This is a genomic window from Clostridium pabulibutyricum, assembly GCF_058242705.1.
The window spans coordinates 1-108,942 of the sequence record NZ_JBZAYZ010000010.1 but is presented as its reverse complement, the minus strand read 5'-3'; the positions used below and the strand labels follow the sequence as shown (position 1 = coordinate 108,942).

The window sequence follows — 108,942 nt, the reverse complement described above, 5'->3', positions numbered from 1 at the left end:
CTTGCAAAGACTTCAAAAGTTCCAAAGAAACACTACATACCACCGATGAGTCATCCATGGAAAGGCTTCATTTGAACGTTACTGTAATAAGCAAGTTCATAGACAAAAAGAAAAAATAGCATAAAAAACTTACGAAATTATTTTTTAAAAATTAATTGTTTCTAAGGTTTGTTTGCCATACCTTAAATTAATAGCATCAAAACAATAAAGCACCAGCAAAAAACTGGTGCTAATAATTAAAACTTTTTGGGACATTTTCAAAAATGCTTGACATAGCATTTCCCATGTATATACGGTTTTTATGATTTAAATACATTGATAATTACGTAGAAAATGGATGCAGCTACACATACTACATCCATTCATAGATTTACTAATATTTAATCCTACTGTAATTTATCTCAATACTATTCTATCTCCAATTTTCAGACGGGGCATTTCATCTCCACTTAGCTCAATTTCCCCTGGAAGCTTAACAATATCTTGTCCGGAAAATTTAAAGGTACAATGCCCTAACTCCTTCAAAGTGTGAAATGCCTCCTCTCCTATTGCGGTAATCGTATACATAAAATCTCCCAGTTCTAATACATCGCCCACTTCTATTTGCGATTTAAATTGTGAGATAGTATGTAGAAATGAAATTTCAGCCAACTCCTCGGGTGCATTTTCATTGAATATTATAAGGCTGCCATTTTCATTTAATAACTCTGAAGCCATATCTCCTATACCTGTGATTTTCGATTCATATTTCATAATAAAAGAACCTCTTTTCTATTATTTTTTAATCTAATATAAACCAGCTCCCATAAAATAGGCTATAACTACCGCCAGTGGTCCTGTAATCAGTCTTGAAAACAACATTGCCGGAACTCCTATCTCTACTGTTTCAGGTTTTGCCTCTGCCAAGCTCAATCCTACAGGTATAAAATCGCAGCCAACTTGTGGATTAATGGCAAACAGTGCAGGCAAGGCAAATCGTGGAGGTATCGTACCTTTTCCTATCTCAACTCCTATAAGGACACCAACCACCTGAGCTATAACTGCACCAGGTCCAAGCAGTGGCGAAAGTATAGGCACAGCACATATTACAGAAAGTATCAATAATCCAGGCAGCGAACCTACATAAGGTGAAATAGTCTTGGCTACAAAATCTCCAATACCAGACTTTAGTATTATACCAACCAGCATACTTACAAAAGCCATAAACGGAAGTACATTCTTGATAACTGTTTCAATCGTATCTCTGCCAGCTTGATAAAACTTTCCAACAACTACCCCTACTCCTTTTCCCAACCTAACAAAAAAATTCTCTTTCTGGTATTTTTCATTTGCTTTATTTTTCACCTCTTGATAATACTTGTCCTTATTTTCTTTCGCATTAAGCGTGTTTATTTTGCTTGATTTACCTTGATCTATTTTTTCACCTGACTCTTCATCAATTACTTCAATACAACTTTCCTTTACATCCGAAACATAGATATTTTCTTTCATATATTTTGCCAATGGACCCGATTGACCAACCGGCATTACATTAATAGTAGCTATCTCCTTTTTAGGATATACTCCGCATCTGGCCGTTCCACCACAATCAACAACTACAGCCGCTATTTCATCATCACTAACACCTGTTGTGAATCCGTTTACCACTTCGGCATTCGTAAGCTCGGCTATCTTATTGGCAATAGGATGAATGTTCTGTCCCGTTACACTCACAATTTTATTTTTCTTTTCCGTGGGTTTTATAATTAATGGTCCTCCCCATCCACTTGATCCTTTTTTTATTCTTACTGATTTATACATAAAATTTACCTCCTATAATTTTCTAAGCAACTTGTGATGACTTATTATTATCTTTATTCATAATATAGCCGGTAATTTTTTCAGTTAAAATTCCTCTAATAAATATAATTATTATACCTACGAGGAAATATCTTAAAGCAAATTCGCCAAGCGGAAGCTTCAATTTGCTTATACCTTGTGCTATTCCAGTATAAACAAATAATTCCGCTGCATTTGCATGTGGAAACAATCCCGTAATCGGATGGACAAAAGAAACTGTTGCATCATAATACGCCGGTTTATATTTTTCCTCCACAAATCTCCCAAATGTATAACACATTGGATTTGTCAAAAAAAATATAGCAAGAATAGGAAGAATCGTATACCTTGTAATTACATTTTTTGTACAAAGCCTGGCCGCCCTATTAACTCTTTCCTCACCAATCAAACTGATAATCGCATTTACAGCTGTCATAAGTACAATTAATGTTGGAAGAACCCCTGTAACGGTACTTACAAAGCTCTCTCCACCTTTATTAAATAGTCCTATAAACCCCTGTGCCAAGTTGGCTAATACATTCATAAATTTACCTCCTCAGTTTTTAATATTTTGTTAATTCTGTAAAGTATATTTTTAAACCTTTACACCTCCTTGATATTGAAATATATTATGCAAGTTAAAAAAGATATTTTAGTATTATGTTTACATATGTTCAGAGTATTATTCTTTGTTCAATAAAAATTATATTGCCTTTTTATTCATAAGTCAATAATTTTCAAAAAAAAATCAAATTTTTAGAAATACATAGAATAAATTGAAATAAAAAACACTATACCGCTTACACAAACGGTATAGTGTATAAAATTTGAAATAATTTTCTATTTAATCAGTTTGTTTCAAACTTTTCGAACCTGAATACCATAAAGGAACACAGGATCATTATAAATGACAACACAAAAAGCAAATAGAATGCATTTTGACTTCCAATTATAGTAGATGTACGCAAACTATATTCTCCTGTATTTTGCACTGATGATACAATTGTAGTTATCACAGATGTACCAATTGCACCCGCCAGTTGCTGAAGTGTATTGATAACTGCATTTCCGTCTGAATTCAATTTTTTTGGTAAATATCTAAGCCCATTTGTCATTGTGTTTCCCATAGCACTTCCCTGTCCAAATGCAAAGAATATATAAAACACTATAAAAAGTGTTAAAGTTAAGTTTTTAGCAAAAATACTATAGCATATTGTAGAAACTAAAATAGAAATATTTCCTAATATAATCGGCTTTTTAGCTCCAAATTTATCAAGTACTTTTCCACTTATAGGTGACAACATGGCGCCCAATATACATCCTGGAAGTAAAAGACATCCCGCAACAAGTGGATTTTCTCCAGACACTATCTGAGAATAATTAGGAATTAAAAATCCCAATGCCAAACATATAAACTGAATAAGTATAACTGATAACACACTAAACGAAAATGATGGAGTATAAAATATTTTAATATTAATAATAGGCTGCTTAACCTTTAAAGAATGTCTGCAAAAAATCACTAATGAAATTATGCTTATTATAAACAATAAAATCACCTGGATACTCATCCATCCCTTTGTACCTGCAAAACTAGTTGCCAAAATAAAACTTGTAAAACATATTGCTAAAAATATATATCCTTTCCAATCAAACTTAACTTTTTCAGTATTTGAGGAGCGAATTGAGAAAATCCCAATAAAAAAAGCAAGTATTAAAACTGGTAATAAAAAAACAAATATCATTCTCCATCCAAATGAATTTACTATCATTCCACCAAGTGAAGGTCCCACCGCTGGCGCTACAGCAGTTATAAGCGAAGCAACACCAATCATAAATCCCATTTTGTTAAGCGGTACTTGTTCCAAAACTATATTGAACATAAGTGGAAGTGCTATGCCTGTCCCTATCCCTTGGATTATACGTCCAAGCAATAAAAAGTTAAAAAATGGGGTTACTGCATCCATTACAGTTCCTGAAATAAAAAGCAAAATAGCTGCTAGAAATAATTTTTTTGTTGTAAATTGTTTCTTTAAAAATGAAGATGTTGGAATCACCATTGATAAAATTAGTAAATATCCGGTAGTTATCCACTGCACAGTAGATGTACCAACATTAAATTCTTTCATCAATGTTGGAAAAGTAACATTCATAGAAGTTTCAATTACAACTCCGGTAAAAGACATAATGCCAGTTGCTATAATTGATAAGACAAGTTTTAAGTCTATCTTTCTCTCATATAAGTTTTCCATTATATACCCTTCCTGTCCATTCTAATCTTTTATATTATTTGACTTCATAATTTCATAACATTTTTCGACAGTATTACCTGTAATTGCAATATCTTTCTCGTTAATATCGACAAATAATTCCGATAACCATTTTTGATACCTGTATACGTAGATATCATAATATTTTTTCCCAAGTGCTGTAAGTTCGAGCGTAATTATTCTTTTATCACTGCAGCTCGATCTTTTAACCAATACCTTATTAGCTTCAAGTTCACTTATAAGTTTAGTTACACTTGGTTTTGTAACTTTAAGTTCTCTGCTAACATCAGTTACCTTTACATATTCCTTATACGTACTGAGTCTGGAAATTACATCAATTACATGAATATGTCTAGGTTTTATACCTATAGGCAGTTCAGGCATTAGTTCAGTTATCTTTTTGGCCTGATGACATGCATCTAAAAATTTTTTAATTAATTCTATATTCATAAATATCTCCTTATAGTTACTATTAGTTATTACTATAAGTAACTATATATTTAAACTAAACTTTTGTCAACATATAAATACTACAATTTTTATTTTATTTATTATTTTATTAATTTAAATATTGACTTTAACATTATGGTAAAGTTTAAAATATATTTATACTTCGAAGGAAATAATTATCAGGAGGTAAGTATGTATACTATAGGACAATTTTCGAAAATTGGAAAAGTCTCAACTAAGATGTTACGGCATTACGACAAAATCGGATTAATAAAACCAAGCTTCATAAATCCGGAAAATCTGTACAGGTATTATGAAAAATCGCAAATACAAGATATCCTAAAAATAAACAAACTAAAAAGATATACTTTTTCACTTGATGAAATCAAACAAATTATTGAAGATAACACTAATACTACATTAATCAAACTTATGTCTAAACAAATAAGTTTATTGAAAAATCAACTTGATGAAACACATATTATTTTAAATGATCTGGAAAATTCACTTGAACAAAGAATGAAAGGATATGATATTATGAACTTTAAACAAGATTTTAAAATATCAACCGACATAACGGAAGATTTAACTATCCTAAGTGTACGAAAAAGGATTTCAATGGACAATATAGGAAATTTAATTGGCAATGTTTTTGAAAATATATATAAAAATAATCTATCACCCTGTGGCAATATAAGAACAATTTATCATGACCAAAATTTTGACCAAAATTCACAAACTGATTTCGATGAAAACAATGCTGATGTAGAAGTCTGCATACCAGTTAATAAAAAGTTAAAAACCACTTCTATATCAACCAGCACTTTAAAAGGAGGATTATATGCCCATACAACCTTCACAGGATTATACAGTGAAATCGGTGAAGCTTACGCTGAACTCCTAGATTGGATAAATAAAAATTCCTACAAAATAACAGGACCTCCATATGATGAGTATATTAAAGGCCCTGATAGCAAATTCAGCCCCAATGAATTTATAACGGAAGTATATTTTCCTGTAATCAAAATTTGATATTTGTATGAATCTATTGATAAAAGACTAACTTATACTTAAGCTGAATTGTCAACAGTCACTCCTTTTGTTTTTAGAAGTGACTGTTTTACTGATTTTGTAGCTGTTAATATCTCATAATGCCAGATTCGGTTTATATCCCAATAAACAAATCATTTAGAGAATCTAAGATGATTTTCTGCAAAGATATTGTTGGAAACTTCAAATAATAAAGAATTGTTTTGCGAGGTTAAGAACTTAATGGGCAGAGCCCAAACCCAGAATTAAGGTGTACATCATATGTTGAGGTTCAACGTTTGTGTCTTTCTCCCACTTGCTTTTTGTATTCTTATTTAAATACATCATATGTTGAGGTTCAACGAAATCCGTTACCCGTAACAAACGGATATGACATATTTAAATACATCATATGTTGAGGTTCAACATTAGAAAAAATGCTCCCAGCGTTGACATAAAGGAATTTAAATACATCATATGTTGAGGTTCAACTTTTGCAATATTGGTATCATTTTCTTTGCATTTTAACATTTAAATACATCATATGTTGAGGTTCAACCAGTTAAAACAGATTTGGCGGCTATAGGACTAGAATTTAAATACATCATATGTTGAGGTTCAACCCTTGTGTGTAATCACCTTGCTTGCCTAAGAATGTAATTTAAATACATCATATGTTGAGGTTCAACCTGTTTGAGTTATGAACTTGCTATCATTACTCAATTGATTTAAATACATCATATGTTGAGGTTCAACTTGCGGATGCACAAAAAAAGAGTTTTGCTCTTATGGGATTTAAATACATCATATGTTGAGGTTCAACTAAAATAGTTCCTTATGACAATAGAGATACAGCACAATTTAAATACATCATATGTTGAGGTTCAACGTGAAATAAGTGAAGGGCAATATAGGGCTTTCCAAATTTAAATACATCATATGTTGAGGTTCAACTGTCATGGAAACGCTCATATCCTTAAGTCTCCCAGTATATTTAAATACATCATATGTTGAGGTTCAACTTCAAGGGAATTTCTTACACTTAATTTTGATAATGAATTTAAATACATCATATGTTGAGGTTCAACACCTTTCACTGTTTTATCAGTTGTAGACAATGTTGCATTTAAATACATCATATGTTGAGGTTCAACGGTTTAAGTGTGGGAAACTATCCAAAAATATATATTTAAATACATCATATGTTGAGGTTCAACCTGTGTAAAATAGCCATTCCTTATTTTCATTATATACTCTAAAGTCACATAAATAAAGGATTTCGCTGAAATTTTTCCAACCGTTTTTCATTTTGTAGAAAACAGCATAAAATTTCAGTCTAAACCATTGAAATAGATGGCCTTATAGCAACTTTAATTTTTATGGAGGTTGGAAAAATTCTATAAGTCAGAGACTTTATAAAACTAAAACTGCTCTGAAACACCATAAATAGCTTTTTCAAAAATTTTTAAGGCAATTTCGTTTTCATTGGCAATATAGGGAATTACTATAAAACATTGAAATTAGAACATTCATGACGATTTTATATAAAGATATGGTTGGAAACTTAAAAATGCACCCCTCGACTAAGTGCATTTTTAAACAACCAAAAATATTAAATTAACCAAAAAACCGTAACAGCTTCTTATAAATATAAGAATACACATATAAAAACTTTATACTTATAAAATAATTTAAGGCAAAACTTTCTCAATAAAAAACATATTGTCGAGTACTTGCCAGTTTTGAGGAAAACTTTTTCCAAGAGACCAGTAACTTACCCCTCTAAGACCAAATTCACTGGCCATTTTATATTTGGCATACACACTTCTCGCATCCTCAAACCACACCACATGTTGTCTACCCTGCCCATCAAAATAATTATAATATGGAGACTGTGCCTCCTCATCATATTTTATTTGAGCCCCAAATTCTCTTGCTCGATCTATTGCTTCCTGATTTCCTATACTTTCTGCAAATTCTCCACCAGGTATATACGGAAGTGTCCAATCATATCCATAAAGAGGCATTCCCATAAATATTTTATTTGCAGGGATCTCACTCACTGCATAGCTTATTACCTTTCTCACTTCATTTATCGGTGCAACAGGCATTGGTGGTCCTCCTGACCACCCCCACTCGTAAGTCATGATTATAACAAAATCTACTATCTCACCATGAGCTCTATAATCATGTGCACCATGCCAAGCACCTTCTGTAATATCATAGGTTTTTGGAGCAACTGCAGTTCCAACAATATATCCCATAGGATGAAGCTTAGCTACAAGTTTTCTTAAAAATTCATTATATCTATTTCTGTTTTCAGGTGATATTCTTTCAAAATCTATTACAACTCCATAGTATCCTTTTTTCTGCATTTCCTGTGCTATATTATCTATAAGTTTCTCCTGAACATCGTCGTTGTTCAATATACCATCTATTAACTCAGTATCAAAATTACTACCAGATATATTTGTAACAGACAAAAGAGGTGCTGTCTTAAATTCTCTTGCTGTTTCTATAATTATCGAATCATCAAGCGTTGAAATTTCTCCTGATTGATTTACATGATGGCTAAATGGTGTTATATAAGTAAGATACTTTCCTGTTTCTCTTACAAGTCTTGGTGCTAGTATAAAAATGTAGACACGAAAATTCGAACGATATAAAATAAAAGAAAAGGAGTGTCTGCACAGTGTCAAATAGATCTAAGAGATATACAGAAGATTTCAAAAATACAATAGTTGAGCTTTATAATTCAGGTAAAACCTGAGTGAATTAAACAGCGAATATGGCGCATCTAAATCAACAATAAAATTATGGATTAAAAAGGCAGCACCAATACAGATAGATAAAAATAAAACTATTACAACTGCTGAGTATCAAACCTTAATCAAGAAAATGGCGAAGTTGGAAGAGGAGAATGAAATATTAAAAAAAGCTATGGCCATATTTGCAAAGAAAAATTAGATACAGTATATAATTTTATTAAAGACAATAAAGATAACTATAGTATTAAATTAATGTGTAATATTTTCAATATTCCAAGAAGTTCCTTCTATAAAAGTTTAACAAGGAAACAGAGTATGCGAAGCATTGAGAATAAACGAATTCAAGCTCGTATTATGAAGATTTATAATGATAGTAAAAAACGCTATGGAGCAATAAAAATAAACTATAAGCTAAGACAGATTAATATAAATATAAGTCTTAAAAGAACACAAAGACTTATGAAAAAATTGAGTATAAAGTCCATTGTTTGTAAAAAATTCAGACCTTTTCCTTCAAAATCTAAGGTTGAAGAAAAGGAAAATATCCTTAAAAGAGATTTTAATACTAGTACAATAAATCAGAAATGGTGTACCGATATAACATATATACACACTATAAAAGACGGCTGGTGTTATCTTGCATCCGTCATGGATCTCTACAGCAGAAAAATAATTGGTTATAGTTTCTCAAAATCTATAGATTCTAAACTTGCTGTAAATGCAGTTGACAATGCTCTTAATCTCCAGAAACCAGTTAAACCATTGGTTCTCCACAGTGATCTTGGTGTTCAATATACAAGTTGTGAATTTGAAAATTATCTTCTGGGTACTCATTTGCTAACGCATTCTTTCAGTGCCAAGGGCTGTCCTTATGATAATGCCTGCATTGAGTCATTCCATGCTTCATTAAAGAAAGAAGAGGTAAATCTTGTTAAATACTATGATTATAATTCTGCAAAATTGGCTGTATTCCAATATATAGAATCATGGTATAACAGGATTAGAATCCATGGTTCTATAGGATATATTACCCCTCAACAATGTGAGGATAATTGCAAAAAATCTGCTTAAATATTCGATATTTTGTGTCTACTTTATTGACTTAGATCCATCTCTGATTTCTCTCAGGTGTAGACGGCTGTATAAAAGCATTTGTTTCAATGAATCCATATTCTTTGGCCATGGAAGGTATTGAAATTGTCATTCCCGGATAAATACTATTTGGACTCGATATATTATTCTCAAAAATTATACTTTGCATCGATACTCCAAATTTATTTGCTATAGACCATATTGAATCCCCCTGTTTAACTACATATTCTTGAGATCTTCCTGGAATAACAAGAGTTTGACCTATAACCAAACTTTCTGAAGGATTCAATCCATTGGCAGATATTATACTTTCCATATCAACTCCATATTTTTGCGCTATAGACCATATTGAATCTCCCGATTTTACAACATATATATCCAAATGGCAGCTCCTTTTTTATTGTTTATCACTAATTAATATATTCCTTTCTTTGAAATTACGTTAAGCTTAATTCTAAGATATTATCTTTTCTTATTATTTTAAATTTTTCACCTATATATTGTTGATAATTGACTTAAGCTCATATTAATGCTAGCATAAAGGCACATAATTATAATATACTATGGAGGTACTTATGAAAAGATTTTAAAACCGCAATACTCAAGCAACTTCAGGCAAAGACTCTATGCCATCATTGGTAGAAAATACGACCGTGTCACAAATGGAAAAAGCTTGGAGAAGCGGCCTTTTAGGCACATTTTTCTTTATTAAAGAATGTATTCCTTATATGGAAAAACAAAAATACGGACGGATATATAGAACGGTGGCTCAACAATGATTTCTTAAACTTATTTGATAAAATTTTCTCAATTTAAAGTAATTATTACACTCCTATGAAAATCTATTCTAAAATATTCCATAATGAAAGTTCCGTTTCAATGTATTATAATATAATTATATGTTTTAGAAAAAGCCAAGGAAGCAAATAATCAATATATTGCGTCTAATATATGGAAAGGAGAGTAAGTTGGACAAAGAATTAGAAAGATTGATGAACTCTTATGGAAATGACGTACTCAGAACAGCTTTCATATATCTAAAAGATAGACATTTGGCTGAAGATGTATTCCAGGAAGTATTTATAAAGGTATATAAAAACTTTCATAAATTCAATGGAAAAAGTAGCGAAAAAACATGGATACTTGCAATTACCATAAACACATGCCGTGATGTGCTTAGGAGCTCCTGGATTAAAAAGGTACTCAGATTTCAAGATCCTGAATATGGAATGTTCAGTACTAAAGAAAGTTCAATTAACATAGATGATAAAGTAATCAAAAACATAGAACATGAAGACCTGATTAAAAAAGTAATGGATTTACCCAAGAAATATAAAGAAGTCATACTTTTGTATTATTATCAGGAACTATCTACCCGGGAAATAAGTCATGCACTAAAAGTACCAGAGGGTACAGTAAGAAGCCGGCTTTACAGGGCAAGAGATTTATTAAAATATAGCATAGGTGGTACTATTGAATATGAAGGATGATGTTAAATTTTTTAAACAAATTACAGACTCAGCATTGAAAGATCTTCATATAACGGAAGATCTAAAGAAAAAAACATTAAATAAATGCAAAAGTAGATCAAGTCATAATTTTAAACCTGCTTTTGCCGCAGGTATATGTGCTGCGTTATTTGTATTTACCACAACCAGTTATAATCTGTTTTTGCCCGATAGCATAAGCAAAAAATATAGTCTAGGTATATCAACTACTGAGAGTAAATTAAAAAATATAGGCAATATAATAAAAAATTCAATTATTAATCCAAATGTTGCTGAAAGCATACCCAAAAATACTTCCAAAAAAGATAGCAAATATGCTTATAAATCACAAGCAGAAACTGACAGCACGAAAAATAAAACTACCAACACTGCAAATAAAAACAGCTCAGATAATACAAAAGTTTCACAGCTTGCCAATGATAATGTTTCAAAGAACAATACACCATCTTCTGAAATTTCTGAAGAAAACAATACTACAACTGAGAAACATAAAATATCAAATGTTTCCCAATATCGCGAGAATACTTCTGCTATTGAAGAAACCAAAGCTCAAGGTTCAAATAAATCAGATAAAAATACTACTGTAATAACCATAGATTCTGCTGAAAAAAACTTTGGACAAAAAGTTACTACTCCGTCGTATCTTCCTGATAAATTTGCCCTTAAAGATATAGCTCTTCCCAAAGACGACAAAAAAAAATTTATAGTTATGAGTTATTCCTCACCTGATGGCAGCTTTACAATAAAGCAAGACAAAAATGTAAATTTTGGAAACAATACCGGTGAAAAAATGTATATTGGCAGTGTAAGAGCATATTTTTCTCAGACCAAAGGCTCCGATGAGTCAAAGCTGTCCTGGATTAAAAACAATATACAATATACCATTCAAGGTAATATCTCCAAGGATACTTCAATTCAAATATTAAATTCCATGAATTAGAATTAGGCAGCATATCAACTTTTCATTAATATGCTGCCATCTATCATAATAACTTCTGTGTTTTGGATACTTCTTTCTCTATTTCAAATATTCTCTTTTTCAGTATAGGATGCACTACATATGGTGCTATATCACATAGCGGCTTTAATACAAAAAGCCTCTCATGCATTCTAGGATGTGGTATTATTATACTTTCATCACTTGAAATAATATCATCATACAACAATACATCCAAATCTATGGTCCTCGGTCCCCATTTTACTTTTCTTTCCCTTTTCAAGTCTTTCTCAACCTTCATTAAAAATTTGACAAGTTCTAATGGTGAAAGCATAGTTTTGATTTTAGCAGCACAATTTAGAAAATTATCTTGTTCTGCATATCCAACAGGTTTAGTTTCATATGTATCTGAAACCTTAATTACCCTGCAATATTTAGATGAATTTATAATTTCAATGGATCTTTTAATATTTCCTGACTTATCTCCAATGTTAGAACCTATACCAATAAATACATCATGCCAACTTCTTCTTATCTTTATTGCAGCATAAGAAAGTGAACTTCCAATTGGAGCCCATGGTTTTTTTACCGTAACTTCGATTTCATTTGCAAAATTGTATTTCGTGAGAATAAATTCTGCTAATTTTCCCCCTGCCGTTTCAATCAGGTTATATTTATTCCGCTTAAATTCAGCTTCAACCTCAGAACATAATTGTGCATAGTTTATAGTTTTTAAAATATCATCCTTTGCTGCAGCCTCCTTTAAATCAGCGGATATATTCAGCGTCAAAATGAATTTCTGTCCAAGCTGCTTTTCTTCCTCATTCACTCCATGAAATGCATAAACTTCAAGATCCTTTATTATTATATAATCGCCATTTTTCATGTATTATCTTCCCCTTAAAATAGTGTCTGTCATGATACACGCTCTTTTGTTTTGAAGTACATCATGAACCCTCACAAAATCAAACCCTTTCATTATTCCTATAACTGTAGTAGCACAGGTACCTTCGACCCTCTCTCCTACAGGAAGATCGAGTGCATTCCCAATCATCGATTTTCTGGAAGTTCCAAGTAAAAGTGGATACCCAAACTCCTTGAATTTTTCAAGTTGATTCATAATTTCAAGATTTTGCTCATAGTTTTTTGCAAATCCTATACCAGGGTCCAAAATTATGTTTTCTTTTCTTATTCCTGCCTCTAGTGCAATATTTATGGACTCTTCAAGGTCTTTAAGTATATCAACTATAATATTATCATAATTTGAATTTTTCCTATTATGCATGATGCAGCATGGCACGTCCAGTTTCGCTGCTGTCCTTGCCATATCTCTGTCATATTTAAGTCCCCATATATCATTTATCATCGATGCTCCGGAAAGTACAGCAGCCTTTGCAGTACCCGACTTATAAGTATCAATCGAGATAGGTACATCAATTTCTTTTGTAAGCGCCTCTATTACAGGAACTATTCTTTCAATCTCCATTTTTTCGTCTAGAAACGTATGCCCTGGACGTGTAGATTCCCCTCCTACATCTATTATATCAGCACCCTGCGCTATCATATCCCTTGCATGAGAAACCGCTTTATCTATATTGTTAAATTTACCACCATCTGAAAATGAATCAGGTGTAACATTTAAAATTCCCATTACATAAGTTCTTTTTCCAATTTCAAAAACTCTATCTCCTATAACCATTTTTTTCAAGACAAAACCTCCAATAGCTTTTAATATTTAATAGTATAATTTTTTCTGCTGTCAGGCCAGTTACATTTTTCTCTCGACTCGCAGCAAAAACACTTTCTAGAAAGTTTATCTCCTTTGTATATTATTTGTGACAGAATGTCACTCCCTGAATTGCTGTTTCTATGGGCAGCTATAGCTGAAATTATCATTGAAATTTCGCTTTTTTCAAAATTACACTGTCCAAGAATATTTTCAGCAATTTCTGCACTGGCAACTTCATGAGGCACATTGTCTCTATACTGTTTCCATCTGCCAATATCATGAAGGAGTGCCGCTGCATAAACAATATCTTTTTCAATTCCATAATTGTTTTCAATATTTATTATATATGAAATTCTCGCCGTATCAAGAATATGTACTATATTATGATTGCAAAATTTTCTTTTTTTCTCAAATTTATAATTATTATTTAAACATTCTACAAAGTTCTTATTGTAAAGTATTAAATTTATTCTATCCATTTAAATCAATTCACTCACCAATCATTAAATATACTTCCTTTTTCAAATGGGGATTTTCTTTAAACTCTCCAAGTACAACAGACGTTACTGTTTTACTTCCCGGCTTTTTTATTCCACGCATGGTCATGCACATATGTTCAGCCTCAATAACAACCATTACACCTTTCGCATGAAGATATTTTTCAATTGAGTCAGCTATCTGCCTTGTCATTCTCTCCTGAAGCTGGGGACGTCTTGCAAATACCTCAACAGTTCTCGCAAGTTTACTTAGTCCTGTAACTTTCCCTGAAGGTATATAAGCAATATGTGCTTTACCATAAAACGGTAGAAAATGGTGCTCACACATAGAATAAAATGTTATATCTTTTTCAAGTACAATATCATCGTCATAAGCAGTAAACATCTTCTCAAGATATTTTTTCGGACTCTTTTCAAGTCCGCTGAAAATTTCATCATACATTTTTGCAATTCTCTGTGGAGTCTCCATTAGGCCCTCTCTCTTTGGATCTTCTCCTATTGCTTCAATAATCATCTTTACTGCCTTTCTAATCTTATCTTGATCTACCAATATAAAACAACTCCTATTATATAATTAATGTCGAACACTCAATTTTTACATTTTATCAATATAGTATGCTTAGACATATTTTTTGTCAACATTTATCACATAATTAAGAATTAAAATTGCTGTTGACACAAATATGATTACAGTATATACTGTATATAATCTTATATATACTGTATATACTGTTAGGAGAATCAAAATGAAAATAATTATTTCCAATACATCAAAAGATCCTATATATGAACAAATTGAAGAACAAATAAAAGAAAGCATACTAAAAGGAGAAATTGAACCAGGTGCAATGCTTCCTTCAATAAGGAACTTGGCCAAAGAACTTAAAATAAGTGTAATTACAACAAAACATTCTTATGAAGAACTAGAACGAGAAGGACTCATAGAAACAGTTCCAGGTAAAGGTTCCTACGTTTCCTCCTGCAATAAGGAATTTTTAAAAGAAAGAAAAATAAAAGAAATAGAATCAAATTTAATGGATGCAATAAATAGCAGCCAGCTTATAGGCCTCACAAAAAATGAGTTAAAAGAAATGATTGATATTTTATACGATAATATATAAATTTCGGAGGTATTAAATGGAAAATATACTTGAAGTAAAAAAACTATGTAAAACATACAATGGATTCAATCTTGAAAATGTAAGTTTCACACTGCCAAGAGGATATATAATGGGCCTTATAGGACCAAACGGAGCAGGTAAAAGCACAACCATAAAACTTATAATGAACCTTGTAAACAGAGATTCCGGTTCAATAAAATTATTTGGGCTCGACAATATAAAGTCGCAAAAAGAAATCAAGCAAAAAATAGGATTTGTATATGATGAAAACTGTTTTTATGAAAACCTCACCACAACGCAAATGAAAAACATAATAAAAATGTTTTATGATAACTGGGATGACAAACTTTTCAACAAATATATGAATGAATTTTCAATTCCACAGAACAAAAGCATAAAAAAACTTTCAAAAGGAACAAAAATGAAATATTCACTTGCAATCGCACTTTCACATAATGCAGATTTTATAATTATGGATGAACCAACTTCCGGGCTTGATCCTGTCTTTAGGAGTGAAATGCTTGATATTTTATATTCCGTAATTCAGGATGAAAACAAAGGAATACTTTTTTCCACACATATTACATCCGACCTTGAAAAAACAGCAGACTATATAACTTTTTTAAATTCCGGTCATATTGTCTTTTCAGAAACAAAAGATGCAGTACTTGAAGATTATACAATTATAAAAGGCGACAGAAATCTTCTGACACCTGACATTGAATCATATTTTATTGGCATTGAAAAAAATGATTTTGGATTTGAGGGACTTACAAACAAGGCATCAAAAATTGCAAAGCTGTCCCAAAACAAAGTTCTTATAGAAAAAGCCTCTCTTGATGACATAATGATATATACCGTCAACAGGCATAGAAATTTATCATAATTTAATTCCAAAAATATAACTATGGAGGTACTTATATGTACAGTTTAATTTTAAAGGATCTACTTATACAAAAAAGAACTTTTATATCAATTTTATTTGTTACAGTCATAACAAGTTTAAATTTCACATTCTCTCCTGAAATAATGTTCTCATTTATAGCTACCTTTTCAGCTTACTCTCTTTTGACAGGTACCTTTTATTATGATGAAAGAGCAAACGTAATGCTAAACAGCTTTCCTCTTACGAGAAAAACAATAATAGTCTCAAAATATATATCTCCCTTCATATTCCACGCCATAGGTATAATTGTAGCATATGCAATTCCCAATATATTTTATATCGCAAATATTATACAGGTACCCTCGACACTGCATCCCGAAATTATAATTGGGAGCTTTGCAGGAACTATAATTCTAGCTTCTGTTGATCTGCCTGTATATTACAAATATGGTTATACTGCAACAAGATATGTTTTCTTATTTCTATTCCTTGGAGTTTTCCTTGTATTTACATTATTGTTCAAATCTAAAGATATTAATTTTAGTATAGTTTCTAATTCTCTCCAAAATATACCTGACAGTTTAATTTGTTTAATGCTTGTAGTTTTTCTTTGTGCAATATACGCAGTATCTTTCCTTATGTCCTATTTCAGTTACAAAAACAAGGACTTCTGATGAAGTCCTTACAAACTCAACTTACATGTTACTTGAATAAATTTATTATATCCTCTTCAGACATTGATGTTATTCCACTGTTTCCAGATAATCCATCACCTATGAGATTGTCTATAAGACGCTTTTTCTCATCTTGAAGTTTAATTATCTTCTCCTCAATGGTTCCTCTTGCTATGAGCTTAACCACTTCCACAGCATGTTTTTGCCCTATCCTGTGGGCTCTATCCTCAGCCTGTGACTCCACAGCAGGATTCCACCATGGATCAAAATGGACAACTATATCTGCGGATGTAAGGTTAAGCCCAGTACCGCCTGCCTTGAGACTTATCAAAAACACAGGGCTATTTCCTGAATTGAACTTGTCAACCAATTCAATTCTGTCCTTTGAACTTACGGAACCATCCAAATACTCATATCTAATATTTATTGAGTCCAGTCTTCCCTCTATATTTTTAAGTACAGACGTAAATTGTGAAAAAACAAGTATCCTATGTCCTTCATCAACAGCTTGAAGCAAAAATTCAGATAAAGCTTCCATCTTGATACTGTCCCCATCATAATCTTTCATTACAATAGAAGGATCAATACATATCTGTCTCAGTTTAGTTATATATGAAAGTATTTCTATTTTGCTATTTCTAAATTCACTATCACGTACCTTGTGCTGTATAAGTTCAAGTGCATACTTTGCATATGCCTTATAAACTTTCTTCTGGTTTTTGTCCATTTCCAGCAAAATTGTCCTTTCTATCTTTGCAGGAAGTTCTTTAAGTACATCTTTTTTCTTTCTCCTCAATATAAAAGGTTTCACAAGCCTGTTTAAATCTTCAATTACAAAGGGTTCCTCTTTAAATCTCTTATAATATCTTACAGTAAATCTCTTTTCGTCATACAAATATCCCGGCATTATAAAATCAAAAATAGACCATATTTCCATAACTGAATTTTCAACCGGCGTACCTGTAAGTGCAAACTTTCTACAGGCATTTATTTTCTTCACGCTTTCCGCATTCTTTGAATGTGAATTTTTTATATACTGTGCCTCGTCAATTATGCAGTAATCAAATTGAATATCCGAATACAACTCAATATCTCTTCTTAAAAGATTATATGTAGTTACAACTACATTAAGTTTCAAACTGCCCCTTATAACTTTCATTCTTTCAGATTTGCTTCCAACTGCGGCAGATACTTTCATAACAGGGGCAAACTTATTGAATTCAGACAACCAGTTGTACACAAGCGACGTCGGCACTACAACAAGTGAACTGCTGTTTTTATTTGAAAGAAGAAATGCAACTGTCTGAATTGTTTTTCCAAGTCCCATTTCATCTCCGAGTATACCTCCAAATCCAAGGTAATCCAGTGTTTTAAACCAATTATATCCTACAAGCTGGTATGATCTCAAAGAAGCCTTCAATTCCTTCGGTACGGCAAAGTTCATATCTTTAACTTCCATAAGTTTGTCTCTTATTTCTTTTAAAGCATCAATTCCACTTACATACCTCATTTTATTATCTTCAATATATTGTTCCATGTAAATGCTTTTATTTTTATTTACTTTAAAATCTCCGCCGTCCAAATCTTTTGGAGCCACTGTATCTATAAATTTTAAAAGCTTCTTAATTTCCATATTTTCAAGATCGAGGTACTGGCCATCCTTAAGTTTATAATATTTTAATTTATCTCTGAACGCCCTCAATATATTCTTAGTTTCTTCCTTTGGTATATCTCCAATTTTAAAAGCAACTTCAAGGTAATCATATTTTCCACTTTTTATATCAACCGCAATGCTGCTTTTATCAAGGTACTTTATCCCTTTGAAATTTTCGGAATAAAATACTTCTCCTGCTTTCTGAAGTTTTAAAACATCACTTTTAAAAAATCTAAAGATATACTCATCTCCACCGATAAAATAAAATTTGTCACTTTTTCTTTCAAGCCCAAGATTTTTTAAAAGAACCAGGATTTGATTTTCCTTTTTTAAATCCCTGTACACCACTTTTTCTCTACAGTCTCCAAATATATTGAACTCACAGCTGCCATACTTTACGTTTACCCCCAGTTCAACTTTCTTTCCCTGCATATCAAAATAAAACCTTGGTATACATTTTTCATCTACTATTTTCTTTCTTATGTCTCCGGATATATCCAGATTCAAAGAAATTTGCTTAAGCCTTGGAATCAACCTTCTCAAAATCCTATCTTCCTGTTGAATCGGAAAATCAATTCTGTTTAATCCCAGAAACACTGAAAGATAGGGTTTTATATTTTCACAATATTCGATTTCAGGCAGATATACCATAGTTCCATATAAAAAGACATTATTTCTTGAACTCAATGGAAGAGGCATACCATCAGGTACCTGGAGTTCATATGCCTCTTTCCTCTTGGAAATTTGAAACTGAACCGGTGGATTTTCCAAAATTATCTCTGTCTCCACTGTCCTATACAAAAAACCTTCATCCAGATAAACTCTATGATATCTGACAGTATAGAAAAATTCCCGTACGAGGTAATCTGGTATATTTATATATTTTCCCTCTATGTTTGACTTTCTTATTTTACTCCTATATGTATTGCTGCTATAAATATCATCAAGCATCCTTATAAAATCCAGAAGAGCTTTATCTTTTATAGAAAACATACACCTTTTCATATCAAATACAAATTTCTTACCATAGTTTACAGAAATTCTACCCTTAACTGCTGTCAAAAACTGATATATATCCTTTAAAACATATAATTCCTTTGAACACATAGATACAAGCCCTATTTTAAACTGTGCCGAAATACTATTGTTCCACTGGTTTCTCTCAACATACACCTCTATTTTTATTTCTTGTCTATTATCTTCCCCATCAAGAAGCATTGAAAGTGTATCTTCTCCACATTTAAGTTCTTTTGATTCTCCTCCCTTATACTGAATGGAAGAATCAAACTCTTTTAAAACCTCTCCAATGGAACTGGAAAACAACGCTGCAACATGCTTGCAGCAGTAATTATCCTTGTTGAACTCATTTTTCTCATAATCTTTGCAGCTGCAATATGTCGATATGACTTCCCTGTTCTTTACATCCATCTCTATTTTTACATTGTAAGTACTGAAGAGACTTTCCGAAATCACCTCTCCTGTTATGCACACAATATCATCTGATTTTTCAACACTGCATGACGAAACCAAATCATTTTCTAAAATTTTCAGTCCCTTTCCATAATTCCTGCCAGCTGTTTGCTCTTTGAAGATTTCAACAAGTTTATTTCTATCCAAAATATCACCCTACAATCAATAATATACAGATTTTAATTATAGCACAAATTTATAATTGAGTTTTAATATATAAGTTTATCATTAACCTTTTAAACAATAAATTTTACTTGATATTTTTGCCTGTTCATGTTATTCTCTATACATAAAATTAAAGGAGGTATAACCATGTCTACAAAAAAAGCTCTAAAAAATCTATTAATATGGATAGCTCTTGCTCTCTTATTTAATGCATGCATATACATATTCCAGGGTCCTCAAAAAGCTCTCTCCTTCCTTGGCGGATATGTAATAGAACAAAGCCTCAGCCTTGATAATCTTTTTCTTTTCCTGCTCATATTTGAAAGTTTCTCTATAAGTCCCAGATTTCAAAAAAGAATACTGAGTTATGGAATTATAGGTGCTATAGTTTTAAGACTTTTATTTATTGTTCTCGGTGTCTCCATAATAAACAAATTTCACTGGATTTTGTACATATTTGGAATAACTCTTATGATAAGCGGATTCAAGATGATATTTATTAAAGACAATAAACGCGACTTCAAAAGAAGCAATATACTTATATTCTTGAATAAGATAATTCCCGTTTCGGATGAACTTGACGGTGAAAAATTCTTTATAAAGAAAAATAAAATACTGCATGCAACTCCCCTATTTGCAGTTCTTATACTGATAGAGATATCCGACATAATATTTGCAGTAGATTCAATACCTGCAGTTTTTTCAATAACAACTGATCCACTCATAGTATATACATCAAATATCTTCGCAATACTAGGCCTTAGAAGCATGTATTTTCTACTTCAAAAAGTTCATAATAAATTTGAATATGTGAAATACGGAGTGGCACTAGTGCTTATATTTACAGGGATAAAATTGTCAGTTGCATTTTTTCACATAAGCATCTCAATACCCCTGTCGCTTTCAATTATATTTGTAATAATATCAGTAAGCATATTTTTTTCAATTGCTGCAAGCAAACGCAGGCTTACTCGGGACAAGTTTCGTAACATAACTTAAATAATTATCATAGTATTATATCAGAATCACTTTTATATGGAGTATAAAATGAAAAAAATCATGCTATCATATTCAGGAAACGATGCTGCAGCATATGCCATAAATCATGCTTTGAAGCCGAATCCAAAGTACAGATATTTCACTGTACATGGTTCCGGCGGAGGAGACTGTACAAACTTTGTATCCCAATGTCTGAGGTTCGGTGGTGCCCCTTTTGTTTCCCTTGGAAATAATCAGTGGTGGTACGATAAAAATGCCTGTTCAATTTCCTGGGCCGTTGCAGGCTCTCTTTACTGGTACCTTAAAATCAACTTTTCCGAAAACTTGCATGGTATAAAGGGAACTGAAATATCTTCACCCTCGAAACTATCCCCTGGAGATATAATCTTTTATGAGAATTCAAAAGGTAGAGTACGCCACTCTGCAATTGTAACTTCAATCAGTGGAAATTGTCCTTTAATATCACAGCACACTCCAAACCTTTTAAATGTATCTTATAAAAAAGACTGGGCATCAAAAATGCACTTTTTTAAAATATCTCTTTAGAATGTTGCCATACTCCAACTCTAAAGCTATAATTTATTGTGATGAGGATGTGGTATTATGAAGCTTGATAAATTAATAGAATTCATTCCTAAAGTTGATATTCATTGTCATTTAGATGGAAGCATACGCCCTGATACAATGCTTGATCTTGCATCAAATGAGAATATAAAACTACCTGCTGAAACTACAGACAGTCTCTCAAAATATATAAAGGCAAACGAAGTCTGTGCGTCACTTAAAGAATATCTTGAGAAATTCAACATACCTATAAGACTTATGCAAAGTTACGAAAATATATACAGAGTAACATATGAACTTATACAAGATGCCGCAAAGCAAAATATACGATATATAGAAATACGTTTTGCCCCTTTGAACCACATTCAAAATGGACTTTCCCTGAAAGATGTAATAAATGCATCCCTTGAGGGAATAAAGTATGGTTCAAAGAAATACAATGTCATGTCAAATCTCATTTTATGCATAATGAGACATGATTCTCCTGAAAAAGGTGAATATATTGTACGTCAAGCTGAAAACTTTGCTAATTGTGGTGTAGCTGCCATAGACCTTGCTGGAGATGAAAGTTTTCCTCCTGAAATACACAAAAAAGCATTTGAGATGGCAAAATACTTTGGTATTCACAGAACAGTACACGCAGGTGAAACAGGAAATTTTGAAAACATAACAAAGTCAATAAAATTTCTTGATGCGGAAAGAATAGGTCATGGCGTATATGCTTTCAAATCAAAGCACATAATGGACTTTCTTGCAGAATCAAAAATTCCACTTGAAATGTGCATTACAAGTAATATCAATACTTCTGCTGTTTCCTCCTATGTATCCCACCCTATAAAAAAATACTTGGATGCAGGGATTGCTGTCACGGTAAACACGGATAACACTACAGTTTCAGATACAAATATAATAAAGGAATACAACTGCCTTGTAAAATATCAACATTTTACGTCATCTGACATAAAGAAAACAATAGCGAACGGAATTTCAGCATCTTTTCTTGAGGACGATGATAAGAAAAAACTTCTAATTGAACTTGACAATTTTAGAAAATAGTAAAAGAAGTGGAAAATCCACTTCTTTTACTATTTTATGCTTGATAAATCAAGTTTGTCATATTCACTTAAAAACTCTAAAAGTTTAGAGGATATGAAGCTTACTCCCCCTTCCCTCTCTGATTCGATATTAAGAGGCATTACAGCTTCATGAAGTGACATTCTAAGTAAAAACCATCCTGCACCATGAGAATCATCACAATTTACACGTATTCCTTCATAATTTTGAGGTTCCAGGCTCCAACCAGGCACTTTGGAAACAAAACTTCTCAAATCTTCAAGTATCTTATTCCCATAATCTTTGAATTCATCCAACTTGATATTTATTCTATACTCCGAGCTTTCAAGCGGAATATCTAGTTTTGATATAATATCCCCTAGTGTTTTTCCACCGTCCTTTCTCAAATTCGCCATATTAACAATTATCTTTGAAACGAGATAAGCTCCATCATCCAGAAAATAATTTTCCTTGAGGGCAGCATGTCCTGATGTTTCAATTGCAAAATAGCATTCTTTCCCTTCGTCATTAAATCTTATAGCCTCATTTATAACATTTCTGTAACCTCTCTTGAATCTATGATGTATACCTCCATGAGATTCTATAAATTTCTTGAGTCCTGTACTTGTAACTGAATCCGTAACTATTATAGAACCCGGATGTTCTGAAAGTACAATTGCCGATACAAGTGCAATAAGTGAATTTCTATTTATTTCTCCGCCATTGCTGTCAACTACAGCCGCCCTGTCTACATCGGCATCAAAAATAATTCCAAGATCTGCATTGTTTTTGAGAACTGCATCTTTTATAGAATCCATGGCTTCCTTTTTTTCTGGATTCGGTATATGATTTGGAAACCTTCCATCTGGCTCTATAAACTGACTGCCTTCAGTATCTGCACCAAGCCTTTTAAGGACTTTTTCTACAAAAAATCCACCTGCACCATTTCCAGCATCCACCACTATCTTGAATCCAGTAAGCGGCTTCAATTTATTTCCGGTATTTTTAATTCCATCTATTATCTTATGTACAAGGAAATTGCTGTAATCATCCATTAAATTTTTCTTCTGAATGTTTCCCTGCTGCTCGGATTCTTTAAAAACCCCTCTATCCGCAACATCAAGAAGCTTTTCTACATCGCTTCCCTCGAAACCTCCCTTTTTAGTAAAGAATTTCAGTCCATTATAATAATAAGGCAAATGACTTGCTGTAATCTCAACCGCACCATCTGATTTATAATCATCAAATACTGTACTCATAAACATAGCCGGAGTTGAGCAAAGTCCACAATCAAATACAAAACAACCCATCTTTTGAAGTTCGGACACAAAGATATCTTTTATTTTGGGACTTGTTATTCTCGAATCCATACCTATTGATATCTTTAAATTTTTAAATTCTTTTCCCGTTTTGGAAGATAAAATCTCTGCAAAAGATCTTGCTATAGTACTTATCATGTCATATTCAAGGTTTACAGGTCTTTGGTCATTTTCCAGTACTACTCCTCTTATATCGGTTCCATTTTTCACATTTTGCCATTTCTTATCCATTAATATCCCTCCTGATATAAGTTCTCTACTACTTAATTGTACTATATTATCTGCTGTCAGTACTAAACTTTTTATTTTTTCAAGTAAAAAACTGTAGTTTCTCCCGTAACAAAACCACAGTTTTTGACATTCCACACAAATTATTATTTTTTTTGATCTCTCTTCTTTATCGCTTCTTCCAGTGTATGCCAGGCGAGCACTGCACATTTCACTCTTGCAGGCATCATTGATATATTCTTCAACGCTATGGCATCTTCAAGCTTTTCGAGTTCTTCTTCATCTGTAATTTCTTTCTTTATCATGCCTATGAATGTCTTTACATAATCCATAGCCTCATCAATTGTTTTTCCCTTTATAAGATCAAGCATCATTGATGTAGATGCCTGGGATATGGCACATCCACTTCCCTCATATGCAGCATCCTGTATAACATCTCCATCAAATTTCAACGAAATTGTTATATCATCTCCGCAGCTTGGATTGTGTCCTCTTTCTTCCAAATCAGCATTCTTTATTTCCCTTTTGTTTGTAGTGTCCTGATTATGTTCTGTTATTATTTGTGAATATATCATGCTAAGATCGTCCATAGCCTAACCACTTCCTTACATTTTTAACTGCGTCTATAAAAATATCTATCTCATCAATCGTATTGTATAAATAAAAGCTTGCTCTTGATGATGCCTGTATTCCAAGGTATTTCATAAGAGGCTGTGCACAGTGATGACCGGATCTTACCGCTACTCCATAGCTGTTAAGTACTGTCGCAACATCGTGGGGATGAACATCTTTTATATTGAATGATATTATTCCCCCTCTGTCACTTACATCTTTGGGACCATATACTGAAATATAATCTATATTTGAAAGCCTCTCCAATGCATATCCGGTCAATTTTTTCTCATGTTCCTCTATATTGTCAATTCCTATGGAATCAATATAATCTATAGCTGCACCTAAAGACACCGCGCCTTCTACATTCTGAGTTCCAGCCTCAAATTTGAAAGGAAGCTCTGCAAATGTGGCATCCTGTTCGGTAACATACTCTATCATCTCTCCGCCTCTCAAAAAAGGAGGCATTTCAAGCAAAAACTTTTCTTTGGCGTAAAGAACTCCAATTCCCATGGAAGAAAGCATTTTGTGACCTGAAAACACAAAGAAATCAGCATCAATGTCTCTTACGTCAACTCTCATGTGTGGAACACTCTGCGCACCGTCAACTACAGCTATCGCACCTTTTTCATGTGCATATTCCACTATGTCCTTTACAGGATACTTGGTTCCTAAAACATTCGACATATGTGCAACTGCAACAATTTTCGTCTTTTCAGTGATTTTCGTCTTGTACTCGCTTTCCGTAATCCTGCCATTGGAGTCAATATACATGTATTTTAATATTGCACCCTTGGCCCTGGCAACCATCTGCCATGGAAGCACATTGCTGTGATGCTCTGAGATAGCTATTACTATCTCATCGCCCTCTTTTATAAAATTCATGCCATAACTATAGGCAATCAAATTCAATGACTCGGTGGCATTTCTTGTAAATACAATTTCACATGCCTTTTCAGCATTTATAAATTTTCTTACTTTCTCACGGGCACCCTCAAATGCCTCAGTGGATGTAACTCCAAGATAATGTGCCCCTCTATGTGGATTTCCATTTAAATTTTCATTGTAATTTTTTACAGCTTCCATAACTTGAACAGGCTTCTGCGTCGTTGCCCCATTATCAAAATATACAAGATTCTTTCCATCAACTTTTATTGAAAGTATCGGAAAATCATGCCTTATTTTTTCAATATCCATCAAAGTCTTCATTTTTCAAGCCTCCTTACAAGCTCCTGAGAAAGAAGCTCTCTCAAATCTTCTGCAGGAACCCTATCAAAAATAGGGCTGAATCTCGCTTCTATCACAAGCTTCTCTGCCTGACTGTATCCAAAACCTCTGCTCATGAGATAGAAAAGCTGATTCTCATCTATCTTTCCTACACTTGCAGCATGCTCTCCATCCACATCCTCTTCATGACACAAAAGCATCGGAAGTGTATCCGTCTTTACTGTAGTATCAAGAAGAAGTACTTCCTCTGACTGGGCACCTTTTGATTTTGAAGAACCTTTTCTAAAATCTATATTCCCCTTGAATACCTTCTTCGCCCTGTCTTTAAGTACGCCCTCTATTACCATATTGCTCATACTTCTGCGTCCAAAGTGATTAGTAGTATAATATAAATCCTGCTTTCTATCTCCATCTACAAGATATGCCGAGTATATGTCGGCACCGCTTCTTTCACCCTTCAAATCCGAATTGTAATTTGTAACATTTATACCGCTTCCGATTTCAACAGTAACCCAGTTGACTTTTGCTCCCGATTCTACAAGAGCCATATTCGAATCAAAATGTGAAGATTTATCATTCATCCTCTGTATCTTTACAACATTGACCTCTGATCCCTGTTTTGCAACTACACGTGTAAGCCCATCATGAAAAGCCTTTGTATTATCATTCTCTGTATAATAATCAAACAGAACTGTAATCCTGCTGTTTTGACCGGCAACAATCAAATTGTTGTCTACAACCACCGGATTGTCTTCATCAGGTCTAAAATTAACTCTTATATAAGAATTCGAACTTTTATTTTCGGGTACACCTACATATATTCCGGAATTGAAACCATCTTCAGCAATTTTCACAAAATCATCTGAAACTGAAACTGCATCTTCAAAGCCCGATACATCACAAAAACATCCATTTCTCGATTTGTCCTTTATATTACTTATCTCTATGCCTTCGAAGTCTTCCCTCTTAAAATCTATATAATCTTTAGAATACCTTCCTATCTCCGGAAACTCGAAATCACTGGCGGTAAAATTATTCAATCCGAGATGTCTCCATGTAGGAACATAAGCCTGATTCAACTTGAAATCTTTCTTTTTTTCCAAAGTGGAAACTATATCTTTATTATCAAAATTCTCTTTTTTGTCTATCATGCTTTACCTCCTATCCTATCGTTCCTTTTAATTCTAATTTAATGAGATTGTTCATCTCTACTGCATATTCAAGTGGAAGTTCCTTTGCAACAGGTTCTACAAAACCTGTAACTATCATTCCCCTTGCCTCTTCCTCCGTAAGTCCTCTGCTCATAAGATAAAAAATTGCATCATCGCTTATTCTTCCTATCTTTGCTTCATGTCCTATATCTACATTGTTGTTTGCAACAGATACAACAGGTATCGTATCCGACCTTGATTCACTGTCAAGCATAAGTGATTCGCAGGATACACTTGCCTTTGAATTATCAGCATTGCTTGTAGAACTCAAAAGTCCTCTGTAGATTGAAACACCACCGTCTTTGGATATTGACTTGGAATTTACAGTAGATGTAGTATTTGGTGCTGCATGAACTACCTTAGATCCCGTATCAAGATACTGTCCTGCTCCTGCAAAAGTTATACCTGTAAATTCACATTTTGCTCCTTCTCCGCGCAGTATACTCATTGGATAAAGCATCGAAACCTTTGATCCAAATGAACCTGTAACCCATTCTATATGTCCGTTTTTATCTACAGCAGCCCTTTTTGTATTAAGATTATACATATTCCTGGACCAGTTCTCTATTGTACTGTATTTCAATGTTGCACCTTCTCTTATGTAACATTCAACACATCCTGCATGAAGATTGTTTACGTAATATTTAGGTGCCGAACATCCTTCTATATAATGAATTTTTGCACCTTTTTCAACAACTATCAGCGTATGTTCAAACTGTCCTGCTCCCGGTGCATTCAATCTGAAATAAGACTGTATTGGAATATCAACTTCCACACCTTCCGGAACATATACAAAGGAACCGCCGGACCATACTGCTCCATGAAGTGCTGCAAACTTGTGATCTGTTGGTGGAACAAGTTTCATGAAAAGAGGCTTTACAATATCCTCGTAATCCCTTATTGCAGTTTCCATATCCATGTACAGAACACCCTGTTTTTTTAACTCGTCACTTACATTGTGATATACAACTTCCGAATCGTATTGTGCTCCAACTCCAGCAAGTGATTCATGTTCCGCCTTTGGTATTCCAAGCATATCAAAAGTTTGTTTTATATCTTTCGGTACGTCTTTCCAATCGTGTTTCATATTCGTATCCGGTCTTACATAGGTAACTATATTATTCATGTCAAGATCACTCAGGTCGGCTCCCCAGGACGGCATTGGCATTTTGTTATATATATCAAGCGACTTGAGCCTGAATTCCTTCATCCAGTCAGGATCATTCTTTTCTTCGGATATCTTATCTATTATGTCTTTTGTGAGTCCGCTGTCAGTTTTATAACTGTATTTAACTTCGTTTTTCACGTCATAAATATTTCTTTCAACAATATTTTTCTCAACGTCATTTATATACGTTCTATTTTTATCCAATCAAAACACCTCTCTTTTCAAGCAATTGGCTAGACCATGGCTTTAAATTCATCATATCCATGTTTTTCTATATCTTCTGCAAGAGAAGCATCACCAGTCTTAACTATTCTTCCATTTACAAGTATGTGTACATAATCAGGTTTCAAATGCTCCAAAATGCTGTTATGGTGTGTAATTATAAGTACTGAATTTTCTTGTGTTCTAAGTTTGCTTACTCCTTCTGAAACTATTCTGACTGCATCTACATCAAGTCCCGAGTCGGTTTCATCAAGCATTGCAAGCTTTGGCTCAAGTATGGCCATCTGTAAAATTTCGTTTTTCTTTTTTTCTCCGCCTGAAAATCCTACGTTCAAGTATCTCTGTGCATACTTCTCATCTATCTTGAGCAAACTCAATTTTTCTTTAAGCTGTCTTCTAAATGCAAGTATTCCTATTTTCTTGCCTGCAACAGCAGATTTTGCAGTACGTAGAAAATTCTCAACAGTTATTCCCTGTATCTCCTCTGGATATTGAAATGACATAAATATTCCAAGACGTGCCCTTTCATCCACCTTTAAATCTTTTATTGATTTTCCTTCGAACAACATGTCGCCGCCGCACAGCGAATATTTAGGATGACCCATTATTGTATTTACAAGAGTAGATTTACCTGCCCCGTTAGGCCCCATTATGGCATGAACCTCTCCCTTTCCTATTTCAAGGTTCAATCCTTTTAATATTTCCGTTTCACCAACTTTTGTCCTAAGATCATTTATTTTCAATAACTTGCTTTCCATCATATCTCTCCTTCATATCCGAGTGTTTAACTCTTATTTAACATCAAAAAAATTTAAGTCTTAATCATTAAAACCATATCAGACTTAAATACTCAGGATTACTATATCTACATTTTACTATTTATTTAAAAGATAATCAACAATATTAGTCATAAAAATTCGATTTATCAATAATTCTCGGTTTCGATATTGAGTCCGTCTATAGTAACATCTTCATTTAAAGTTATGAGAAGACACTTTCTCCCTTCCCTATCTCTTATTTGTTTTATATTATTCAAGTTTCCTGGAGTTATAGTTATATTTATATTGTCATTTTCTATCTTTATAGATTTCCTATCAAAATCAGGAAGCACGTTTTTTACCTTGAACTCATAATTTCCACCGCAAATTTCTTCAAAAGCGCTTTTTACAACTTCTCTGCTTTGAACTCCACTCATCTCAAGTATATCGGCAACTTCCTTCATGTCGATTTTAGGATCTTCTTCATCTTTCTCATCATCTTCAAGCTTCATATTTATATTTTCATATATATCCTGCATAACTTTAGGCTTTATTTTGTTCTCAACTGCAGTTTGTATTATGGAATTGAAACTATCCTTTTCCTCTACTGCAGTTGGCTTCACAAAGCATCCCAAAACATCTTCCACAAATTTTTGATTCATCTGTTTTGCCTTGTGTGAATAATATATTACTTTGTTCACATCTACATAGCCACCTGAAAACGCTGGAAATACAAATCCATCCAAAGGTGAATTCAAATTTACAGTTACATCCAGAACTGAATTTGCCTTAAATTTCATCTCGGAATAATCGAATTTCAATACTTTTTTAGGTACATCAATCTTGTTTATCGTACACAATATAAATTCTATATTTTGTACATATTCCTCCAGCTCTTCACCGTCAGAAGATTTTTTCTTGTCTGATTTGTAATACTCCGCTTTTATAAAATTTATAACAACATCAGTTTCATATTCAAAATTCTTTGCAATTTTTTCTACAACTATATCGGCAAATTCAGGGATTCTTTTCTTACCCTTTAGTGCTTCATAAAGTATGCTTTGAGTCCTTTCGTCATTTTGCTGCTGCAGACCATCGCCTGCAAAATCCAATTCAAATATCTTCGAATCTATAGAACCTGTAAGAACCTTTTTAAAGTTTCCAAGATACAATTCCCTTGTTTCAATATCCATCATTTCAAAAGGAACAAGTTCCTTAGTTATAGTTTTTCCATTATCTTTTTTTAAATAAACACTATACACTTCTTTCAATGGAACTGCACTGCTGTCAATTTTAAATTCTTTTTTCAAATCGGCTAAATCTTTTTTATTCATATTGATACTCCTCATACGTAAAAGTTTTTTACCTTGAATTACCTGCAAGACAATTATATACAAAACCAAATGCAATATACAACAGTTAAAAATCAAATGCATAAAGCTAATATGCATACTTATGCAATTTTATTAAAGCTAAATCAAAATACATGATATACAAATATATACTGCAAATAAATATATATTAAAAGGAGCTTTTAATTTTTTCAACTACATTAAAAATGATTATTTATACATTTGCAAGATTTTTTTGTGATTTTTATAAATATTATTGCATAATTATTCATAAAGTTTTATAATGATAACTATTAAAAATAAAGAACAAGTATTATACCCTATGGTTTAATTGCAGAAGGAGGTAATAATGACGCTTAAAGTTGGAATTATCGGAGCCACTGGATATGTAGGTGCCGAACTCGTAAAACTTTTACACGGACACAGTAAAGTTGAAATATCATCTATATCTTCAGTCAGCTATAAAGGAAAAACTTTTTCAGAAGTATATCCCAGTTTTTATAATGTAAATAATTTAATATGTGAAGACCAGGAAACAGTAATAGAAAAAAGCGATGTAATCTTTCTTGCTCTCCCAAATGGTTTAAGTGAAAATATCGCATATAAAATAACGAATCAAAACAAACTATGCATAGATATGGGTGCTGATTTTAGATTTAAAAGCAGTTCAACCTACAAAAATTGGTATGGAAGTGATTTCTCTCTTCCAAAACTTCACGAAAAATCAGTTTACGGTCTGCCTGAATTGAACAGAAAAAAAATCAAAAATTCTAAACTCATAGGAAATCCCGGATGTTTTGCAACGTCAATAGAACTTGCACTTCTCCCCTTGATATCTAATGATATTATAGAAGAAACAGGTATAATTGCAGATTCAAAGTCCGGAGTTACCGGACGAGGACGAAGTTTAAGCGAAGGATCACTTTTTACAAATTGTAATGAAAATTTCAGTGCATATAAAATAGCAAATCATAGACATGTTCCAGAAATGGAAGAGGTGCTTGATTCAGTTTCCAAAAGCCATGTAAAAATTACATTTACACCGCATCTTCTACCTGTAAACCGTGGAATTTTATCTACGATATATACTTCACCCAAAAACAAAATTGACATTAAAAAAATCCATGAATATTATAAAAGCTTTTATGAAAAAGAACCTTTTGTAAATGTACTTCCCCTTGGTGAAACTTCAAAAATAAATAATGTAAGACTCTCAAACTACTGTCAGATATCCCTTCACCACGACACAGAAAACAACAAACTCATATTGATATCATGTATAGACAATATGATAAAGGGAGCTGCAGGCCAAGCTATACAAAATATGAACATAGCTTGCGGTTTCGACGAAAAAGATGGTCTTGACATTATACCATCCATATTTTAATACAATAATTTAAAGGAGGCCGCTAACATGAATTTCAATATCAAAGGAGGAGGAGTTACCTCACCTTGTGGCTTTAAAGCTTCTGGAATAAGTACGGGTTTAAAACACAGTGGTAAGAAAGATCTTGCTCTTATTTATTCTGAAAAAGCATGCCGCTGTGCTGCAGTATATACAAAAAATATAGTAAAGGGTGCACCTCTTGTTGTTACAAAAGAACACCTAAAAAATCCAACTGCAAAAGCTGTAATAATAAACAGCGGCAATGCAAATACATGCACTGGAAAAACAGGATTAAAAAATGCAGAAAGCATGTGTGAATGCTGTGGAAACATTATAGGTATCGACAGCGAGGATGTACTTGTTGCATCCACTGGAGTAATCGGAGTCCAGCTCGATATCGAAAAAATAAGCAATTCCATACCAAAGCTTGTGGAAAACTTAAATGAAAATGGCTCAAAAGACGCTGCAACTGCAATAATGACCACGGATACAATTTCTAAAACTGCATCTTTATGTTTCGATATCAACGGTAAAAAAATAACCATAGGTGCAATGTCAAAAGGTTCCGGAATGATACATCCTAATATGGCCACTATGCTTGCCTTCATAACAACCGATGCCGATATTTCGCAGGAGCTTTTAGAGAAAGCCCTGAAAGACTCTGTAAAGGTCAGCTTCAACAGAATATCAGTAGACAGAGATACATCAACAAACGATATGGCAATAATAATGGCAAATGGATCAGCTTCAAATCCATTAATAGAAGACGAAAATTGTAAAGAATACAAAACATTTAAAGCTGCATTGAAATTTCTTACTGTTCATATAGCAAAAATGATGGCAAAAGACGGCGAAGGAGCTACAAAATTAGTAGAATGCAAGGTTATAAACTCCAGTTCCGAAAAAAGCGCCGAAACACTTGCAAAATCCGTAATATGTTCAAATCTTGTAAAAACTGCAATGTTCGGATGCGATGCAAACTGGGGAAGAATTCTAGATGCCCTTGGATACTCCGGAGTAAATTTTGATGTTAACAAATTAAAACTCTCCATAGAAAGTTCAAAAGGTTCGGTATCTGTATTTGAAAATGGCAATCCCATAAATTTTTCTGAAGAACTTGCAAAAGAAGTATTATCAGAAGACGAAATTTTAATACTCGTTGATACCGCGGATGGTAAATATGAAGTCTCCTGCTGGGGATGCGATCTTACTTATGATTACGTGAAAATTAACGGCAGTTATAGATCTTAAAGGGAGGCGTTCAATATTGGACCACGACGAAATAGCCAACGTACTTGCAGAGTCTCTTCCTTATATACAGGAATACAGAGGTAAGACTCTAGTTGTTAAATATGGCGGAAATGCCATGATAACTGATGACTTGAAAAAATATGTTATAAATGATCTTATACTTATGAAATGCGTGGGTATAAATCCTGTAGTAGTACATGGAGGCGGCCCTTTTATATCTTCATACTTGAAAAAGCTCAACAAAGAAACCAAATTTATAAACGGACTCAGATATACCGACAAAGAAACAATGGATATAGTACAGATGGTTCTTTGCGGGAAAGTAAACAAAGATCTCGTAAATCTGGTTGAAAGCTGCAATGGAAAAGCAATCGGGCTGTGTGGAATGGATGGTTCAATGATAAAAGCAAAAAAAATATCCGGCGGCGAAGATTTGGGACTTGTAGGCGAAATCACCGAAATAAATACTGAAATCATTGAAAACTCAATAAACAACGGATATATGCCAATAATAAGTAGCGTTGCCATGGGTTATGATTCTGAAATATACAACATAAATGCAGATACTTGTGCTTTCAAAATTGCCTCTGCACTGAAAGCCGAAAAGTTAATACTTATTACAGATGTACCCGGCGTAATGACAGACTTAAATGACAGCTCGAGTTTAATATCCAAACTTAATTTAAATGAAATAAACAACTTATATAAAGACAATATAATAAAAGGTGGAATGATACCCAAGATCAACTGCTGCGTTGAATCTATAAAATCAGGCGTAAAGCGTGCCCACATTATAGACGGTCGAATTCCACACTGCCTTCTCCTTGAATTATTTTCAAAGAAAGGCATAGGTACTATGATTTATGAGGAGGAAAATTAAATGGATTATATATCATGTGCAAAAAAATACCTTATGAACACTTATGGACAAATACCCGTAGTATTTACACAGGGCTCAGGCTGCAATCTATATGATACTGAAGGTAAAAAGTACCTTGATCTTACATCCGGCATTGGAGTGTCCTCACTTGGATATGAAAACCCGGACTGGATAAAATCAGTTACTGATCAGGTTAAAAATCTAGCCCATACTTCAAATATATTTTTAAATATTCCCGAGATTACTCTTGCAAAAAAACTGGCTGAAGCTTCTGAAATGAGTAAAGTTTTCTTCTGTAATTCCGGAGCTGAAGCAAACGAATGCGCAATAAAGTTGGCAAGAAAATACAGTCAGATGAAATATGGCATGGAGAGAAGTACCATAATTACGTTAAAAAAGAGTTTTCATGGAAGAACCATAACCACGCTTAAAGCTACAGGACAGGAAAAATTCCACAAATATTTTTCTCCTTTTCCAAGCGGTTTCAAATACTCGAATGTAGACATAAATTCTCTTTATGAAACCCTTGACTCTTCGGTATGTGCAATAATGATGGAAGCTATACAGGGTGAAGGCGGAGTAATTCCCCTTCCCCAGGAATTCGTAGAAAAAGTATTTGAAATAAGCAAAAAGAACGACATACTTGTTATATTCGACGAAGTTCAATGTGGAATGGGCAGAACAGGAAAGCTATTTGGATATGAAAATTTCAATGTCAAACCCGACATTGTATCAACTGCAAAAGGCCTTGCAGGAGGCCTCCCAATAGGTGCAGTTCTTTGTAATAAAAAACTTGAAAACACTTTTGAACCTGGAGATCACGGCTCAACTTTCGGAGGAAATTTAATAAGTACCGCAGGCGGCAACTGTGTTATCGACAAGCTTACAACTCCCGGATTTTTGGATGAAATAAAAGAAAAAGGATCTATTGTAAAAGACTTTTTTAAAAAATCAGATTGTAAGAATATCGTTCAGGTTAGGGGAATGGGCCTTATGATAGGTATAGAGATAAATTCAGATTCCTCATCAAAAGTACAAAAAATGGCTCTTCAAAATGGTGTTCTTGTACTTACTGCCGGTCCAAATGTTGTCCGATTACTTCCTCCTCTTGTTATATCACCTGACGAGCTTAAATCCGGACTTGAAGTTCTATCAAGCATAATAGAATCAATTTAAAATAAAACTCAAAGAAGATAGCTTTTCTATTTTCTTTGAAAGGGAATAGACTAGATTGTCTATTCCCTTCTTTTTTATGTAAAAAACCGCCCACATTCAAATTGAGTGGTATCTATTATAAGGTTTATTTATTAAAACACTCCGTCTTTTCTATAGCATCACGCACAAGTCCCTCTATGTCAAGAATACTTTCAGCTTTTCTTATCTCTGCAACCTTTGGCTTTGTTTTAGGATGTTTGGGCACAAATATAGTACAACAATCTTCATATGGAAGTATTGATATGTCATATGTACCTATCTTTCTCGCCTGATCCATTATATCTATCTTGTCCATGGCAATCAGCGGTCTGAAAACAGGTCTGTCTGCTACATCATTACTTACTACAAGTCCATCCATTGTCTGGCTGGCAACTTGACCTATACTCTCACCTGTAGCCACAGAATCAACATCATATTTCTCAGCAAGTCCACATGCAATTCTCATCATGAACCTTCTCATTATTATAGTAAGTTCATCTTCCCTGCACTTTTCAATAATCTGCATTTGTATATCTGTAAATGGAGCTACGTACAGATTCATCTCTCCTGTGTATCCTTTAAGTACCCTGGCAAGGTCCTTAACCTTTTCCTTTGCCCTTTCACTTGTATACGGGTGACTGTGGAAATACACGCAGTTTAGCTTAACACCTCTTCTCGCCATCATATATCCTGCAACAGGAGAATCTATTCCGCCAGAAAGCATAAGCATGGTGCTGCCATTTGTTCCATAGGGCATACCGCCTTCAGCTTTTATTCTTTCCGAATAAACATACGCTTTATCCCTAACTTCAACATTCACAAAAAAGTCTGGCCTTTTTACGTCCACAGAAAGTTTCTGATTGTTTTTCAGTATATATTCCCCTATCATCTTACTTATATCCATGGAGTTTATAGGGAATTTTTTGTTTGCCCTCTTCGTTACAACTTTAAATGTATTCCCGATACATTTATTTGCACTTGAAAGAGCCTGTTCCTTTATGCTTTCCATATCCGGCTCTATTTCATATGCAATACATATCTCAGAGACTCCAAAAACTTTTCTGAGCCTTTCTACAGCCGCATCAGTTTCAATACAATCTATAAACCATCTTCCGTCATCCCTTATAAATGAATATTCTATTCCTCTCATTACCCTTTTTATATTGTCCATAAGTTTTTTTTCAAATTTTCTCTTGTTCAGACCTTTTAAAAATATTTCCGGTGAATATTTCACAAGTAAAAGTTTTCTCATATTTTAATTCTCCTTAAAAATTTCAAAGATTTATTAAGTGTATCAACAGTGTAGTCAACTTCCTCCATAGTGTTAAATTCACTAAAGCTAAATCTTATAGTTCCCATTATGTGGTTCTTTGAAAGTCCGATTGCACCAAGCACCCGGCTCTCCTTATTATCTTTTGCAGAGCATGCAGAACCTGTAGATACAAATATGCCTTTATCTTCAAGCATATGGAGAAGCACTTCCCCCTTAACTCCAAGAAATGATACACTTAAAACATATGGTGAATAACACTCGCCCTGGCTGTTTATGCTGATATCGGGAATGTTTTTTAATTTTTCCATAAAATAATCTTTCAGCTTTGAAACCCTGTCAAAATTATCGTCACATCTAGCATATATCATACTCGAGGCTTTAGCTAATCCGCATATTCCAGGCAAATTTTCTGTTCCCGATCTAAAGTTTTTTTCTTGTCCACCTCCATATATAAGCGGATTGGGATTAAGACCTTTTCTAAGATAAGCAAATCCGATACCTCTCGGTCCATGTATTTTATGTCCGCTTACAGAAAGCATATCTATGCAGCATTTTTTCACATCTATTCTATACTTCCCATATGCCTGAACAGCATCAACGTGAAACTTCACCCTGTCACTTTTTTTCTTAAGTTCTTTTCCTATTCCGCAAATATCCTGAACAACTCCTGTTTCATTGTTCGTATGCATTATACTTACAACTACAGTATCCCTACCCACAGAATCAAGAAGCTGGTCAATACTTATTCTTCCCTTTTCATCAACATCAAGATATGTTACCCTGACTCCACAAGATTCAATATACCTGCACGTATTTAAAATACTCGGATGCTCTATTTTAGTGGTTATCATATGATTTCCAGGCTTTAAAAAACCTCTCAGGAGAAAATTGTTGCTCTCGCTTCCACAGGATGTAAATATTATTTCATTTCTATCGCAGTTTAAAGTTTTAGCTATTGTATCTCTTGATTCACTTATTTTGTTTTCAGCTTCTATTCCAAGGGAATACGCCGATGAAGGATTCCCGTAATAACTTTTCATACTCTCCGATACAGTCTCTACAACTTCACCGTAAGGTCTGGTAGTAGCACTATTGTCAAAGTAAACCTCCAAAATCATTCACTCCTCATGATCAAATGTAAACTAGTCAATACTACATATAATATCACAATTATATATTTATAACAAAACGTATTTTTCATACAAGTCAAGTACCCATACATGTCTAATAAAAAAATACAATTTGTAAATACTATACATATTATAAACTTTACGAGAGGGAGATAAATCACATATGAAATTTAAAAAAACATTATGCTGTTTTATAATAAGCCTGTTCACATTATCACTGTTATCCAGTCAAAAAGTCATGTCAAAAGAAAACAAAAACACTTCCTGCAATATAATATATCTAACCTTTGACGACGGTCCAAGCAGCGAAGTCACCGGCAAAATACTTGATATATTAAAGGAAAAAAACATAAAAGCCACTTTTTTTCTTATAGGTTATAAAATAAAAGGAAATGAAGCTACGGTAAAAAGAATTAACAGCGAAGGACACAGTATAGGTCTACACACCTTCACCCATGATTATGGCAAAATATATAAAAATAATCAGGCATTCAAAAATGAAATACAACAAAACGAAGCTGCGATAAAAAACGTCATTGGAAATTCAAGCAAAATCATAAGATTCCCTTCTGGAAGCAAAGGACACATGACCTCCGACCTGTATAACGAACTTCATTCAAAAGGATATAATATATTCGACTGGAACATATGTCTTTCAGATGGAATAAATCATAACACTCCGGTAAATACTCTCTACAAAGAGGGTACGAAGGAATGCATAAACCCATCAAGAATTTTTCTGCTTGCACACTGCAGTGGAAACAATCAAAATACATGCACTGTCCTTCCAAAAATAATAGATTACTACAAATCAAAGGGATACAAATTTCTGCCCATTACAGACAATACCCCCGAGTATCATTTTAGAATACCTAAAAAATAGAATTGTAATTCCAATAAAATAACAGCTGTAAAAATCAGCTGTTATTTTATTGGAAGCAGTTTATCCTCGGCCACATCGTACTCATACAATTTTCCGGTTGACTTATCAATATAATACCAACCTGTTGTAGCTCCATGGTCCTCCATGCTGTCAAAGGCATGTACTACATAATAATTTTTATCTCCTTTAGTTTCTTCGTGATCGAATACAAATTTCGAATTTGGAATTTGTTTCTTTACATATTCCTCAGTAATTTCAATAGCCCTGTTCTTGGTCAAGGTATTTTTAGCACTGGATTCCTTTATTTTTGCCTTATCTTTTTCATGTACACTGCTTTTATCATTCACAATATTCTTTTCACTTTTTTGTGCACTATCTTGTTTTATAGAACTGTCTTGTTTCGAATTATGTGCGGATTTGTTTCTATCATAATTATAAAATATAACGGCAGCTATTAATATAAAGATTCCACAAACAACTGCCGCTGCCATCTTCTTTCTTTTATTCACAAAAATCATTCCTTCATCCATCATTCACATGCTTAGAAATTAAACTTTTCCTCAAGTATTGGATATAAGCTATTGAACTTTTCTATTATAATGTCCGCTTTTGATATATCTTGATTACCAGAGTGTGGATTTTTAAAACCTACACAATACATTCCTGCACTTTTTGCGGCACAAACTCCATTTTTAGAATCCTCTATAACTATACATTCTTCAGGCGAGGATTTCATCCTCTTTGCAGCTTTAAGAAATATATCTGGAGCCGGTTTACTGTTTTCAACCTCATCTCCTCCTGTTAAATAACCAAAATACTTATCTAACCCAAGAGATGAAATAGTAATATTTATGATGTTTAAAGACGATGAAGACGCCACTCCGACTTTTAATTTTTTTTCATTAAGTTTAATTATAAGCTTATCGACCCCCTCTATAGGTTTAATGGAATCTTTACTTCTAAGCCCATCTAAATATATATCTCTATCCATATTTACAAGTTCATCCAAGGAATAAGGAATTTCATATTTTTGTTTAAGCATCTTCCAAATTTCTCTTGTAGTAGTACCTACAAATTTTACTTTTTCCTCTTCACTTACATTAATATGAAATTCTCCTAACATCTTCTCGTTTACTTTCAAATGCTCCGGCTCACTGTCAATTATAACTCCATCCATATCAAAAATAACTGATTTTATACTCATCCTCTATTCCTCCACAATCAAAATTTTTTAAATTCAATCTACATCTTATACAACAAATCAACTAATATATTAGCATATTAATATATATCTATAAAGTCAAAAAACAAAAGCCAGGGCATATACTAACCCACTCTGGCTTTTTTATTAATCACAATATAAATTTTCTCTTGTAAGTGGCATTTCATTGTTTAAACCTTTGGTAAACACAAATTGATGAAGATCTATTACTCCATAATGAAAAGACGCTGAACACGCATTTAAATACAAATCCCACATTCTTATAAATCTTTCATCTTTTATTTTTCTTACATCCTCAATTGCATCTTCAAAATTCTGAGCCCAGCATTTCAAAGTTTTATAATAATGAAGCCTGAGGCTTTCAACATCTACAAGATGAAGTTCGTTGTCCGCCATAAGACTTACAAGTTCCCTTATAGACGGTATATAACCACCAGGGAATATGTATTTCTTTATCCACTGATTTGCTTCAGCCTCTTTTTGTGCTGTGATGCAATGTAGGAGCGAAATTCCTCCCTTAACAAGCATCGAATTTATATCTTCCATGTATACATGGAGATTTTTTCTTCCCACATGTTCTATCATTCCTACACTTACTATTCTATCAAATTGATAAGATTTCTCACTTGCCAATTCTCTAAAATCTGCAAGCCTTACATCAACTTTTCCTTCAAGATTATTCTCCTTGATTCTTTCCTTTGCCTTGCTGAATTGCTCTTTACTCAAAGTTATTCCAAGAGCATTAACACCATATTCCTTAGCAGCCGTTATTATAAGCTCACCCCAACCACACCCTATATCAAGGAGTTTTTGCCCCTCCTTCAAATTGAGTTTTTTTAATATATGGTCCACTTTGTTTAGCTGAGCCTGATACAGAGAATCATCCTCACGTTTAAAATAAGCACAGGAATAAGTCATCGTCTTATCAAGCCAAAGACTGTAAAAATCATTTCCAACATCATAATGATACTGTACATCTTCTTTACTTCTTTTAAGCGTATTTGGCTTTATTTTATACAGTTTTGAAAAAACACCTGCATTATTCAAAAAACTTTCTTTATTTTTATAAACCGATTCAAGTATTTCTCTTATATTCCCTTTAAAATCAAGAATCTTATCCATATATGCTTCTCCAAGAGTCATAAAAGGATCATTTAAAATACTTTTTTTTGGTATTTTATCATTGAATATTATTTCAAATTTTGGTTGTCCATCACCAAAATTTTCTTCCGTACCATCCCAATATTTTACCTTAACCGGCTCAGAAAACAAACCCTTTAAAAACTTTTGAAAAAATGTCTTATCCAAATCCATAAAACTTCTCCCCTTTCTCCTTCAATTTTCTGTACAAAAAACACACAGAACTTTTTTGTATAACCTGTAGAATAAAATAGAGAATTAGACTTTTATCTAATTCCGCTCCACAATACAAAATAGACTCTGTATATTAAAAATGGTGCAGGTGAAGGGATTTGAACCCCCACGCCATAGGCGCTAGATCCTAAGTCTAGTGCGTCTGCCAGTTCCGCCACACCTGCATAATTACAACATATGTTGCACATATATATTTTTTTTAATAATTGGTGGCTCACCGGGGAATTGAACCCCGGACAACATGATTAAAAGTCATGTGCTCTACCAACTGAGCTAGTGAACCTCTTTCATCTCAAAACTTGAATTAAAACTCAATACAACTTTGAACATTTATAAATTTTACTCCAGAGCTCTGAGAAAGTCAATACATTTTAAATCAATATATTCATTTTCTAGTTAAATGTGCAGTCTCAGGAATTTTTTAAACCGTTTCACATAATATTGAATGGAATCTTAAAAATACTATACAGTCTCCATATATCTTTTAGCGTAAAATTCTTTTTCATAGAAGTTAGATTCAAGAAACAAGCTAAAACACTTTCCACAAATATATTGTTTATATTTGTGACTTTGCCCTCCAAAATACTTGTATGAAAATTAATAATATATACACTCACCCTCCCTTCAAATATCCTTCAGTTTTCTTGACTTTATGCTTTAATATTACCACATTTCCACTATTCTATTTATTATAGCCTATACAAGATATACTTTCAGCTGAATGTCCATAATCTATTCATTGTATAGTTAAAGATTCCTGTTATCATAGTTGCTGTAAGTTGTGCGGCTATTTTATTGAAAGCTGCTCCATTAACCAGAAAAAACAGCAGCATACTGCTAAACGTAAGTGACATGACGTTAACTGTAATAAACTTTGGTAGAAGTACCCTTATCTTACCATTAGACTTGAATACCCACCTTTTGTTTAATACAAATCCATTCAACACTCCAAGACAATATGCTATAAAATTAGCCAATATGTAATTAACATCCAATCTTATAAATATATTGTAGGATATTAACGTTATTAATGTGTTTATAGTACCTGAAACAGCATATTTTAAAAAACGTTTATTTTTTAATATAAAATCTAAAATCATTGCTATCCCCACCATAGTTTATATTATTGACAGATTTGTCAATAATACTCCAGATTTAAAACAATACAATAACTTCAATCTTTAAATTATTTATAAATAATGTTATCATAAATAATTGTAATGCCAAAGGAGGAGTTGACATGATTCGCTACAGTTGCATAGAAAATAAAAATAAAAGAGAGATAGTTCTTTTAAAATCACCTCCTTGCAGATGGGGGCAATGTTCATTTTGCGATTACATAGATGACAATGATACCGATATAGAAAAAGATATACAATTCAATCGTAAAATACTACAAAAAATTACAGGAAAATATAATTCTCTCGAAGTAATAAATTCGGGAAGCTGTTTTGAACTTCCGAGAGCTACTCTAAATGATATAAAATCGATAACAGTATCAAAGAACATAAAAAAGCTGTTTTTTGAGAGCCACTGGTCATATAGAAAACACCTTTATGAAATAGAAAACTTCTTCAATATACCTGTAGTTTTTAAATGCGGAATTGAAACCTTCGATGATAATTTCAGAAATAAGTTTTTAAAAAAGGGAGCTGTTTTTTCAGGACCGCTTGAAGTATCTAGGTATTTTAAATCCATATGTCTTATGATCGGCATAAAAGGGCAGACAAAAGAGATGATAAAAAAAGATATAGATTTCCTTCTCAAATATTTTGAATATGGATGTATAAATATATTTGTGGAGAATTCTACAGACATAAAAAGAGATGATAAGCTAGTAGAATGGTTCAAAGAAAATTTTTCTTTCCTTGAAAACAATGAAAATATTGAAGTTCTATGGAACAACACTGACTTCGGTGTTGGAAGCCATGATGAAAGTTGTGAATAAAACCGCCTTCGTGGGTTTTATTCACAATTATGTTACTTTGAAATATCTTTGTATGATTTAAAACCAAACACCGAATCGGCACTTTGTACAGCTCTTAGGATAGCTTTTTCCATAACATTTGCCGATAAAAATCCAACGACACTCATATCAGCTTCAATATCACCTGTAGACATTGAAAATATAGTATCACCATCAAACATTGAATGTGCAGGATTCATTGTCCTTGCATATCCATCATGGGTCATTTGTGCAATTTTATTCATCTCCGTTTTAGTAAACTTTGCATTTGTTACAACTGCACCTATCGTAGTATTCCCACTAAACAAATTTTTTCTGTCACGATATCTTTCAAGCATTATCTTTTCACTATTTAAAAAATGTTTTCCATCATCTCCAAGTACACCTGCAATTATATTTTTATTTTTCGGATCCACCACATCTCCAAGACAGTTAACCGCAACCACAGCACCGACTTTCAATTCACCCTCCTGCACGGCAAATACTCCAAGGCCACCTTTCATCGAATGTTCAATACCAGATATTTTTCCAACTGTGGCCCCGGTTCCAGCACCTACATTGCCATTTTTAACTATATTTAATTCGGCGTCTTTACAGGCCTCATATCCCATTTTTTTATCAGGCCTTATTTTATAATTTCCTATTTTGAGATCAAACAAAACCGCACTGCAAACTATCGGAACCTTTGTCACCCCAACATCAAATCCTATATTTCTCTCTTCAAGATATTGCATCGCGCCACTTGCAGCATCAAGCCCAAATGCACTTCCGCCTGAAAGCATTACTGCATGAATCCTATCTACAAGGTTAACTGGATTTAAAAGATCAGTTTCCCTTGTACCAGGGGAACCACCTCTTACATCCACTCCTGCCGGAGCTCCTTTTTCACAAATAAGTACAGTGCAGCCAGTTTGTCCATCAAAATTTTGTGCATTTCCAATTCTTATACCTTCTATACTATTAAAAGAAATTTCCTTCACATTCTTCACCTTTCCCATCAAATAAAAACCCTAAGATAAAGCCTAGGGTTTAATTTCATTATTTATGTCTCATTTTCTTTACGGCTCCCACCACGCCAACAGTTATAATTACAGACAAAATTGCCTCTGGAATTCCATTTAAGAATCCTACCGTAATTATTCCTTTCTTTGCAGCAGATACACTTATATTCAAAGCTTTTGCATATGGAACCAAATATATTACAGATATGAGTCCAAGAACCCCTGCTGTATTTATAAGTGAACCTACACAAGACGCAACTGCCACCTTTAGAATCTTCTTTCTAGTCTTTATAGAAACATATACATAATAAGACATTATACCTATAATGACTCTAGGAAGTACTGACACTAAAGGATTTATAAAAACAAATGAAACTGGTGTTGGTGCTGTAATTGCCTGTATTATGCTAAAAACTCCAAATATCAATCCAACAAAGGCACCTACAACAGGTCCTTCAAGTACGGCTCCTATTATAACAGGTATATGCATTATAGTCGCCTTTACAGGTGGAATAGGTATAAAACCCAATCCAGTTATACCAAGTACTATAGAAATTGCAGACAACATCCCTATTATGGCCAACTGCCTCACACTGATCTTTGACCAAACTCTTATTCTTTTTTCCATAACTCTCTTCGCTGTTATTCCTCTAATGGATATAACGCGAAACCCTCCTTTATAAAATTTAGTTCAGTTTATTTAAATACCGACAATTTAATTTTAGCATATACTATTATATTTTCAATATATATAGTTAAAAAAAATACAATTTTTAAATCTCAAGCTTTTCTTATTATAGGAAACCCTTCTCCAAAGCAATTCTGTGGATACAAGAGATCTATAACTTTATTTGTGCTTATCTTTTTCTTCTCAATAAACACATCAGGTATTCCATTTAATGATAATCTAGTATTGTTTATGTTAAATATATCACATATACTTCTTATAGATCTTGAAGCAGAAGAATACTTATTTTCATTTATATAGTCCATTATATTACTTCCTTCAATCCAACCTTCCATGTTTTTATATTTTGGATCATGGTTTATAATGGTACAGCTTAATTTTTCCCTGTTTGTTCCCGCAATTGAAGACATAAAAAAAGTTTTCACCATCATATCATCTTCCGGAAGGCTATATCCTGCAAATATAATATGCCTTGCGTTTTTTAACAAAAGACCAAGTTCGCTTCTTATCTCGTAAAGCGGGAACATGTTTTTATTTCTCAAAGAAGTCTGCATTATAATGGGCATGTCATAGGGATAAGTTATCTGACCACAATAAGGACATTCTATTGCACCATTTTTATATTTTTTCTCCTTGAGAGTATTATACTGCCATCCCGATTGAAGCAAAGAAGAAATAGACGGTCCAAAACATTTTGTGGACAGTCTGTTTGTATTTTGTGAGAAGTCTGCTATTGACTTGCCGCATTCCGGGCATACCCTGCACCCAAACATTCCATGAGGAAAAAGAATTTTTCCTGTTCTAAGAAGTCGTGATGAATTGTTCGATTTATTTATCTGTCTGCAGGTTGACTCATCTGTTGTATAATATATGCCTGTTTCGTCATTGCTTCTTGAAGCAATTTGAATTCCGTAGTCCATTGACTGTTCAAGCACATGTCCTCCCCCTAAATCAATCCTGCGCCTGTTTTCTACAATACTGGAATTATATATATTCCACGACAACACAGGATCCCAGTTAAAAGAAACTACTGCATAGGAATACATGTAAAATTTTCTCGTATCTGTTTTATACCCTCTTTTATAAAACTCCTGCGCCTCATCTGTCATAAGCTTTGACAGAACTGTTGAAAAATCATAATACGGCTTTATTCTGTACTCGTCAAAAAAGCCCGGTCTATTTTGTACTGCAAGTCTTTCCAGTTCTTCTATTAAAAATACAAGACAGCGTTTTGCAGCTTTTATTCTCTCAACTCTTAAAAATCTGTTTTCACCATTGACAAAGGCATTAAATCCCTGGTCATTTTCCAAAAGTTGATCCATCATCGTAAAAAGTTCATTTAAATTGAATTTAGGATTTACTTTTATTATTATCGATAATGCCTCGAAGTCGTATATTCGGGATATATCTCCATTATCACCCAACCTCAGATTTACAAGTTCTTTAAAAGAATTAGATAATACGTCATTCTTATTTTCAAGAAATGAAAAGTCTCCCAAAACTATATTCAAAATTATCTTTGAAAGTTCTTTTGTAGTATAAATTCCAAGATACCTGGTTGCACCTGCTCCCCACAGTATCACTGTTTCTGGCCAATATTTCTCAGGCATCAGTATCTTTCCCTTCAAATACATCTTTATATAAACAATTTTGTTTATATACTTCTCATATAGACTGTAATTTATACACAATTAAACTTACTTCAAATTTCAGGGACCAACTCTTTGTCCTATATCTCCTTAACTGCCCCTCTTTTTACAGCTGTATTTATTATATTAAACAAACATACTCCAACTATAGTATTTACAACCGCTGCAGGAAGTACAACCGATAAAAACAATGCTTTAAAGCTTCCTCCAAGTCCCACTGTCAAAATAACAACTGTCAGAAATGAAGAACCACTTACGATAGTGCCCATAGCTGTTGTAAATACAACCTTTATCTGATTTGACAATTTATCTCTGAATGGTTTCAAAATCAAAAACATTACATTGGTAGTTATAAGTTTATCTATTATGTTTGCAAATTGTCCACCTGGAAAAGTAGTCGTTGCCGCAGCTAGAATTCCTGCAACTATGCCAGATGCAAGGCATGTTTTATAATCTTTATTGAGTATGATTATTATAAAAAGCATCGCAAGTGAAACATCCGGCTTCATTCCAAATAGAATTGGAGGTACAATCTGATGAAGTATAGCACCTATGGCAAGCAATATTGAATTTATTATCATTTTTTTTAAGTTCATTTTTTACACCTTCCCTATTTAATATAAAATATGTTTATGTATCAATGCATATCTAAAATTTGGCAATTAAAAAAACCGTCCTATAAAAATAGGACGGAATATCCGCGGTACCACCTAAGTTATGCACTTTATGCATCTCTTGTTTCAGGCACTAACATGCCCTATCCATTATAACGTATGGCAAACGGTAACTACTACTCTCGATTGATTTCGATTTACTCCTCTCGGGTCCATTCACAATGCATCAAAGTATCCGGATTCCACCATCCCAGACTCTCTTAAACTAAATGTCACAGCTACTCTTCCCTGTCAAAAGATTTAATTTTATTGATATGATAGTATCACTTATTTTATAAATTGTCAATACAATATTCAAGCATTTTTTAAGAAAATACTTATTCGTGAATTAGTCCTTTGTAGTTATTATTCTAAATCTGCTCTTGTAAGCATCCGACCTGGAAATTGCATATTGAATAATGCCGCCATCCTTGTCATAAGTGATAATGTGAGTCACTGAAATAGGATCATCTTCTTTTAAATTAAGATAAGTTGCCTCTTTTATATCTGCCCTTCTAATTTCTATATTTTTATCTTCTTTATATGGAATAACATGATTTTCTTCAAGCATCCTAAAAAGGGAGTGATCTGTAAAATCAACATCCACCAAATTCGGACACACCTTCAGCGGAATATAATCATCCGCTATAGAATATAAGTTATCATTCACATATCGAAGTCTTTTCAAATGAAATGCCATGTCGGTTTTAGGCATATTTAATCGGATAGCCACATCCGATTTTGGAAATTCAATTGTCTGCTGAAGCACACGGCTTTTAGTGAATTTCCCCACTGAATTTAAAATACTATATAAGCCAAGTCCATTATGGCTGGCATCAGAATAATCTATAGGAACTTTGTTTCCAACATAAAATGTACCTTTCCCTTGAATTCTCACAATTATGTTTTCTGTTTCCAGCTCTTCCAACGATTTTCTTATAGTCGGCCTGCTTGCATTAAATGTATGAGATAATTCACGCTCACTTGGAAGAGGTGAATAATATTCCATATTTGAAAAATAAGATATCATCTTGTTTTTAATCTCCAAATACAATGGAATACCTGTTCTTTTCATATACAACTCCTCCCTTTTATTAAACACTACTATGAGCCAATTTTAATAATAATATATTTATACAAAATCATCAAGCACAAATACACAAGTGTACATAATCCAGCTTTTCATATTATACCACTGGTATACTATAGTACTTCATATGTTATATAGCTTTATACCTGCAATTTATGTCATTTTACAATTTCTATGTTGAAGTACATATTTATCTATGGTATAATATGTTTACCATTGGTAATATATTTTGAATGGAGGTAAATATTTTATGAAAATTAAAACACCATTTTTAGTGGTAAATCCCAAGTCTTATCTATATGGAAAGCAATCTTTGGATTTAGCATTATATGCCGATAAAATCGCAGTTGAAACAGGTATAGAAATTTTCTTTACATGTCCTTTTGCAGATATACGCTATATCAAAAGCAGCACCAACAATTTAATTGTAACTGCACAGCATATGGAGGCCTTGAAACCCGGCCCTGGCATGGGACATGTACTCCCTGAGTCATTAAAAGAAGCTGGTGCTGGTGCAATTTTTCTAAATCATGCTGAAAATCCAATGACATTAACCGAACTGTTTAAAACTATCCAGCGAGCACATGAATTAGATATGATTGCCATTGTATGTGCTGACTCTGTAGTTGAAGGTACTTCAATCTCAAAGATGAAGCCAGACATTATTTTATGCGAACCTACAGAATTAATTGGTACAGGAAAAGTTGCCGATAATAGCTATGTAATCGAAACCACATCAAAAATCAGACAAATTGATCCAACCATACTGGTAATGATAGCTTCTGGTGTTACAACCGCAGAAGATGTATATAACGTAATAAAGCTTGGTGCCGATGGTACAGGAGGAACCAGTGGTATCCTTAAAGCACCCGATCCAAAACAGCGCATAAAAGAATGGGCAAATGCAATGTTAAAAGTAATACACGATCGAGATTAATTCATATTGGAGGTTATAATTATGAGTATTTATAGAGAACAGATTAATTTGACATCTCACGGTAAAACTCCCAGTTTCTTCGACATCACATCTTCCGTAAAAAAAATAATCACAGCAAGCAAAATTCAGAACGGTATTTGCGTTATTATATCCCCGCATACTACATGTTCCGTATTCTTTGAAGAATTTGTCCATGACTATACCAAAGACGGCGATGAATTTCTTCAGGCCGACCTAAATAATGTTCTTCAAAAGATCATTCCAGACAATGTCGCAGAAGGACAATATAATTATCCCGGCAAAAAACACTATGAAGCTGTTGCATCGTGGACAAATGCATATACCTATCTTCCTAACGGTGATCGTTCTGCTCTGCTTAACTGCGACGCTCACCTAAAAGCAACCTTGCTTGGTTCAAGCCAGACATTTGAAGTTTATAACGGAAGCTTGGGCGTTGGTACAACAGGCTATATATATTTTGTAGATTTTGACCGCACAAGATCCCGCTCCCGCACGTGCAAGGTAATACTTTTAGGTGAATAGTATAATTATAAATAACGAGGTGGTAAAAAATGTTAATCAATTCAAAAGAGCTGTTATTACATGCTAAAAAAAATCATTACGGAGTTCCTGCACCAGATTTTCTGGATCTGGATTCTGCTAGAACATTTGTTCAAACTGCAGAGGAATTAGACAAACCTATCATTTTGTCCTTTGCACAAGCCCATAGAAGCGTGATTTCTTTGGAAGAAGCCGCGTTTGTTGGAAAATTCATGGCCGAAAGTGTTAAAGTTCCAATTGTGTTGCATCTTGACCACGGTAAAGATATCGACTACATTAAATATGCCATTGAACTTGGCTTTACCTCTGTTATGATTGATGCATCAATGAAAAGCTTTCGAGAAAACGTAGAAACAACTAAAGAAGTTGTTAAATTGGCACACCTTAACAAAGTAACTGTTGAAGCAGAAATTGGACATGTTGGTCAGGGTGAAAATTACAGCAATCCCGAAAAAACCGATTCGATATATACAACTTCCAGAGAAGCTGTATCCTTTGCACAAAAAACCGATATAGATTCTCTGGCGGTCTCTATAGGTACTGCCCATGGTATTTATAAGAACAACAAAAAACCAGTATTGAATTTCGAAAGGCTTCATGAATTAGCGGAAGCTGTAAAAATCCCATTGGTTCTACACGGCAGTTCCGGTTCCGGAGATGATAATCTTCACAAATGTGCAACAGAAGGTATTTCAAAAATCAACATTTTTACAGATTTTCTAGTCGGAGCAATGAAAGAAATAAATACCGTAAATCCGAATGATTTCATTTCACTAAAAAAAGCGTCCAACCAAGGAATGGCAAACGTTCTTAAACATTATTTCAAAGTTTTTTCTAAATAGCTGCACATGACTTCATGTCAGCAAGTGTCTTAAAAATATGCATTTGCTGACATGGATCATTTATATTTTTGAACTTAAACTTTGTTTATTTTTGGAAAATATCTCTTTGTAACAGTAGTTTATTATGTCACTTCTCTTTATTATTCCAATAAATATCTCATTGTCATCCAATACAGGTACAAAATTTTGATTCACTGCAAGTGATACCAGGTCTTTCATATCAGAATTTATATGAACCGGGTTATTCTTCATATGTCTCGGTACATCTCTCAAATGAACTTTGCTTGTATTTTTAAAATTAAGATCAGGAGTATTTTTCAACTTCCAAAGAAGATCGCCTTCTGTAACTGTTCCAACATATTTTCCGAATTTGTCTATAATGGGAATTGCCGTATATCTGTGCGCTTCCATTCTCTCAAGTATTTGTCTCATTGTTGAATCCAGACTTTCATAAACAATATCTTTCTTGGGAGTAAGAAAAAATGCTATATTCATAGTATATAATTCTCCTTGTTTTGTATTTTGACATTAGAGGCATTTAACGGAATCAGAAGAATAAAAAGTTAAATTAAATGTTTCCTCGAATTTAGGGAAGCTCGTAACTTCCCCAAATCAAAGAATTTAAAATATACACCACATCATCTTGAGCATTCAGCCTCAACCTGAAGCAATTTATTCAACACATCTTCTATATTATCTTCCTGCTTGTCATCTATTTCCGTATTGCCTTCCGATATAGAATCCAGTGCAATTTTCAATCCTTTAGTAATATTGCTTATTTCATCTAGCGTTAGTAACATGAGTATGTTTTCCTTCATAATTAACAGCCCCCTTTACCTAACCTAATAATTTTAATAGAACATTGATTTGCAATAAATGACAAGTGTTTTGTCTACCTCACTTGTCATTTAACATATATATAATCAATATTGTATTTTCAAAAGTACTTTTTAAGTTCTTGCTATAAAATCATAATATTCTTCCAGCATATATTTTGTGTACTTCTTTCTTCCCATAAGCCTGAATATTATATCTGAACTTTTATATCCTTCTTTATATAATTTATATTCCTTCAGAAGTTTTTTTAGCATACCCTTGTTTATCTGAAGAAGCTTTACCAGCTCATCCAAGGTATAAAACTTCCTATTCAGTATTTTTTCAAGCTTATCCTGCATCTCAAGCTTGTACTCTAAATCAACCCGTCTACTTTTATGCGGTCCAGATTTTCCTCTATGGTGTTCTGGACAAAGATACCTAAAATTCAAAGGGAAATCGACTCCCCCCTGGCTTCTATAAACTATGTGATGTTTGTCTGCTAGTTTACCGCAAATTTCGCATTTCAGCAATAGGCCGCCTCCTAAACTTTTAAAATTATATATAGCTATATCATGATAAAATACTTAATTTACTTTATTATAACATAGGTTAGATGCAATTTCACTTATAATTATTACATTTTTAGTTTACAATATACATGTTTTACAAAATATTAATTTGTAGAATTTATTTCTTATATTCCTTTATATATCCCTTCATGTAAGCTGCGAGAAGCCTCTCAAGGTCTTCAACCTGTTTCTTCAATTCACTTCCTATATCTGTATCTGCAACTCTTTTTCTCTTTGCCGAATGCTCAAGGATTACAGTTGAAGATATAATGTCCCTGTCATTTTCAACTGCATCTTTTATTGACGTAAACGGCTCGTGGGACGTAAGAAGAAATCCATATGAATTGTATATAAGAGTATATCCTGCTATTCCTGTCTGTGGTTGATATGCTTTGCAGAATCCTCCATCAATTACAAGCAGCCTGCCTCCGGCTTTTATTGGACTTTCACCATCTTTTGTCTTTACCGGAACATGTCCATTTATTATATGTGAATCTTCCGATAAAAGGTCAAAATCACAGAGTATTCTTCTGCAGACTTTTTCGTCATCCCTATACTTGTAATAAGGAATTTTTTCTTCATAGTGAGCTTCACTATCATTTACAAAGTATCTTTCGAATGTTGTCATTTTTTTCTTTCCAAACAGTGGTGAATCTTTACCGCACCACATATACCAGAGCATATCCATGCTGTTTTTTTTCTTTCTTATATCATCCTTTTCAAAATACGCATCCCGTATTATTATATCGCATTTGTCCAGAAAACTTTTCCCGCTATACGTAAATCCATCTATTTTTATCCTCTTGAAACTTCCATCTTCATTTAATGGTATACAGCCATGATACATAAGATTGGAATTGTAGACAAGATACATTTTTCCCTTGTCATACAAAAATTTTATATGCTTCTGAAGTTTTTCACTGTTTACAAAGGATTTAGTAATCTTTCTTATAAGACAATTCTCCCTATCGGTCAATTTGTATGGATCCTCCCAATCTATCGTAGGGAAATTTATATCATTTAATTCATAAGTCTTATCCTCAATTTTTATCAGACCTTCCTTTTGATTCACCCTATGAAGAAGAAGCCTGTCATCCATCTTAAATTCCGGATGCTTTTTTATTATATTTCCTTCAAGTTTGAACTGTATCACCGATATAGCTTTGTGCATTTTTGCAAACAAGAGCAGATCATTTCTAGCAATATCCTTATCTATAGTTTTTGGCATGAAGTTCTTACATGAATCATTATCGTAAAATTCCATGGCAAAGGTTGCAAGAGGAAGCATGTTTATTCCATATCCGTCTTCCACAGTATTTAAATTTGCATACCTTAAAGATATCCTGAGTACATTTGCCACACAAGCCTCGCATCCCGATGCCGCTCCCATCCACAACACATCATGATTTCCCCACTGGACATCAACTGAATGATGTCTAATTATAGCATCCATTATTATTTCGGCTCCAGGTCCCCTGTCATATATGTCACCTATTATGTGAAGCCTGTCTACAGCAAGGTCCTGTATAACTTTGGAAATTGCTATTATAAATTCATCGGCTCGTCCTATATTTACTATAGTACGTATTATTTCCCTGTAATAAGCTTTTTTATCTATCTTATCACCCTGCTCATGCAAAAGCTCTTCTATTATATATGCAAAATCTCGAGGCAGCGCTTTTCTTACTTTTGAACGTGTATATTTGGAGCATACATTCTTACACAATTGTATGAGTTGATACAATGTCATAGAATACCATTTATTCAAGTCGCCGCATTCTCTTTTTACAATTTTCAATTTTTCTTCCGGATAATATACTATAGTTGCCAACTGCGACTTTTGTGTTGAGGTAAGCTCGTTTAAAAACACTTCATCTATTTTTCTTTTTATTACTCCTGATGCATTTCTAAGAACATGAGTAAAAGACTGGTATTCACCATGTATGTCACTTATAAAATGTTCGGTTGCCTTAGGCAAGTTAAGTATTGCCTGTAAATTTATTATTTCCGTGCTCGCACTTGATATTGTAGGATATTCTTTAGAAAGAAGTTTCAAATATCTTAAGTCTTTCTCGATGGATTTATCAGTTAAATCATTCAATGACATGATTATTTTCTCCTCATAAAATTGATTTAGTATTGCTCTTATTATTCATAACCTGTTATATTAATTATAATACATGATGATATTATTGTATAGCAAATTGTTGTAATTAGTGTAGTACATTTGTCTATGAATCATAAAAAAATACCCATTGAATAAATCAATAGGCATAATTATATATTTAATTATAAGATTGTGGGCGATTAACTCTCAGATTCAACTAAATCTAAAAGTCATTCATCATGAAACTATTATACTATATTTTTTTATCTGTATCAACATGTTTTTTCATTATTATATAATATTTTTCAAATAAAAATAGTACAGTTGTCTAACCCTGTACTATTTTTATTTCAGTTATATTTTGCCTATTTGTCTATACCTGCAACTTCATAACCAGCTTCTTCAATCGCTGCTTTTATGTCAGAATCATCTATTTCCGATGCAGACTTTATAACAGCTTTCTTGCTGGCAAGGTCAACTTTAGCACTTGATACACCTTCTATTGACTCCAAAGCCGACTTGACATGCTGGACACAATGCTGACAACTCATCCCTTCAACATGAACAGTTTTTTTCATTTTATTATTGAAAAACATAAAACTATCTCCCTTCATTTTATAAATATTATTTATTTAATCATACAATAATGTGTATTGGTTAAATACTAGGTTTGAATTTTTTAAGTCTAAGTGCATTTAAAAGCACCGACACAGAACTGAAACTCATAGCAAGTGCTGCTATCATCGGATTTAAAAGAGGGCCTCCAAATATAAACAGTATGCCCATTGCGATTGGAATTCCAAGTGTATTGTATCCAAACGCCCAAAAAAGATTTTCCTTTATATTTTTTATGGTTTTTCTGCTTAAGTCTATAGCTGTAACCACATCTAAAAGATCACTCTTCATAAGAACTATATCTGCAGATTCAATTGCTATATCAGTTCCCGAACCTATTGCCATACCTATGTCGGCCTGTGCAAGAGCAGGTGCATCATTTATACCATCCCCAACCATTGCAACCCTTTTATTTTCGCTTTGAAGCTTCTTAACTTCTGCAGCTTTATCTTCCGGCATTACCTCTGCAAGTGTTCTATCCACTCCTGTCTGTCTTCCTATTGCATCGGCAGTGTTTTTATTGTCCCCAGTCATCATCACAACTTCAATTCCAAGTGAATGAAGTTTGTCTATAGCCCTTTTACTTGTATTTTTTACAGTATCAGCTACTGCCAGTATTCCTATAACTTTTCCATCTACGGCAGCATACATTGGAGTTTTTCCATCGGATGACATATCATACGCCTTATTTTCAATGCTGGAAACATCAACATTATTGTCGTCCATCAGCTTCTTATTTCCAAGCAGCACACTCTTTTTCTTAATTACGGCCTGAATTCCTCGTCCTGACAGGGCTTTAAATGAATCTATTTTATAAAATCCTGTTTTTCTTTTCTCTGCTTCTTTTACAATAGCCTCTCCCAGTGGATGCTCTGATGCAGCTTCACAAGATGCTGCAATTTTCACAAGGTAGTCTTCATTTATTCCTTCAACAGGAACCACATCTGTAATCTTCGGTTTTCCTTCAGTTATGGTACCAGTTTTGTCAAGCACAACGGTTTGTATTCTATGTGCCGCTTCAAGTGCCACTCCGCTTTTTATAAGTACTCCATTCTCGGCACCTTTGCCTGTTCCAACCATAATTGCCGTCGGAGTTGCAAGTCCAAGTGCACAAGGGCATGCAATTACAAGTACCGATATAAATATTGTTGTTGAAAATACAAAAGATTCTCCGTATAATAGCCATCCAGCAGCTGCTATAACAGCAAGACCTATGACAACAGGTACAAAATATCCCGCAACAACATCCGCCAGCTTTTCTATAGGAGCTTTTGATTCTTGTGCTTCTTCAACAAGTTTTATTATCTGTGCAAGCACAGTTTCACTGCCGATTTTAGTAGTTTTATACTTTATAAAACCATATTTGTTTATACTTGCTCCTATAACTGTATCTCCAACCTTCTTTTCTGCAGGTATGCTTTCTCCCGTAAGCATTGATTCATCAATAGATGTATTTCCTTCTACGATTTCGCCATCTACAGGTATTTTCTCACCGGGCCTTACAATAACGATATCTCCCGTTTTTACTTTATCAACGGAAATCTTAACCTCCTTTTCGTCCCTCATTACATTCGCAGTTTTAGGAACAAGATTCATAAGCTTTTTTATAGCCTCGGAAGTTTTCCCTTTTGCCAGTGATTCAAAATATTTTCCCAAAGTTATAAGAGTAAGAATAACTCCAGCCGATTCAAAATACATATGATACTGCACTCCACTTAAAAATGTCCTTGCTACAGAAACAAAACTGTATATAAATGCTGCAGATGTTCCTATAGCTATAAGAGAATCCATATTTGGGTTTTTCATAAAAAGTGATCTAAAACCCACTATAAAATATTTTCTTCCTGTGATCATAATTGGTATAACAAGCGCAAGTTGTATGATTCCGTAAATTCTAACATGCCTCATTGGATCCAGATATTCTGGAAGCATAAGTCCAAATTGTTCCAATATCATAGGTACCATAGCTACAATCAAAAGGGGAACTGCAAATATAGCCGACATTACAAACCTCTTTTTCAAATTTGCAATTTCCATGCTTTTTCTCTTTGCATCGTCGTCCATAGCTGATCCATCAAGTGCCTTGTAACCTGACTTGCTTATGGATTTCTTTACATCTGTAATTACATCTTCATCTGAATCAAAACTTAACTTCAATTTTTCAGTTGCAAAATTAACATTCGCCTCACAAACACCATCTACCTTAAGTGCGGCCTTTTCAACAGCTCTTGCACATGCTGCGCAAGTCATTCCCTGTATTTTCAAAGTTACATCTTCCAATTTTATCCCTCCCTGTAAAATTATCAGTCAAGAAGTTTTTTTAAAAGGTTCATTATTTCATCGACCTTTTCTTCACCTTTGTTATTTAAAAAAGCATCCTTCACACAATTATCCAAGTGTTGTCTCAGTATCATAAGATTGGCCCTCTTTAAAAGCGCTTGAGCCGCAATTATTTGATTAGATATATCTATACAATACCTCCCCTCTTCAATCATTTTTATTATTCCATCAATTTGTCCTTTTGATGTCTTCAACGCCTGAAGAGCTTTCTTTTTATCTTCATTCATACAACAATCCATGAAAACCTCCCCACCCCTGTCGGGTGTATATTTTTTAAAAATATAAATTTAAACAATTAATTGTTTAAATTTAATCTAATTAAAAATGAAAATCATTTATATTTATATTATAACACCTTTATCAAAAATTTCATAGTTTTATTTATATATATAAACGGAACTTCCTACTTTAACATATTGATTCAATATAGCTATGTCGTCATTATCCATGGCTATGCATCCATAAGTCCAGTCAGTTTTTGTTCCACCTCCATGGATTCCTATCTCGCCTCCAAGAGCTGTATGCCATGGCGGCATTCTTCTGTCATCAATTGCACTTTTTATCTCATTGTAGGTTACTTTTCCTATCATATTTTTTTTAAGCCCTCTTTCAGCATCATCTACATTAGGATAACTTATGCCAAAAAAATATTTGTACTTGCTATTTGTATTTATGTAACATACATAATAATTCCCCTCTGGGGTCTTGCTATCACCCTCTTTTTCCTTAGGACCACTTTTTTGTTGTCCGAGACCTATTTTAAACCTTCCAATAATTTTTTTATCTCCATAAAGTTCAAGAACCTTTCGTGACTTAAATATTTTTAATGATACATTAGCAAAATTTTGCTTTGTTTCATTAAAAAATATTTTATTTTTTGTTTTCTCATAACTTATTTTTTGAGAATTATTTTGGCTCTTGCTTTCCTTTACGTAATTTCTAACAGACATTCCCGACACAAGTATCATAAGAAGCAAGCCAAACACCAAAAATATAATTGGAGAAATTTTGCCTTTATTTTTCACATCATCACCCAGTTTCATTAAAATAAATATTTGAAGCTACTCCGTTCCAACAACTGATTTCATCCAATTCTTAACGCCCATTCTTTTTTCATAACGGACACAATCGTCATAATATTTATTCATCTTTTTATTATATTCCTTCATCTTGCTGTTGTACTGTTCAATTTTATGATTGTACTTAATCACTTTTTGATTCCAGCCTTTACTATCTTTTTTCCCAGATGACACATCCTTTTTCAATTCTGCCATTTGATTTTTGATTTTTATAATATCATTTTCAATTCTATACAATTCTTTTTTTTGATTGCTCAGCATGCCCTGCATATCCTGTATGTTTATCGAATTCTGAGATGAATCTTTTATTTGAATATCAACCAAATCGGCGATAATAACAATAGAAAAAATAATAGTTATAACTGCTACCTCAATTATAATACTTTTTATTTTTTTCATAAACAACCTTTCCAAACATATTTTTATATAACTTTATTATTTAAAAATATGCATGTTATTATCACCTTATTATTATATTAAAAAGCTTTACACATTATTTTTTATATTTTCATGTACAAGTTTTAAAATACAATTCAATTTTTCAATTGATATTTGCCCCGGTGCAGAGGATTTTCCTGATGATGCAAAAGTTATATCAGAACCAAATATTTCACCTGAAAATCTGCTTACCAACCCCATACCTCCCATTGATATTGTTACAACCGGAATATTCTCGTGCTGCCTCTTCATCTCACAGCCTGCCTCAAGAAGTGAAAGGACATCCTGAGGTATTACAGGCATTACTGCGATTTTGCATATGTCAGCTCCAAATTCACATTCAAGATTCAATCTTCTTAAAATTTCACTCTTTTCAGGTGTACTTTCAAAATCATGATTTGAAAGTACAACCTTCAAGGAATTTTGGTGTGCCATGTTCACCATGGATTTCACATCGCAGTTAAACAATTCAATGTCGATTATATCGGCAATTTTTGAGAGTATAACATTTTTGTTTAGTTCTGCATAAAATTGTTGTTTTACTTTTTTATTTCCACCCTCTTCAAAGCTTCTGAATGTAAAAATGAGAATCTTTTCCCCAAGTGATTTTTTTATTTCCCCAAGTACATTTATTACTTCACTTATATCATCCACATTTTCAAAAAAATCCGCACGCCATTCCACAATGTCACACTCTGCACTTCTTAGAACAGCTGCCTTGTGCAGCAGACTGTCTTTTGTAACACAAGTCATAGGAACACACACCTTCGGAATTCCATCCCCTATTTTAACCTTCCCGACTTCCAAGAATTTTTTCAATCGTTTCTCACTCCTCCAACTATATTCAAAATATTTTGCACTGTACTATTTAGATCAGTATTATTTACCTTAAAATCACAATATTTATTGTATATTTCATACCGCTCCTCAAATAACTGATTCACATTTTTGGCATTGTTTTTCAAAAGAGGTCTGTTTTCAGCATCTATATCTTCTATTATTCTTTGAACAGGTCTATCTATGAAAATTATTATGCCATTTTTTTTTAGCATGGACATATTTATATCGCGTTTTATGATCCCGCCCCCCGTGGATATCACAGCATTTCTTTTTGCACTGGCTTTTTTCGTAATTATTGTCTCAATATCCCTAAAATATTTTTCTCCTTTACTAAAAATCTCAGATATCTTCATATTCTCATTTTTCTCAATACAGATGTCAAGATCAATAAATTCTCTGTTGATTTGTAATGCGAGCTTGCTTCCCACGGTTGTTTTTCCACATCCAGGCATGCCTATAAGCACCAAATTTTTTTCATTACCCATCACTTACATATCACTTCCCAAAGATTTTGAAATTTGAGCATAAACTTTATCAATTACTGAAATATCAATATTAACATCATTCCATACATTGTGTGATGCTGCATTCTGGGCTGCCAGCATATAAAGTCCATTTACTGTTTTAAGTCCGAGCTCAGAGGCCATTTTCAAAAAAAGCGTGTTTTGTGGATTATATATAAGATCCACTGCAGTATCAAACTTTTCAATAATCTTTCTATCCACTGCGCTTTTGTCCACATCAGGATACATTCCACATGGTGTACAATTTATTATTACATCACATCTGCTTAAATTTTCAATATCATCATAGGATAGAACCTCAAAACCATTTTGTTTGAATTTTTGAGGATTTCTGCTTACATATTTTATGTCTCCTGCTCCTTCATCCATCAAATACTTTTCCACCGCCTTTGAAACTCCTCCGGTACCAAGAATTACAATCTTGCTTCCATATACAGGCACATCATACTTTTTGAGAGTAAGTCCAAACCCATAATAATCTGTATTATAACCCTCAAGTATTTTTCCCGAAAATTTTATTGTATTTACAGCTCCTATTTTTTCTGCTTCTTCTGAAAGTCTATCAAGATAGGGAATGACATCTATCTTATAAGGTATTGTTACATTCAGCCCACTGCATTTTAATACTTTAAATGCAGCAAGTGCTTCCTGGATATTTTCTCTATCAATTTCAAACAAATTATACGCACCCTTAAGCCCTATTTCTTTCGATAAAAAATCATTTATTACAGGAGAAAAACTATGTCCAAGTTTTTCTCCAAGAAGTCCATAAAAATTACCCACTTTAAATCCTCCTTTAATATTTATTCCAAAATATTTCCAATTGACACTTTAAATCTTCTTTTGAATTCACCACGGAACTTTTCTGCCAATCCTGTGGAAATAACCTTCTATACTGAGATGTCAGAAATCTTCTATCCAGAAGAAGTATAATACCTTTGTCATCTTTAGTTCTTATTACCCTGCCGCCTGACTGAAGTACTTTGTTCATTCCAGGATATGTATAAGCATATTCATATCCGCAGCCATTTTTATCATCAAAATACTTTTTTATAATATTTCGTTCGATACACAGTTTAGGAATGCCTACACCTATTATAATAGTTCCAATAAGTTTATCTCCCTTAAGATCAATCCCTTCCGAGAACATTCCACCCAAGACTGCAAACCCAATGAATGTACCGCCGCTGTAATTGAAATTATCCATAAAATCTCTTTTTTCATCAAAATTCATATCAGGTTTCTGAACTGCAGTTTTTATATTATGATACTTTTCTATAAAAGTATCATATACATTATTCATATAGTTGTAGGACGGAAAAAACACAATATAATTTCCCATTCTGCAGGATACGGCTTCCATTATATATTCCGATATCGGATCAATGCTTCCCTCCCTGAACTTATATACTGTATTAATTCTGCTCGATATTAGAATTTTTCTGTTTTCTGGATCAAATGGAGAACCAAGTGTAATATTGTAATCTTCTCCACTTCCGCCCAGAATATCCTTGTAATATCTCATTGGAGAAAGTGTTGCTGAGAAAAGTATCGATGCCTTTGCCCTTTCCATTGCCTCATCAAGAAGGTTCGATGGATCAAGACATAATATTCTTACAATCAAATCACCCTTTACTGCTTTTATATAAGTTACAAAATTTTCACTATAAAACTCATAAATTTTTATAAAAGAATTCAAACTGAAATAAAAATCCAAAACTTCATCATATCTACTGTCTTCATGATTTTTTATAATCCAATCTTCCATACAATAGGACACATTTCTACACACTTTATCTAATTCCATCAACTTGTTTTCAACCACAAAATAATTGGATTCAATTTCAGCTTTGTTTTTTAACTTGATCATGTAAGAATTTGCAGAATTCAATGTTTTTTTTAACTTTGAGTCCTTTTCTACTATTTTTTTCACATCCATGAACTGTTTTTTGTGTATTTCAGAAGAAAACATATCCCTCGACCTATCTACAAGATTATGAGCTTCATCTACCAGAAAAACATAACTTTCAGAAGTTTCATCAAAAAATCTTCTAAGATAAACTAGAGGATCAAACGCATAATTATAATCACATATTACTAAATCACACATTAATGCAATATCAAGTGAAAATTCGAAAGGACACACTAAAAATCGTCTTGAAAATTCCAGTATAGTCTCTGTATCCAGCAAATCATTTTCTCTTATTATATCAAATATTGCATCATTTACCCTATCATAATGTCCTTTTGCAAATTTACACTCCTCAGGATTGCAATCAACCTTTTCCTGAAAACACAATTTTTCTTTGGATGTAAGTACAAGTGTCTTCAATCTGAGCCCCTGCTCTTCCATCATACTTACAGTTTGCTCCGCCGCTGCTCCATTTATATTTTTTGAAGTAAGGTAAAACATCTTTGTCATAAGTCCAAGCTGCATGGCCTTCAACGCTGGAAATATAGTAGATATTGTCTTTCCTATTCCTGTGGGTGCCTGTATAAAAAGCCGTTTGCCTGCCTTTATAGTATTGTATACTGTTTCGGCCATTTTTCTCTGTCCCGGTCTGTACACCCCAAATGGGAATTTCAAGCTTTCAATTGATGAATTTCTTATATAAATCCAGTTTTTGCTGAACTTAGCCCATTTATAATACGAATGAATAGCTCCCAGAAAAAATTTTTCAAGTTCTCCAAAATCAAACTTTTTCTTTATAAACTTGGTATTGTCATTTTTTATATTATAGTAAGTAAGCTGAACATATATTGACTTTAGACCATTCTGCAAAGCATACATATATGCATAACACTGGGCCTGTTTCATATGAAGTGGATTGTAGTTTTCATATATATTTTCAAGAGGAACAGCAGTAGACTTTATTTCGTCTATTACAGTACAGCCCTTTTCTACTATTATTCCATCTGCACGTCCCTCTACTATAAATTCGAAATCTTTATAAATTACTTCTTCTTTTAAAAACACTTCACATTCATAGTTCAATATATTTTCATCGCAGGTTGCCTTACTTTCATATTGCTTTTGAAGTTTCCTGTGTACTTTGGTCCCTTGAACGGCCCTAACATTACTTGTAAACGTACTGCTTAAATTTCCACTTCTAAATATAAATTCTACAAGATTTCTCACCGACAGCCTTATCCGATTTTCATCATCATTCATGATATCAACTCTTTCAGTTACATAATATCTTATTTTACTATATAATGAATCGTCACTATTTTGCAATATATATAGAATATAAAAAACATATATAGTATAATTAAATTAATTATTAATAAAGTAAACTTTTCATTAATACAATCGATAAAGATATGTATGGCTTTTTTAGTTGTACATTTAATATATATGGGGAGGTAAGGCATGAACAGCTCAAAAAAACTAGTATTTTCTTTCTTCATTTCGACATCTCTGATAGCTGCTAACTCTTTTGCATATAAAAATAATGTCCATGCTTCTGGATTTACACCAAACATACAAAGTTCGGCTTATACAAGTGTTGGAAATATATTTTCAAAATGTGGATATACAGGCCAGTGTACTTGGTTTACATACGGAAGGGTACTTGAAAAACTTGGAATTTCACTACCTTCTGAATTTTACGGAAATGCAATAGACTGGTGGTATGCAAATGCAAGGGATGGTATTTATTCTTATGGAACAGAGCCCAGAGCAAACTCAATAGCTGTATGGAGCGGAGGTTCAAAAGGATATGGTCATGTAGGATTTGTAGAACAGGTTTCAGGCGGAGTCGTTTATTTAAATGAAGGTAACTTCAACATAAGGGGGTCTTATGACGGAAGCGTAAAACAACTGACAAATGCTCAGATGCAAAATCGTGGAAATATATTTTTAAAAGGTTACATATATCTAGGTAGCTCGTCACAAAATCCTTCGTCGACTCAGCCTCAAGTAACACATACCGATCTCAAGACAGGGATTGTACATGTATCAAGTTCTGGCGCTTTAAACGTAAGAAACGGTGCAGGAACTTCATTTTCTGCAATTGGAAGTCTTAAAAACGGCCAGTCCGTTGAAATTGTGGGATCGGTTGGAGACTGGTATAAAATAAAATACAACTCCAATTATGGCTACGTAAGTTCCAGTTACATAAGTGGAAGTTCCATACTGGGATCTTCATCTTCATCTTCATCTTCAAAAGAAGGATATGTAAAATTATCAAATGCTTCTTCGGTTTTGAACTTTAGAAATTCTCCAAATGGTTCAGTTATAGGAACTCTGCCAAACGCTACAAAAGTTACAATACTTGGCTCAAGCAGCGGATGGTACAAAATTTCTGCTGCAGGTAAAACTGGATATGTTTCTGCAAATTATATTTCATCTTCACCGCAGAATACAACCTCAAGTACTTCAAAAAGCAGTCAATCCGTTTCAGGTACAGTAAAGCTATCAAATGCTTCTTCGACTTTGAATCTTCGTACAAGCCCTTGGACTGGACGAGTAATAGCTTCACTTTCAAACGGTACAAAAGTTACACTACTCAGCAAAAGCGGATTGTGGTATAAAGTTTCTGTTGCAGGTAAAACCGGATATGTACATTCCGACTATATAAGACTATAAGAGAAGGGCGGTCACATCAACATATTTCTTATGTTACTGTGGCCGCCCCTTTATAAAATACTTTTTCCTTATATTGTTACGAATTTATATTGTATTTCATCTTCAAAGCAAGTTTATCCAAAAGTTCATCCTTTGTTGAACCATCTCCTGGAAATACAACAGCCGAATTCAAAAGCTGATACTTTAAATACTTTTCATCTGTTTTTACTAACTCCTCATAGATATGATCCATTTGTTTTATCCTATGCCCGGCTTCCTTTTTCCCGCACTTCGGCATTACCGCTATAAATGTTGATAATCCATATTTGGCAAATAGATCCGGAACTTTGAAAATCTCCTTCAAATTTTCATAGATCATGTCCATAAACGAGATATAGCTGTCATTTATATCTATCTTTCTCTCAGATTTATCCACACCAAATTTTACAAGACCCGACATTACAATAGATACTTCTGTATTTTCATTTTTCGCTCTTTCTATTTGTTTGATTATATACTCTTGAAAATTCAAGTATTTAATTTCACCATTCTCGTGATTTTTCTTATAGTGTTTTACAATATTTCCTACTCTTTCAACCAGCATCTTTGAATTAAAAGGTTTTAAAATGTACTCTGAAGTCCCTTCTTTTATGCACCTTATAAAATCTTCCCTAGTATTAAGCTTTGTAAGCACCATTACAGGAATATCAATTTCCTTTGCCTTTATTTTCTTTAATATATCAAACCCATCTTCTCCAACAAGTCCAACTTCCAATATTATAAGAACAATATCCTTTTTATTATCTGAAAGTTTGTTGAAAAAATCAAAAGAATTAGCAGATTCATACACTTCGAAACCGACTTCTTCAATAGTATTCCTTATCCTGTATCTCACATAAGCCATATCATCCAAGATTATAACTTTATCCATAATTAATTCATCCTATTATAAATATTTTTTAACATACATTTATTTATCGAATGCTTGCAACAAATTTTAATAGCTTTTCAAATAAAATTAGAGTAATCCTCCATCAACGGTCAAAACCTGACCTGTTATATATTCGGAAGATTTACTGCATAAAAAAACAACAGCATTGCTTATTTCTTCAGGTTTTGCAAACCTTCCAAAAGGTATCTGCTCCTCAAGTTCAATTTTTTCCGAAGGTGAAAGCCATCTGTTCATATCGGTATCTACAACTCCTGGAGCTACTGCATTGATTCTTATATTGGAAGGTGCCATCTCTTTGGCCAGCGACTTTGTGAATAAATTCACCCCTGCTTTCACTGCAGAATATACACTTTCACATGAAGCTCCTACATTTCCCCATATTGAAGATATGTTGACTATGACACCTGATTTTTTCTCCACCATGTATTTCAGCGAACGGTGAGTACAATTCATCACACCTTTCAAATCAACATCGATCATACGGTTCCAGTTCTCTTCCTTCATATCAATAAAAAGTCCTACTTCAGAAATCCCTGCATTGTTTACAAGTATGTCTATTTTGCCTGTACTTTGAACGGCAAAATCAACAAGTTTCTTTGCATCTTCATATATGCTGACATCACCGCCTACAGCATATCCTGTAACTCCACATTTTTTTATCTCCAAAAGAGTCTCGTCAGCATTGGATTTGCTGCTTTTATAGTTCAAAATTACATTTGCTCCACATTTGGCAAGTCCAATAGCCACCGCTCTTCCTATACCTTTTGACGCTCCTGTTACAACAGCTGTCTTGCCGCCCAGATTTTCCACTAAAAATGCACTCCCCGTATAAAATTTAATATTTCAGTTTATATTATACACTATTATTGTATCTTTTAATTTGTTGTGGTATAATTAAAGCACATTAAAAGATAATAACTATTTAATAATATAATTTATTTGGAGGGATTGACAATGGAATTAAAATTTCAAGGAACACCTGTCAACTTGCTTGGCAATACTTTAAAAGTTGGAGATACTGTACCAGACTTCGAGGTAACAGACAATAACTTAAAGCCAATAACACTAAATGATACAAAGGGAGTTAGAATTTTCCTTACAGTTCCATCACTGGATACACCTGTATGCGATCTTGAAACAACAACTTTCAATCAGAAAAGTTCTAAAATACCCGGGGTTACAGTATACACAATTTCAATGGATCTTCCTTTTGCACAAAGCCGCTGGTGTGCTGCAAAAGGCGTTAAAAATGTAATTACTGCATCTGATTACAAGGATAGGAGTTTTGGAAAAAATTTTGGCACTTATGTAGTTGAACTCGGACTTCTTGCAAGAACAGCCTTTGTAGTTGACAGCAACAACAAAATAATCTATGCAAAATATCTTTCTGAAATAACAGATTATCCTGATTATGATGAGATTCTTGAAGCTGCAAAAAAAGCCGTTTAATATTAAAAACAACCCATTCTCTTTATTTGATTTGAACCAAACTATATGATATAATCGAAATTGTAATTTATAAAATAATAATAATGGATGAAGATAATTGAATTTTTAAGACTATTATCTGACAAAGCTCTGGAGAGACTCTATTTGGGCGCCGAAGGTGAAAATCAGTTGTACTGGTGAAACTCTCAGGTAAAAAGGACAGAGATTTTATATATTATTTATGCGACTATATTATAAAATTGATTTTCCAGAGGCTGTATTTCAGTCTCTTTTATTTTTCAAAAAATTACATAAATATAATAATAAGGAGATGTAAAAATGAAAGCAATAATAACTGTACTCGGTCATGACAAGGTTGGAATCATACATGAAGTAACCTCTATACTTTCTAAAAACAATATAAACATTCTTGATATAACACAAACACTCATAAGCGGTTATTTCACAATGATAATGCTCGTGGATACCTCAAATATGTCTGTAGATTTCACTTCACTTAAAAATACACTTGACGAAAAAGCTAAAAAGATCAATGTTTCAATCAAAATACAGAGAGAAGATATATTCACCTCCATGCACGAGATATAATGACAGCATAAATCCATTGTAATAAAATATAGGAGGTTATATTGTAATGATTAATTTTAAAAACATAATGGAAACAATAAACATGATAGAAAAAGAAAACCTTGACATAAGAACCATAACCATGGGAATATCCTTACTTGACTGCATAGATAGTGATGGTAAAAAATGCAGAGATAAAATTTATGACAAGATAACAAAACAAGCTGAAAATCTTGTTAAAACAGCCGAACAGATAGAAGCCGAATATGGAATACCTATAATACATAAAAGAATATCTGTAACTCCAATATCTCTTGTGGCCCAAGCAAGTTCAGACTCAAGTTATGTTGAATTTGCAAAAACTCTTGACAAAACAACCAAAACTCTCGGTATAGATTTTATAGGTGGCTTTTCAGCCCTCGTTCACAAAGGGTACTCAAAAGGCGATAAAATACTTATAGAATCAATTCCAGAAGCACTTGCACAAACAGATAAGGTATGTTCCTCCGTAAACATAGCCAGCACAAAGGCAGGCATAAATATGGATGCTGTAAGGCATATGGGGGAAATAGTGAAAAAAACTGCATATCTTACAAAAGAAAATGAGAGCATAGGATGTGCAAAACTCGTTATATTTGCAAATGCAGTTGAGGATAACCCCTTCATGGCAGGCGCATTTCACGGAGTTGGAGAAGCTGAAAGCATAATAAATGTAGGCGTAAGTGGACCAGGAGTTGTAAAATGTGCTCTCGAGGAAGTTCAAGGCGAAAATTTCAATGTAGTTGCAGAGACTATAAAAAAGACTGCCTTTAAAATAACAAGAATGGGCCAGCTTGTAGCTGCAGAAGCCTCCAAAAAACTAAACGTACCTTTTGGAATTGTCGATCTTTCACTTGCACCAACTCCTGCCGTAGGAGACAGCGTAGCAAGAGTACTTGAAGAAATCGGTCTTGAACATTGCGGCTGTCCCGGTACAACAGCCGCCCTTGCAATGTTAAATGATGCTGTTAAAAAAGGAGGAATCATGGCAGCTTCCCAGGTTGGCGGATTGAGCGGAGCCTTTATACCTGTAAGCGAAGATGAAGGAATGATAGATGCCGTAAATGTCGGTTCATTGAATCTTGAAAAGCTGGAAGCAATGACCTGTGTATGCTCCGTTGGTCTCGACATGATTGGAATACCTGGAGACACTCCCGCTTCAACAATATCAGGCATAATCGCAGATGAAGCTGCAATTGGAATGATAAACTGCAAAACAACAGCCGTAAGGCTTATACCCGTATATGGAAAACATACCGGCGACGAGGCAAATTTTGGAGGACTTCTTGGAAAAGCTCCCATTATGCCCGTAAGCAAATTTTCAAGTCAGGATTTTATAAACAGAGGCGGAAGAATACCTGCACCAATTCATAGCTTTAAAAATTAATACTGCATACCCGGCGGAAAAGTTTTTCTTTTCCGCCTTTAATTATAAAATTTTTATATATTATTTCATGTAAAATGTATTTAGAAACAAGACAAGTAAACGATAATAGATATAGCTGCTATATATTGCTAATTTAATTAATAATAACGGAGCGTGAGCAATATGCAATTAAATAAAAAGTTATTACTGATAAGTGAATTAAAACCCGGAATGATACTTGGAAAAGACATCATATTTGAAAACAAAACACTTCTTGCTAAAGATAATTACATAAATGAATCTATAATTGAAAAGTTAAAACAAAATTATATTGTAGACAAGGTAGAAATATATCTTGAGGATGATTCCGGTGAGCCTCTTATAATACAAAATAAATCAATTGAAAAAATTCAGCTTACATTTAACAGATTTTCTTCAAATTTGGAGAAAATATTCAACAAAATATCAAACTTAAAAACTCCCGAGATAAATGAAATACGAGTATTTTCAGAAAAAATACAACAGGAATTTGATTCAACAGGTGCAGTCATAAAGAACATAGTATTCTACGGCAGTGGTAATGATACAATATATAGGCACAGCATAAATGTAGCAGCTATGAGCTTCATACTAGGGAAATGGCTTAAACTTGATGAAACGGAATTGAACCTTCTTACATATTCCGCAGTGCTCCATGATTTTGGCAAGACAAAAATAGACTCTGAAATACTCAAAAACGAACAAAATCTAAACCAGGAAGAGCTTAAAATTTTCGAAACTCACCCTGCCATAGGTTATAATTTTGTCAAAAAAATTCCATACCTTAACAGTGCCGTAAGTTACGGGGTTCTCATGCACCATGAAAAAATAAATGGTTCGGGATATCCTCTTGGAATTAAAGGTGATAAGATTCATAAGTTTGCTAAAATAATTGCCATTGCAGACTTGTTTGACGAAGTCAACTCAAACAATTATCATAAACATATAAATGGACCTTTTGAGGCATTAAAAGCCATTCAAGAAGAAAGTCTTGGAAAACTTGACTGCGAATATTGTACCATATTTTTGAATCATATTATAAGTTATTTCATCGGTGAAAATGTTTTACTCAATAATAAAAAATCATGTAAAGTAATTCAAATGAATATAAACAACATTACAAGACCTCTTTTATTGGACAGCAATGGTTTTTTGGACTTGAAAAACGAAAAAGATCTTTATGTTCAAAAACTTGTTATTTAATTAACAACGTTTAAAATAAATTATAATTGGGAATATAAACATTCTTCGTTTGTGTTCCCTTCATGTCATCTTCCATATTCATTGAAATTAATCTCCCCTCTGCAAAAGGCATTCAACAGTTATCTAATTTTCAAACAAACCCTAGTTGAAATAGCGCCTTACTGGTTTCGAATCGTTAAAATCTGAATTCTGAAAATGAAAATTATATCTTGGGTTTCTATGTTCGTTTCTAGAATATCTTGTAAAATTTCCAGTTTGATTTATGTTTGTAGTTGTTGTAAAGGATTCTCCATCAGCTCCAAGACTTGAAGGATATATTGCTATCGATCCATTTGAATACTCCATTGCAATAGGTTGTACCGTATTTGATGAATCATTCAATGATTTTCCGTTTACTTTTGCATTTTCAAATTTTACAGTTCCTGTATCCGCAAGAGGATAGAGTTGCGAGTTCTCATTTGAAGGATCTTCATTTATCCACTCTGCAGAAGTTCCTATACCATTCTCATAGCTTGATGTAAGTGTTGTCTGTATTGTTTTTGTAATTTTTTCACCATTCGGTTCAACTGCAGTAAAAGTTAAATTCCATTTAAAGCTGGATTCCCTGTATATGCTCGCACTTATAGTTGAATTAACAGGAATAGTTGTTATATTTTGTGCAACGTTAGGAAGTTTTTCCCAAAACACTACTGCAACAGGTTGTCCTTTTTGAATTTCTTCAATTGTACCCATTTGAAGAAGATCCGATGAACTTGATCCACCAAGCCCAATCCATTGTGCCGCCGAAGCATTGCTACCTTTTGACGTAGATATACTTGGTACTGTCCAACTTCCTGAAACACTTTTATATAAAGTTCCAGAAGATTTTGGTGTATCTATATATCCAGCCCAATTTTCAGATTTTTCCGTATCTATTGGAAGAGAGATGCTCGTCCCCGAAGATTGACTTTCATAATATCTACTATAATTAGATCCCTGCCTAGGATAATATCTCTCACGGAAGTGATCTGATATCACATATTTATTTTCAATACTTTTACCTGAAACTTTATTTAATGCAATATGCGATGTCCCAAACAACAATATTAAGGCCAGAAAGAATAAATTTACTTTCTTAAATATGGACTTCATTTTTATATCTCCCCTCTTTAAATAATATATTTTATTATTCATAGATAGTTTGTCCTATTTTTGTTACAGAATTATAGCAAAAATGTTATTATTATGTTAATTTTATTAATTCATAAATCCATCTTCAGCTCATTCTCTCTAAGCCACTTTTCTCTTAATTTATAATCTGGAAGTATATGCCTTACTATGTTCCAAAACCTTTTGGAATGATCCTTTTGCTTCATATGGCACATTTCATGTACAACAATATAGTCTACAACATCAATCTTTGCCATAATACATCTCCAATTGAACAAAAGCCGATTTTGGTATGTACAGCTTCCCCATATTCTCTTTTGTTCCTTGACTTTAACCCCAATTGGAGTTACATCAAAGAATTTGTTGTAATAATTCACTCTGTCTTGGATAATTTTTTGTGCCTTTTCTCTATACCATTCCTCCATGGCGAATCTTATACCAGATGTGTTTTTGTCTCTAACAACTACAATAAATCTGCCCCTATATAATTTTACAAGTGTATTTTTTACACTTGAATCCATCTGTATATTCAAATGATACTTTCTTCCAAGATACATTATCTGTTCTCCATCTTCGAAACTTCCTTTTTTATGTACCAACTCAGCACTTTCAAACATATCAATCTTTTCTTTTATCCATCTCTCTTTTTTCATCAATATCATAAATATTCTATCTCTTGACAAACCAATGGGTGACACAACTTTAACCATTTCTGAAGTTTCTACCTTTATTGAAAGGGTCTTTCTCTTTCTGAAAACAACTTCAACTAATATCTCTCTTTTCCCACATTCAAATTTAATTTTCATAAAAATACCTCTCAGACGAAAAATGTTAACTTATTTTTGCTATTAAAAACATTATATTCATTCCAAGCGATGTAAATTTATCCTCATATTCTGTAGTTATATTTCCTTTAAATCCACTTTTATGGAGATCAAAACTTATGTACTCAATCTTGAATCCCTCCTCTTCAAAATATTCCTGGGATTCGCAAAAAAGTTCTCGGTCATCTGTTTTAAACCATATCTCACTTCCAGATATTAAAAATTTTTTGTATAGTTTTAAAAGTCTGTTATGTGTCAATCTTCTCTTCTTATGCCTGTTTTTGGGCCACGGATTACAAAAGTTTATGTATATTCTGCTGATTTCATTGCTGTCGAATACCTCTCCAATTTTTGAAATTTCCATTGGTATTATTCTCAAATTATCAAGTTCCATTTCTTGAGCTTTCCTAAGCGCATACACAAGAACTTCATCTTTAAGATCTATTCCTATATAATTTTTGTTTTTATTATTTTCAGCCTGACTGCACAGGAACTGTCCTCTGCCGCATCCAAGTTCCAAATATATAGGGTTTTCATTCTGGAACTCTGTCTTCCATTCTCCTTTATAATATTGCGGATTTATTTTAACAAGACTACTTTCCTCCATTTCAGGTCTTGCCCACCACTTTTTTCTAAGTCTCATATTCTACAATTCTCCCTTCAAAAGGTCTTTTTATCTTATTCAACTTATATAATATACATTAATTTGAATAGTGTTGTCCATTTTTTTGTAAAATAAGTTATAATGTACTTAAAAACCATGATAACAAACTAAGTAAAGGTGTGTTAAAATTTGAAAAAGAATGCCAGCATAAAAAGCATATACCATAAAAAGCATAAAAAAATGCCTCTTTGGAAAAAAGTATTTGCTTTTTTTATTATAATAATATCTTCTCTAACCTGCAGTATTTATATTCTGGGACAACCTCCTGAATATGAAACTTTCTATTCATCCTATGGGGCTTACTATAACGGGAAAATTGGTACATGCCTTACACGATTATACAGTTTCGGAAGTAAATTTAAAAACAGCAATCTTCCATACTATATAAGATATCATGAAATACGGACAGGCAGGCTAAAAGATTTTCTTGCAAAACGCAATTCCCTTCTTGCGGAGGAACCTTATTTTTCCGCTATACTTGGAACTGCCAAAAAATACAACTTGAATCCTTTAATACTCTTCGCAATAACAGGACAGGAACAAAACTTTGTGCCAAAGAGTGAGAAATATGCTTCAAAAATCGCAAATAATCCTTTCAATGTATTTCACAGCTGGAAGGAATATAATACCAATATAAAAGATTCGTCAGAGATAGCCGCACGAACTATAATAAATCTTTCAGAAAACAGACCCGACACCACTGATCCATTTTTGTGGATAGGAAAAAAATATGCTGAAGATACCCACTGGGGATACGGTGTACGTGATATCTTCAAAGAACTTGAACAAGAAAAGTAGCATTTTCCCTAACCCAAAAGAGAAAATGCTACTCTCAAAATTTTATTATATAAAACATACGACGGAACACCAACTACATAATTTGCAACTGGTGTTGCAACAAAAACAACTAGTATTATAAGTTGGTATCTGTAAATTTTATCTGACACCCTATAGTATATTCTCGGGAAAATATCTCTTAATATGTGAAATCCGTCAAGTCCCGGTATTGGTATTAGATTGAATATAAAAAGCATACAGTTTATACTGATAGCTTCAAGCAAAATTTTCAAAATTATATTTGCAAGAATTGACGATACAAAAGCCGTTGAAATAAATACTTTATATGCAATAACATATACAACGGAAAATACAATTGCCACAAGCAGATTCGCAATAGGTCCTGCAGCAGATACTTTGAGGTCATCCTTATATCCGTTTTTATATACATTTGGATTTGTCTCCACAGGCTTAGCCCATCCAAATCCAACAAGAAGTATCATTATAAAACCAATTATATCTATATGCACAAATGGATTCAATGTAAGCCTTCCCTGAAATTTAGGCGTCTTGTCGCCTAACCTGTCAGATACCAATGCATGAGCATATTCATGAAATGTAAGTCCAATGAGTATTCCCGGTATGACAAGTATTTTATTTAGTATAATTGCATTCAAAAAATCCCCTCTTTTCTATCATATACTAGTTTATCAAAGTTTTTGATACTTTTCCATCCACTATTGACACAATACCTTTATTATAAAGTTGAACAAATTTTCCATGATAAACATACTGTTTTCCATTCAGTACATCTTCTACTATTCCCTTTAAATTATCATTTACATAAATTCTACCCGAATCTGATATATATATATCCTTCTTGTCAATATCCTGCCTTAAATCTACTTTTTTATACTGCTCGGGATCATCTTCTATTTTTCCGTAATATATACTACCGACCTTATCGTCATTTTTCATGTCACCTATATATACCTTGTCATCATTGTCAATGCCAATCCACACAGGATTTTTAACTTTTGAAATATTCATAGGTTCATCTTCACCTGTGATATATATTTTATGATATACATTATCTTCATAGACAAGCTTGTCCTTCAATGACAGCACTCCCATGTCACCTATCGCATAGGAGTTTGTACTTATTTTTTGAAGCTCACTCATTATATTGACTCTATATATACTGGTTCTGTTTCCATCATACTGCATTTTTATGTATATTACATTTGTGAGTGGGGATTCCTGAATATCAACAATTTTAGTATTTTCTATAAAATCATTCATCTTCTTTATATTTTCTTTTATGCCCTTGTCAATATCAAAATACTCCAATTTAAAATCCGCGCTTCCATCTGTGTCAGTTTTCTCAGCTATAAGAATTCTGTTTCTATCTGGAAGCCATTTATAATAAGATAATTTATACCCCGAGGATAGTTTCACCTGTTTTTCCTTGCCATTACTGGTATCAACCACTTCGAGCATTCCTTCATTATAATACGATGCATATCTGCCATCAAAAGAAACTTTTATATTTTGTGCATCGTATGGTATAGAAACTTCCACATCCGATTTTTCATCTTCCCTTGATGTAACTTTTGTGCTTTTGATATCAGTATTGGAAGCCAAAAAATAATTATTTACATAGTAAAATCCCAGAAACTGAACAACTAGTGATATAACAGCCCAAGACAGTACTATTCTAAAAACTCTCATAAAATTCTCCTTTAAGATTCAACATAAATAGCTGAAGGTACCGATCTTTCTCCCAGAGGGTCACATGGATTGTTTATAACCTCTCCCTCATAATACATTGTTGATGAAGATCCTCCATCAAGGTTAGTAGCATTTACAGCACCATATTGCAGCATTATATTCTGAACATCACGAAGCGAAGCACCAACACTTTTAGTCTGTCTTCCATCTATTACAAGAAGAAGTATCGAACCGTCTTTTCTTTGTCCTATAGCAGTTCTTGGTGCTATTCCCCAGTTTCCATCTCCTGATTTTATAGTGCCTTTTCCGTTTATAACAAGAGCTGGTCCGAATGATATAGCCTCTGTAACATTCATTTTTTTCAATTCATTCAAGCTGTGATGCCCTACAAGAAGTTGTCCTTTTCTTGTTATTGCCATTATCTCCTGTTTTGAATCTGAATCTTTTATGTCATTGTACATTGTATTTCCACCGCTCATAAGAAGTCCAACAGGTTTCCCCCCGGTGCCTGTCCACTCGCTATTTTTAGAAGAACTGTCTGTAAATCCTCCTCCATTTATTGCAGCCACTGCATTGTTGTCCTTTGCAATGCTGCTTGTGAGTTCACCTGCAACCCCCAGTTTTTTACTATATCCTACTTTTACTCTTGTAGGATCATGCACAATTAATATATATCCTTTAAATTTAGTACCATCGCTTATATCTTCCCTATCAATGCTATTATCGTGATAATTCGAAAATTCAGAGAAGTAACTCACGTTTTGCTGTTTTCCAGTATCTATTTCGTTTTCACCCAATATCTGATTTATTTCTTTATCAGACAAAAACAACTTTGCAATGTATTGATGACTCAAGGTCGTCATTGCAGCCCCAACCAGTGTTCTTTTTACATTTTCAAACGGACCCCGAAACGCAATAACCGGAGCCGTAACTGCAGTGAATACGAATTCAAAGGCAAAAAACATCAGTATGATCTTCCATAGAGACCTCCTTGGTTTACCTCTTAACCCCTTTTTCTTCATGTGTATTTTTCCCTTCTACAATTATATCTTACAATATTGTACAATAAATAGCCTATTTTTTAAATAGAAACAGTATCAAATTTAATAAATATTTTGTAAATACTAAATTTCTCAAAAAAAGCACTATCTATATAGTGCCAATATCTTCTACGATTTTGTTGAAAAATAAATAATTGATTAAAGTTTTTTTGAAGCTTCATAGGCAAGTGCGGATCTTTCACACTCCGTATGTTTTAATGTTATTTGATAACACAATTTACTATTTTTCATTTTTTCCGAAGCATAGCTCAAACCGTTGGATCTTGCATCCAAAAACGGTTGATCAATTTGCTCGGGATCTCCTTCAAGTATAAGTTTTGTTCCAATTCCAACACGTGTTACAATTGCTTTCACCTGTTTTGGCGTAAGGTTTTGAGCTTCGTCTATTATAAGCCAGTTCTTAGCTATTGAGCGACCTCTCAAATATCCTACAGCCTCTGTAACTATCACTCTTCTGTCAAACAATTCTCTTATCTTGTCGGCAAGTTCCTTTTCATTTTTATATCTTTCCTTTTCATCAGAATCTACAAGTATCTCCAAATTATCAAGTATCGGTCTCATAAAAGGTGATATTTTTTCCTGCTCGGTACCTGGAAGAAAACCTATATCATCATCCATGGTTATATTGGGTCTGCATACAAGTATCCTTCTGTAACTCCTTATATCTTCCTCAAGTATACCATGCAATCCCGCAGCAAGTGAAAAAAGTGTTTTGGCCGTACCTGCAGGTCCTTTTATTATTACCAGAGGTGCTGTAGCCGCATCAGTTAGGAGTGCCTCCAGCATAAACTTTTGCCCTACATTTCTCGGTGTTATTCCTATAACATTTCCATCCATGAAATTAAGCTGAACAATCTTTTTTCCGTCAAATCTCCCAAGCGCCGTCTGTTTTGAATTTTCACTGCAGTGAAGTATAACAAATTCATTTACATAAAGAACAGGTTTCTCACAACTATGTGTAGATTCCGTATAAGACTTCACATAATCCATATCTACGAATTTGTTTTTATAAAATTTCTCCATTTCACTGGCAGGTATATAAAGATCTATTCTTCCTGTATACTGGCTTTCATCTTCCGGAACTATCTTTTCATAAAAATCTTCTACATCTATTTCAACTGTATCAGCTTTTATCCTCTCAAATATGTCCTTAGTTATAAGGCAGACATTTTCGCCATATTCTTTGAGTCCCATACATACCTGTATTATTCTATTGTCAGGCTTCATTTTATCCCATGACAAAGGCATTTTTATATCATAATGATTCATTTCAACTCTAAGTTTTCCCCCACCCGGTAATTTTACACCTTTGCTTAGCTTTCCTTTTTTTCTCAAATCATCTATAAGTCTTGCTGCATATCTGGCATTCACTCCAAGGTCATCCTTGTGCTTTTTAAATTTATCCAATTCTTCAAATACAACTTCTGGTATAACTACATCGGAATCTCCAAATGATAAAATAGCTCTAGGAGAATATAAAATAACATTAGTATCAAGAACATAGGTCTTTCTCAAATTCATCACTCCCTTATGAATATTATATGATACTGCAGTAAAAAAATAAACGCATGCTAAAAATGCCAAATATGTAATTATATTTAAGGCATAATAAAATAATTTCTACATATTATAGTAATATATTGGTTTAAACAAATCGACAATATGCATCAGAATTTTTCAATATATTAATGCCTCTTCTTATGCCAGGGATAAACCATCTCTGGCATATGTCTTTCACATATATAAGTAATTATATTGTGTAATTAAAAAATTACTATTAAATCTGTAAATAACATCAGTTACCTGCTATAATAATATTATAAATATTGATTTTGTTACATATGACTTTACATATGATTTGTTATGCAATAATATATATATTAATATGATTAAAGAGAGGGGAATAAATAATGAAAATCAAGATCTGGGATCAGGAGCACAATTTTATTTATGACAGTGAAGTAAAGAATGCCAGCATAGAACAAACTAAGAATACTAAAAATTATTGTAGAATTTGGTCAATTCATAAATTTATAAATCCCACTAATGGCAATATAAAATATATTCTCGAAAGCGAAGAAAACGTACCTATGTATGGAGATACAACAATACATAGATTAGCTCAGTTTGAGATTAGGAATGAAAACATCGACCTGGATGCTCTATATGTTGAAGAAAGTCTCAAAGTAGACATTCAAGACAATTAGCCTTTATTAAAGCTAAAAACATCACCTTAAAATTTAGAAAACAAATATCAAAAAACGTTTCAGTTATGAAACGTTATATTTTTATAAGGAGACTTGATCTATGAGGATCCAGCGATTGCAGGGGATACTTTCTATTCTTGCAACTGTTGATAAAATCACAGTTCAGGAACTCGCAGATCGGTTTGAAGTATCCATGAGAACAATTTTCCGGGACCTGGATATGCTAAACTTGTACCAGAGCATGGAGCTGATATTTTTTCTCAAAGTCAATATGTGATAAACCTTTCATCTTGGTTCAGTAATAGTATCACTCATAAGAAGTTAACTGCACTCCATCAGGCAATTTTCAATCGAATTGTTTCATTTGAAATATTGGAAAAGTAATTTCAATTAAGAACTATATCTAACATTGAATTTAAAAGCAATTATGGATTGAATCTTTTTTCTTCAGAATACAAGGAAGGTTTCTTTGAAGTTATCCTGGAATATGATATTTCTAAAGAATTTGAGCTTACAAACAAATAGATGCTTCCTTTTTTGAAAAACCTACTTCCAAAAATCTAATCACTCAAGAATTCACTTCTATGCTTCAGAATTATCGTGGACAGCAGATTTTATCTTTGAAATAATAGATAAAGTACGTGTTGTCTCCCCTCCTGAACTTTTTGATGAAGTGAAGCAGCGATTAGATAAAATCAACTCCTATTATAAAAGGTGACATATAGTTGTCACCTTTTATTCTGTAGAATATCAATAAGAAAGGTGGTAGACACAAGATGAAAAAAGAAGTATTAGTATTTATTTTTAATGGATGTGCTGATTTTATGGCTGAAAACGGATACTTGGATCAAAATTGAAGCGCAGGCTGTCTGCGATTCAAATATAATTACGGCTAATGGCTCTGCGGCCAATCTGCAAGCAGTATCTACAGTAAAAACAGAAAATTGGCACTTACACCGTCTTGGTAAACCTATAGGCGGTGTTTAATATATTTGATTCCTATTATCACATATTATTTTCTAAATATCTTGCGGCACAGTGCGCATATAAAGCCGTTCCCAGTGGTAAAACACTTTCATCTACTATCATGCCAGGATTGTGCATAGAACAAATATGACCTTCTTCAATGCTCCCGGCACCAAGATTAATCATAACAGACGGTACCCGTTCTGCAATGCTTGTGAAGTCTTCTGTACCACAAAGAGTGTCAATTTCTTTTACATTTTCTTTGATACAGATTTCTCTGCAATAGCTTGAAATTTCTTCACTAAGAATTGGGTTATTATATAAAGGTCCAATACCATATACAAACTCCACAACTGCCTCTCCTCTAAAGGTTGATGCTACAGATTCACTGATTTCTTTTATTCTCTTTTTTAAAAAGGAGCGGCTTTTTTGTGTAGTAGCGCGAATAGACGCTTCAATTACCGCATTTCCAGCTAAAGTATTAACTGTATCTCCACCTTGTATTTTTCCAACAATTAATACAGCATGGTCAGTACAAGGAATTTCTCTTGAAATAATTTCTTGCAGGGAAATAACTACATGGGCTGCAATATTAATTGCATCTATACCTTTTTCCGGAGTGCTTCCATGAGAGTTTCTGCCATTTATAGTAATACGAACAGCATCACCTGAATATAAGGCAGTACCTTTTGCATAAGTTACAGATCCAACACTTAAGCCCTGGTATCCAACTTTAACATGAACGCCTATTGCGGCATCTACTTTGGGATTTTCAAGTATACCTGAGGATATCATGTCATTTGCGCCCGCAAGTAATTCTTCTGCAGGCTGAAACATTAATTTAACTGTTCCCTTTAATTTATTTTCATTTTGTTTTAGTAGTTTTGCTGTTCCAAGCAGCATTGCAGTATGACAATCATGACCACAGGAATGGCAATTTCCATTTGTTGCAGCGAAGCTTAAATTAGTTTTCTCTTTCATAGGGAGAGCATCCATATCTGCACGAAGCAATACTGTTTTACCAGGATTCCCGAGAGTACAACTTATTCCTGATTTTCCAACCATATGTGGCTTTAAGCCATATTTAATAAGTTCTTTCATTACAAAAGATATTGTTTTTGGAAGTTCAAATCCTATTTCTGCATAATTATGGATCTTTCTTCTTATAATAACAAGCTCATCATTCATTTCTAAAGCTTTTTTATAATATTCATTCATATAGTATCTAACCTTTCTTATTAAAATTCTTTAACGGCAGCTCTTTTTAATGCTGTATTTATAACATTATATAAAATTAAACTCAATACAGTATTTATAATACATGCTGGAAGAACTACGGTAACCAGCAATACATTTAACTTTGTAGGTAAGCCAGTAGTTATAAGTACTAAGAATAAAAAGGTGGTTCCACTAATGAAGGTGCCTAAAGCTGAAATTAGAATAATCTTTATTTGATTATTCAATTTATTTCTGATAGGTTTTAATAATAAAAATAAAATATTCACTGTTATTATTTTATCTATAAAATTTGGTATTTGTCCACCTGGAAATGTTGTAGTACCAGCTGCTAATATACCTAGAACTATTCCAGACGCAATACATGTTTTATAATCATTGTTAAAAAGTATTATGATAAACAGCATAACCAATCCTGTACCGGGCTTCATTCCAAAGAATACTGGCGGAATAATCTGAGCTATTATAGTTCCAATGGCTAAAAATAGAGAATTTATAATAATTTTTTTTAAGTTCATAATTTACATCTCCCTCGATATATTAAACATTTTTTATTTAATATTTGAAAACCTCCGGAAGTTAACAAATAATTTTATATTTTAAAAGAATAAAAAAAACTCCATCCTATTACTAATAGGACGAAGATATCCGCGGTACCACCTAAATTATGCTTAATTAAAAACATCACTTGAATTCAGACACTAACATGTCCTATCCATTGTAACGTATGGCTAACGGTAACTACTACTCTCCAAATAAATTTGAATTTCGGTTTACTCCTCTAAGGTCCATTCGCTATTAGTTATTGTGCTGGGATCACACCTCTTCCAACTCTCTTTAACTAAACTCAATAGTTACTCTTCCTTATCAAAGGATTAAATATTGTTTACATGATATTACTTTATAATATGTTTGTCAATACATTTTTAAATTTTTTAATCTTAATTATGGTTGAATTGCGATAATGTACCTGTGGTAAGCTTCAAAAGCTCCAAAAAAGCACTGGCTTTTTCCGCCCTGTATCTTATCTTGGCCTAATCTTCTGCTTGGAATGAAATTATAGGACTTGGAGAAATTTAGTAATATCAATAGTTTGCAGGCGATCTGCAATCAATATTTACACCAAAAAACTTAAAATTAGCAAACAATCGACAAGGGGGAAAAACGCATGGCAAAAGACAAACCCCCTGCCCCGGAACCGGAGCCTCCAAAGAAGCCGCCGCAGGAGAAGACGGATGACATCCTCAACTACGACGATATGGACGATCCGGATGCATTTGCATAAAAGGGTACTTAATAAATATTTAGAGAATTCCTTACATTTCGGTATTTTTTTACACCTATAAGCAATTTCTTTTGAGTCGGATCATTTGTATTCAATAGGTTTATCATATTCATTGTTGATACCGACTTATCTGCTCCAAATCGGCTTTCAAAAGTACTCTCTAATAATCTGAAGATAAGATTACTGCTGCAGTATATTCCTTCATTGAAAGCAATCTATGGAGTTTTCACAAGTGCAGTCAGTACATTACAAACCCTTGTTCCGATTCTGTCCGCCCTGTTCAAGTAATGATAGCGTGATATGGATTTTTTTCTCACCGATTGGATTACCAAATGGCTCAAAGGCGTGCTGATCGACGGCATCATGGGAAATCTCAGCGGTGTTTGACGTGGCGCAAAACGTTGTAAATCAATCGGCAAGGCTGATTAGAAACAGCACAACCGTGGCTTATTTAAGATGTATGTTATGAAATTGTAAGAAAAAAGTTAAAATTTAATAGCCAACTTATTATATACTAGAAAACGTAAAGAGTCTGGCAAAATAATATTAAGGAGAAAAATATGAAAAAGTATACTATCTTAAGCATTTTGGGGGGTATTGCACTTGTGGCCATCGTTTTGACAATTCGCATAAGTAAGGTGAACCTTACCATCAATGGAATAACGGCGGGCGATAATAGCCAACAGAAGATAACAAATGTGAATCTCTCTGATTTTAACGCAATTGTTTGTGAAGTCGCCGAGGCAAATGTAAAGGTCATGGCAGGAAACAACTATTCCATCAAGATTGTTAATAATGATAAAAGTAGAAAGATAAATTATCAAGTATTAAATGGCAAACTAACCGTTAATGACCAAACAAATCGGAGCGCAAAAGTTGATGTTGATCTGAACTTAAATGGTGACTATTCATCAAATACTATTACGATAACACTTCCTGCGGATAAAAGATTATCGTCTGCCAATATAAAAACAGATTACAGCAATATTGATATAGACAATATTACTACGAATACGGTTTTGCTGAATACTCAAGATGGCACATGTACAATCGATAAGATACAATGTGATACATTTGCAGTTTCAGACAGCAACGGAAAAATTCGCTTAAACAATATTGTGTCAAATTCGGTTAACGCAGTAAATAAAAATGGTGACATTAAGTTATCTAATTGCAGCGTGAATGATTGCTACTTAAAAAACGATAATGGTGCTGTTGCAGCTGATAATTTAACATCCTCGGGTCTTACGGTCAAAGATATGGAAAGAGACATTTCACTTTCAGGTAAGTTTAGTGGTGTAACCCGTATCGAATCTGAATCTGGCAAAATCAATCTTAAAACAGATTTACCCGAAAAACAGTACGATATAAGCGCAAATAACCAAGATGGCACTATTTATGTGAATGGTAAGGCAGCAAGCAGCAATTATACAAAAAGCAACGACGCCACAAATAGCCTAGGCGTTACCAATAAGTATAACGATATAAAGCTGGACTTCAGTGCACAATGATGGGAAAATCGATTCATCTCAAATAAAGTGCAGATTGTGCGGCTTAAAGGTATAACACATGGCAACAATCATGTGTTATACTTTTATGGATTTAATATTGGGAGGGAAGCCATGTGGATCAGTATAGAATACTTATTATAGACGATGAAAAGGAAATTACCGAGCTCACTGAAATATACTTAAAAAATGAAGGCTATCATGTCCTTAAAGCTGAAAATGGGCTTGTGGGGCTGTCTATCTTGAAAAGAGAACCTGTACATTTGGTCGTGCTTGACATTATGATGCCTGGTATTGACGGCATAGAGGTCTGCAAAAGAATTCGGCAAAACATGAATATTCCCGTTATTATGCTAAGCGCAAAATCACAGGATATGGATAAAATAATTGGCCTTACCATAGGCGCTGATGATTATATGACGAAGCCATTTAATCCATTGGAACTTTTGGCAAGAATAAAATCTCAGCTCCGCAGATATCTTTATCTCAATTGTCCTGATAATACAAAACATGGAAAAAATATAATTAAACTCAGTTCATTAGCAATTGATAAGGATAAGCACGCTGTCACGGTATATGGAAAAACGGTAAATGTTACGCCTACAGAATATAAAATACTTCTCCTTCTTGCCGAAAATCCCGGCAAGGTGTTTGGTGCAGAAGAAATTTTCGAAGCGGTCTGGAAAGAGAAGTATTATGAATCAAATAACACTGTAATGGTCCACATGTGGAGATTAAGAGAGAAAATTGAAGAAGATCCCAAAAATCCTAAAATTGTGGAAACTGTTTGGGGAGTAGGTTATAAAATTGAAAAATAAAATTTCTGCTATTGGTTTTAAATTGATTCTGGCATCCTTTATAAGTGCCATTCTGGCTGGCTTGTTCATGTTTTTCCCCTGCCTTGTTTTAATTGCCACATCCGCAAACCATCCATTTGCTGTTTTCTTTATTAAGCATATCATTGCGTTTTGTGTGCTTATGTTTATAATCTATCTGCTTTTCTTTGTCTGCATCTTTTCCTTTATTATTAAAGATGGCTTGCGCTATCTGAAAGAAATTACAGAAACTCTTGATAAAATTTCAGATGATAATTTGAACATAGAAATACCGTTAAAGAGTTCTGATGAACTTGGGAAGTTAGCTTCTTCAATTAATAGCATGTCAAAAAGATTAAAAATTCTGATTGAAAGTGAAAGAAATCGGGAAAAATCAAAGAATAAGTTCATCACTAATATTTCACATGATTTAAGAACTCCACTGACTTCAGTACTTGGCTACGTCGAACTTATTTCAAATTCAAAATATAGCAACGAAGACGATTTAAGGCATTATTCTGAAATTGCTTATAAAAAGTGTCTTGGTCTGAAAAGCCTAATAGACAATCTTTTTGAATTTACAAAATTGAGTAATCCCGAAATAAAGGTACGAAAAGCAATTATTAATTTGGGAGAATTGATTAAGCAGGTTCTGATTGGTTTTATGCCTGAATTTTGCAAGACCGGTATGGAATACAGGCTCAATTTCAATGAAGCAAAAGCCTTTATAAATGCAGACCCAAATCTGATTGTTAGATTGTTTGATAATCTTATCAGTAACGCAATTAAGTACGGAAAAAATGGAAAGTACATTGATCTAGAACTTTGTCATGAAGGTAAAGAAGTTGTTGTCAATTTAATCAGTTACGGAAATCCTATACCGGCGAAGGATTTGCTAAATGTTTTTGAAAAATTTTATATGGTTGATTATAGTCAAAATAATGGAACAGGACTTGGCTTAGCAATTTCAAAAAGTATTGTTGAAATGTTTAATGGAAAAATATCAGTGCACAGCAGTGGCAACCAAACCATCTTTAAAATAAGATTTATTGCTGAAAGCAATACAAAAAATTGTATGTAAACTTTGACAAACAACTAACCAGTGAGGTTGTTATCGCAAAATAGATGGACGAGGTAATACTATTGACTTGTGATGCAAGGGTGAACTCCATAAGAGTTTGAAAGCAAAACAGAATTCGTACGAAAAGTTTTTATAAAACTATAAAAAGCGGTTTTTTTATTGCCGCAGACGGCAGTTTGGATATCTTAATTTGTGTAATACCCCTCTAATTACCGATAATTTCTATTATTTTCTTGGCTACCTCAACAGGTGAACTATTGCTTACATCAATGTGAATAGTATTCATATCTTGATATAATGGAAGCCTATCCAAACTCCTCTGTAGAACGTAAGATGTCCTTTCACCATCATAAATAGCTCTCTTGATTCTCCGAGTGAGTGCCTCTTTTGAAGCAGACAGCGTGATCTTGTATACCTCAACATTTGTCAAATTTAATTTTTTCAACAAGCCATTTATGATGGATTCCTGATGCATAACCCAACAGAATATTATGTTTTCATACTCTGAGCAAGATAGAAAACTATTTATGAGAAAGCAAATATTATTTTCTACCATATGCTTTGTTTCATCTGTAACTCGAAAGGGATTCATATACCAACACCAATCACCATCCAAAAATGCACTTGGCTGCAGTAAGCCGAGAAGTTCTTTGCAAGTTGATGTTTTTCCGACTCCCATTGTTCCGTTGATAAAAATTAGTCTCTTCATTTTTTCTCCTGTTTTGTTGCCAAAAGCATAATTGTGTTATCAACACCCCATACTTTTTCAACCGATTGAAACCTGGATTGGGTTAATAACGATATCTCATGTTCTGTCGTAAAAGGAATATCATAGTGATAGAGATTTTCTGTGAGGTTGTGATCCGTCAGAAACTTTTCTCTCTCCGATAAAAAATGCGCCTCTATGTCGCTGTCGTTGGAACCAACCATATAATCACATTCAATAAAAATCCCCTTACTTTTCAGACAGCGGTAAATATCAGTGTAGAGCTTCAGTTTCTGCGAATGCGTAAAATGATGAAGGGACATGACCGATATCACGGCATTATATTTTTCTTCCCCCATATCAACAGCAAAATAGCTGCCATTGATTAGATTGATTGAATACTTTGAATATTTTACAGCCAGTCTTTCCAGCATTTTATCCGCAAGATCAATACCCGTTACATCCATCTCTGGAAATTTCTTAAAGATAGATTCCAATTCTAATCCGGTTCCGCATCCTAGATCCAATAATGTTTTTGTATGATCTGGAATATATCGAGCTATTTCGCGATAGCATTTATCCCCTCCGTCAATATTTTTAATCTGTTGAGCGTCATATATTTTCGCTCGTGTGTTAAAGAAAGATTTCATTTTTTCTGGTACTTGGCTCATTTTTTATTCTCCTATTTCAATAGAAAATCGCTTGAAAGCATTTTTTATTAGTTGAACGACTTCTTTCGGCGGTAAATTAATATCATCTGACACGATCTGAGTTGCAATTCCATGTGAATAGAGCCATACATCCCGAAATAAACTTCGAGCTTTCTCTAAGCTAAGTCCCGTTCTTTCTTTGGCATTCATAATGGAACGTTGGTTCCAATCCGCATCAATGATTTCTTCGATACTTTTTCCCGCACAATTCTTATCCATAAAAAGAGTGTTGAATATGTTCTTTTCTTGTCTTGCAAATTCAATGTAAGCAATTCCTTGCGTCAGCAGGCGGTTTTCATCGCTCATTCGGGTTTCCATAAATGTGTTATAATATAAGTTAAGTTGAGTAATGACATCTTGTTTAAGAGCATCCATATTTTCATAGACACGAAATAAAGGTTTCGTCGAGCAATTCAACTTGGAAGCAATACTTCTGGCATTTACATTTTCCATGCCCTGTTCTCGTACCAAGGAAATAGTGGCCCTCAAGATCTCCTCTTTGTTGGTCGTTGGCTTTGGCGGCATTTCAAAATCCCCTTTATATACTATAATCTAGACTGGCTCTCAAAGAAAACAAGCTATGCGTAAATTGATAACATATGTTGCGCAACATGTGTTATCATTATATCAAATATTTATATACTGTCAATAGGTCGCAGCCCGCTTGGGCTTTTGAAATAAAAAAATTGAAAACTTCCCCTTGCCGCCGATAATCCTTTTTCCAGCAAAGCGGCCAATGCGGATGCCTTATCTTTTAATTGTTCCGGTGTCCATTTGAAAATCCCCGGATCATATAAAAAACAGTAAACTGATAAAATGATTTCTGCTGTCTCTTGTGGTTTGTCACAGCAAAATAATTTTTCTTCCACTCCTTGAATGAAATATTATGTAGATCCACACCTCCCAATGTAATCATGCCACTAGTTACGTCCCAAAATCCAGCAATCAGTTTCGCAATTGTTGATTTACCGGAACCGGATGGTCCCACAAGAGCTGTAACGGTTTCTGGTTTAATCTCTAAGTTGATGCCGTGTAGAATTTCCTCTTTTCCATAGGAGAAATGAACCTGTTTTAATTGAATTTCTTTACGATTGAGTAAACTTTCATCTTTAGGACGAATCAATTCAGTTTCATCCAATATACTGGCTATCTCTCCTACATTGGTATCTACAACTGCTAAGTCATCAACAAAAAACATTGCGGCAATCAGTGGACTAGTAAGACCTAATGAAAGCAAAATCACTGTAAGAAAAATTCCTGCAGAGAAGCTTCCTTTAGACCATAAAAATAATCCAGTAGGCAATACCGTAATTAGTACAGACGGAATGATCGCCTGCCACATACACATGAACTTTTGATTATGTCGCATCCAATCTACATAATAGTGGGCGTTATCTTCTACTGCACTAGAATATCGTTTGTAGGAACCTGCAGATTGGCTAAATGCTTTGACAACTTGAATACCGCCTACATACTCGACAATTGCATTTGCCATGCGACGGCCAGCCTCGATTGCTCCTTTCCAATGAGCAGCATAAGTTTTACTGCTTTGAGCAACAAGGATAAGGCCGATCACCGTAGTAACAAGCGCCGCCAATCCCATACGCCAGTCCAGCAAAAAAATATATGCTGCAAATAGCAATTGGGGCTAACAAATTCGATGTCATTTCCGGTATCAAATGCGCTAGCGTATGCTCCATTCCCTCTACCCGATCCACAATAGTGGTTTTATATTGTCCGGATGGAGTGTCAAGAACAGTTCTCATAGGAACTCTAGATCATTTACTCAAAAGTGCTTTTCGCAAATCACGCAGAGTATAATAAGTAGCTGTATGGGATAATGTAGTGGAAACACTGGAAAATAACGCTCTTCCTATATAGCCGCATATGGCAATTGCATACCACAAGCCACACCGATAACAGCAAGAAAAATGGATGCAACAAAACTGTTATGATAATTTTTTGCCCAACTTCATAACATGGCAAATGATGATGATTTTTTTCTGATTCCAACTTAAGTACCTCCTCGGCATATAAAATAATCTAAACTTTAATAAATTCCAGGAAAAAGTCTATATTTTGTTTGGAAACAATATTGTTTAAACTCCTCTTGAAATTGCGCTTCCAACACCTTTTCCTCAACGTTAATTCTGATGCCATAGCAAAACAAGCGAATTACAAATGCTGACAGAATTCCAAGTATGTGACGATAGGCAAAAGTTATACCCAGCAAGCTGATAATGCTGCCTGTATATTCAGGGTTTCGGACAATATGGTATAATCCAGTTTTTATCAAATGCTGGTCGCTTGTTGTCTGTGCGGAAAGAGTAAAGCTTGTTTTAATGTTAAAACCGCAGTACAGCGAATAAGCACACCTAAAACAATAAAAATGATGCCTATATAAAAGCTGAAATGAGGCAACAGCCAATTACGCATATAAATTGGTACATCTTTACCTCTGAAAAAAGATCCCGCCATGGCGCTGCAACACCAACCAATAATAATCAGCCAAACGGTACCTTTGTCAAAAGTTTTTCGTGACTCATTGTTTCCTCTAGAAGTAAAAAACTAAATACCACATTCTGAAAGAAGAAGCAATCCCAATGCCCACAATAAAATATTGTATTCAGTCATGTTTGCAAATTCACTAGGATTATCCATTTTATTCTTGTACCTCCTCGTATTTATGGTTGTTTTATCACAAAACAACAAATATTTTTTTATTTAGGTTATTCGGAAATTGAAAAGAAATTTGATTTTTCTATTGTATGCTTTTCAAGAAAACGACCTCCTTCTTTTGGATTATACTATGGTTTTGTTGAATTTTATCAGCTGATCTGTTATAGTTTAACTGATAAGATATTGAACCCTGTTTCGTTATTTACTTTACAGTATCAATGTGAAAGAAGCAATATGGTAAATGCATATTTGTTGAATCATGATATAGAAATGTTGAATATGGATATAAGAGGTGTGTTATTATGGAAAAACCAACGACTGAATTGATGGAACCTTGCCTTTTTCAATGGGGTTTTCATCAATGTTCTTATAAAGATTCATTAAATTTAGAGGGAAAGTTCTATGAGCTATCGGAAGAGTTGGGTGAGGGCTATTATTGGTACTATGAACGTAAAGGAATGTTTGCAATAGGTGTTATGAATCTGCGATTACATAATGATACTATTGTAGAATATAACCAGCCGGATTTTATCTCTGTAACTTACTTTGATACCGTATCAGCTGAAGAACTGAATCCATATAAAAGATTAAGCGCAAACTGTATCAGTGGACACATATCAGATGGAAATTTTTTTCGCGCACGTTTTCATAAGAGTGTTCCAATTCATGGAGTTGAATTAATGCTTATGCCAGAGTATTACCATGAAAATCTGGAGCAAAAATGTCAATATGAATCATTTGATTCTAAAACGGCCTTTTCAGGTATAAATGGTGTTTCTGACTTTCCGGAATTAGTATTATTGATGCGGCAAATTCAAGTATTTCGTGGAACGGGAGTATCTGCACATCTGTTTTATGAAAGTAAGGTTGAAGAAGCCGTGTCTTTGATTATAGAAAAAAATAAAAAGTCAACCGGTTTTGTTCCAGATGGAGAATTGTCAAAAAAAGATTTGCAAAATTTAGATGCTGTAAAATCTTATATTGCAGACCATTTTGCGTCTGAAATTCATGCAGATCAGCTTGCTAAAATTGCCTGTATGAGTCAATCTAAACTTCGCTATTCTTTCAAAAATACATATAGCCATACTATCACGGAGTATATCCAGTACCGAAGAATGGCCCATGCAGAATATTTGCTTCTTGAAACTGATTTTCAAATTTCTCAGATAGCAAAGGCAGTCGGATACAACCATGCTGGAAGATTTTCAAGTTTATTTCAAAAAAACACAGGCCTGCTCCCAGAAGAATACCGACGTGTAATAAAAAAATAAGCGTATCGTACTTAAAAACCGAATAGCAGAGAATGAAAGAATTTTAATGAGATTTGTTCTCAACCACATGAATGGAAGGTAGCCTAAACCATCCTGGCGCTTTTGGATGCCAAATAGGCAGAGAGCGTTATTTAATTTTCGAATATATTAAAAAGAGGCCATACCATTTTGGCATGACCTCTGAGTTTTTTATGTTGTATATGATTGAACCCTCGAATCCGCAGAAAAGAAGGTGTGCATCCATGAAAAACGAGAGTTTTGAATTTTTCATTCAAAACCCTCTCAATATCACATAAACACTGGTTTTTTCCGCCATGTATCTCATTTTGACCTAATCTTCTGGTTGGAGTGACAGGACTTGAACCTGCGACCTCAAGTTCCCGAAACTTGCGCACTACCACCTGTGCCACACCCCAAAATTAAACTTTAAATAAACAACAGAGTAAATTATATCACAATGTAAACCATATTTCCATAGTTTATTTCTTTTTCTTTTTCTTATCAGTTTTACCAATATTCAAAAGTACAATTATGAATATAATCGGTGTCGCAACAGATATAATTCCCATTATTATCTTAAGCCATCTGCCTACATTCTCATCCATATGAACCAACTTCCTTTTTTAATAATCATATAGATAATATTATCCATTGTATAGTTTTATATACTATCTCAAAGGTTTAATTTCCAATCAGAAAATCGAGAATATTCCATCCGCTATCAGTATTTCCCTTATATAATTCCGTATATCCGCATCTCTTACAACTTACAGTTGTGAACTTCTTGTTTTGTATATCAAATATTTTCGAAAAATTTCCACCTGTTGCTTGAAATTGATCCACTTCATACTCCCTGCATCCGCACTTGGCACATACATACTGAATCTTATCCATTTTAAATTCCTCCTTCCTATATTGGAATTATATCATATGAATTGACTAACTTCATATATCAGCTAAAAATACATCCTCTAAGCTCTTTTAATGTATTACATTTATATATTGAATCAAGCCATTCATAATTTTGAATTTTGCTCATAAGATTTGACAATGCCTTTAGATGACTTACCGAATCCACAGGTGCAAGGCCAACAATAAGTTTTACCTTTACACTCTTATCGTTCTTAATTTGTGGAATTTCTACACATTGTTTCAAAAGCATCAGACACATTCCAATAGAATTCACTCCATCACTTGGCTTTGCATGTGCAAGCATGATCCCTTTTCCAAGTACCATATAAGGACCGTGTTCCTTTGTAAGACTTATTATCTCTTCAACATATCTATCCTCTATTTTATTCTCTTCTAAAAGGGGTTTATATGCCATTTTCACAGCTTCATCAAACAGAATACTTTTTGTGCAAATTGAAATATGATTGCAGGACATCAAATCTGACAGGTCAAAATTATCTCTGGATTTGAAAGTTTCATCTTGTTTTTGGTTGGAGAAATAATTATCCAGTGACTTCTTAAGCCCTGAGACATCCTCAATTCTTGCATAATTGCTTATCACATCTATAATATTTTCTACATTTACAGAACTTTTCTTGCCAGTACTCAGCCCTGACTTGTAAATCGCTTTCGTTATATTTCCCCATTCCATTTGATCTGGAATTGCAGATACTTGAATTACAGGTATATGCTTTCTTTCCTGCAAATCTATAGTACTTATAACAAGTTTAATTCCGGACAGCGAGCTGCTTTCATATTTTAATACACTCATAGGTGAAGAAAACTTGACTTGTGGATACCTTACTTTTAATTGCTGTTCAAGAGCTATCGATGTTCCTATTCCACTTGAGCACACCACAAACACATCAATCTTCTCTTTTTTTAAAGTTTTCTCCTCAAGTCTTCTAAGTTCACTCCCAAAATAAAGTGCTATAAGAGCTATTTCATCATCACTTAAACTTCTTGATATAAATTCTTCAAAATACTTCACAGAATACCTTGTAAGAGTAAAAAGTCTGTTGTATTCATCTTCTATTTGCCTTAAATTCGGATGTTTATATAAAATGTTATACTTTACTCGATTATATGTTGAAAGCAAATGTGTCGTAAGAGAAATTTCAAGATTTTCAGGCGGAATTGAAACCCCCGATACTTGGTTGAATCTATCAACTGTAGCTCTTGTAATAGGAATAAGCTTCTTAATTGTAATGTCTTCCCTGTTTATTTTGGAAAACTGGCTTGAATTTATCATTTTAACTATATAACATGCTTCTGCATCACTCAAAATTCCGTTTGAAGATAGGAATTGCTTCGTGCATCTGAATCCTGCATACTTCCTGTTTTCATCTCCATCTAAATTACAAGTCATCAATTTTTCTTCGTTTTTTACTCTATTTAAATACCATAATATAAACGTGCTTGTAATCATAATTGCATCATCCGTCAAATAATTGCCAGTTGCTTTTTCAAAACTGTTCAGATAAGTATTTATTCCGGAAAGTTTTATAGGATCATTTGCCAGCTGACTGTAAACAAGAGAGCTGTGCATGCTTAACTGCCCATATACCCAATTTCTCTGTAATTCTTCAGGGCCTTCAATTTTTCTGCCGTCTTTTGATTTCACAAGTTTTAATCCATATCTTTTCAAACTTTCAGTTACATTTTTCATATCCTTTATTGCAGTATTTTTTGATATATTTAAAAGCTCGGCAATTTTAAGAAGAGAAACAACTTCATTATTAATAAGCTTCCATATGATCAAATTTTTCCTTTCAAGACGTCCAAGCACAAAATTGGAGGATCGATTTGAAACTAGTTTACTTTCTCTAAGTTTATCTACACTATCAGGTGTTAAATAATATCCTGCTCCTCCTATTCTCTGAACATGCTCAATTCCTTTTTTCTCAAGTTCAATATTTACTTTTTTTATTACATAAAATATACTTCTTCGTGAAAGCTTTAATCTGTTCTGCAGTTCTTCAATGGATAAATACCTGTTGGTACTTACAAACAAATTTAAAAGCTCATCACCATGCTTTATTTTACTAAAATGGATCATGAAACACCCTCCTCACGGACTATCAATCCTCAATAACTATAGAGACGGGGAAATTCTACCTCCTAGTTAAAGCCTCCGAATACAAGTAAATTCGGAGGCTTTAAAAATACTAATTTTCTGAAAGCTGATTTTTATTCTTTGAATTCAATACTGAACTTATGATTACAACCAAAACTGTAAATCCAATAATGGCAAACATAAGTGCAGATTTTCCATATTGCCCAATGTTCCCAAGCAACATTCCAGGAATTAAATAATCCGTATCTGCAAATGTTGATGATGCAAGCTTGAGGTTTCCAAGAACAGGCAATACAAGAAGTGGCAACCAGCTTATCATAAGTCCATTCACTGCTGAGCCAAGAACAGCACCTCTTCGTCCACCGGTTGAATTTCCATATATACTAGCTGCCGCACCACAAAAGAAATGCCCAACAACCCCCGGGATAATAACCGTAGTTTTAAGTGCAATCATTATAAACATACTTATGGTACCTACTATAAAACTTACGAAAAATCCTATCAAAACTGCATTTGGAGCATATGGAAATACTATTGGAACATCAAGTGCCGGCTTCGAGTCCGGAACAAGTTTCTGTGCAATTCCTTGAAATGCAGGAACTATTTCTCCAAGTATCATACGTACACCCTGTAATACTACCACAAATCCAGCTGCAAATGTTCCCGCTTGAATAATAGAATATACTATAAAATTATTTCCAGAGCTAAGTTTGCTCTCCACAAATCCGGGACCAGCCAATATTGCAAGTGCAACATATACAACTGACATCAAAATGGTAATAGATACTGTAGAATCCCTCAAAAATCCAAGACTTTTTGGAATATTCAAATCCTCTGTCGTATACTTTTTATTTCCAAAAAGCTTTCCAATAAGTCCTGATGCTGCATATCCTATATTTCCTGTATGTCCCATAGCTACAGCATCACTTCCAGTTATTTTTTTCATAAAAGGCTGACACAGCGCAGGGGTAATCGTAAGCAGCGTTCCCTCAAACAATCCGCCAAGCAAAATAGTTTCAATACCTGTACCCATATTTGCACTTACAAGTATTACTGCAGCTAGACACGAAACGTAAAGCATTGCCTGTCCAGTCAAAAAGATATACTTGAATCTCGTAAATCTTGCCAATATAACATTAACAATCATTCCAACAAGCATAATAAGCGCGGTTGTCGTTCCATACTTGACAAGTGCAATTGCAACCACCGCCTCATTGCTTGGCACAACTCCCTGAACATGTAGTGCGAATTTAAACATTGAAGCAAAGGGTGCAAGAGAATTGCTTAAAATTCCTGATCCTCCTATCAAGACTAGAAAACCCGCAAATGTCTTGATTGTACCTTGAATTATCTCAGTTGGCTTTTTCTTTTTGAGCAGAAGTCCTATCATTGCAATTAGAGCAACCAGCATAGCAGGCTGCGTTGCAACTGATACAAATAAGTTTAATAAAGATTTCATATTAATCCCTCCTTTTGAATTTGTTATGAATGACTTATACCTTCATTGTCAAGAATAAGATTTACGCGTTCTTTTATCTCTTCCCTGTCAATCAGACTTTTTAGAGTTATTAACTTGTTTTCTGGAATTGAACCAAACGCCTCTGCAAGAGTTGATTCTACGAAAAAATAATCTGCTGAATTTGCAGAAACACTTCCTACATCACTGTGCTCGAGTTCTATCACATCCGTATCCACTCCCTCGTCTTTAAGCACCTGCTGAATATTCATCTGAACCATAAAGCTGCTTCCAAGTCCACTCTGACATACTGCAATAATTTTCATACTTATTTCCCCTTTGAATTAATTTGATTTTATAATATTTTCAAGTTTAGACACATCATCTGCTAAAAGCATTTCTTTAACTACATTTTCATTTCCTAAAAGCTTTGCAAGCTCCTGTATAACCCTCAAATGGCTGCTGTTGTCCACAGCAGATAGAACAAACCACAGCTTAATTTTATGATCTTTATTTACAAGATCCACTGCAGGATCAGTCTTTAAAAGAGCAAGTCCAATTTTGTTGACTCCATTCTCTGGTCTTGCATGTACCATTGCTATTTGATCTCCTATATTCATGTAAGGACCATTTTTATTTACAGAATCAATCATTGCATCTACATATTCCTTTTCTATGCTTTTGTTTTTCAAAAGTGGCAGTGACACTTTTAAAATAGCTTCTTTCCACGTCATGCAGGCTTGATTGTCGACTTGAATCGTTCCTTGATTCAGCAAATCACTAAGCATACATACTTTCACCTCACTTTGTTTTATGTAGTAACTTGACTTCTACAACTTAATCTAAAGTACATTCTTATTTTAAAATTTCAAAAAAGCGTTTACAAGTGCAGCCCTTTCACTTTTGACAGTGCAAAACTATATATTCCCAGGCAGATAAAAATAAGACAAGCAATTGAAGAACTTCCCCAAGACACTTGTCTTTTAATCATATCCCAGATTAAAATTTATATAAACTTTAAATGTACAAGCCTATCATTAAAATTATTGTGAATAAACGGTATTACCGCAATTTTTCCAAGCCATCTCCATCTCTTTTTATGATAATCGAAGAAATTTTTTTCATACATGAATTGAATGTTCGGGCTATACTCTTCTATGTCTTTTCCACTCTTTATCCCCCACAAAAAACTTGCTCCAACTTTGTTTACAGTATCATGGTGCTTACTGCCTTTTACTGCCATAGCCGGCATAACTTCAATTATCATTTCCCCATTTTTGAATTTTTGGGCGAGTTTGCTCATAAGTTCCCTGATTTCAGTCTCCTTAAAATACATAAGTACTCCCTCAGCCAAAATCAAAACAGGTCTGTCACTTTGTTCTATAATATCAAGCCATGAATAATCAAATACAGACCTAACAATCATTCTGTACCTTTCTGTTTCCTTTAAAAAGTTTTTCTTTATTCTTATAGGCTCTGGCAAGTCCAGATCATACCATATTATTTTTTCATTATCCACCCTAAAAAATCTTGTATCAAGCCCACAGCCTATATTTATAACTACCCCATGTGGATTTCTTTCTATAAAGTCACGTGTTTCATCATCGAACAACTGTGTACGTACAGCAACCCCTGTCTGTGACATCCAAGAATTATCAAACTTTGAAAAATCATAATCTATTTTACTTATCATATTCACAGCCATATCATCTTTGACTATGCAATCCTCTCTTGATGACTCCACCGCTCTTGCCCATAGAGGAATAAGCAGCGTCTCCGGAACCCCAGTTAATTTTTGTATCATTATGCGCCTCCTTTTCTGAAATTGATTATCATTTGATACAATATTACCATCTTGAAATTTGAAAGTCAATAAAACTCAAATAAGGCCTGCGCTCCCTTATAAGGGCATCTGCAGGCCTTCAATAACTCATCTTCACAAAATTTAATTTAAATTATTTTTAAGTTTTTCCCCGTCAGAATCAGCTTTTCTCCTGGATTTAAGTACTTTATAAATTATACAAAGCATTATAAACCATACAGGCGTCACAAATAAAGCAACACGTGTTTCACTATTAAGTGCCAGTGTAACTATTACAAAGGCAAAAAATATTAATATAACATAGTTTATAACTGGATAAAGTGGCATCTTGAACTTGTTTTTCTTCGCAAGTTCAGGTCTTGTCTTTCTGTACTTCATATGGCATATTACTATAATGGCCCAAATAAATATATAGCAGAATGTAGATATACTTGTAATAAGTACAAACACCCCTTGTGGCATGATATAGTTTAAAACAACTGCAATCAATATAACCGATGCAGAGAACATGGCCGCATTAACAGGTATACGGTTGCTAGTCAATTTCTTCATGGATTTAGGAGCATTTCCTTCCTTTGAAAGAGAATAAATCATTCGGCTTGTACTAAAAATTCCACTATTACAGGCAGATGCTGCTGAAGTCAATACTACAAAATTTACAATGCTTGCAGCTGCTGCAACTCCAATTGCAGAAAATACCTGAACAAACGGACTCTTTGCAGGATCAATTGAATTCCATGGATATATGGACATAATTACAGCAAGTGCCCCGACATAAAATATAATAATTCTTATCGGAATATTATTTATAGCCCTAGGAATTACCTCTTTAGGATTTTCAGTTTCACCAGCTGTAAGACCTACAAGTTCAATACCGGTAAATGCAAATACAACCATTTGAAATGACAAAACAAATCCATCAAGTCCATTCGGCATCCACCCACCATGCCTCCATAGATTGGTAAATGTAGCCGCCCCAGCACTTGTAGAAAATCCTTTTATGATCATGAATATTCCGCCTACAATTAGAGCTAATATTGCAATAATTTTGATAAGTGCAAACCAAAATTCCATCTCACCAAAAATCTTTACAGCAGTAAGGTTCATAATCAAAAGAACTATAAGAACTATAAGACTTGGTATCCACCTTGCAACACCGGGAAACCAATATTGTATGTAAAGTCCTGATGCAGTAACATCTGCCATTGCAAGCGAAAGCCAGCAAAACCAGTAGGTCCAACCACTTATAAAAGCAGCTCCCTCGCCCAAATAGTCATAAACGAATTCCAGGAAAGAATGATATTTTAAATTTGACAACAACAATTCTCCAAGAGCCCGCATTACAAAAAATAAAATTATGCCTGTTATTGAATACGCAAATAAAATAGATGGTCCAGCTAGATGTATCGATCTACCAGAACCTAGGAACAATCCTGTTCCAATTGCTCCTCCGATGGCCAGCAGCTGAACATGCCGATTTTTCAGCCCTCTCGCCAAGTCTTGATTTTCTTCCATATGTATTCCGCCTTCCTTTTTTTATACAAATATTTTACCGATGGACATACAAATGGGAATAGATAAGATCTAAATGAAGTAATTTAAGATAGATTACTCTTATAAGATATGTTATCCTTCTCCTGTCCTTTTACCTGAGAGTTTCACCTTTACGGCTTGCTCCTTCGGTGCTCTTTTTCAGAGTCTCTCCAAGGGTTCATCCAACAACGGTCATTCCAATTAAATAAGAACCTGAAAGATTTACTTCTTCGGTGAATGATGTTTACTCATAACTCTCCCGCTGTTTTCATATGAATGATTTAATTATACCATTATATATTAATATATAATCAATAAAGTTGCAATATTTTTTTACTATTTCATTTTTATCGTCAAGTAACTACCATATAGTCAATTTAAATATGAATTTTTTGACACCAAAATTAAATTAGGCTCCAGACGAACTAACTGCCTGAAACCAATTCATTAAAATATTTATTTAACTCATAAATCTGTATTTTAGCTCTCAACAAATTTCATCAATTCTTTATTAAATCTATCCTTTTCATCATAAAACAAGCCATGTCCGCTGTACTGAAAAGGTATAAGCTTTGAATTCAGGATGCTCCGGTTCTGTATTTTTCCAAGTTCAAATGGAACGACCATGTCATGTATTCCCTGCATAATAAGCGTTGGTACCTTTATAGAGTTTAAACTCTGAAACAGCACTTCATTTATCCATGTATCTGCAACTGCAGCAGTAGCCCATCCTGCCGCTTTAATCCCCAAACTAAAGAACCAATCAGAAAATGCTTCCGTTATGTGCTGGTAAAAAAATATATTTCCAAAATTCTGAAGCATTTGCGGGCGATCATCATAAGTCTGCTGAATAATCTCCACTATTGTATTTTTATCAACTCCATATGGAAAATCCGGCCTTTTAATAAGACTTGGAGCTGCAGCTGCAAAAAGCGCAAGTTTTGATACGCCATACCCCTTGTGTCTTCCCATATACTTTACTGCAATAGCTCCTCCCGTTGAATGCCCTGCCAATGTAATTTCTTTCAATCCCAATGTATTAATTACGCTTCTAACATCATCTGCAAGCCTTGCATAGTCATATCCTGTAAAAGGTCTATCCGATTGTCCAAAGCCTCTCTGGTCAACGCCAATACATCTATATCCATATTTGGGAAGAACGTTGAACTGATATTCAAATAAATTATGATCTCCAGGCCATCCATGTAAAAACAGTATAGTTTTATCTCCTCCTGGATTTATATCCTCTACGTATACATCTACTCCCTTTTCAACTTGAATATAATATCCCACAAAAACCCCCTGATATTTAATATTTATCTCTACATATTATTCAATCGGGTATTTTATTGTGAATTAAGGCTGTTCCCAATTTAAGAACAGCCTTTAAACCTAATGACCTCTGTGTTTCTCCTTTTTCTCATACTGCAATTTCAATGAAAGCTGGGCCTTGGTTCCTATAACAGTATTTTTGCATTCTTTTTTAATTTTTCTCTGAAGTCTTTTGGGATTTATTTTTTTACTTTGAATAACATTTCCTATTGAAATCGAACTGAATTTCAAATTTTCAAAGTTTTTTAAAATGAACCCATATACTTCATAATCTTTAGGTTCTGCTCCAAATACAACTTTTGAAGTTTGGTATACATCATCATACGTTCTCTCAAATATGCCCTTCCAAAATACTCCATCAAAAAATACAGTAAATTTGATACTTGTGTTCATTTGTTACTTCCTCCTGTTTTGTACTTCATCAGAGAATGGACATCCCCAGGAGGGAAGGCTACTTATATTCAAAAATTAAATATGTCCGGACTACCAACTGGAACTGTGTTTTTATCTATATAATCTCTTTTGTGAAATTTATGAGGAATAAAAAACTATATTGCCAACCACATTACCAAAGGCAAATGTTTTTATATTTGTAGAATTACTGGATATGTATTCCATTATGCTATGAAAAGGAATGATATTTATTGCCCTATGCTCCAAATGCGAAGTTTGTGATACCTCCATGCATTAATTTCACAAGACGATAAAAGTGGTACATATCGCCTTGTGTAAATATTAGACTTATACAAGCCCCTGTGCTCTCATTGCATCTGCCACCTTGATAAATCCCGTTATATTTGCTCCACTTAAGTAGTCATTGCCAAGCCCATAGACATGTGCTGTTTCAGCTGATTCTTTAAATATATTCTGCATGATTTTCTTTAATCTATCATTTACCTCTTCAGCTGACCAGCTTAATCTTAAGCTGTTTTGACTCATTTCCAATGCTGAAACTGCAACACCTCCGGCATTTGCAGCCTTTGCAGGTCCATACAATATATTGTTTTGTCTATAAACTTGAATTGCCTCTGGAGTGCTTGGCATGTTTGCTCCTTCTGCAACTAATTTAACACCATTTTCAGTAATCTTAAGAGCTTCTTTTTCCCCAATTTCATTTTGAGTTGCACACGGCAGAGCTATATCATATTTTAAATCCAGATTCCAAACGGATCCTTCATAATATTTTGCGCCTTTAACCCGATTAACATACTCTTTTATTCTACCTCTTTCAACTTCTTTAATTTGCTTTACTACTGAGAGATCAATGCCATTTGTATCAACTATGTATCCATTTGAATCCGACATGGCCAATACAGTTCCTCCTAATTCATGAACCTTTTGAACAGCATAAATAGCTACATTTCCCGATCCTGAAATTACAACTTTTTTGTTTTTAAAAGAATCATTCAACGTATTTAACATTTCCTCCGTATAATATACTAAACCAAATCCTGTAGCTTCCGGACGAATCAAAGAACCACCATAACTTATGCCTTTGCCGGTCAATACGCCTGACTGGTATCCCTTTAAACGTTTATATTGTCCGTACATGTAGCCTATTTCTCGTCCTCCAACTCCAATGTCTCCTGCTGGTACATCCAGATCAGGTCCAATATACTTTGACAATTCTGTCATAAAACTTTGACAAAATCTCATAATTTCATTATCTGATTTGCCTTTTGGATTGAAATCACTTCCCCCTTTGCCTCCACCAATTGGAAGCCCGGTTAAACTATTTTTAAATATCTGTTCAAATCCTAAGAATTTTATAATACTGAGATTTACCGTTGGATGGAATCTAAGTCCTCCTTTATATGGACCTATAGCAGAATTGAATTGTACTCTAAAGCCTCTATTTACCTGATAGTTACCTTTATCGTCAATCCACGGTACTCTGAATTGGATTGCACGTTCAGGTTCTGTAATACGTTCCAATATACTCTCTTGAATATATTCAGGATGCTTATCTAAAACTGGTTCCATAGTATTTAGAAAGTTTTGGACAGCTTCCTTAAACTCCGGTTGATAAGGATCCCTATTATTAATTTTTTCTAAAACACTTTTAATATATGCCCTGGTTTCTTCCATATCTCTACATCCCTTCATAAACTTTTTTATGCCCAACTCAATTTATATGTTATATTAAAATAAACGTAATTACAATAATTTAATCTTTTTTATATGTAATTACTGTCGTAATATAGTATTTATTTTTTGAAGGTAAATTTTATTTTAAATCATTGCTTATTAAATTAGGATTTCCAAAACTGTCAATGGATAATTGAATAGCTCTCTTATCATCATAACCCTTCTCCAAGTATTCATTTTACAATGATAAAAGATGGGACAATATAATTTCTTTTCTGAGCTCTATGCTGTCATTTTCATTTATGCCTCGTTTATCAATAATATCTTTTGTAAACTCTTCAAAAAATCACCACCAATAATTATATTAAAATCAATTAGTACTGATATTATAACATTTTATATCAATAAATTCGGTAACATATGCTACATATCTTTACTGGTAAAAGGGTTATATTATAATTAAGAAATCTAAGAAAAGAGGTAATGATATGACTAACTTATTTAAAAATATAAACTTCTCCAAAACGCTAAACTTAAACAACCTAATATCCTATCAAGAAGGTCAAGTAATAAGCCGAACCATAGCTCAAATGCCATCTGTAAATATTACTTTGTTCTCACTGGATAAAGGTGAAGGCATAAGTACTCATGTCACTTCCGGCGATGCCATGGTTCAGATATTAGACGGTACCGCTAAAATTACAATAGGGGACGATATATTTAATGTTAAAGCTGGCGAAACAATAATCATGCCTTCCGATATTCCTCATAGTCTTGAAGCATGTGAAAAATTCAAAATGCTTTTAACAGTTATAAAACACTAAGGAATACCTATTGTATAAAAGGAGAGGCTTTTAACCTCTCCTTTTTGTTACTTGTCCATGTTGTTTTTAGTTGTTAAAATTTTATTTTCTAATTTATATCTACATAATCTAATTCAGCATATCCTTTATCACCTTTTGATAATCTAATAATATTATCACCAGCGTTAAGATTAACTTTGACATTTACGTTAGAAAATTTTCCCCATCCACCAGTTACAGGATAATTAACTGTAGAAGCAGTTCCTCCGTTTACTGATAATTTATGAGTTGAATTTGATCCAGTTCCATTTGCATATCTAATTGTCATAGTATACGTTTTTTTCGTTGGTACATTTACGTAGAAATCAACATAGCTATCACTATAATCTATCTGTCCCACATACTTACTCATTGATGCATTTGAGCCTGAATTGTATTTAGCATGATATACTGCTGCATCTTCAGCCTCATATCTGTTGGTTGCCTGTCCATATGGAGTGATATATATACGATATCCGTCTTTAGCGTTCATTCCAGTAACTGGTACTGTTATATTACCGTTTGTAATTGTATAATCCCCTTCAGATTTTTTAATCGTAGAGTTTACAGTTGTACTAGCACTTTTATATGGAGTATAATCCACACGTACATGCACCTTAGTTCCAAAGTATGATGGGAAATTTTTTACCACTACATTTGTTGATGCTGATGAATCGGTAGTCCCCCCCATAAGTATACTTGCATATTTCTTTGCTGAATCAACGCACGCAAATGCATCGACAGCTCTTGCGTTGCCTGAGTTTGCCCCAGTTGTATTTACCATATTTCCTGACATGTCTCCATACCACTTGTAGAACCACCATCCACCATTTCTTGTGGTATCTGTAGCCAAGATACTACCCATTGTTCCAGGGCTATGCCAGAAGCTTTGCTCAGCGTTATCAAATTTATATCTTTCAAATTTCGAAATAAGAGGTGCTACAGATCCCGGTACTCCTTCATCATCATTATCCCAGCTCTGGCTATACTCATTCATTACCATCGGTCTCGGACTTATTCCAAGTGACTTTTCAATTGCCCTATAATCAGCTATAGTTCCTGGAAGATTCGGTGTAAAAAGATCATGCCAGCATATAATATCCGGCAAAGTATTATGATTCTTTTGATAAGTCATAAAATCAAGCATCTGAGCATGATCATAGCCTGCAAATGAAGGACCTATCGCTTTTGCTGTAGGATCTAATTGCTTCAATTTAGCTTGTGATTTGCTATAGAAATCATTAAAGCTCATTCCTGTTTTAGCTACATCAAAAGTATCGTCACCTTCATTAAAAATTTCATATCCATATATATTTGTCAAACCTGCGGATTTTACAGCATTAACAGTCATGGTCATTTTATTGAACCAATCAGTCATGTTTGTAAAGTTATAAAATCCCGTAAACCAGTCTGCCAAACGGATCTGAATTTTAGTTCCAATAGGCGTGTTATTAAACCTTTGTGCAACAGGTATAGCCGCTCCAACTCGCTGCTGATAACCAGAGCCAGCAACTGCTGGATTTATCAAACAATTTGGTTTAGTTGGCAGTATCAAACTCATATCTGGTTTGTTTTCAAGAACCCCATACAATGAACCTGATGCGCAATGAGTAACTGGCCTTATTACACTTGACAAATCAACAGTAACAGAAGATGCTGCAAAAACTGGTGTTGCCATATACATACTTAGTATAAGTGGAACACAAACAAGAAGTGCTAGTATCTTTTTTCTTTTCATAAATTTACCTTCCTTTATTATTTAAGACTTTTTCTATAACTTAAGATTACTAAATGTTAATATATTTCTATATTTCATTATTATTAACAAATTGTAAAATTATGATATAAATTTTATCAAATATTTTCAATATATTCAAGATGTATTGAAATATTTACTAGGAAAAAACCTTCAGTAAATGCTTCGGTGTTGTTTCCAGAATAAAATTTTTATAAAAGGAGAGGCTTTTAACCTCTCCCTTTTGTTACCTATCCGTCTTGTTTTTAATTATTCTGCCGTACTTGTTTAATACTGAATCCAACATTTGACTTGTCTCAACTATTTCCGGAATCAATAAGTCATTATTTTCCTTAATCAAGTCATTCAAATGTTTCCTTAATTCTCGCATTTCCAGCAGAATATCTTTTATATCAGTCATACTCATACCTCCTTCCCTACGTAAGTATAGAGTCAGAAGCATGGATATTGCATATTATTAATTTTTGTTATCTTTTCATGTATTAAAAAAGAGCTTCAGATTTATCTGAAACTCTCTAAGTACTTTAGCCTCCGCCAGTTATGACAACCTAATACCTTTCACTCATATTATGTATTTTATACTTGACTTGTCAAAGTATTTTTCAATATTTGCTCTAAAAAATTCTTTCATGTAGTTTAATTCATAATCTCTATATACATACTTGCCATATCCAAACTGACCATATTTAAATTTTCTTATCTCTTCTTCCATAGTCAGCATTGTTTTAGGATACACTGTTAAAATGTTTTCTTTTGCCTTTTTGGTAAACCTATGTGATATTATTTCAAAAGAAATCGCTGAATTAGAAAATTTTTTCCCTATCTCATCTATAATATCTTTATATCCAGCTTCCCAATTAGGATACAAGAATATTTGTGCAATTATAAAGCCAACATTATATCCGGCAGCCTATCGTCAATATACTTATCTGCCATGCTTAATATCTCATTTATATTTACATAAACTTTTGTATAAGGTTTTTTACCCATTTGGGTGTTAAGATAACAATATTCACACATTCCCATACAAGCACTTACCAAAGGCAATTGATAATGTGCAGACGGCTTACATGATTGAAACTCATAAGACTTTCTAATTCCAACTACCAGCGTACTTTTACCTTCAAAATACATTTTGGAAGCTGTATTCCCCGGTATATTAGTTATTCTTCCACTTTTAGAAAACAGTGTATCTACATCTTTATGTTGAAAATATATTACTTATCTTCATCGTCTTTTTGTTTAACTTCATAATCATCACTGTCTTTTTTATCTTTATCAAGTAAATAACTAAAATCAGTTAATTCTTTTCTCCTACCTTTACCATTTTTTCGTCCCAAACAAATCATCCTTTCCAATAACTTACTTCTCAATATAAAAATAAGATATCTAAATTAATAGATATCTAAAAATTCAATGGAAGTTGTATTTATATTTTATATGCCCTACAACTGCAGACATAATTACTAAATTCATAGCTTCACCTTTACTGTACAAAAAACTTCATACGATTTCTTAGTAACTGGCTTATATTACTTCTTTAGTCTATCACTATGCGCTATCACTGTCAATTTTTTCATGTGCAATCTGCTTTCTAAATGCATATTCACATTAGCATAAACTGTTTTATTAAACTTTCACAAACCAACATAACTGTAAATATTATGTTTATATAACTATACATTAGGAGACATGATCAATGTTTTATTATATATATCCTCAATTTTATAGGTCTGTATATCATATAAATATAAATACTAACGCTCATATTCTATCTTTGTTTAAAGACAATCATATTTATAAAACTTATAAAGTTGCAGTTGGGAAAAAATCCACGCCTACACCTAAGGGTACTTTCAAAATAATCAACCGTGCTATAAATCCAGGCGGTCCATTTGGTGCAAGATGGTTAGGCTTAAATGCTCCCTATGGAGATTATGGAATTCATGGCACAAATGATCCTTCTTCCATCGGGAAAAGTATTTCTAATGGATGCATAAGGATGTTTAATAATCAAGTCATCGAATTAAGCAATCTCGTTCCTATAGGTACCGTAGTAACAATAGTATAATCTTTAAGGGAATCTAATGTAAAACTCAAATAACAAATATTGCGAGAATATCCAGTTAAAAACTAGATGTTCTCGCAATATAATGATATGAATGTGACGCCAGCTGTATATTAATCTAATCATACTTTTTACTTAATTCATTCAACTTTCCAATAGAATTCCTATCTTTTTCTAGTATCTGTCCCGCAATATTTCTTGATTTATCATCTAAATTTCCTCTTAAAACTTTTTCAGCCATATTAACTCCTTTAGTCTCACCCGCTATAGTTCTTTTAATAATTTGAGATATATTTGTCTCTGATTGTAAGTACATATTGAGTTTAAACTCTGCCATTTTACCTTTCATTCCAAGATTTTCATCTGCTTCTCTAAATCCAGACTATTCATCATTTATTTTCCTCCTCAGTAATGATTTTATTATATATAATATCATTTCACTAGATTTTAAATTAATACCACATTCGAAAATAGACATCCTAAATTACGGATGCCTATTCCCAGTATTACAAATTTACATTTTTAAAGGAGGCCAGCTGTTACACTGACTTATGGCAGTTGCACTTAAGTTTACAGTGTCCTGCAACTACAGGCACCAGTTCGGTAATTACCATTACTTTTTTCATGTATGTAAAAATATTATTTTCATTTTCTCTAAGGAACTATTTCCTTAGGACACTTATAAGTATATATGGTATTTGTGACAACTTAGTGTAATATTAATTAACTATTTATTAAAAATTATATGATTGTATGAATAAAATATTTTCTATTTACAATATGTACTCTTGATACAAAAGCATGAATCATCATGGCCCCATAGTCTTTTTCTGTAATTTTACCTTCGTTAAGCAAATTTCTATCTTCTTTTATTAGTTCATCAAAAGTACTATTATACAGATCAAATTTTCCAGTGCCATTATCAATAATAGCTTTATTTATATAATTGTTACTACTCCCTAAACCATAACTATTATTTGGTAAATTATTTTTCATATTATTATATTCATATATAATATATTTTCGGTAACTTAAGCTGTTTATACCTATCAAATTAAAAATCCTTCTTACAAAATAATTATACTTTTTTATCGAATATTATTTGTAACAATTTATATTTAATTGAATATTTTTGTATTAATTACTTTTTAAGTAGTAGATATAAAATAAAAAAACTATCTCTAGCTTCTAATTTACCTTACATCTAAAAATAATAAAAAGTGCAATTAAGATTAAAAAGTCGGAAAAATTAAAAGCTGGTGATAGTCACACCAAGGATTATTTAGATTATATATTTTTAAGTCAGCAGGGAAATTTAATTAATGCAGGAAATCTAGATAAAACATGGACAAAATTCTTAAGAGAATTAAATATACCTCATAAAAAATTTCATGCTTTAAGGAATACATATGCTACTAAACAATTTGAGAACAATATACCTTTAAAAACTGTATCAATGCTTTTGGGACACAGCAGCATTGAAATAACTGCCAATATTTATACTCATGTTTTAAAGAAAGAAAAAGAAAAATCAGTAGATTTGCTAAGCAATATAGAAACTATGGTGTAAAAATGGTGTAAAATCTTCAAAAATAGCTATTGAAACTAAAAAAATAAGAACACCTTAACCATTTAAGTTAAGCCATTCTTTTCTTTGTTGGTAGTCCCTAGGAGGATCGAACTCCTGATTTCACCGTGAGAGGGTGACGTCTTAACCACTTGACCAAGGGACCTCATATCAAAACCGACATGTATTATTATATATCGATTTTATTCTCACGTCAATACCTTTTTTAAAATCTTTTTATTCTATATGAACGAAAGATGATAATGTCTTAGTATACCAAAGTTGATTATGTCCCAAAAAGCAAATTTATAATATAATAAACCTCATGACAAAGAAATGAGGTGGACATGATTAGAAAGGTATATTTAAAAATGAATGAAGAATTAAAATATAAAGTTATTAAGAAGTTAATAGATAGTAATGGTAACAAGCAGAGAGCTGCAATTGAGTTAGGCTGCACTGTTAGACATATAAACAGAATGATTAAGGGATATAAGGAAAAAGG

Annotated in this window: 109 protein-coding genes, 4 tRNA genes, 2 pseudogenes, 1 CRISPR repeat array, 2 riboswitches and 2 other annotated features; of the genes and pseudogenes, 34 read left to right on the top strand and 81 right to left on the bottom strand. The window is 33.5% G+C overall.

Annotated features, from left to right (window positions below; all coding sequences use genetic code 11):
- Positions 1–396: 396 nt before the first annotated feature.
- From AC4CVH_RS11645 to AC4CVH_RS11625, 5 genes are all read right to left on the bottom strand, one after another.
- Entirely contained in the window at positions 397–753 is a 357-nt protein-coding gene (locus AC4CVH_RS11645) for a PTS glucitol/sorbitol transporter subunit IIA (RefSeq protein ID WP_490787920.1), read from the bottom strand.
- Between the two features lie 33 nt (positions 754–786).
- Positions 787–1,800, bottom strand: coding sequence for a PTS glucitol/sorbitol transporter subunit IIB (srlE, locus tag AC4CVH_RS11640; RefSeq protein ID WP_490787919.1), 1,014 nt, complete (start codon positions 1,798–1,800; stop codon positions 787–789).
- Between the two features lie 22 nt (positions 1,801–1,822).
- A complete protein-coding gene (gene srlA, locus AC4CVH_RS11635) occupies positions 1,823–2,362 on the bottom strand; it encodes a PTS glucitol/sorbitol transporter subunit IIC (protein ID WP_490787918.1) in 540 nt (179 codons plus the stop codon).
- Positions 2,363–2,666: 304 nt separating this feature from the next.
- The gene (locus tag AC4CVH_RS11630; protein ID WP_490787917.1) at positions 2,667–4,070 is read right to left on the bottom strand and encodes an MDR family MFS transporter; all 1,404 of its coding nucleotides are present in this window, start codon (positions 4,068–4,070) and stop codon (positions 2,667–2,669) included.
- A 21-nt stretch (positions 4,071–4,091) separates the two neighbouring features.
- Entirely contained in the window at positions 4,092–4,538 is a 447-nt protein-coding gene (locus AC4CVH_RS11625; protein WP_490787916.1) for a MarR family winged helix-turn-helix transcriptional regulator, read from the bottom strand.
- Positions 4,539–4,730: 192 nt separating this feature from the next.
- On the opposite strand from AC4CVH_RS11625, the gene AC4CVH_RS11620 reads away from it, so the two are divergent.
- Positions 4,731–5,570: a MerR family transcriptional regulator gene (locus AC4CVH_RS11620; RefSeq protein WP_490787915.1), complete on the top strand. Its 840-nt coding sequence runs from the start codon at positions 4,731–4,733 to the stop codon at positions 5,568–5,570.
- Positions 5,571–5,900: 330 nt separating this feature from the next.
- Positions 5,901–6,784: a CRISPR direct-repeat array (repeat unit 30 nt; unit sequence ATTTAAATACATCATATGTTGAGGTTCAAC).
- A gap of 474 nt (positions 6,785–7,258) precedes the next feature.
- Here the strand turns inward: AC4CVH_RS11620 and AC4CVH_RS11615 are convergent.
- Entirely contained in the window at positions 7,259–8,266 is a 1,008-nt protein-coding gene (locus AC4CVH_RS11615; RefSeq protein ID WP_490787914.1) for a glycosyl hydrolase family 18 protein, read from the bottom strand.
- Between AC4CVH_RS11615 and AC4CVH_RS11610 the strand changes: the two are divergent.
- Positions 8,260–9,406 (top strand): annotated as a pseudogene (locus tag AC4CVH_RS11610) (IS3 family transposase). The gene AC4CVH_RS11615 and the pseudogene AC4CVH_RS11610 overlap by 7 nt on opposite strands.
- 31 nt (positions 9,407–9,437) lie before the next feature.
- On the opposite strand, the gene AC4CVH_RS11605 reads toward AC4CVH_RS11610, so the two are convergent.
- Positions 9,438–9,809, bottom strand: coding sequence for a LysM peptidoglycan-binding domain-containing protein (locus tag AC4CVH_RS11605; RefSeq protein ID WP_490787913.1), 372 nt, complete (start codon positions 9,807–9,809; stop codon positions 9,438–9,440).
- Between the two features lie 586 nt (positions 9,810–10,395).
- On the opposite strand from AC4CVH_RS11605, the gene AC4CVH_RS11600 reads away from it, so the two are divergent.
- On the top strand, positions 10,396–10,917 hold the full coding sequence (locus AC4CVH_RS11600; protein WP_490787912.1) for a sigma-70 family RNA polymerase sigma factor: 522 nt from the start codon (positions 10,396–10,398) through the stop codon (positions 10,915–10,917).
- A complete protein-coding gene (locus AC4CVH_RS11595; protein WP_490787911.1) occupies positions 10,907–11,875 on the top strand; it encodes a DUF4367 domain-containing protein in 969 nt (322 codons plus the stop codon). The genes AC4CVH_RS11600 and AC4CVH_RS11595 overlap by 11 nt, the downstream gene beginning before the upstream one ends.
- A 43-nt stretch (positions 11,876–11,918) precedes the next feature.
- On the opposite strand, the gene folK is transcribed toward AC4CVH_RS11595, so the two are convergent.
- From folK to folE, 4 genes are read right to left on the bottom strand one after another with little or no spacing between them, the layout of a single operon-like run.
- Positions 11,919–12,758: a 2-amino-4-hydroxy-6-hydroxymethyldihydropteridine diphosphokinase gene (folK, locus tag AC4CVH_RS11590; protein ID WP_490787910.1), complete on the bottom strand. Its 840-nt coding sequence runs from the start codon at positions 12,756–12,758 to the stop codon at positions 11,919–11,921.
- Between the two features lie 3 nt (positions 12,759–12,761).
- Positions 12,762–13,571, bottom strand: coding sequence for a dihydropteroate synthase (folP, locus tag AC4CVH_RS11585; protein WP_490787930.1), 810 nt, complete (start codon positions 13,569–13,571; stop codon positions 12,762–12,764).
- A gap of 29 nt (positions 13,572–13,600) precedes the next feature.
- On the bottom strand, positions 13,601–14,080 hold the full coding sequence (locus AC4CVH_RS11580) for an HD domain-containing protein (RefSeq protein WP_490787909.1): 480 nt from the start codon (positions 14,078–14,080) through the stop codon (positions 13,601–13,603).
- A 10-nt stretch (positions 14,081–14,090) separates the two neighbouring features.
- The gene (gene folE, locus AC4CVH_RS11575; RefSeq protein WP_490787908.1) at positions 14,091–14,648 is read right to left on the bottom strand and encodes a GTP cyclohydrolase I FolE; all 558 of its coding nucleotides are present in this window, start codon (positions 14,646–14,648) and stop codon (positions 14,091–14,093) included.
- A gap of 196 nt (positions 14,649–14,844) precedes the next feature.
- On the opposite strand from folE, the gene AC4CVH_RS11570 reads away from it, so the two are divergent.
- From AC4CVH_RS11570 to AC4CVH_RS11560, 3 genes are read left to right on the top strand one after another with little or no spacing between them, the layout of a single operon-like run.
- Positions 14,845–15,219, top strand: a complete 375-nt coding sequence (locus AC4CVH_RS11570; protein ID WP_490787907.1) for a GntR family transcriptional regulator — start codon at positions 14,845–14,847, stop codon at positions 15,217–15,219.
- A gap of 16 nt (positions 15,220–15,235) precedes the next feature.
- Positions 15,236–16,105 carry an ABC transporter ATP-binding protein gene (locus AC4CVH_RS11565; protein ID WP_490787906.1) on the top strand — a complete coding sequence of 290 codons (870 nt, stop codon included), beginning with the start codon at positions 15,236–15,238 and terminating at the stop codon, positions 16,103–16,105.
- 35 nt (positions 16,106–16,140) lie between these two features.
- Positions 16,141–16,779, top strand: coding sequence for an ABC-2 transporter permease (locus AC4CVH_RS11560; protein ID WP_490787905.1), 639 nt, complete (start codon positions 16,141–16,143; stop codon positions 16,777–16,779).
- Positions 16,780–16,807: 28 nt separating this feature from the next.
- Here AC4CVH_RS11560 and AC4CVH_RS11555 read toward each other — a convergent pair whose 3' ends face one another.
- The gene (locus AC4CVH_RS11555) at positions 16,808–20,053 is read right to left on the bottom strand and encodes a DEAD/DEAH box helicase (protein WP_490787929.1); all 3,246 of its coding nucleotides are present in this window, start codon (positions 20,051–20,053) and stop codon (positions 16,808–16,810) included.
- Positions 20,054–20,176: 123 nt separating this feature from the next.
- Between AC4CVH_RS11555 and AC4CVH_RS11550 the strand changes: the two genes are divergently transcribed.
- Genes AC4CVH_RS11550 through add form a run of 3 tightly spaced genes read left to right on the top strand, consistent with a single transcriptional unit; the run spans position 20,177 to position 22,687 of the window.
- The gene (locus AC4CVH_RS11550; protein ID WP_490787904.1) at positions 20,177–21,067 is read left to right on the top strand and encodes a TerC/Alx family metal homeostasis membrane protein; all 891 of its coding nucleotides are present in this window, start codon (positions 20,177–20,179) and stop codon (positions 21,065–21,067) included.
- A gap of 48 nt (positions 21,068–21,115) precedes the next feature.
- Positions 21,116–21,613, top strand: coding sequence for an amidase domain-containing protein (locus AC4CVH_RS11545; RefSeq protein WP_490787903.1), 498 nt, complete (start codon positions 21,116–21,118; stop codon positions 21,611–21,613).
- Positions 21,614–21,670: 57 nt separating this feature from the next.
- Complete coding sequence (gene add / locus AC4CVH_RS11540; protein WP_490787902.1) at positions 21,671–22,687, top strand: adenosine deaminase; 1,017 nt, start codon at positions 21,671–21,673, stop codon at positions 22,685–22,687.
- 29 nt (positions 22,688–22,716) lie between these two features.
- Here the strand turns inward: add and AC4CVH_RS11535 are convergent, their stop codons facing one another.
- The 7 genes from AC4CVH_RS11535 to AC4CVH_RS11505 all read right to left on the bottom strand — a co-directional run bounded on the left by AC4CVH_RS11535 (position 22,717) and on the right by AC4CVH_RS11505 (position 30,763).
- A complete protein-coding gene (locus AC4CVH_RS11535; RefSeq protein WP_490787901.1) occupies positions 22,717–24,234 on the bottom strand; it encodes a phosphohexomutase domain-containing protein in 1,518 nt (505 codons plus the stop codon).
- 143 nt (positions 24,235–24,377) lie between these two features.
- Complete coding sequence (gene sufU, locus AC4CVH_RS11530; RefSeq protein ID WP_490787900.1) at positions 24,378–24,821, bottom strand: Fe-S cluster assembly sulfur transfer protein SufU; 444 nt, start codon at positions 24,819–24,821, stop codon at positions 24,378–24,380.
- Positions 24,808–26,052: a cysteine desulfurase gene (locus tag AC4CVH_RS11525; RefSeq protein ID WP_490787899.1), complete on the bottom strand. Its 1,245-nt coding sequence runs from the start codon at positions 26,050–26,052 to the stop codon at positions 24,808–24,810. Before AC4CVH_RS11525 ends, sufU begins: the two co-directional genes overlap by 14 nt.
- The gene (gene sufD, locus AC4CVH_RS11520) at positions 26,049–27,221 is read right to left on the bottom strand and encodes a Fe-S cluster assembly protein SufD (RefSeq protein ID WP_490787898.1); all 1,173 of its coding nucleotides are present in this window, start codon (positions 27,219–27,221) and stop codon (positions 26,049–26,051) included. Before sufD ends, AC4CVH_RS11525 begins: the two co-directional genes overlap by 4 nt.
- Positions 27,222–27,231: 10 nt before the next feature.
- Complete coding sequence (gene sufB, locus AC4CVH_RS11515) at positions 27,232–28,653, bottom strand: Fe-S cluster assembly protein SufB (protein ID WP_490787897.1); 1,422 nt, start codon at positions 28,651–28,653, stop codon at positions 27,232–27,234.
- A gap of 29 nt (positions 28,654–28,682) precedes the next feature.
- Positions 28,683–29,429, bottom strand: coding sequence for a Fe-S cluster assembly ATPase SufC (gene sufC, locus AC4CVH_RS11510; RefSeq protein WP_490787896.1), 747 nt, complete (start codon positions 29,427–29,429; stop codon positions 28,683–28,685).
- A 167-nt stretch (positions 29,430–29,596) separates the two neighbouring features.
- A complete protein-coding gene (locus AC4CVH_RS11505) occupies positions 29,597–30,763 on the bottom strand; it encodes a DUF4317 family protein (protein ID WP_490787895.1) in 1,167 nt (388 codons plus the stop codon).
- A 367-nt stretch (positions 30,764–31,130) separates the two neighbouring features.
- Between AC4CVH_RS11505 and argC the strand changes: the two genes are divergently transcribed.
- From argC to AC4CVH_RS11485, 4 genes are read left to right on the top strand one after another with little or no spacing between them, the layout of a single operon-like run.
- Positions 31,131–32,168 carry an N-acetyl-gamma-glutamyl-phosphate reductase gene (gene argC / locus AC4CVH_RS11500; protein WP_490787894.1) on the top strand — a complete coding sequence of 346 codons (1,038 nt, stop codon included), beginning with the start codon at positions 31,131–31,133 and terminating at the stop codon, positions 32,166–32,168.
- Between the two features lie 27 nt (positions 32,169–32,195).
- Positions 32,196–33,419, top strand: coding sequence for a bifunctional glutamate N-acetyltransferase/amino-acid acetyltransferase ArgJ (gene argJ, locus AC4CVH_RS11495; RefSeq protein ID WP_490787893.1), 1,224 nt, complete (start codon positions 32,196–32,198; stop codon positions 33,417–33,419).
- A gap of 13 nt (positions 33,420–33,432) precedes the next feature.
- On the top strand, positions 33,433–34,299 hold the full coding sequence (gene argB / locus AC4CVH_RS11490) for an acetylglutamate kinase (RefSeq protein WP_490787928.1): 867 nt from the start codon (positions 33,433–33,435) through the stop codon (positions 34,297–34,299).
- Positions 34,300–35,475, top strand: a complete 1,176-nt coding sequence (locus AC4CVH_RS11485) for an aspartate aminotransferase family protein (protein ID WP_490787892.1) — start codon at positions 34,300–34,302, stop codon at positions 35,473–35,475. It begins immediately after the preceding gene.
- Positions 35,476–35,599: 124 nt separating this feature from the next.
- On the opposite strand, the gene thiI is transcribed toward AC4CVH_RS11485, so the two are convergent.
- Together thiI and AC4CVH_RS11475 are read right to left on the bottom strand one after the other, a co-directional pair.
- Positions 35,600–36,745, bottom strand: coding sequence for a tRNA uracil 4-sulfurtransferase ThiI (gene thiI, locus AC4CVH_RS11480; RefSeq protein WP_490787891.1), 1,146 nt, complete (start codon positions 36,743–36,745; stop codon positions 35,600–35,602).
- A complete protein-coding gene (locus AC4CVH_RS11475; protein WP_490787890.1) occupies positions 36,742–37,878 on the bottom strand; it encodes a cysteine desulfurase family protein in 1,137 nt (378 codons plus the stop codon). The genes thiI and AC4CVH_RS11475 overlap by 4 nt, the downstream gene beginning before the upstream one ends.
- A gap of 181 nt (positions 37,879–38,059) precedes the next feature.
- On the opposite strand from AC4CVH_RS11475, the gene AC4CVH_RS11470 reads away from it, so the two are divergent.
- The gene (locus tag AC4CVH_RS11470; RefSeq protein WP_490787889.1) at positions 38,060–38,779 is read left to right on the top strand and encodes a polysaccharide deacetylase family protein; all 720 of its coding nucleotides are present in this window, start codon (positions 38,060–38,062) and stop codon (positions 38,777–38,779) included.
- A 41-nt stretch (positions 38,780–38,820) separates the two neighbouring features.
- Here AC4CVH_RS11470 and AC4CVH_RS11465 read toward each other — a convergent pair whose 3' ends face one another.
- From AC4CVH_RS11465 to AC4CVH_RS11440, 6 genes are all read right to left on the bottom strand, one after another.
- The gene (locus AC4CVH_RS11465; RefSeq protein WP_490787888.1) at positions 38,821–39,288 is read right to left on the bottom strand and encodes a hypothetical protein; all 468 of its coding nucleotides are present in this window, start codon (positions 39,286–39,288) and stop codon (positions 38,821–38,823) included.
- 32 nt (positions 39,289–39,320) lie between these two features.
- Positions 39,321–39,983, bottom strand: a complete 663-nt coding sequence (locus tag AC4CVH_RS11460; RefSeq protein ID WP_490787887.1) for an HAD family hydrolase — start codon at positions 39,981–39,983, stop codon at positions 39,321–39,323.
- Positions 39,984–40,127: 144 nt separating this feature from the next.
- Positions 40,128–41,309 (bottom strand): class I SAM-dependent methyltransferase, encoded by a 1,182-nt coding sequence (locus tag AC4CVH_RS11455; protein ID WP_490787927.1) that lies wholly within the window; start codon positions 41,307–41,309, stop codon positions 40,128–40,130.
- A 146-nt stretch (positions 41,310–41,455) separates the two neighbouring features.
- Positions 41,456–41,539 (bottom strand) — tRNA-Leu (locus tag AC4CVH_RS11450).
- Between the two features lie 43 nt (positions 41,540–41,582).
- Positions 41,583–41,658: transfer RNA gene (locus AC4CVH_RS11445), tRNA-Lys, on the bottom strand.
- 430 nt (positions 41,659–42,088) lie between these two features.
- Positions 42,089–42,475 (bottom strand): GtrA family protein, encoded by a 387-nt coding sequence (locus AC4CVH_RS11440; protein ID WP_490787886.1) that lies wholly within the window; start codon positions 42,473–42,475, stop codon positions 42,089–42,091.
- Positions 42,476–42,615: 140 nt separating this feature from the next.
- Here AC4CVH_RS11440 and AC4CVH_RS11435 point away from each other — a divergent pair, with 140 nt between their 5' ends.
- The gene (locus AC4CVH_RS11435; RefSeq protein ID WP_490787885.1) at positions 42,616–43,323 is read left to right on the top strand and encodes a radical SAM protein; all 708 of its coding nucleotides are present in this window, start codon (positions 42,616–42,618) and stop codon (positions 43,321–43,323) included.
- 32 nt (positions 43,324–43,355) lie between these two features.
- On the opposite strand, the gene AC4CVH_RS11430 is transcribed toward AC4CVH_RS11435, so the two are convergent.
- From AC4CVH_RS11430 to AC4CVH_RS11410, 5 genes are all read right to left on the bottom strand, one after another.
- Positions 43,356–44,321 carry a P1 family peptidase gene (locus AC4CVH_RS11430; RefSeq protein WP_490787926.1) on the bottom strand — a complete coding sequence of 322 codons (966 nt, stop codon included), beginning with the start codon at positions 44,319–44,321 and terminating at the stop codon, positions 43,356–43,358.
- 58 nt (positions 44,322–44,379) lie between these two features.
- Positions 44,380–44,970 (bottom strand): ECF transporter S component, encoded by a 591-nt coding sequence (locus tag AC4CVH_RS11425; protein WP_490787884.1) that lies wholly within the window; start codon positions 44,968–44,970, stop codon positions 44,380–44,382.
- Positions 44,971–45,122: 152 nt separating this feature from the next.
- Complete coding sequence (locus AC4CVH_RS11420; protein WP_490787883.1) at positions 45,123–46,640, bottom strand: hypothetical protein; 1,518 nt, start codon at positions 46,638–46,640, stop codon at positions 45,123–45,125.
- Positions 46,641–46,759: 119 nt separating this feature from the next.
- Positions 46,760–47,275: a tryptophan transporter gene (locus tag AC4CVH_RS11415; protein ID WP_490787882.1), complete on the bottom strand. Its 516-nt coding sequence runs from the start codon at positions 47,273–47,275 to the stop codon at positions 46,760–46,762.
- A gap of 86 nt (positions 47,276–47,361) precedes the next feature.
- Positions 47,362–47,597, bottom strand: a binding site (T-box leader).
- A gap of 84 nt (positions 47,598–47,681) precedes the next feature.
- Complete coding sequence (locus tag AC4CVH_RS11410; RefSeq protein WP_490787881.1) at positions 47,682–48,407, bottom strand: GntR family transcriptional regulator; 726 nt, start codon at positions 48,405–48,407, stop codon at positions 47,682–47,684.
- Positions 48,408–48,672: 265 nt separating this feature from the next.
- Here AC4CVH_RS11410 and AC4CVH_RS11405 point away from each other — a divergent pair, with 265 nt between their 5' ends.
- The 3 genes from AC4CVH_RS11405 to AC4CVH_RS11395 are packed head-to-tail and all read left to right on the top strand — an operon-like array spanning position 48,673 to position 50,762.
- Entirely contained in the window at positions 48,673–49,359 is a 687-nt protein-coding gene (locus AC4CVH_RS11405) for a triose-phosphate isomerase (protein WP_490787880.1), read from the top strand.
- Between the two features lie 21 nt (positions 49,360–49,380).
- Positions 49,381–49,902, top strand: a complete 522-nt coding sequence (locus AC4CVH_RS11400) for a YjbQ family protein (RefSeq protein WP_490787879.1) — start codon at positions 49,381–49,383, stop codon at positions 49,900–49,902.
- Between the two features lie 29 nt (positions 49,903–49,931).
- Positions 49,932–50,762 carry a class II fructose-bisphosphate aldolase gene (locus AC4CVH_RS11395; protein ID WP_490787878.1) on the top strand — a complete coding sequence of 277 codons (831 nt, stop codon included), beginning with the start codon at positions 49,932–49,934 and terminating at the stop codon, positions 50,760–50,762.
- Positions 50,763–50,822: 60 nt separating this feature from the next.
- Here AC4CVH_RS11395 and AC4CVH_RS11390 read toward each other — a convergent pair whose 3' ends face one another.
- The 13 genes from AC4CVH_RS11390 to AC4CVH_RS11330 all read right to left on the bottom strand — a co-directional run bounded on the left by AC4CVH_RS11390 (position 50,823) and on the right by AC4CVH_RS11330 (position 63,262).
- Positions 50,823–51,257, bottom strand: a complete 435-nt coding sequence (locus AC4CVH_RS11390; protein ID WP_490787877.1) for a CBS domain-containing protein — start codon at positions 51,255–51,257, stop codon at positions 50,823–50,825.
- Between the two features lie 143 nt (positions 51,258–51,400).
- Positions 51,401–51,580, bottom strand: a complete 180-nt coding sequence (locus AC4CVH_RS11385) for a hypothetical protein (RefSeq protein ID WP_490787876.1) — start codon at positions 51,578–51,580, stop codon at positions 51,401–51,403.
- A 132-nt stretch (positions 51,581–51,712) separates the two neighbouring features.
- Positions 51,713–52,108, bottom strand: coding sequence for an HNH endonuclease (locus AC4CVH_RS11380; RefSeq protein ID WP_490787875.1), 396 nt, complete (start codon positions 52,106–52,108; stop codon positions 51,713–51,715).
- A 157-nt stretch (positions 52,109–52,265) separates the two neighbouring features.
- A complete protein-coding gene (locus tag AC4CVH_RS11375; RefSeq protein WP_490787874.1) occupies positions 52,266–54,254 on the bottom strand; it encodes a fructose-1,6-bisphosphatase in 1,989 nt (662 codons plus the stop codon).
- A 365-nt stretch (positions 54,255–54,619) separates the two neighbouring features.
- Positions 54,620–54,850: a heavy-metal-associated domain-containing protein gene (locus AC4CVH_RS11370; RefSeq protein WP_490787873.1), complete on the bottom strand. Its 231-nt coding sequence runs from the start codon at positions 54,848–54,850 to the stop codon at positions 54,620–54,622.
- Between the two features lie 61 nt (positions 54,851–54,911).
- Positions 54,912–57,119, bottom strand: coding sequence for a heavy metal translocating P-type ATPase (locus tag AC4CVH_RS11365; RefSeq protein ID WP_490787925.1), 2,208 nt, complete (start codon positions 57,117–57,119; stop codon positions 54,912–54,914).
- Positions 57,120–57,172: 53 nt separating this feature from the next.
- Positions 57,173–57,436: a metal-sensing transcriptional repressor gene (locus AC4CVH_RS11360; protein ID WP_490787924.1), complete on the bottom strand. Its 264-nt coding sequence runs from the start codon at positions 57,434–57,436 to the stop codon at positions 57,173–57,175.
- Between the two features lie 150 nt (positions 57,437–57,586).
- Positions 57,587–58,234, bottom strand: a complete 648-nt coding sequence (locus tag AC4CVH_RS11355) for a L,D-transpeptidase family protein (RefSeq protein ID WP_490787872.1) — start codon at positions 58,232–58,234, stop codon at positions 57,587–57,589.
- Positions 58,235–58,270: 36 nt separating this feature from the next.
- Positions 58,271–58,687, bottom strand: coding sequence for a hypothetical protein (locus tag AC4CVH_RS11350; RefSeq protein WP_490787871.1), 417 nt, complete (start codon positions 58,685–58,687; stop codon positions 58,271–58,273).
- Positions 58,688–58,774: 87 nt separating this feature from the next.
- Positions 58,775–59,545 (bottom strand): type I 3-dehydroquinate dehydratase, encoded by a 771-nt coding sequence (gene aroD / locus AC4CVH_RS11345; RefSeq protein WP_490787870.1) that lies wholly within the window; start codon positions 59,543–59,545, stop codon positions 58,775–58,777.
- Entirely contained in the window at positions 59,542–60,051 is a 510-nt protein-coding gene (locus AC4CVH_RS11340; protein WP_490787923.1) for a shikimate kinase, read from the bottom strand. Before AC4CVH_RS11340 ends, aroD begins: the two co-directional genes overlap by 4 nt.
- Before the next feature lie 3 nt (positions 60,052–60,054).
- A complete protein-coding gene (gene aroE, locus AC4CVH_RS11335; RefSeq protein WP_490787869.1) occupies positions 60,055–60,873 on the bottom strand; it encodes a shikimate dehydrogenase in 819 nt (272 codons plus the stop codon).
- A gap of 13 nt (positions 60,874–60,886) precedes the next feature.
- Entirely contained in the window at positions 60,887–63,262 is a 2,376-nt protein-coding gene (locus tag AC4CVH_RS11330; RefSeq protein ID WP_490787868.1) for an ATP-dependent DNA helicase, read from the bottom strand.
- Between the two features lie 201 nt (positions 63,263–63,463).
- Between AC4CVH_RS11330 and AC4CVH_RS11325 the strand changes: the two genes are divergently transcribed.
- Positions 63,464–64,681, top strand: coding sequence for an SH3 domain-containing protein (locus AC4CVH_RS11325; protein ID WP_490787867.1), 1,218 nt, complete (start codon positions 63,464–63,466; stop codon positions 64,679–64,681).
- Positions 64,682–64,757: 76 nt separating this feature from the next.
- Here the strand turns inward: AC4CVH_RS11325 and AC4CVH_RS11320 are convergent, their stop codons facing one another.
- Positions 64,758–65,591, bottom strand: coding sequence for a response regulator transcription factor (locus tag AC4CVH_RS11320; RefSeq protein ID WP_490787866.1), 834 nt, complete (start codon positions 65,589–65,591; stop codon positions 64,758–64,760).
- 87 nt (positions 65,592–65,678) lie between these two features.
- The gene (gene ymfI, locus AC4CVH_RS11315) at positions 65,679–66,422 is read right to left on the bottom strand and encodes an elongation factor P 5-aminopentanone reductase (protein ID WP_490787865.1); all 744 of its coding nucleotides are present in this window, start codon (positions 66,420–66,422) and stop codon (positions 65,679–65,681) included.
- A 144-nt stretch (positions 66,423–66,566) separates the two neighbouring features.
- Between ymfI and tpx the strand changes: the two genes are divergently transcribed.
- The 4 genes from tpx (at position 66,567) to AC4CVH_RS11295 (ending at position 70,275) form a co-directional block, all read left to right on the top strand.
- A complete protein-coding gene (tpx, locus tag AC4CVH_RS11310; RefSeq protein WP_490787864.1) occupies positions 66,567–67,061 on the top strand; it encodes a thiol peroxidase in 495 nt (164 codons plus the stop codon).
- Between the two features lie 119 nt (positions 67,062–67,180).
- A riboswitch (glycine riboswitch) is annotated at positions 67,181–67,273 on the top strand.
- Positions 67,274–67,379: 106 nt separating this feature from the next.
- Positions 67,380–67,649, top strand: coding sequence for an ACT domain-containing protein (locus AC4CVH_RS11305; protein ID WP_490787863.1), 270 nt, complete (start codon positions 67,380–67,382; stop codon positions 67,647–67,649).
- A gap of 46 nt (positions 67,650–67,695) precedes the next feature.
- Positions 67,696–69,054, top strand: coding sequence for a PFL family protein (locus tag AC4CVH_RS11300; RefSeq protein WP_490787862.1), 1,359 nt, complete (start codon positions 67,696–67,698; stop codon positions 69,052–69,054).
- A 162-nt stretch (positions 69,055–69,216) separates the two neighbouring features.
- Complete coding sequence (locus AC4CVH_RS11295) at positions 69,217–70,275, top strand: HD-GYP domain-containing protein (RefSeq protein ID WP_490787861.1); 1,059 nt, start codon at positions 69,217–69,219, stop codon at positions 70,273–70,275.
- A 141-nt stretch (positions 70,276–70,416) separates the two neighbouring features.
- On the opposite strand, the gene AC4CVH_RS11290 is transcribed toward AC4CVH_RS11295, so the two are convergent.
- From AC4CVH_RS11290 to trmB, 3 genes are all read right to left on the bottom strand, one after another.
- Positions 70,417–71,406, bottom strand: coding sequence for a G1 family glutamic endopeptidase (locus AC4CVH_RS11290; protein WP_490787860.1), 990 nt, complete (start codon positions 71,404–71,406; stop codon positions 70,417–70,419).
- A 110-nt stretch (positions 71,407–71,516) separates the two neighbouring features.
- Positions 71,517–72,230 (bottom strand): M48 family metallopeptidase, encoded by a 714-nt coding sequence (locus tag AC4CVH_RS11285; protein WP_490787859.1) that lies wholly within the window; start codon positions 72,228–72,230, stop codon positions 71,517–71,519.
- A 25-nt stretch (positions 72,231–72,255) separates the two neighbouring features.
- Entirely contained in the window at positions 72,256–72,891 is a 636-nt protein-coding gene (gene trmB, locus AC4CVH_RS11280) for a tRNA (guanosine(46)-N7)-methyltransferase TrmB (protein WP_490787858.1), read from the bottom strand.
- 150 nt (positions 72,892–73,041) lie between these two features.
- On the opposite strand from trmB, the gene AC4CVH_RS11275 reads away from it, so the two are divergent.
- Entirely contained in the window at positions 73,042–73,710 is a 669-nt protein-coding gene (locus tag AC4CVH_RS11275) for a hypothetical protein (RefSeq protein ID WP_490787857.1), read from the top strand.
- Positions 73,711–73,718: 8 nt separating this feature from the next.
- Here AC4CVH_RS11275 and AC4CVH_RS11270 read toward each other — a convergent pair whose 3' ends face one another.
- From AC4CVH_RS11270 to AC4CVH_RS11255, 4 genes are all read right to left on the bottom strand, one after another.
- Positions 73,719–74,366, bottom strand: a complete 648-nt coding sequence (locus tag AC4CVH_RS11270; protein ID WP_490787856.1) for a site-2 protease family protein — start codon at positions 74,364–74,366, stop codon at positions 73,719–73,721.
- Positions 74,367–74,391: 25 nt separating this feature from the next.
- Positions 74,392–75,420 carry a hypothetical protein gene (locus tag AC4CVH_RS11265; RefSeq protein ID WP_490787855.1) on the bottom strand — a complete coding sequence of 343 codons (1,029 nt, stop codon included), beginning with the start codon at positions 75,418–75,420 and terminating at the stop codon, positions 74,392–74,394.
- A gap of 11 nt (positions 75,421–75,431) precedes the next feature.
- A complete protein-coding gene (locus AC4CVH_RS11260; protein ID WP_490787854.1) occupies positions 75,432–76,442 on the bottom strand; it encodes a phosphodiester glycosidase family protein in 1,011 nt (336 codons plus the stop codon).
- Between the two features lie 177 nt (positions 76,443–76,619).
- Positions 76,620–77,996, bottom strand: a complete 1,377-nt coding sequence (locus AC4CVH_RS11255) for a PhoH family protein (RefSeq protein ID WP_490787853.1) — start codon at positions 77,994–77,996, stop codon at positions 76,620–76,622.
- 395 nt (positions 77,997–78,391) lie between these two features.
- Here AC4CVH_RS11255 and AC4CVH_RS11250 point away from each other — a divergent pair, with 395 nt between their 5' ends.
- Entirely contained in the window at positions 78,392–78,688 is a 297-nt protein-coding gene (locus AC4CVH_RS11250) for a hypothetical protein (RefSeq protein WP_490787852.1), read from the top strand.
- Positions 78,689–78,788: 100 nt separating this feature from the next.
- Entirely contained in the window at positions 78,789–78,965 is a 177-nt protein-coding gene (locus tag AC4CVH_RS11245) for an HTH domain-containing protein (protein ID WP_490787851.1), read from the top strand.
- 728 nt (positions 78,966–79,693) lie between these two features.
- Here AC4CVH_RS11245 and AC4CVH_RS11240 read toward each other — a convergent pair.
- Both AC4CVH_RS11240 and AC4CVH_RS11235 read right to left on the bottom strand, forming a co-directional pair.
- Positions 79,694–80,872, bottom strand: a complete 1,179-nt coding sequence (locus AC4CVH_RS11240) for a M20 metallopeptidase family protein (RefSeq protein WP_490787850.1) — start codon at positions 80,870–80,872, stop codon at positions 79,694–79,696.
- A gap of 20 nt (positions 80,873–80,892) precedes the next feature.
- Entirely contained in the window at positions 80,893–81,408 is a 516-nt protein-coding gene (locus AC4CVH_RS11235) for a tryptophan transporter (protein WP_490787849.1), read from the bottom strand.
- A gap of 113 nt (positions 81,409–81,521) precedes the next feature.
- Positions 81,522–81,770 (bottom strand) — a binding site (T-box leader).
- 965 nt (positions 81,771–82,735) lie between these two features.
- Here AC4CVH_RS11235 and AC4CVH_RS11230 point away from each other — a divergent pair.
- The 3 genes from AC4CVH_RS11230 to AC4CVH_RS11220 all read left to right on the top strand — a co-directional run bounded on the left by AC4CVH_RS11230 (position 82,736) and on the right by AC4CVH_RS11220 (position 85,579).
- Positions 82,736–83,686 (top strand): DUF4097 family beta strand repeat-containing protein, encoded by a 951-nt coding sequence (locus AC4CVH_RS11230; protein ID WP_490787848.1) that lies wholly within the window; start codon positions 82,736–82,738, stop codon positions 83,684–83,686.
- 113 nt (positions 83,687–83,799) lie between these two features.
- Positions 83,800–84,501 (top strand): response regulator transcription factor, encoded by a 702-nt coding sequence (locus AC4CVH_RS11225; RefSeq protein WP_490787847.1) that lies wholly within the window; start codon positions 83,800–83,802, stop codon positions 84,499–84,501.
- Positions 84,491–85,579, top strand: coding sequence for a sensor histidine kinase (locus AC4CVH_RS11220; protein ID WP_490787846.1), 1,089 nt, complete (start codon positions 84,491–84,493; stop codon positions 85,577–85,579). Before AC4CVH_RS11225 ends, AC4CVH_RS11220 begins: the two co-directional genes overlap by 11 nt.
- A gap of 205 nt (positions 85,580–85,784) precedes the next feature.
- Here the strand turns inward: AC4CVH_RS11220 and AC4CVH_RS11215 are convergent, their stop codons facing one another.
- The 6 genes from AC4CVH_RS11215 to AC4CVH_RS11190 all read right to left on the bottom strand — a co-directional run bounded on the left by AC4CVH_RS11215 (position 85,785) and on the right by AC4CVH_RS11190 (position 89,423).
- The gene (locus tag AC4CVH_RS11215; RefSeq protein ID WP_490787845.1) at positions 85,785–86,288 is read right to left on the bottom strand and encodes an AAA family ATPase; all 504 of its coding nucleotides are present in this window, start codon (positions 86,286–86,288) and stop codon (positions 85,785–85,787) included.
- Positions 86,285–86,956, bottom strand: coding sequence for a class I SAM-dependent methyltransferase (locus AC4CVH_RS11210; RefSeq protein ID WP_490787844.1), 672 nt, complete (start codon positions 86,954–86,956; stop codon positions 86,285–86,287). Before AC4CVH_RS11210 ends, AC4CVH_RS11215 begins: the two co-directional genes overlap by 4 nt.
- Positions 86,957–86,959: 3 nt before the next feature.
- Complete coding sequence (locus AC4CVH_RS11205; RefSeq protein WP_490787843.1) at positions 86,960–87,520, bottom strand: TetR/AcrR family transcriptional regulator; 561 nt, start codon at positions 87,518–87,520, stop codon at positions 86,960–86,962.
- A gap of 110 nt (positions 87,521–87,630) precedes the next feature.
- Positions 87,631–87,813 (bottom strand): hypothetical protein, encoded by a 183-nt coding sequence (locus AC4CVH_RS11200; protein WP_490787922.1) that lies wholly within the window; start codon positions 87,811–87,813, stop codon positions 87,631–87,633.
- Complete coding sequence (locus AC4CVH_RS11195; RefSeq protein WP_490787842.1) at positions 87,750–88,613, bottom strand: ATP-binding cassette domain-containing protein; 864 nt, start codon at positions 88,611–88,613, stop codon at positions 87,750–87,752. The genes AC4CVH_RS11200 and AC4CVH_RS11195 overlap by 64 nt, the downstream gene beginning before the upstream one ends.
- Positions 88,614–89,045: 432 nt before the next feature.
- The gene (locus AC4CVH_RS11190) at positions 89,046–89,423 is read right to left on the bottom strand and encodes a methyltransferase family protein (RefSeq protein WP_490787841.1); all 378 of its coding nucleotides are present in this window, start codon (positions 89,421–89,423) and stop codon (positions 89,046–89,048) included.
- Positions 89,424–89,976: 553 nt separating this feature from the next.
- Between AC4CVH_RS11190 and AC4CVH_RS11185 the strand changes: the two genes are divergently transcribed.
- Positions 89,977–90,945, top strand: coding sequence for a helix-turn-helix domain-containing protein (locus tag AC4CVH_RS11185; RefSeq protein WP_490787840.1), 969 nt, complete (start codon positions 89,977–89,979; stop codon positions 90,943–90,945).
- A gap of 340 nt (positions 90,946–91,285) precedes the next feature.
- Here the strand turns inward: AC4CVH_RS11185 and AC4CVH_RS11180 are convergent.
- The 12 genes from AC4CVH_RS11180 to gdhA all read right to left on the bottom strand — a co-directional run bounded on the left by AC4CVH_RS11180 (position 91,286) and on the right by gdhA (position 102,204).
- Positions 91,286–91,361, bottom strand: a tRNA-Pro gene (locus AC4CVH_RS11180).
- A gap of 63 nt (positions 91,362–91,424) precedes the next feature.
- Positions 91,425–91,550, bottom strand: a complete 126-nt coding sequence (locus AC4CVH_RS11175) for a hypothetical protein (RefSeq protein WP_490787839.1) — start codon at positions 91,548–91,550, stop codon at positions 91,425–91,427.
- 76 nt (positions 91,551–91,626) lie between these two features.
- Complete coding sequence (locus tag AC4CVH_RS11170) at positions 91,627–91,839, bottom strand: zinc ribbon domain-containing protein (protein WP_490787838.1); 213 nt, start codon at positions 91,837–91,839, stop codon at positions 91,627–91,629.
- Positions 91,840–91,897: 58 nt separating this feature from the next.
- Positions 91,898–93,955, bottom strand: coding sequence for a BglG family transcription antiterminator (locus AC4CVH_RS11165; protein ID WP_490787837.1), 2,058 nt, complete (start codon positions 93,953–93,955; stop codon positions 91,898–91,900).
- A gap of 109 nt (positions 93,956–94,064) precedes the next feature.
- Positions 94,065–95,432 (bottom strand): PTS ascorbate transporter subunit IIC, encoded by a 1,368-nt coding sequence (ulaA, locus tag AC4CVH_RS11160; protein WP_490787836.1) that lies wholly within the window; start codon positions 95,430–95,432, stop codon positions 94,065–94,067.
- A gap of 23 nt (positions 95,433–95,455) precedes the next feature.
- Positions 95,456–95,755: a PTS sugar transporter subunit IIB gene (locus tag AC4CVH_RS11155; RefSeq protein WP_490787835.1), complete on the bottom strand. Its 300-nt coding sequence runs from the start codon at positions 95,753–95,755 to the stop codon at positions 95,456–95,458.
- 18 nt (positions 95,756–95,773) lie between these two features.
- Positions 95,774–96,217 (bottom strand): PTS sugar transporter subunit IIA, encoded by a 444-nt coding sequence (locus AC4CVH_RS11150; protein ID WP_490787834.1) that lies wholly within the window; start codon positions 96,215–96,217, stop codon positions 95,774–95,776.
- A 218-nt stretch (positions 96,218–96,435) separates the two neighbouring features.
- Positions 96,436–97,233, bottom strand: a complete 798-nt coding sequence (locus AC4CVH_RS11145; protein ID WP_490787833.1) for a class I SAM-dependent methyltransferase — start codon at positions 97,231–97,233, stop codon at positions 96,436–96,438.
- 141 nt (positions 97,234–97,374) lie between these two features.
- On the bottom strand, positions 97,375–98,766 hold the full coding sequence (locus tag AC4CVH_RS11140; RefSeq protein ID WP_490787832.1) for an amino acid permease: 1,392 nt from the start codon (positions 98,764–98,766) through the stop codon (positions 97,375–97,377).
- A gap of 112 nt (positions 98,767–98,878) precedes the next feature.
- A riboswitch (glycine riboswitch) is annotated at positions 98,879–98,968 on the bottom strand.
- 296 nt (positions 98,969–99,264) lie between these two features.
- Entirely contained in the window at positions 99,265–100,077 is an 813-nt protein-coding gene (locus AC4CVH_RS11135; RefSeq protein WP_490787831.1) for an alpha/beta fold hydrolase, read from the bottom strand.
- A gap of 99 nt (positions 100,078–100,176) precedes the next feature.
- Complete coding sequence (locus tag AC4CVH_RS11130; protein WP_490787830.1) at positions 100,177–100,509, bottom strand: YjdF family protein; 333 nt, start codon at positions 100,507–100,509, stop codon at positions 100,177–100,179.
- Between the two features lie 348 nt (positions 100,510–100,857).
- The gene (gene gdhA / locus AC4CVH_RS11125) at positions 100,858–102,204 is read right to left on the bottom strand and encodes an NADP-specific glutamate dehydrogenase (protein ID WP_490787829.1); all 1,347 of its coding nucleotides are present in this window, start codon (positions 102,202–102,204) and stop codon (positions 100,858–100,860) included.
- A 488-nt stretch (positions 102,205–102,692) separates the two neighbouring features.
- On the opposite strand from gdhA, the gene AC4CVH_RS11120 reads away from it, so the two are divergent.
- The gene (locus tag AC4CVH_RS11120; RefSeq protein ID WP_490787828.1) at positions 102,693–103,028 is read left to right on the top strand and encodes a cupin domain-containing protein; all 336 of its coding nucleotides are present in this window, start codon (positions 102,693–102,695) and stop codon (positions 103,026–103,028) included.
- Positions 103,029–103,116: 88 nt separating this feature from the next.
- On the opposite strand, the gene AC4CVH_RS11115 is transcribed toward AC4CVH_RS11120, so the two are convergent.
- From AC4CVH_RS11115 to AC4CVH_RS11100, 4 genes and pseudogenes are all read right to left on the bottom strand, one after another.
- A complete protein-coding gene (locus AC4CVH_RS11115) occupies positions 103,117–104,784 on the bottom strand; it encodes a carbohydrate-binding protein (protein ID WP_490787827.1) in 1,668 nt (555 codons plus the stop codon).
- Between the two features lie 244 nt (positions 104,785–105,028).
- Positions 105,029–105,202 carry a Spo0E family sporulation regulatory protein-aspartic acid phosphatase gene (locus AC4CVH_RS11110; RefSeq protein ID WP_490787826.1) on the bottom strand — a complete coding sequence of 58 codons (174 nt, stop codon included), beginning with the start codon at positions 105,200–105,202 and terminating at the stop codon, positions 105,029–105,031.
- Positions 105,203–105,364: 162 nt separating this feature from the next.
- Positions 105,365–106,011: pseudogene (locus tag AC4CVH_RS11105) on the bottom strand (spore photoproduct lyase family protein); the annotation flags it as partial.
- Between the two features lie 8 nt (positions 106,012–106,019).
- Positions 106,020–106,142, bottom strand: a complete 123-nt coding sequence (locus AC4CVH_RS11100) for a hypothetical protein (protein WP_490787825.1) — start codon at positions 106,140–106,142, stop codon at positions 106,020–106,022.
- A gap of 359 nt (positions 106,143–106,501) precedes the next feature.
- Between AC4CVH_RS11100 and AC4CVH_RS11095 the strand changes: the two genes are divergently transcribed.
- Positions 106,502–106,873 (top strand): L,D-transpeptidase, encoded by a 372-nt coding sequence (locus AC4CVH_RS11095; protein ID WP_490787824.1) that lies wholly within the window; start codon positions 106,502–106,504, stop codon positions 106,871–106,873.
- Positions 106,874–106,988: 115 nt separating this feature from the next.
- Here the strand turns inward: AC4CVH_RS11095 and AC4CVH_RS11090 are convergent, their stop codons facing one another.
- Positions 106,989–107,219, bottom strand: coding sequence for a hypothetical protein (locus AC4CVH_RS11090; protein WP_490787823.1), 231 nt, complete (start codon positions 107,217–107,219; stop codon positions 106,989–106,991).
- Positions 107,220–107,611: 392 nt separating this feature from the next.
- Positions 107,612–107,923, bottom strand: coding sequence for a hypothetical protein (locus tag AC4CVH_RS11085; protein WP_490787822.1), 312 nt, complete (start codon positions 107,921–107,923; stop codon positions 107,612–107,614).
- Between the two features lie 157 nt (positions 107,924–108,080).
- Between AC4CVH_RS11085 and AC4CVH_RS11080 the strand changes: the two genes are divergently transcribed.
- A complete protein-coding gene (locus tag AC4CVH_RS11080; RefSeq protein WP_490787921.1) occupies positions 108,081–108,440 on the top strand; it encodes a tyrosine-type recombinase/integrase in 360 nt (119 codons plus the stop codon).
- Between the two features lie 88 nt (positions 108,441–108,528).
- On the opposite strand, the gene AC4CVH_RS11075 is transcribed toward AC4CVH_RS11080, so the two are convergent.
- Positions 108,529–108,603: transfer RNA gene (locus tag AC4CVH_RS11075), tRNA-Glu, on the bottom strand.
- Positions 108,604–108,942 lie beyond the last annotated feature (339 nt).

What these genes read in the sequence shown, in the direction of transcription:
- AC4CVH_RS11405 (WP_490787880.1), top strand. Translation starts at nt 48,673, where the DNA reads ATGAAAATTAAAACACCATTTTTAGTGGTAAATCCCAAGTCTTATCTA.
- AC4CVH_RS11300 (WP_490787862.1), top strand. Translation starts at nt 67,696, where the DNA reads ATGATTAATTTTAAAAACATAATGGAAACAATAAACATGATAGAAAAA.
- AC4CVH_RS11565 (WP_490787906.1), top strand. Translation starts at nt 15,236, where the DNA reads ATGGAAAATATACTTGAAGTAAAAAAACTATGTAAAACATACAATGGA.
- AC4CVH_RS11365 (WP_490787925.1), bottom strand. Translation starts at nt 57,119, where the DNA reads ATGACTTGCGCAGCATGTGCAAGAGCTGTTGAAAAGGCCGCACTTAAG.
- AC4CVH_RS11170 (WP_490787838.1), bottom strand. Translation starts at nt 91,839, where the DNA reads ATGGATAAGATTCAGTATGTATGTGCCAAGTGCGGATGCAGGGAGTAT.
- AC4CVH_RS11435 (WP_490787885.1), top strand. Translation starts at nt 42,616, where the DNA reads ATGATTCGCTACAGTTGCATAGAAAATAAAAATAAAAGAGAGATAGTT.
- AC4CVH_RS11305 (WP_490787863.1), top strand. Translation starts at nt 67,380, where the DNA reads ATGAAAGCAATAATAACTGTACTCGGTCATGACAAGGTTGGAATCATA.
- AC4CVH_RS11570 (WP_490787907.1), top strand. Translation starts at nt 14,845, where the DNA reads ATGAAAATAATTATTTCCAATACATCAAAAGATCCTATATATGAACAA.
- AC4CVH_RS11390 (WP_490787877.1), bottom strand. Translation starts at nt 51,257, where the DNA reads ATGAATATAGCATTTTTTCTTACTCCCAAGAAAGATATTGTTTATGAA.
- AC4CVH_RS11260 (WP_490787854.1), bottom strand. Translation starts at nt 76,442, where the DNA reads ATGAAGAAAAAGGGGTTAAGAGGTAAACCAAGGAGGTCTCTATGGAAG.
- gdhA (WP_490787829.1), bottom strand. Translation starts at nt 102,204, where the DNA reads ATGGAAGAAACCAGGGCATATATTAAAAGTGTTTTAGAAAAAATTAAT.
- AC4CVH_RS11400 (WP_490787879.1), top strand. Translation starts at nt 49,381, where the DNA reads ATGAGTATTTATAGAGAACAGATTAATTTGACATCTCACGGTAAAACT.
- AC4CVH_RS11370 (WP_490787873.1), bottom strand. Translation starts at nt 54,850, where the DNA reads ATGTTTTTCAATAATAAAATGAAAAAAACTGTTCATGTTGAAGGGATG.
- AC4CVH_RS11350 (WP_490787871.1), bottom strand. Translation starts at nt 58,687, where the DNA reads ATGAAAAAAATAAAAAGTATTATAATTGAGGTAGCAGTTATAACTATT.
- AC4CVH_RS11360 (WP_490787924.1), bottom strand. Translation starts at nt 57,436, where the DNA reads ATGAATGAAGATAAAAAGAAAGCTCTTCAGGCGTTGAAGACATCAAAA.
- AC4CVH_RS11130 (WP_490787830.1), bottom strand. Translation starts at nt 100,509, where the DNA reads ATGAACACAAGTATCAAATTTACTGTATTTTTTGATGGAGTATTTTGG.
- AC4CVH_RS11185 (WP_490787840.1), top strand. Translation starts at nt 89,977, where the DNA reads ATGGAAAAACCAACGACTGAATTGATGGAACCTTGCCTTTTTCAATGG.
- AC4CVH_RS11470 (WP_490787889.1), top strand. Translation starts at nt 38,060, where the DNA reads ATGAAATTTAAAAAAACATTATGCTGTTTTATAATAAGCCTGTTCACA.
- AC4CVH_RS11560 (WP_490787905.1), top strand. Translation starts at nt 16,141, where the DNA reads ATGTACAGTTTAATTTTAAAGGATCTACTTATACAAAAAAGAACTTTT.
- AC4CVH_RS11205 (WP_490787843.1), bottom strand. Translation starts at nt 87,520, where the DNA reads ATGCCGCCAAAGCCAACGACCAACAAAGAGGAGATCTTGAGGGCCACT.
- sufC (WP_490787896.1), bottom strand. Translation starts at nt 29,429, where the DNA reads ATGGAAAGCAAGTTATTGAAAATAAATGATCTTAGGACAAAAGTTGGT.
- AC4CVH_RS11545 (WP_490787903.1), top strand. Translation starts at nt 21,116, where the DNA reads ATGAAAAAAATCATGCTATCATATTCAGGAAACGATGCTGCAGCATAT.
- AC4CVH_RS11140 (WP_490787832.1), bottom strand. Translation starts at nt 98,766, where the DNA reads ATGGAAGAAAATCAAGACTTGGCGAGAGGGCTGAAAAATCGGCATGTT.
- sufU (WP_490787900.1), bottom strand. Translation starts at nt 24,821, where the DNA reads ATGGACGATCTTAGCATGATATATTCACAAATAATAACAGAACATAAT.
- AC4CVH_RS11580 (WP_490787909.1), bottom strand. Translation starts at nt 14,080, where the DNA reads ATGGATAGAATAAATTTAATACTTTACAATAAGAACTTTGTAGAATGT.
- AC4CVH_RS11415 (WP_490787882.1), bottom strand. Translation starts at nt 47,275, where the DNA reads ATGAACTTAAAAAAAATGATAATAAATTCAATATTGCTTGCCATAGGT.
- folK (WP_490787910.1), bottom strand. Translation starts at nt 12,758, where the DNA reads ATGAAAAATGGCGATTATATAATAATAAAGGATCTTGAAGTTTATGCA.
- AC4CVH_RS11320 (WP_490787866.1), bottom strand. Translation starts at nt 65,591, where the DNA reads ATGGATAAAGTTATAATCTTGGATGATATGGCTTATGTGAGATACAGG.
- AC4CVH_RS11395 (WP_490787878.1), top strand. Translation starts at nt 49,932, where the DNA reads ATGTTAATCAATTCAAAAGAGCTGTTATTACATGCTAAAAAAAATCAT.
- sufD (WP_490787898.1), bottom strand. Translation starts at nt 27,221, where the DNA reads ATGATAGACAAAAAAGAGAATTTTGATAATAAAGATATAGTTTCCACT.
- AC4CVH_RS11535 (WP_490787901.1), bottom strand. Translation starts at nt 24,234, where the DNA reads ATGGATAAGAAATGGCAAAATGTGAAAAATGGAACCGATATAAGAGGA.
- AC4CVH_RS11505 (WP_490787895.1), bottom strand. Translation starts at nt 30,763, where the DNA reads ATGAATAAAAAAGATTTAGCCGATTTGAAAAAAGAATTTAAAATTGAC.
- AC4CVH_RS11485 (WP_490787892.1), top strand. Translation starts at nt 34,300, where the DNA reads ATGGATTATATATCATGTGCAAAAAAATACCTTATGAACACTTATGGA.
- srlA (WP_490787918.1), bottom strand. Translation starts at nt 2,362, where the DNA reads ATGAATGTATTAGCCAACTTGGCACAGGGGTTTATAGGACTATTTAAT.
- AC4CVH_RS11145 (WP_490787833.1), bottom strand. Translation starts at nt 97,233, where the DNA reads ATGATACAAAAATTAACTGGGGTTCCGGAGACGCTGCTTATTCCTCTA.
- add (WP_490787902.1), top strand. Translation starts at nt 21,671, where the DNA reads ATGAAGCTTGATAAATTAATAGAATTCATTCCTAAAGTTGATATTCAT.
- AC4CVH_RS11115 (WP_490787827.1), bottom strand. Translation starts at nt 104,784, where the DNA reads ATGAAAAGAAAAAAGATACTAGCACTTCTTGTTTGTGTTCCACTTATA.
- AC4CVH_RS11095 (WP_490787824.1), top strand. Translation starts at nt 106,502, where the DNA reads ATGTTTTATTATATATATCCTCAATTTTATAGGTCTGTATATCATATA.
- AC4CVH_RS11525 (WP_490787899.1), bottom strand. Translation starts at nt 26,052, where the DNA reads ATGAAGACTTTGATGGATATTGAAAAAATAAGGCATGATTTTCCGATA.
- AC4CVH_RS11230 (WP_490787848.1), top strand. Translation starts at nt 82,736, where the DNA reads ATGAAAAAGTATACTATCTTAAGCATTTTGGGGGGTATTGCACTTGTG.
- AC4CVH_RS11090 (WP_490787823.1), bottom strand. Translation starts at nt 107,219, where the DNA reads ATGAAAGGTAAAATGGCAGAGTTTAAACTCAATATGTACTTACAATCA.
- AC4CVH_RS11245 (WP_490787851.1), top strand. Translation starts at nt 78,789, where the DNA reads ATGAGGATCCAGCGATTGCAGGGGATACTTTCTATTCTTGCAACTGTT.
- AC4CVH_RS11460 (WP_490787887.1), bottom strand. Translation starts at nt 39,983, where the DNA reads ATGAGTATAAAATCAGTTATTTTTGATATGGATGGAGTTATAATTGAC.
- srlE (WP_490787919.1), bottom strand. Translation starts at nt 1,800, where the DNA reads ATGTATAAATCAGTAAGAATAAAAAAAGGATCAAGTGGATGGGGAGGA.
- tpx (WP_490787864.1), top strand. Translation starts at nt 66,567, where the DNA reads ATGGAATTAAAATTTCAAGGAACACCTGTCAACTTGCTTGGCAATACT.
- AC4CVH_RS11440 (WP_490787886.1), bottom strand. Translation starts at nt 42,475, where the DNA reads ATGATTTTAGATTTTATATTAAAAAATAAACGTTTTTTAAAATATGCT.
- AC4CVH_RS11425 (WP_490787884.1), bottom strand. Translation starts at nt 44,970, where the DNA reads ATGGAAAAAAGAATAAGAGTTTGGTCAAAGATCAGTGTGAGGCAGTTG.
- AC4CVH_RS11175 (WP_490787839.1), bottom strand. Translation starts at nt 91,550, where the DNA reads ATGGATGAGAATGTAGGCAGATGGCTTAAGATAATAATGGGAATTATA.
- argC (WP_490787894.1), top strand. Translation starts at nt 31,131, where the DNA reads ATGACGCTTAAAGTTGGAATTATCGGAGCCACTGGATATGTAGGTGCC.
- AC4CVH_RS11155 (WP_490787835.1), bottom strand. Translation starts at nt 95,755, where the DNA reads ATGAAAATTATTGCAGTATGTCAGAGTGGACTTGGAAGCAGCTTTATG.
- AC4CVH_RS11385 (WP_490787876.1), bottom strand. Translation starts at nt 51,580, where the DNA reads ATGAAGGAAAACATACTCATGTTACTAACGCTAGATGAAATAAGCAAT.
- AC4CVH_RS11235 (WP_490787849.1), bottom strand. Translation starts at nt 81,408, where the DNA reads ATGAACTTAAAAAAAATTATTATAAATTCTCTATTTTTAGCCATTGGA.
- folP (WP_490787930.1), bottom strand. Translation starts at nt 13,571, where the DNA reads ATGGTTATAGGAGATAGAGTTTTTGAAATTGGAAAAAGAACTTATGTA.
- AC4CVH_RS11630 (WP_490787917.1), bottom strand. Translation starts at nt 4,070, where the DNA reads ATGGAAAACTTATATGAGAGAAAGATAGACTTAAAACTTGTCTTATCA.
- argJ (WP_490787893.1), top strand. Translation starts at nt 32,196, where the DNA reads ATGAATTTCAATATCAAAGGAGGAGGAGTTACCTCACCTTGTGGCTTT.
- AC4CVH_RS11215 (WP_490787845.1), bottom strand. Translation starts at nt 86,288, where the DNA reads ATGAAGAGACTAATTTTTATCAACGGAACAATGGGAGTCGGAAAAACA.
- AC4CVH_RS11210 (WP_490787844.1), bottom strand. Translation starts at nt 86,956, where the DNA reads ATGAGCCAAGTACCAGAAAAAATGAAATCTTTCTTTAACACACGAGCG.
- AC4CVH_RS11330 (WP_490787868.1), bottom strand. Translation starts at nt 63,262, where the DNA reads ATGAATGATGATGAAAATCGGATAAGGCTGTCGGTGAGAAATCTTGTA.
- AC4CVH_RS11250 (WP_490787852.1), top strand. Translation starts at nt 78,392, where the DNA reads ATGAAAATCAAGATCTGGGATCAGGAGCACAATTTTATTTATGACAGT.
- AC4CVH_RS11240 (WP_490787850.1), bottom strand. Translation starts at nt 80,872, where the DNA reads ATGAATGAATATTATAAAAAAGCTTTAGAAATGAATGATGAGCTTGTT.
- AC4CVH_RS11410 (WP_490787881.1), bottom strand. Translation starts at nt 48,407, where the DNA reads ATGAAAAGAACAGGTATTCCATTGTATTTGGAGATTAAAAACAAGATG.
- trmB (WP_490787858.1), bottom strand. Translation starts at nt 72,891, where the DNA reads ATGAGACTTAGAAAAAAGTGGTGGGCAAGACCTGAAATGGAGGAAAGT.
- thiI (WP_490787891.1), bottom strand. Translation starts at nt 36,745, where the DNA reads ATGAGAAAACTTTTACTTGTGAAATATTCACCGGAAATATTTTTAAAA.
- AC4CVH_RS11625 (WP_490787916.1), bottom strand. Translation starts at nt 4,538, where the DNA reads ATGAATATAGAATTAATTAAAAAATTTTTAGATGCATGTCATCAGGCC.
- AC4CVH_RS11550 (WP_490787904.1), top strand. Translation starts at nt 20,177, where the DNA reads ATGTTATTCTCTATACATAAAATTAAAGGAGGTATAACCATGTCTACA.
- AC4CVH_RS11325 (WP_490787867.1), top strand. Translation starts at nt 63,464, where the DNA reads ATGAACAGCTCAAAAAAACTAGTATTTTCTTTCTTCATTTCGACATCT.
- AC4CVH_RS11595 (WP_490787911.1), top strand. Translation starts at nt 10,907, where the DNA reads ATGAAGGATGATGTTAAATTTTTTAAACAAATTACAGACTCAGCATTG.
- AC4CVH_RS11290 (WP_490787860.1), bottom strand. Translation starts at nt 71,406, where the DNA reads ATGAAGTCCATATTTAAGAAAGTAAATTTATTCTTTCTGGCCTTAATA.
- ulaA (WP_490787836.1), bottom strand. Translation starts at nt 95,432, where the DNA reads ATGAAATCTTTATTAAACTTATTTGTATCAGTTGCAACGCAGCCTGCT.
- AC4CVH_RS11340 (WP_490787923.1), bottom strand. Translation starts at nt 60,051, where the DNA reads ATGGGTAATGAAAAAAATTTGGTGCTTATAGGCATGCCTGGATGTGGA.
- AC4CVH_RS11150 (WP_490787834.1), bottom strand. Translation starts at nt 96,217, where the DNA reads ATGCTTAGTGATTTGCTGAATCAAGGAACGATTCAAGTCGACAATCAA.
- AC4CVH_RS11265 (WP_490787855.1), bottom strand. Translation starts at nt 75,420, where the DNA reads ATGAGAGTTTTTAGAATAGTACTGTCTTGGGCTGTTATATCACTAGTT.
- AC4CVH_RS11420 (WP_490787883.1), bottom strand. Translation starts at nt 46,640, where the DNA reads ATGCCTGAGAAATATTGGCCAGAAACAGTGATACTGTGGGGAGCAGGT.
- AC4CVH_RS11620 (WP_490787915.1), top strand. Translation starts at nt 4,731, where the DNA reads ATGTATACTATAGGACAATTTTCGAAAATTGGAAAAGTCTCAACTAAG.
- AC4CVH_RS11120 (WP_490787828.1), top strand. Translation starts at nt 102,693, where the DNA reads ATGACTAACTTATTTAAAAATATAAACTTCTCCAAAACGCTAAACTTA.
- AC4CVH_RS11295 (WP_490787861.1), top strand. Translation starts at nt 69,217, where the DNA reads ATGCAATTAAATAAAAAGTTATTACTGATAAGTGAATTAAAACCCGGA.
- AC4CVH_RS11110 (WP_490787826.1), bottom strand. Translation starts at nt 105,202, where the DNA reads ATGACTGATATAAAAGATATTCTGCTGGAAATGCGAGAATTAAGGAAA.
- AC4CVH_RS11285 (WP_490787859.1), bottom strand. Translation starts at nt 72,230, where the DNA reads ATGAAAATTAAATTTGAATGTGGGAAAAGAGAGATATTAGTTGAAGTT.
- AC4CVH_RS11375 (WP_490787874.1), bottom strand. Translation starts at nt 54,254, where the DNA reads ATGTCATTGAATGATTTAACTGATAAATCCATCGAGAAAGACTTAAGA.
- AC4CVH_RS11165 (WP_490787837.1), bottom strand. Translation starts at nt 93,955, where the DNA reads ATGATCCATTTTAGTAAAATAAAGCATGGTGATGAGCTTTTAAATTTG.
- AC4CVH_RS11645 (WP_490787920.1), bottom strand. Translation starts at nt 753, where the DNA reads ATGAAATATGAATCGAAAATCACAGGTATAGGAGATATGGCTTCAGAG.